The following is a 115,343-nucleotide window of genomic DNA, read 5'->3' as shown; positions in this document are numbered from 1 at the left end:
TATGAAAAAAATACCGATAGGAAAAGTCATATACCCTAAAAATCTTTTAATTAACTGCTTTAAAGTCGGACGATTTAATGTTACGGCATCTACTATTTTCATACGTAGAAACATTTTACTAAGCGTTGCACCTTTATAATACCAAAGCGTTATGAAATATGAGCCTATTACTAATATATTAGTAGCAAAAATTGAAATATTAAACAAAATATACTTATTAAAATTTCCTGCTTTAAGATATTCATAAAATTCCTGACTCATAATAGAACTAAACATTGCATTAGGATTATGAAGACTAATGTTATTGCTAAGGAAATAATCATTAAAGAACAACCATAATAAATTAAAAGAACAAAATTGTGATATTGGGATTGCTATAAAGGCAAATAATGATAAATCAAGTGCCGTAGAAAAAATTCGTGCTATAAAATCAGGATAAATAATTTGCTTTTTCATTGCCGGTTACTTTATTTTGGTGTTAGATATAATTGGAATGGCTTTGTTGTATGACTTTTAAAAAGCATTCAATGTCATCCCCGTGAAAACGGGGATCCAGTAAAACATATAAAAACTTGTTTTTATATGTTTATTTGACCAAATATACACCTAATATTAAGGTTATTTTTTGGATTCCCGCCTAGGCGGGAATGACATCGAGCAATACAACACCCCTAATTAAAATTTACTATATAATATTTATGGAACAATTTGAAGCATATAGTTTATTATTTGTTGATAGTTTTGTCTCAAATCTTGTTATTGGTTTTCAGAATGAATTAATATTTCATTCTATGAAAATGTTTGGGGGCTATAATAGTTTAATAATGCTGCTAGTAGCTACTTGTGCTTCTCTTAGCGGTAATGCAGTCAATTATATTTTTGGAAGAATAGTTTTAAATATCTTTTATGCTTCCAAAAATGAACAAAATATTTTGAGGCATAAAAATTTAGCAAAACTATATTACACATATGAGATATTTATACTTTTCTTAATGGCATTTCCTTTTTGGGGAAGCTTTATTTCTTTATTCTCCGGTTTTTTTAAAACCAAATTTTTAAAATTTTTAAGTATTTGTAGCTTAGCTAAAATATGTTATTATGCCCTAACATTATATATTCTATAATTTATGAAAAAATTAACTAAAACCAGTTCTCATAGACAACAAAAATTAGCAAGTATTATAAATGAAGCATTAATCGCAATTCTAAGGCGTGGTAAAATGCTGGATAGCAGACTTTTTGATTGTCCTCTCACTATTACGAAAGTTATAGTTACTGCCGACTTAAAAATAGCTAATTGTTATTTCTTGCCTTTTAATACTAAACTAACAATAGATGAAATTATGGATGCATTAAATAATTCTAAAAATGCTATCAGAAATTTTATTACTAATAAAATAAATATGAAATTCTCGCCTGATATAAGATTTCATTACGATCACGGATTTGATAATGCTATAAAAGTGGAAAAGCTATTAAAAAATATCAGTCTAAAAGACGAGATAAGTGAATAAATAAAAAGGTGCTAGGGGATAAACGCAATCATTGAAAACAATAATTATCCGTTATACTAAAACGCTTAAAAATTAAGCTTTAGTACAACAGCCCCCTAGCATAAATGGACTAAAGGCTATAAATGTTTTGCAATGATGGAGTTTAAACATCATTTACAAAACAATAATATTATAATAATTAAAATAATCAAGATATTTTAGTGATTTTTTAAACTTTAAGTGTAACTCAAATAAAAATAAATAGAAAATGTCTCCTCAAATAATAGAGTTATTAATTTTTGCCGTTATTGCCTTTTTTATTATCAACAAATTAATTACGACTCTCGGTTCTACTTCAGAAGAGGAGCAGACAAAGCAAAAATCTTATTTTGGCGAACCTGTTATTAAAGACGTAACTCATAGTGCAGTTAAATCTAATAAAGAAGAAAAAAATTTTCCAACAGCCCAAGATATTAAAGCTTTTAAAGATATAATAGTGGAACAAAATATAACTGCGGTCGTAGATGGAATGGAACAAGTCCATAAACGCCTTTACTCATTTGATCCGGTTAAATTTATAAATAATGCTAAAACTGCTTTTCAAATGATTATAGAAGCTGCTTATAAAAAAGACACTCAAGAATTATCTGAGCTGATAGATAAAAGATACTTGGAAGAATTTGAAAAAATCACACCATCTTACGGTGATTTTTTTGATTCATCGGCTTTAAGTGCAAAATATTCGGCAATTTACCTGTTCGGTAACAACATATTTATTAAATTATTATTCCAAGGTAAAAATGTAGTTGACAAAATCGAAGATTTAAAAGAAGAATGGACATTTACACGTAATGCTAATACCAAAGAAGTTGATTGGTTCTTAAGCAATATCGAGAAAATGTAGCTGTTATATTGTGGCTTGAATGTCATTCCCGCGAAAGCGGGAATCCAGAAAAAAGCGAGCTAACTCGAGCTTTTAATTTTAAAATCTAGCGTGTTTATACTTTTTAGTGACTGGATTCCCGCTTTCGCGGGAATGACATCAAAAGAACCACAAAATTAAATAACAAACTATTAGTAATGACAAAATGTTCCTATATTATAGCTACTATATTAACAATAGGCGTGCTTTTTATGTTTCAAAATCAAACCGCGGTAGCAGATAATAACAATCAAATAATCCCAAGAAAAGTTTTATTCGGTAATCCTGATAAAGCAAGAGTTTCTTTAACTCATGACGGTAAGTATATTCTATATATCGCACCAAAAGACGGTGTCTTAAATATTTGGCTAGCACCTGCAGATAATATTAGTAAAGCTGAAGCCATAACTCATGATAAAGATCGTGGGATAAGAGGCTATATGGTAGTTTATAATAATAAGAATATTATATATTCTAAGGACCATAAGGGCGATGAGAATTTTAGACTATATAGTTATAATATAGAAACAAAAGAAACAAAATTACTCACTCCTGAACGTGATGTTAGAGCAGGTATAGTTGCAGTAAGCTATAAAAATCCTAATGAAATATTAATAGATTTAAATGAGCGTGACCCTAAATATTTTGATGTTTATAAATTAAATCTAGATACTTTAGAAAAAGAGCTAGTACTAAAAAACGAAAAATTTACAGGTTTCATAGTAGATAATAATTTACACATAAAGTATGCTGCTGCACCTGATAAGGACGGAGGCACAGAATATTATGAGCTAAAAAATGATAAATGGGAATTATTTACTAAAATATCAATGGAAGATTCAGCGAATACTTCTATTTTAGGTTTTGATGCTAGTGATAAAATTCTCTATATGATTGATGGGCGTAATCGCAATACTTCGGCACTTAAAGCTTTAAACTTAGCTACCGGTAAAGATGAAATATTAGCTGAAGATTCAAAAGCCGATGTTGGCTTATTTACAGTTCATCCTATCAAGCAAACTCCGCAAGCAGTATCCGTAAACTATGATAGAGTTTCATACAAGATATTAGATAAAGATATTGAAGGTGATGTTAAATATTTGCAGGCACTTGATCGCGGTGATTTAATTATTAATAGCAGGACGTTAGACGATAAAACTTGGATTGTCGCTTATGATAGTGATAATGCACCGGTGAAATATTATAAATATGATAGGGAAAATAAAAAAGCTGAGTTTTTATTTACTAACCGTAAAGAACTTGAGCAATATAATCTTGCTAAGATGATACCGGTAATTATCAAGTCACGTGACGGGCTTAATTTAGTTAGCTATATCACTTTTCCAAATGATATAAAGCTTGATGAAAATAATATCCCCGATAAAAAAGTACCGCTAATAATTAATGTTCACGGCGGTCCGTGGGTTCGTGATAGCTGGGGGTATGATCCTGCGCATCAATGGCTTGCTAATCGTGGCTACGCAGTTTTTAGTATTAATTACCGTGGTTCTACAGGCTTTGGTAAGGATTTTGTTAATGCTAGTAACCTCGAATGGGGAAGAAAGATGCATTATGATTTACTTGATGGAGTCAACTGGGCAGTTAAGAATAATATCACTGACCCTGATAAAGTTTGTATTATGGGCGGTAGTTACGGTGGTTATGCAACTTTAGTCGGTCTTACTATGACACCTGACATATTTGCTTGCGGTGTTGATGTTGTAGGTCCTTCAAATTTATTAACCTTCATTAAAAGTGTGCCGCCTTATTGGGAACCGGCCTTAAATGAATTCAAAAAAAGAATTGGATCTTGGGACAACGAAAAAGATATAGAATTTTTAAATGAACGCTCTCCTTTAACATTTGTTGATAATATTAAAAAACCACTTTTTATTGCTCAAGGAGCTAACGATCCTCGTGTAAAACAAACAGAATCCGATCAGATTGTAAATAGCATGAAAGCAAAGCATATACCGGTAGTTTATGCACTTTATAACGATGAAGGACATGGCTTTGCAAAACCTGGCAATAGAATATCTTATTATGCTCTTGCCGAGCAGTTTTTGGCTAAGATTTTAAAAGGAAGAGCGGAAAGCATAGGAGAGGACTTAAAGAATGCTAATCTCATTCTGAATGATAAAGAAAAAATTACCGGTGAAGAGGCAGAAAAGATTATAGATACAGCAGTTGGTAATTAAGCTTTGTTGCGTGGCTCGATTTTTTTATTGTCATCCCGCGAGCTTGTAGCGGTATCTTTAGAAATTTAATTACAGCTTACTTTATGAGATCTCGCTACAAGCTCGCGGGATGACATAGTCGGAGTACTATTATGCTACTTAAAAATACTGAAAATTCTTACGGCTTAATTGCAAAACTTTTTCACTGGATCATGAGCATTATAGTTATAGTAATGCTTATTGTCGGTTTCTCAATGGATAATTTCGTAGAGCCTCCTTTAAAATGGCAGCTATACGGGATACATGAAGCAACCGGTATAGTTGTTTTATCTTTAGTAATAATAAGGCTTTTATGGAAATTCTATAATGCTAATGTTTTGCTACCGGAAGGTATGCCGAATTAGCAAAAAAAGCCGCTAAGATTAATATAAATTTGCTATATCTTTTAATGTTATTAATGCCGATAAGCGGCTTCTTCATGACTATTTTATCAAATCATCATACGGTCTATTCACTATAAACTCTTTTGCTCAAGATTTACAATTAGCTCAAATCTTTAAGAAAATCCATAAAAAGGCTGCTTTGTTATTTACTGCTTTAATTATTTTGTATATACTAGCTGCGTTTTATCATCACTTTATTAAAAAAGATAACGTACTTAAGAGGATATGGAATGAGTAAAATGATGTCATCTCGCGACTTTTTGATCGCGGGATCTTAGGATACCAGCCTGTGATACAAGATACCGCGGTCAAGCCGCGGTATGACCTTAATTAACAATAACTCTCTTCTTTACAGCTTAAAGATTAGTTATTATACTGTGCTTTAATTATTTAAATAAATTATTTAAAATGAATATTCATGAATATCAAGCAAAAGAGATTTTAAGAAAATACGGTGTACCTACTTCCACCGGACTAGTTGTTACGAAAACCGCAAGGATTAATGAAACCATAGATAAGTTAAATACGGAAGTATATGTAGTTAAGGCACAAATACATACCGGCGGTAGAGGTAAAGCGGGTGGTGTTAAGGTTGTTAAGAGTAAAGAAGAAGCCAAGAAAGTTGCCCATGACATGTTTGGCATTAATTTAGTAACACATCAAACAGGACCTCAAGGACAGAAAGTAAACCGTCTTTATATTGAATCAGGTTGTGATATTTTAAAAGAATATTATTTTAGTATCGTATTTGATAGATCAGCTAGCTGTATTACTTTCATAGCTTCTACCGAAGGAGGAGTTGATATTGAAGAAGTAGCAGAAAAAACTCCGGAAAAAATTGTTAAATTTTCTGTTGATCCTGCAACCGGTTTACAAGATTTTCATATGCGAGGCATAGCTTATGAGCTAGGCTTTAAGGATAACCAAGCTAAACAGATGAAAGAAATAGTAAAATCGGTCTATAATGCTTTTATTGAAACCGATGCAGCACAAATTGAAATTAATCCTTTAATTGTAAAAACCGACGGTGATCTACTCGCTTTAGACGCAAAAATCACTTTTGATGAGAACGCCCTATTCAAACACCCTAATATCACCGCTATGCGTGATCACGATGAGGAAGATCCTCTAGAAACTAGAGCGGCAAATGCAGGACTTAGTTATGTAAAAATGGACGGTAATATCGGTTGCATGGTTAACGGTGCCGGTCTTGCCATGGCTACTATGGATATTATTAAGCTTTACGGTGCTTCGCCTGCTAATTTCTTGGATGTCGGCGGTGGAGCCGATCGTGAGCGTGTAAAAGAAGCTTTAAAAATAATTTTATCCGATAAAGAAGTACAAGGGATCTTAGTTAATATTTTCGGCGGTATTATGCGTTGTGATATTATAGCGGAAGGAATTATTGCAGCTGCAAAAGAAATAGGTATAAAAGTGCCGTTAGTGGTTCGTTTAGCTGGTACAAACGTTGAAAAAGGCGAAGAAATTTTATCAAATTCCAGTTTAGAAATAATACCGGCACATGATTTAGCAGATGCTGCAAATAAAATAGTTGAGGCTATAAGGTAGAAGCATGGCTGCTGATGTCATTCCCGCCTAGGTGGGAATGACATAAAATGATAACACACATAAAATAAAAACATAATATATAAAATTAATTATTTAACATGGCAATATTAATAAATAAAAAAACAAAAGTAATCTGTCAGGGTTTTACAGGGTCACAAGGAACTTTTCACTCTGAACAAGCGATAGCTTATGGCACTAACATGGTTGGCGGTGTTACACCAGGCAAAGGCGGTCATACTCACCTTGATTTACCCGTATATAATACCGTACATGAAGCAAAAGCAAAAACCGGTGCAAATGCGAGCGTTATATATGTTCCGCCCGGATTTGCTGCTGATTCGATATTAGAAGCAATCGATGCCGAAATTGAATTAGTAGTATGTATAACGGAAGGAATTCCGGTACTTGATATGGTGAAAGTAAAACGTGCTTTAGTCGGTTCTAAAACTAGATTAATCGGTCCTAATTGTCCGGGAGTTATAACACCAGGAGAATGCAAAATCGGTATAATGCCGGGACATATTCATAAAAGAGGAACGGTAGGTATTGTTTCAAGATCAGGTACTCTAACCTATGAAGCCGTTGCTCAAACAACAGCAGTAGGTCTTGGACAATCTACATGCGTCGGTATAGGCGGCGATCCTGTTAACGGGACTAATTTTGTTGATTGTATTGAGATGTTTTTGAAAAATGATGAAACAAAAGCAATTATTATGATCGGTGAAATTGGCGGTAATGCAGAAGAAGATGCAGCCGACTTTATCAAACAATCAAAAATCAAGAAGCCTATTGTTAGCTTTATTGCCGGTATTACAGCACCTCCCGGTAAAAGAATGGGGCATGCCGGAGCTATTATTGCCGGAGGAAAAGGAAGCGCCGAAGATAAGCTTGAAGCTCTACAAAGTGCCGGCGTAACTATTACTAGATCCCCTGCCGATATCGGCAAAACTATGTTGGATTTGTTAAATAAAGGTTAAAGTTATTCAATAGCAATCGATGTCATTCCCGCGTGGCATTCGCTTTTGTTGCATGGATACTCAAGTCGTCATTTGCGAGCGGGTGTTGTTGTGTGGATTGGATTTTTCATTGTCATCCTGCGATTTGATCGCGGGATCCAGAAAAAATAGCCAAATAATGTGTATTATAAGTTGTATTTTTGGATACCGTGGCCTTTCCACGGTATGACATTTATCTCTTCTTAAGAACTCTTATTATCCCTAATTTCTTTAACTATGTTTAGTAATTGTGGGAAATCTATTAACCCCGGTATTAATTTTGTATCAATTATATACGCAGGTACTCCTTGGATTCTAAGGTTTCTAGCTATTTTTATATTTTGAGTAATTAAATCTTTAATCTCCGTGCTATCGGCAGTTTCTTCAATTTCCGTAGCATTTAAGCCATTCTCGGTTAATAACTCTTTTACGGATTCTTTAGAAATATTTCTTATTTTCATTAATTCATCATGAACAACTTTAAATTTGCTTGAATTAATCTTATAAACCGCTAAAGATATTCTTGCAAGATATTCGGAAGCGTCTCCAAGGATAGGGAGTGGTCTTAATACAACTTTAACTTTTGGATCATTTTGCAATAATGCATTTATAGAAATATCGCCTTTCTTACAGTAAGAACAATTGTAATCATACAAAGCAATTATTGTTACATCACCATCGTTATTGCCTATAATAGGAAAGCTTTGGCTATCTTCAATACCTAACTTATTATCTTTTAGATAATTATTAACTTTAGTCTCATTTTCCTGTACTTTACGTTTTTGTAAACCTTCTATTGATTCTATTATTATTTCAGGAGTTTTAAGCAAATAATCTTTGATTATTTCTTGTACTCTTTCCTCTTCACATTTTCTTGCATTCTCACTTTGTTTAACCTCCACGGAAACCGACTTTGTAGAATAAGTTTTCATTGTTTTGAAAATAAATAAAACACCTATAATAATTACGAATATAACCAATATTTTACCTATAATATGCTGCATAAATAACCTTTAAATTTTATATTATTTTTACTTTATTTTTGTCTTATCAATCTGCTCTGAGCTCTTTTCCAATCTTGTGCTTTAATTGACTCTCTTTTATCATGTAATTTCTTACCTTTAGCAATACCAAGCTCAACTTTCACTTTGTTTTTTTTATTAAAATACATAGAAAGAGCTACTAGCGTATAGCCTTTTATTTTAATTCTACCAATAATTTTCTTTATCTCTTTAGTATGCAATAATAATTTACGCGGTCTTCTAGTAGCATGATTAAATCTGTTTGCTTTTTCATATTCCGCAATGTGACAGTTATATAAGAATACCTCATGTCCGGTATCGGCTGCATGACTTTCTTCTATGGAAGCTTTACCTTGACGCAGAGACTGCACTTCACTACCCTTTAATACAATACCTGCTTCTAATCTTTCTTCAATAAAATAATTAAAAAGTGCTTTCTTATTTTGTGCAATAACTTTCTTATACCCGGTCATATTTTTATAGATAGTGATGTTATAATGTTTTCAATTTGTTTTTTAGCCTTATCACTTGCTTCAGTTAGAGGTAATCTAATTTTATTTTCACATAAGCCTAAATAATGTGCAGCATATTTTATCGGAATCGGATTAGATTCTACAAATAAAGCTTTATATAAAGGTAGTAATCTCTGATGGATTTCAAGAGCTTCTTTAACATCATTCTTATACCACTTCTCTAATAGTTCTTTACATATATTGGGAGCAATATTTGAAGCTACCGAAACCCACCCTACCCCGCCTTGAGCGTTAAAAGCTAAGACTACTTCATCATTACCGGTTAAAATATTAAAATCTTCTTTAACTATTGCTCTAATCCGCATAGGACGTTCTAAATCTACTCCGCAATCTTTTAATGCTAAAATACGTGATAGCTTGCTAAGTCTTAATATTGTCTCATCAGAAAAATCTACTCCGCTTCTAGTCGGTGCCGAATATAACATAATAGGTAGATTACATGCTTCATGCAACGCTTCAAAATGCTTATAAATCCCTTCTTGAGTAGGTTTTATATAAGACGGGGGGCTAGCCATAAAACCGTCAACCCCAATTTTTGTAGATTCCGCTGCAAGCTCTCTTGCATAAGCAGTATTATTTGATGAACATCCGCTTATTATAGGAATACGCTTATTAACGATTTCTACGCTAGTTTGCAGTAATAATTTATATTCTTCAAAACTTAAACTACTACCTTCCCCGGTTGAGCCTGCAATTAACACCCCATCGACTTCATATTTTATTTGATGTTTTAAAATTTTCTCTAAAGCCTCTACATCTAATTTATTATCTTTAAAAGGGGTTATAGCTGCGGTAATTAAACCTTTAAATATATTATGCATAATTTTTAATTATTAATGTCATCCTGTGGCCCCTCCACGGGATCTAGTTAAAATCCTAAAACAAGTTGTTGATATGGATCCCGTGGAGGGGCCACAGGATGACAGCTTTCAGAACAATATCTCTACTCCCTAACAATACGATCATATTCTTTTTTTAGGGTATTTGCAATTTGATGATCATCGAAAATAATCTTTTTATTGCCCAGGTCTATAGAATTAATATTTTGTACCTCGATTGCCGTACCTGTAACAAAACATCCGGTAAAATTCTCTATTTGCTCTAATTTCAAACGCTCTTCTTTTACTTCTAGACCTAAATCTTTTGCAATTTCAATAATAGTTTGTCTTGTTATGCCGTTTAAAAATCTATCGGCAATCGGAGTATATAATGTTTTATCTTTAACAAAGAAAATATTTGTTGTAGTACATTCGGCAATATAATCCTCATAATCAAGTAATAATGCATCATCATAGCCAAGAGCTTTAGCCTCTTTTTTACTAGTTATTGCCATATTATATTGAGCGGCGGATTTAGATTGTACCGGCGTGCTATCAGGCATTGCTTTACGCCAACGGCTTATATGTAAATTTATACCTTTCTCAAAAGACCTTGGCATAGATGGAATACCGGCAATCAAAAGATTAGTAGATAAATCAGGATTAGTAATATTTAGCGATTCGTCTCCGCACCAAATAAGCGGTCTTATATATGCATCCTTAATATTATTTTGTTTTATTACAAGTTCATGAGCTTTCATTATTTCATCCACACTATAAGGTACTTTCAAACCTAATGCTTCTGCTGATTTTATTAATCTTTCCGTATGTTCTTTTAGTTTAAAAACTTTACCGTTATAAGCTCTCTCACCCTCAAATACCGATCCTGAATAATGCAGGCTATGAGTCAAAACATGAATCCTTGCAAATTGATAAGGAACTAAATCACCGTTAATCCAAACATGCCAAAAAATTTGCTCTAGTTTTATCATTGTCATTAACCTATATTTATATTAAAGTAGACGTAATTTAGTTTCATTTTTTATATCATTCTTATTCTTGTCATCCCGCGACTTGATCGCGGGATCCAGTAAAAATACTAAAATTATTAGTATTTTAAGTTGTTTTTATGGACCCCGTGGTCAAGCCACGGGGTGACACAGCGGATTTTACCGATCCACGCAACAATACCTCGGGGGAATGACATAAAACGAGCAACGAAGCCAATTTTCCAAATTAAACGAGTATACATGCATACATACAAAGCACACATTTTAATCGTTGATGATGATAGCAGAATATTAGCACTTTTAAAGCAATTTCTAAATAAAAACGAGTTTTTGGTATCAACGGCAAACTCAGTCATAGAAGCTAAAAATCTATTAAAAACTTCTAATTATGATTTAATTATTTTAGATGTTATGTTACCTGAAATAACCGGGCTTGATTTTGCTACTACTATAAGGGATGCCGGCAATAATATTCCTATAGTTATGCTTACTGCTTTATCGGAAGCCGATGACCGTGTTAAAGGACTTGAAGCCGGTGCCTCTGATTATATAACTAAACCTTTTGAACCGAGAGAATTATTATTACGGATAAATAATTTAATCAATAATTATAATAACTTTAAAAAAGAAACGAATATAATTAAATTCGGCAATAATTGCTATAATTTTGATACAAAAGAATTTACCAAGAATAATCAAATTGTATCTCTTAGCTCTACCGAACAAAAATTACTTGAGATATTAATAAAAAATTCCGGTAAATCCACTAGTCGTTTTGAACTTTCAAAAATTATGGGCGGACTTAGTATGCGTTCTATAGACGTACAAATTACTAGAATAAGAAGTAAAATAGAAGATAATCCAAAAGAACCGAAATATTTAAAAACCGTGCGTAATGAGGGCTATGCACTTTATATCTAAATTATTACCGAGAACACTGTTTATACGGTTCATGTTCATTATAATCATTCCGATTTTAATAGGACAAATCGTTGCTATATTCTTGTTTTACGATCGTCATTGGTATAATGTTTCATATTATACTAGTACTATTATTATCAATGAAATAGAATCGCTGATTAAAGAACATAGAAATAATTCAAGAGAGATAACCCATTTATCGGAAAATTATCTTAATTTATCTTATCAATTTCAGCTTAGTAAAAAGTTACCTATAAAACAGCCTAAATTAAGTGAGCCTTTAACTATATTTAAAAACATTTTAGCTACAAAAATCCATGAAAAAAATATAGTTAAACTAAATAAAGAAAATAAAATCGAAGTATTTTTAGAATTAAAAGATGGAATATTATATATTACTTTTCCTGCAAAATTATTACTTAATCCTACGGTATATATTTTCGTTTTATGGATTATATCTTTAACTGTTATATTACTTTCCGTTTCTATTATTTTCTCCAAAAATCAGATTAAATCAATACTTGCTCTTGCGGATAGCATGGATAAATTTGGTCAAGGTGTTTTAAAAGGTAAAAATTTTAAACCTTCAGGAGCCTTAGAAATAAGAAAAGCAGGACTTGCTTTTTTAAAAATGAAAGCTCGTATTGAAAAACAAATTACTAAAAGAACCACTATGCTTGCTATGATCTCGCATGACCTTAGAACTCCTTTAACAAGAATGAAACTACAACTTGAATTAATGGAAGAAAACGAAGAAATCAAAGGGTTAAAACAAGATATATTAACTATGCAGCAAATGATAAATTCTTATTTAGATTTTGCTAAGGGTGAAAGTACGGAAGAATTTGAAGAAATTTTATTATTACCTTGGATGGAACATTTTTTAAACAAATGGTCGCATGTATATTCCGGTAAAATGAGGAATGGTTATACGAAGATCAACTTGGAAAAGAGCAAGGAGTCTGTAAGCCGAGGAGCGGAGCGTATATTAATACGTGAGCATCCAAGGACTTACAAAGACGACGTAGCCAATTTTTCAAGTTCATCGAGTATAAATATTGAATTTATAAAATCTACTAATTTAAATAAATTAGAAGTACGAATTAAGCCGAATTCTTTTGAAAGAGCCTTGTCTAATTTAATCGGTAACGCTATAAAATACGGAACTAAAATTAAGATATCTTTAAAAGATAATGCATCTACCGTAGCTATAATTATTGAGGATAACGGTCCCGGTATAGATGATGCGGAAAAACATTTTGTATTTAAACCGTTTTATAGATCGGATAAAGCAAGACAGCTTGATAATGCAAGTAACGTAGGACTTGGGCTTGCTATTACTAAAGAAATAATAAACGATCATAAAGGCTCTATTTATTTAGAAGATAGCAAGGATTTAGGCGGGTTATCGGTTAGAATTGAAATACCTAAAAAAATATAATTTATAGTTTTAATTTTTAATAATGACTAATATAAAACATTTAGCAATAATAATGGACGGTAATGCACGTTGGGCAGGCCAAAATAATTTACCGAAATCTGCAGGGCATAGAGCCGGTGCCGATAAAATTCGTGAATTACTACCTGAATTTATTAACTTTGGGATACCTTATATAACTTTATATACTTTCTCTTCCGAAAATTGGCAACGCTCAAGCACAGAAGTAGATTTCTTAATAAAACTATTAAGTATTTATTTAAAAACCGAATTAAACAATTTACATAAAAACGGCGTCAAAATAAAAGTAATAGGTAGGCTTAATTTTCTTAATAGCTCATTGCAAAAACAAATAAATAATGCTATAGAATTAACAAAAAATAATAATAAAATAACGCTTTGTATAGCTTTTAGTTATGGAAGTCGCCAAGAAATAGTTGATGCCTGCACACAAATTATTGCAAGCGGTAAAAAAGAAGTAACCGAGAGCGATTTACAAGATGCTCTCTATGATCCTAAAATGCCGGATGTCGATTTATTAATAAGACCGGGCGGGGTTTATCGCATCAGTAATTTTTTACTTTGGCAAGCAGCTTATGCTGAATTATATTTCTCACCCAAATATTGGCCTGATTTTAATAAAGATGATATACAAGAAGCTATAAATGATTACTCAAAAAGGAAAAGAACATTTGGCAAAAGATAAACAAAACATATATTTAAGAATTCTGTCCGGTATAATTTTAGTTCCGTTATTTGTCGTAGCTATATTATGGTTTAAACCTTTATTCTATGGTCTAATGATATTAGTGGGTATGGGAATGTTAAGTGAATGGTATAATATGACCTGCTCTTCTACTACGTATTTATTACTTGGGCTAATTATTATTCCTATCCCTATAAGTCTATTAATATTATTAAGTACGGAAGATACCAATAGCTGGCTTATTATGCTTTATTTTTGCATTATTTGGTCCGTAGATACTTTTGCAATGATTGGCGGCAAAACTTTTAAAGGAGCAAAACTTGCCCCAAAAATCAGTCCTAAAAAAACTTGGAGCGGTCTGATTACAGGAATACTATCAGCAGGTGTAGTCGCGGTATTAGTTAGTTTTATATCAGGATTTCATATTGAAAATTACTATTTTTCAAATAAAGTTTATTTGTTTATAATTAGTTGTATATTAGCATTAATAGCTCAATTAAGTGATTTATTTATTTCATATTTTAAGCGAAAATTTAACATTAAAGATAGTGGTCACACAATACCCGGTCATGGAGGAGTGCTAGACAGATTTGATAGTATTATTTTAACTGTGCCTGTATTATTTTTTATAAGTAATATTTTATGAATAATACTCTACATTATGACCTTTTTATGTCATTCCCGCGAAGGCATTGTTGCGTGGATCGAAAAACGCATTCGGTGTCATACCGTGGCTCGACCACGGTATCCCAAAAACAATGAAAAATACTAATAATTTTAGTATTTTAAACTGGATCCCGCTACAAGCTCACGGGATGACAATACAAATTTACTAAGATACTATGATGCTTATGAATTTAATACATTTAAATAACAATTCTAAAAAAATAATTTTAAACATCTTTTTAGCTTTACTGCTTGGATATTTTGTTTTTCATTGCATATATGGTAACAAAGGGATTATTGCATATTTAAAAGTAAATAGACAACTTGAAAAAGCTTATGATGAATTAAAAGGCGTGCGAGCAGAAAGAGTAGAACTTGAACATAACGTCAAATTACTCCGCACGGAATCGTTAAATAAAGATATGTTAGAAGAACAAGCAAAGAAAGTTTTAGGAGTAGCTGCTCCAAATGAGCAAGTATTTACAACAAAAGACATTTCTAACCAAAGGTAGGTATCGTCATTGCGAGCGGTCGAAGACCGTGTGGCAATCCAGTAAAAAAAATGAACCATGCAACAACACTATTGATTAAAAGGAATTGAACATAAATTATGACCATTCAAATTTATCAAAACGACTTACCGAATAATTTTAGGCTTGAAGGGGATCTTGCTATAGACACCGAGACAATGGGGCTAAATCTACATAGAGATAAACTATGTTTGCTACAATTTAGTAACGGCAACGGCGAAGCCCATCTTGTGCATTTTGAAAATCAAAATTATACCGCTCCTAATTTAAAAGCCTTACTATCAGATAAAAGCAGATGTAAGATATTTCATTTTGCAAGGTTTGATCTAGCAACCATAAAAAAATATTTAGAAATTGAGCTGGAAAATATCTTTTGTACTAAAATATCTTCAAAACTAGTAAGAACCTATACCGATAGCCACGGGCTTAAGGATTTATGCCGAGAATTGCTTAATATAAATATTTCAAAACAACAACAATCTTCCTATTGGGGGGCCGACAATTTATCTTCAGAGCAAAAAGAATATGCAGCCAAAGATGTACTTTATTTGCATCAGTTAAAAGATATTTTACAAAAAATGCTACTTAAAGAAAATAGGTTTGAACTTGCACAAGATATTTTCCGTTTTTTACCGACAAGAGCTAATCTAGATTTACTCGGCTGGAACGAAATCGATATTTTCATGCATTAGATATGTATTGTAAAATTAACTAATCTTAATTAAATGATATTAATTTATTAATACTATTTATTGACTTCAGGTATAAAATCATGCACACTATTTTAGTAGCTAATTGATTTTTTTAAATTATTTAGTCTACAGTTAATTAATAACTAAAATAGGGGATCTTTATGACTAAGAAGACAAAAACAGCAGAAAAAACAACTGCAAAAGCACTCTTAAATCTAAATCTAAGCGATATAATAATGATTATCCAGGTGTTACAGCTTTTGAAGCACCAAAAGAAGAAGATACTTTAAGTATTGATGCCGGTGTTTTTGCCACATTTTGGTAGGCAGTAACTTATGTAGTAAAATCATTAGTAGAAAGTATTTGTAATTACATTATAGAGGATCCGGTACGTTATGACATTGCACTATAGCAAGAAAAACATACGGCTTTATCCGGTGCTGACTCTGACGTCACTACTACTGCTGGGATACTAGCATACTAAAAAATAATATAACAAGTTATTACACAACTCTTAAGATGTTATTGTCATACCGCGACTTGATCGCGGTATGACATTGTGACTACTTTTCGACCCACACACTCCTTCACATCAAACAATAATATTCACAATTTTACGGGGAACGAAAATAATCTTCTTCGGTTCTTTCCCTTCTAAGAACTTTTGTACCTTTGGCAGATGGACGGTAATTTGCTTTATTGCATCATCACTTGCAGAATTATTAAATTCATAGGTATCGCGAAGCTTGCCGTTAACCTGCACTGCCATAACATATGTGTCTAACTCTAGCATTGATTCATCAAATGCAGGAAAAGCTGAATTATATAACCGCTCTTTATTGCCAAGCTTCTGCCAAATTTCTTCGGTGATATGGGGTATGAACGGATTAAGTAGCTGTACTAGAATATTAAAACCATATTTTACAGTTTTAACATCCATTACTTCTTTACTAAGCTCAGAGGATATAGCATTAGAAAGCTCACGCATACGTGCTATTGCTCTGTTTAGGGCAAAATGTTTTATATCCTCGGCAACGTGCTTTGTCGTCAGATGTACTAACCTATTAAGTTCTTTATTAATTTCAGTTACATCATCTTTTAAAGAAGCTATCGCCTCAAACATATACTCAAGCTTATTAATAAAACGTGAGCAGCCTTCAATACCGCTCGCCGACCATTCTAGATCTTTCTCAGGCGGACTATCTGACAGCACAAAAAGCCTAATAGCATCTGCTCCGTATTGCTTGTGCATAGTTTCAAGATCGATAAGGTTCTTTTTAGATTTACTCATCTTCTCTATGCGTCCCTGCACGATGAGGTTACCGCTTTCTTTATGAAAAAATTCATTACCCTTTTTGACTACTTCATCAGGATATAACCAATTATTATGCTCATCTTTGTAAGTAGCGTGTAACACCATCCCTTGAGTAAATAGCCCTTTAAAAGGTTCACGAACGCTTACGTAATTCTGTTCGTTCATTACCTTAGTAAAAAACCTTGCATATAATAAATGCATCACTGCATGTTCAATGCCGCCTATATATTTATCGACAGGTAGCCAGTAATCACAAGCTTTTTTATCGGTCATCTCTGTAGCATGACTATTACAATATCTAGTAAAATACCAAGATGATTCAAAAAATGTATCAAAAGTATCGGTTTCACGAATAGCCGGCTTATCACATTTTGGACAATTAACATGTTTCCAAGTAGGATGGTGATCAAGCGGATTACCGTGACCGTCAAATTTTACGTTATCAGGTAAAGTAACGGGTAAATCTTTGTAAGGCACCGGAACTATGTCGCAAACTTCACAGTGAATCATAGGAATAGGACAACCCCAAAAACGCTGTCTTGAAATTCCCCAATCTTTTAGGCGATAATTTATACTACGTTTACCTATTTGCAGTTTTTCAAATTCCTTAATGACTTTTTGTTTTGCTTCATTATTAGTTAAGCCGTTTAGAAAATCTGAATTAATTAAAATTCCGTCTTCCGTATAAGCGGTCTTTTGTACATCAATATCTGCTGCGATTACTTGTTTAATAGGTAGATTCATTTTAACGGCTAATTCATGATCACGCTCGTCATGAGCAGGACAGCCAAATATTGCACCCGTGCCGTAATCCATTAACACGAAATTCGTAATAATAACCGGCAGTATTATACTAGGATCAAAAGGATGAATAACATAAAGACCGGTAAGTATACCCTCTGTTTCAGCCTTTTCTAGTTCGCTACTTCCTATAATATGCGAACATTTAGTTATAAAATTCGATATTTCGGGTGTTTTGGAAATTAATTTCTCTATTATTGGATGATTAAAAGCGATTCCTATAAAGCTAGCACCGAAAATAGTTTCGGGTTTAGTTGAAAACACCTCTATGATAGCATCCTCATTATCCTTAACTTTAAAATGAAAATTAGCACCTATAGACTTACCGATCCATTTTTCTTGCATAGACCGAACGGCTTCAGGCCACTCTTTTAAATTCTGAATTTCATTTAATAACTCTTCAGCATAATCGGTGATTTTTAAGAACCATTGTTTTAAATAACGTTTTTCAATAATCGCACCTGAACGCCAACCACGCCCGTCTACAACTTGTTCATTCGCAAGAACAGTATTATCAACCGGATCCCAATTAACAAGCGATTCTTTTTGATAAGCAAGATTTCGTTCATAAAGCTCTAAAAAGAATTTCTGCTCATATTTATAATATTGTGGATCACAACTATTTATCTCTCTAGACCAATCATAAGAAAAACCCATAGATTTTAGCTGCTTTTTCATATTCTCGATATTAGAATAAGTCCATTCTTTCGGACGAGCATTATTCTTTATTGCGGCATTTTCTGCAGGCAGCCCGAAAGCATCCCAGCCCATAGGATGAAGCACGTTAAAGCCTTGCATAGTCATGAACCTTGCAATAACATCACCTATAGAATAATTGCGTACATGACCTACATGGATTTTACCGGAAGGATAAGGCAACATTTCAAGTACGTAATATTTTGGCTTATTACGCTCATTTGATACCTCAAAAGCTTTCTCGTCATGCCAAATTTGCTGCCATTTTTGTTCTATTTGGTTCATATTTTTTTCTTTGTATGTCTTTATTATTATCATCCCGCGACTTGATCGCGGGATCCAGTCTTTTCTTTTATTTTTTTCTGGATACCGTGGTTAAGCCACGGTATGATACCGAACGCGTTTTTCGATCCACGCAACAATGCCTTCGCGGGAATGACATCGATTCATGCGGAAATAACATATTACCTCGCACTATTAATATATATGTCTCTAGCTTTTCTTAAAATTTTATCCTCAAGCGTAATAGCAAGATTTGAAGTATTTTCATTAAGTACCCATTGTTTATTTTCAAGCATTTCCTCAAATACCTTTACTTCAATTGAATCCGGACTTATTACATCGTCTTTAATAAATATATTTATTTTAAATCGAAAATTAGGATTAGAACGTGGGCTATACCATTCCGTAATAATCACGCCGCCGTTTGAGTCAGCTGATGCAAGAGGAGCAAAACTTATAGTCTCTAATGCTGCTTGCCAGAGATATTTATTAACCGAGCCTCCTACAGCTTTAGTAGATTCATTTTTTACCCTGCCTGGTCTAAAAACTAATCCTTCTTCACCTGCTATAGAACCTACCTCGTCCCATTTTTGCTCTCGTTCTGTTTTTGGATAATCATCCGCTAAGATACTAGTACTTATTGCACTAAGTATAATTACAAAAAATAATCCGATAATTTTTTTCATAACCAATATTTAATTAGTGTGCTTGAGGGAAATAATAGAGAAGCTTTGGCTATTAGTCAAAAATTATTTAAACTAACTTTGGCTTAAGCGTTCAATGTCATTCTTAGCTAAAAGCAGGAATCTTCCGTTGTCATACCTTAACAGGCATGACGACAAAAATATCTTTAGGATTCTCAGGAAATTTAATAAGTACCGGTGCTGAAACATCTGAAAAATATAATTCTACTAAATCCGATTTCACAGCTTTTAAGACATCTTCTAAATATTGCGGATTAAAGCCTATAGCTAAAGACTCATCGCTATTATATTCATAAAAACTTTCCTTATCTTGTGAAGAATTAATAACCTCTTTTGCGTTACCTCTTGCTTCACCGACGGCACTAATCTCTAAGGTTTCACGAGATAACAATAATTTTACCGCTCTAAATTTTTCAACGGTTATTATCGCTATTCGCTCGATGCTATCTGCAAATATTTTTCGATTAATTACTAATTTTGAGCTGCTGCTTTCCGGAATAAAAGCACTATAATCAGGGAAAGTACCGTCTATAAGCTTTGATAGCATAATAGTATTTTCATTACATATAAATTTAATCTTATTGCTACTCAATAAAATTTCTATATCTTCGTTTATATTTTTAGGATCTTTAACTATTTTTAGAATTTCCTCTGCACTTTTCTGTGGTAATATAACCCCAAAATTCTTTATTTGTTTTTCTAATGTTACCCATGAAATCGAAAGCCTATGCCCATCGGTACTTGCCGAACAAAACTCTTTATCTTTTATGTGTAAATAAACACCGTTTAAATTATAACGAGTTTCATCTAAAGAAATCGAAAATTTTGTCGATTCAATTATTTTAGCAAAATCCGTGCAGGCAATTTTAAAACTTGCTTCAGGATTAATACTGTCCATTGCAGGAAAAGAACTAACCGGCAAAGTAAATAAATTAAATTTACAATTTTTTCCTTTGATCTCAAGTCCCGTTGTACCAAGATCAGTTAATGTAAGCTCGGAATCGGGAAGTTTTCGGACTATATCGTTTAGAGTTTTAGTAGAAACGGTAAGTTCACCTTCACTTACTACCTGTACTGCTATTTTTTGACTTAAGTACAAATCCATATTAGTAGAACTAAGCTCTAGATTGCCGTCTTTTGCCGATAATTTAATGTTTGCATATTCAGGTATTACATTACGTTTTTCAACAACGGAACTTGCAAACCCTAGGGACTGAACTAACGTTTTTGTTTCAACTATTAACTTTAGCATATTGTTATTCTCTTAATGTTCCTTGAAATTTTTGCAAGGTAGCAGTAACTAAATCTTTACTGAATGAATTTAAATCAGTATCAGACAAAGTGCGGTTATCAGCTTGCAGCTTTACTTTAATCGCTATAGATTTTTTACCTTTAGGTAATTTATCACCGTTATAAATATCAAATAATATAACTGATTTGACAAGCTTTTTATTAAAATTATTTATGTATGAGATTATTTCACCGACCCTATGATCTTGATTAACAATAAATGCGTAATCTCTAAAATTAGCTTGAAAATCCGATACTGCAAATTCTTCTCTTTTACCGCATTTAGCTTTTATTACAGGCAAATTCGTAATATTTAGCTCGAATGCAAATATTTCCTGATTAATATCGTAATGTTTCAAGATTTTAGGGTGTATTTGCCCAAAATGGCCTAATAAATTTTTTCCTAGGGCTAAATTTACCGATCTAGTCGGATGATAATATTGTGGAGCTGCTGCCCCATTCGCTACTATACATTTATCTGTAGATAGCCCTGCATAATCAAACACCTGCTCTAAATCACCTTTAAGATCAAAAATATCATAACTACGTCCTGACGAATGAGGATTCTTATTATTATATGAACCGGTTATAATTGCCGTTAAATAAGTAGATTCCGTATTTAAATCTACAAAACTCGGTCCAACTTCAAAAAAAGCCATATCTTTTATAGAGCGTGCTAAATTTTTACTTACTATACTTAACAAATTCGGCAGTATAGTAGGACGCATATAATTATCTTCTACACTTATAGGATTAAGCAAAAATAACTCTTCTTTTAATTCAGCAAACAACTTTGCATCTTCACTATTCATAAAAGAGTTAGTTACTACTTCATCATAGCCTTTGCTTGCTAATATCCTTTTAAAAATAGAGATTCTTTTATGCTCTCTTAGCTTATTATTATCTCGCTCTAGTTCAGGTAATTTTATACTCTCTATTTTATCATAGCCGTAAATACGAGCGATTTCTTCAGCTATATCTTCTAAAATAGTTATATCGTGACGCCATGAAGGAGCTATTACTTTTATAACATCATCCTTAATATTCGTAATAAAACCTAATTTATTTAATATAGACTCTATCTCTTTGATATTTAGTCTAATTCCTGTAATTTTTTCTAAATAGCATGCTGAAAAATCTAAAGGTTTTTTTTGCGGCTCTTTTTCACCAACCTTTACTATTTCCGATATTTCACCGTTTCCACATATTGACAAAATAAGATTAGTGGCTATATCCAAAGCCTTTTCCGTAAAATTTCTATCAATATTACGCTCATTACGATATCTAGCATCCGTATCAATTTGGAATCTTCGCCCACTAGCTGCAACAATTTTAGCATTAAAGCAAGCAGCTTCGAGTATTATATTAGTCGTACTATCGGTACAACTAATATCAACCCCACCAATGACACCGGCAAGGCCATGAATACCGCTTTCATCTTTTATAACTAGATCATTTTCGGTAAGTAAATATTCTTTGCCGTTTAGGGCGTGGAATTTAACTACGTCACTGTTGTCATATCGTGGCCCAGTGTCATCCCGCGGCTTGACCGCGGGATCCATAGAACAACTTACAGCACTAGTAATTTCATTGGATCCCGCGGTCAAGCCGCGGGATGACAATTGTTTTTCCTCGTAATAACGACCTACAATAATCCCCCCTTTTATCTTATCCGCATCGTAAGCATGCATCGGCTGCCCGAAGCTATAGGAAATGTAATTTGTTACATCGACTAAGCTTGAAATAGTTTTTACCCCGACATTTTTCAATAATTTCCGTAACCAATCAGGGCTTGGTTTATTCTTTAAATTTTTTATTTCTCTAAATGTAAATAAAGGGCAGGCTTCTTTATCTTGCACGTTAAGCTTCATTTTAGAAGTAAATGTACTCTTTATTTCCGGAGTTTCTAACTCTTTAAGCGTTCCGAGTCCTTTTGCCGCTAAATCTCTTGCAATGCCGTAAACTCCAAGTGCATCACCACGATTAGGAGTAACGTTAATTACAAATATAGGATCATCTAAACCGCAATATTTAGTAAAATTCTCTCCAACCACGGCATCTTCAGGTAGCTCCATAATCCCTTCAGACTCTGAAGCAAGCAGCAATTCCTTTTCAGAACAAAGCATACCGCAGCTTTTTTCTCCTCTAATTGTGGATTCTTTAATTTTAAATTTGCCGTTTGGTATTTCTATTCCGATATTTGCAAGCACTACTTTTATACCTGCCCTTGCATTGCTTGCCCCGCAAACTATTTGTAGAACTCCATTCTTAGTTTCAACATCGCAAAGCTTTAACTTATCAGCTGACGGGTGAGGTTTAGCATTTATAATATGTGCTACTTCAAATTTTTGTAACTCCCCTGCCTTATCTATCACCTCTTCTACTTCAAGACCAATAGCTGTTAGGGCTGCGGTAATTTCAGCAACTGAAGCAGATGTCTCTAAAAATTGTTTTAACCATGATAATGTAAATTTCATTTCGTTAACCCTCCAGCTAAATTCGGTATATCAAAGCCCCCGAAATTATAATGTTTAAGCCAGCGCATATCTCCTTCAAAAAATTGTCTTAAATCTTTAATATTATATTTTAGCATTGCAAAACGCTCTACTCCAAGCCCAAAAGCAAAACCTTGATACTCACTGCTATCGATTCCAACATTCTTAAGCACGTTTGGATGAACCATCCCGCACCCTAAAACCTCAAGCCATTTATCGTTTTTATTCATCCGAATATCAACTTCGGCAGAAGGTTCGGTAAACGGGAAAAAGCTAGGTCTAAAGCGTAATTCAATATTAGAATTTTCAAAAAAGCTTCTTATAAATTCCGTGATAACGTATTTTAAATGCCCCATATTGATATTTTTATCAATAACAAGCCCTTCTATTTGGTGAAACATTGGCGTATGCGTCATATCCGAATCGGATCTATAAGTCCTACCTGGTGCTATAAACCTAAAAGGCGGTTTACCGTTTTTCATAGCTCTAATCTGCACGGTTGAGGTATGAGTACGAAGCAGCATTGGCTTACTACCTTCCTGACCTTTTAAATAAAAAGTATCATGCATCTGCCTTGCCGGATGATCATCTTCAAAATTGAGAGCGGTAAAATTATGGAAATCATTCTCAATATTCGGTCCATTTTCTATAGTAAAACCAAACTGCGAAAATACTTGTATTAACTCCTCACTACACTGCGTTATAGGATGAATAGAACCTTGTTTATATTGCCTTGCAGGGATTGTCAGATCAATTTTATCAGCTGCAAGCTTCAATTTTAATTCTTGTTCTTCTAAAATTTCTTCTTTGACTTTTATTATATTCTGTATTTTATCTTTTAACTTATTGATTTTTAAGCCAAATTCTTTACGTTCTTGTTCATTTAAACTGCCTAATTTTTTAAGCTCACCGGTCACTATACCGTTCTTGCCTAAAAATTCTACTTTATATTCTTGCAGATCTTTTAAGTTTTGTACTAATAAGATTTTTTCCTCAGCAAGCCTTAATATTGTTTCTATATTTTCCATGGTTTTTTCTTACTTGTTTGTTTTTTAAGTGTAGTTTATATGTCATTCCCGCGTAGCGGGGCTTTGTTGCATGACTCTCGATGTCATTCCCGCCTACGCGGGAATGACATCGCATCTCATATGCCCTTCCTCTATACCCACTAACTTTGCTTTAAATATCTGCCCTATTTCTAAAGGTTTTTCTAGCTTCACCGGAATAAAATTCTCGGTATGGGCGATATTATTATTCTCTACTAATAACTCCACTTTCTGCCCTATGTGTTTTTTAAAGAACTCTGTTAACTGATTTTGCCCCTCTTGCCTTAGAATTTCTGCTCTTTCTTTCCTTATAGCCTTCGGTACTTGCGGCATACGAGCTGCGGGTGTTCCCTCCCTTTCCGAATAAGGAAAAACATGTAAATATTGTAATTCTGCTTCTGAAATTAATTTTCTTGTATTTTCAAACATTTCAGGAGTTTCCGTTGGGAAACCTGCTATAATATCCGCACCGAACGATACTTCAGGTCTTATTGCCCGCAACTTCCGACAAAACTCTATTACGTTTGTTCTATTATGTCGTCTTTTCATACGTTTTAATATCATATCGTCGCCTGCTTGCAAGCTAATATGAAAATGCGGCATTATCCTTTCACTGTAAGCTATAAGCTCAAAAAGTTCATCATCTATTTCTGCAACATCTATTGAAGATAATCTAAGCCTTCTTAATGCGGGCACTAAATTTAAGACTCGTTTAATCATTTGTGCAAAGGTTGGACTCCCAGGTAAATCTGAACCGTAAGCCGTAACATCAACACCTGTAAAAACCACTTCTTTAAAACCGTTTAACATCAAATGTTTTACTTGCTCTGCTATAGCTCCTATCGGTACTGATCTACTTTTACCTCTACCGTAAGGGATAATACAGAAAGTACAAAAATGATCACAACCGTTTTGTACCTGAATAAAAGCACGAGATTTACCGTCAAAGCTACTTACCAAATGACCTGCAGTCTCTTTCACCGACATTATATCGTTAACTGCTATTTTTTCATCGGTAATTTGGTAGTAATTAGGTAATAGCTTTTCTTCATTACCTATAACCTTGTCAACTTCCGGCATATTACCGTACATTTGCGGACTCGTTTGAGCGCTACAACCCGTAACGATAATTTTTAAATCAGGATTATTTTTTTTAGCTCCACGAATAGCTTGTCTTGCTTGTTTCTCAGCCGCTTTAGTTACGGCACAAGTATTAAATACCATGACGTTATCAAGACCCGACAATTCAAGATTTTTCCTTATTATCTCACTTTCATAAATATTAAGCCGACAACCGAACGTTACCACATCTTGTTTTAGAGAGTTATTCACAACAATATACTCCTTCAGCTACCAGCGTAGCAGGTCCTTGCATTATTATATTGCCGTTTTCTTCCTTCATATTAAGGCTACCGTGCTTAAATACTACCGTGCTTGGTGAATGGATAAAACCACGCTTTAAACCGGCAGCAACACTACCGCAAGCTCCGCTTCCGCAAGCAAGCGTTAACCCTGCTCCTCGCTCCCAAACAGATAAATAAATCTTATTATCTTTAATCTCGGCAAAATTAACGTTTACCCCATCAGCAAATAATTCTTTAGCCTGCAATTTTTCACCGACAATTTTTTGATCTTGAGGCTCTAGCTTACTAAAAATAACCAGATGCGGGTTACCGACATCAACGCAAATAGTTTCCTTTAAATCAATCATATAACGCTTTGCGAATTCCCAAATCTTATCACGACTCGGCATCCAAACTTCATTAAAACTAACGGCTCCTACATTAACGCTAATCTTATTTTCGTCTTCAATACGGCATAGTAATTCTTTATTGCCTACTACTATGGTAATATCTTTCTTTCCCGTATCAAGATAAATTAACTTGGCTAAACATCTTGTAGCATTACCGCATAATTTAGCACTAGAGCCGTCTATATTATATATAATCATTTCATAAAAATCATTATGCTCTTCATAAATAATAAACTGATCGCAACCGATACCAGTATGACGATCTGCTATATTTTTTGCTAGCTGCGATAAATCATGTGAATTTGATAAATCTCGTTTATTAACAATAACAAAATCATTACCGAGACCATGCATTTTTACAAAATTAATTTTACTAATCATAATCAATTATAATATTTAAGATTGTATTATAGCAAATTTCTTAGAATTTGCTATAATACAATTATTATATATAAAAATAGATTTCTATGCTAATTTCACGTTTTTTAGACCCTAAAAATAACTATGCAGTTTTAAAAATTTTCGGTACAGAAAAAAATAAGGATATACTTATTCATTTCCTAAATGACATTTTAGGTTATACAGAGGAAGAAGTAATTACTGAAGTTACTTTTTTGAAAACTAATCAAGATCCTGATATTGCGGCTTATAGACAAGCTATTGTTGACGTTCTATGTAAAGATAAGCATGGAACACAATTTATTGTAGAGATGCAAGTAAGTAAACATCCAGTTTTTGAGAAAAGAGCTCAGCTTTATGCAGCAAAAGCCTATTCAAGACAAATAATAAAAGAAGATGAAGATCATAAAAAAAATGGCGGTATATGCAAAACTCCGAGGAGTAATATTTTTAGCCATTGCCGATTTTATTTTATTCCCCGATAAAAAAGATTGGAGATCAAATCATAGGTTCTTGATACTAAGACTTATGAGAACGACTTACAAGATTTTTATTTTATCTTTTTAGAACTAAAAAGATTTAATAAAGAATTAGATCAATTAGAGAACCTTCAAGACAAATGGGCATATTTCTTTAAACATGCACATGAAAGCACTCTAGAAGAAATGGAGCATTTGATAGGTCATGATTTTATTATTAAAAAAGCTTTTTATGCTTTGGATCAAGCTCGCTGGTCTGAAGAAGATTTAAATACCTATGAAAAAATTATAAAAACCGAAATGGATAATTTAGCCGTAGAAGAGCAGAAAATTATGGATGCTGAAGCTAAAGGAATGGCTATAGGTGAGGCAGAGGAGAAGCTAAATTAAAAGAAGACAAAATCAATTTAGCAAAAAAATGCTTACAAAAAATAGACCTTTAGATGAAATTATAGATTTTACCGGTTTAACCGAAGAAGAAATCAAGAAATTACAGTAGAAATGAAAGTACTCAATATCATGCTAAGTCGTGACCTTGGCGGAATTCAACAAGCATTTTTAGATTATAGCACTGCCCTTGAAATGCAGAAAATTGAGGTTATAAATACCACTTCTTACAAAGCAAAAATAAATTCTTTTTTACCTAAAAAAAGTTTAAAACTACCAAATATAGTACCGTTTGATTTACTCTCGGTACTTATTCTTAAATATATAATTTACAAAACTAAGCCCGATATAATTATAGCCCACGGTAATAGAGCAATAAATTTTAGCAAGTTTGCTAAAATAGCTAATATTAAGTTAATCGGTATTGCTCATAATTATACTTTAAAAGGACTACGTAAATGTGATTTTGTTATTGCTCTGACACATCATATGAAAGAATATTTACTAAAAAATAACTTTGCTGAATCTAAAATATTTATTCTACCGAACATGATAAATATTACTAAAGATTTTGCTCCAAATAAAATAGACTTCTTGCAGAACGAAGCTAATAAAGCGAAATTTGAAGGAGACTCGTCACCTCGAACCGCAGCGTACACAAGCGTACGTGAGGATTCGAGTACCGGATCGACGTACAAATTACCTTTAGAAACAAGTTATACAAGAAGTCTAATATATGGAAAACCTATCGTAATTGGTGTCTTAGCAAGATTTATTGCTAAAAAAGGTGTTGATGTTTTCATTAAAGCTATAAAAATTTTAAAAGAAAAAAAATATGATATTCAAGTAGTTATAGGTGGAGAAGGAGAAGAAAAAGATAATTTAATTGCTTTAGTACGTACACTTAATTTACAAAATCAAATATCATTTACCGGATGGATTAACGATAAAGATAAATTCTTTGAGCAGATCGATATTTTTTGTCTTCCGTCATTACATGAACCGTTTGGAATTATAGTACTTGAAGCAATGGAGGCAAGTATTCCTATCGTTAGTACAGATACTGAAGGACCTACAGAAATCTTAAGCAACATGCAAGACGGACTTATTTGTAAAGCCGGTTCGATTGAAGATTTAGCAGAAAAAATTGCTTATCTAATAGATAATCCTCAAAAAGCGGAGGAATTTTCTAAAAATGCCTATCTAAAATTACAACAAAATTATGATGTTAAGGTTGTTTTTGAAAAGTTACAGCATATTTTAGCAACATTATTACATAATGTAAAAATAGTTAGTTGAAAAAATAATAGTCTATATTGACATAATAGTTTAAAGATTCATAATTAAAATTAAGTAATGTTAATTTATCTTAATGCATCTACTCGATCAACTTCAAAAATTGGCTACGTCATCCTACAAGTACTGCGGTACTCACATATTAAGTATACGCTCCGTTCCTCGTCTTGTGGATTCCTTGCTCTTTTTGAAGTTGATCTTCGTATATCGATTTTTCATTTACTCAAAGTATATGCTAGTTTTATCGATTTTATCATTCCTTCTATGTAATTGTAGTACTAAACAAAATAATACTATACCTAAGCTTGAATTACCTACTAATTGGAATAATTATTCGTTAGCACAAAGCGATAATGCATCTTCCAAGTGGTGGCTACAGTTTAACGATCCGGTGTTAAATGAGTTAATTAAGGAATCATTAGCCAATAACTCTGATATTGAGCTGGCAATGAGTAATGTGCTAGCGGCGCAAGCACAGCTTAACCTTGTTAATTCTTATAGATTTCCACAAATCGATTTACAAGGCGGAGCAAAGCGAACAAAAAATAGCAAGGAAACAAAAGCACCGAATGAATCAAAATTTTCTAATAATTTGGGGCTAGCAAGCGTACTTAATTATGAATTAGATTTATGGGGGGCCATTCCATAAGCTTTTTCAAGCTCTTGATCTTTAAAATGTAATTTTTTTGTTAATGCTTTTATTTCAGTAACAACAGGGTTTTGAAGGCCTTTTATAGAGGTAAGACTAGTAGTACTTGCTGAGAGTTTACTTTTCATAATATACCTATTAATAAATTTAATATATTTCTATATTCAGATATTAATTTTTATTAATAAATAATAATCTTACTTAAAAGATAATTAACCGATTAAATAGTGATGAATATATCACGTAATTTAAATTATAGAAATAGTATTAGGAAATTAAAATGTTTGGTGTATGTTTCTTAAGATGATAGATTCCTACTTTCGCAGGAATGACATACATTATATCGAACAAGCATTACTGCCGTTATCATCATCTTCACGGATAAATTTTTGCTTTACCTTAGAATTGTTATTATACGGCTTACTATTTTTTACCGGTGGATAATTTACAGGCTCATAATTTGTAACGGGCAGTGCATAATTTTGGTTTACTGTAGCATTTGGACAAGTATATTTTGATATATCACGCTTAGTTTCTCTAAGCATTGCTTTTATCTGATTTAATTCCTCTTGCATCTTTTTTTCTTTATCGCTATCGTCTTTTCTAACCTTTTTATTCGCTCTACTTAAAGTCATATCATCATCGGATTCAACTTCACCGGCTTCTGCTTTTTGCCTTGCTATATCCCTTTTAATCATCTTAAGATACATTTCACGATTTCTCTTTACAGGATCGATTCTCTCTCCTCTTAAAGGACTATCGCTATCATAGTCATCATCATCGTCGTTATCATAATCAAGATTATCTTCTACTATATTTTTTTTAGCTAAAGTAATATATTTATTATTATATACAGGTTTTCTTTTGCCGCCTTTAGCACCTTTACTATCAACCAATCTATTATTTGCGGATTTTTGAAAGTAACTTCTAAAATTATCGGTACAACCTGAAAGTAAAAACATTCCTAAAAATAATATTATAATTTTTTTTAACATATATTTATATTATTCCAAAACTTTTATTATGATTAATGCCATATAATAGCCAAACTTGCAAGAATAAAACACCAAAGTTCTATGTGCTTAATTAAATTATTGTTATTTTGAGGTATTTTTGGTCTTGTTGCATGGATCAATTTCCCGATTGTCATCCCGCGACTTGATCGCGGGATCCAGTTAAAAATACTAAAATTATTAGTATTTTAAGTTAAATTTTTGGATACCGTGGTCAAGCCACGGTATGACATCGAACGCGTTTTTCGATCCATGCAACAAAGCCTATAGTCGCTCGCAATGACGAGAAACAAAATTTAAATCACCTCTTCTATTAGGTTACTTAATAACTTATGCCCTTCTTTTCTTCTTTTTAATAAATTTTGTGAAGCATCCTCTAATATCTTTGGATTACTTATCAAATCAAGTATTTTATCTGCTAATTTTCCTGCAGAAATATTATTCTGCTCTAAACACCATCCTGCTTTTTTATCTTCCAACAATTTTGCATTGTAATATTGATGATTATCCGCAGCACTAGGTAGTGGAATAAAGATCGCCGGTAATCCTATATATGTCAACTCTTCTATCGTAGAAGCCCCTGCTCTTGAAATCACTAAATCGGCTTCTTTATATTGCAATGCCATATTATCAAAAAATTCGGCAAGTTCATAAGTAATGTTTAATTTCGAGTATATATCTTTTATTTTTACTTGATCATCTAATGCTGCTTGCTGAATTATATGTAATTTCAGTTGCGACTCTTTTTGTATTAAAATTGTGATACTTGCAGGTATTAACTCTGAAAACAATTTAGCCCCTTGACTACCGCCAAAAATAAATATTGTAAAGAGCTTGTCATTCCGTGGCCCCGCCACGGAATCTAGATTTCTAATATTTTTTCTAACTATCCCACCGGTAACTACTATTTTACTTTTTGCAAATTCCGGTAAATTTTTTACGTTTTCATAAGAAATAGCTATCTTTTTAGCAAAGCTTGCAAAAAATTTATTAACTTTTCCAAGGTAAGAATTCTGTTCATGAATTATAATTGATACTCTTAAAAAAACTGCCACAAACATTGAGGAAATAGCAGGATAACCGCCAAATCCCACAATGACGGAAGGTTTTATATTATATAATAATCTAATAGCTTTCAAAACTGCAATTGATAATCTTGGTAAAAACAAAAAAATATTACCTGATCGTTTTAAATCTAGGATATGAAAAATTACCTTCATATCCTGATTTATATACTTCTTGCATCTTAAATCAGTAATAAAATGAACTTCATACCCACGTTTTATTAATTCTTCTCCAAGAGCAACTGCCGGAAAAAAATGTCCTCCCGTACCGCCTGCTACCAAAATTATTTTTTTCATATTTCAATATTATGAATTTTGTACGAATTTAAAGGTGTTCGGTGTCTTGTAAAACCAAGAAGCATACCGGTAGCGATAGCAATTGCAAGCGTTGAAGAACCACCGTAACTAATAAACGGCAATGTCATACCTTTAGTAGGAAGTAAATGTAAAGTCACGCCCATATTAATTATTGCCTGAAGCCCTAATTGTGCAATTATACCGCTAGCAGCGAATTGTACAAATTTATCCTTTTCATTTAATAGCTTAATAAGACTTCTTAATACTATAAAAGCAAATATACCTATAACAATCAGGCAAATAATAGCTCCAAACTCCTCACCTGCTACGGCAAAAATAAAATCCGTATGTGAGTCGGGTAGCACCTGCTTTACTGCCCCCTCCCCTGGACCGCGTCCATATAAACCGCCATGCTCAAAAGCCTTAAGAGACTTACTGACCTGATAATTCTCGCTACTATCGGGATCTAGAAATGAATTAATTCTTTGCGTTACGTGAGGTAACCAAAAATAAGCAATAGTTACTCCTATCATTCCTAAAAAACCTGCTAGAACAATCCAAAATATCGGCATACCCGCAATAAACAGCTGAATACCGAAAACTGCCGTAATCATTACAAGCATTCCAAAATCCGGCTGAATAATTAAGAGAATAGCAACAATAGAATAAAGTATTACACAAATCGTACAACTTGGAAAATCATCATTAAATTTTAACGATAATATCCAACCTGTAACAACTGCAAAAAACGGTTTAATAAATTCCGAAGGCTGAATAGATAGACCTAGAATATTAATCCATCGTACCGCTCCTTTTACTTCATAACCAAGAAATTTAACTGCTATTAATAAAACCACGCTAGCAATAAACCCGAGTATTGCAAAACGCCTTAACCATTTCTTATTAAGGCATGAAAATAATAATATAAGCCCTGAAGCGGCAGCTAAATAAAATATTTGTCTAGATGCAAAATAACTTTCTTCAAGTCCTATTCTACTTGCTACTGCCGAACCTGAAGTAGTAACCAACATTAAACTAAAAGCAAATAAAATTATCAAAGAAATTATTATTTGCCTATCGGTACTCCGCCACCATAATTTAATAAAGTTATTAGATATTTCGTTATTTTTAAACATTTTATGGTTGTAAAATTTTTATTTTGTTATTTAACATAACACTTTATTTGGATATCTGTAAAAATGCTCAAGTAGCTTAAGCTAGGCTTATATGACTCAAGAATATTATAACAAATTAATTATATTCGCTACTTTTATTTTATTGATCAAACTGCATTATTTTAGTAACTTCAATTTTTTAAAAAAGAAATTTATATGATTTGTAAAAATTTAATTGAGAAATTACCTATAATTCTACAAAAACGCTATAATATTAAACCTTATTCTAATAACAAGATTACATTAAAAGGAAAAATGAATATTACTATATCAAAAATATTTCAGTGTTTTTCTCCTTTCTTTAGAGCAGTAGGGGCTCTTACTCCATATCCAGGAAATGATATTCCCGTTGATGTGATACTAACAAGTGATAAAACTTCACCTATAATTTTAATGCATCGTATTTTTTATTATAAAAATAGACCGGCTTATCACTTTTATTCAAAAATGATTCCTATCAAAGATAATATAATAATTGAATTAACAAGATTTAGAATCGCTATCAAACTACTATATCGTCTTGAAAATAATAAAATAATTATGGATTATGGAGGATATGTTTTATATTTAGGGAAATGGCTAATTCCTATACCTTTACATCTTATTATTGGAAAGTTTTTTGCATATGAAGAAGCAGACAACGATAAAATATTTAATATGCAAGTAAAGATGGTACATACATTATTCGGTAAAATATTTGAATGCACAGGTAAATTTAAAATAGATTCTTTATAATGATTAAAAAAGTTATGATATTAGGTGCTACAGGAAATTTTGGTAGTAAGATCGCCAAAAGCCTTGCACATGCTAATGTACAACTTATTCTTGCAGGTCGTGACAAACAAAATTTACAATTATTAAAACACGATATAGAACAAAATCATCCTAATAGCTTATTACAGTTAGCTACTTTTGACATAAATATAGAAATTACGGAACAATTACAAAAATTAAAACCTTTTATTGTTATAAATACTTGCGGTCCTTTCCAAAAAAATAATTATAATGTAGCACTAGCTAGTATTACACTTGGTATACATTATATTGATTTAGCTGATTGCAGAAGATTTGTAAGCGAATTTGCTACAAATTTAAATAATATGGCAGAACAAAAAAATGTCTAGCTATTACCGGAGCAAGTACCGTACCATGCTTATCTTCAGCTGTATTAGAATATTATAAACATGAATTTAATTCTATGGATTCCCTAATATTTGGTATAACACCCGGACAAAAAACAGAAAAAGGTCTTGCAACAACTGCTGCCGTCTTAAGTTATTTAGGTAAACTGTTAAATTTTTATCCAAGCACAAAATATAAAACATACGGATGGTAGGATTTATATTTACAAACTTATCCTATAATAGGTAAACGCTGGATGGCAAACTGTGATGTACCGGACCTTAACTTATTACCTAAATATTACGGGTTAAAATCTATTAAATTTTCTGCCGGAATGGAAAGTATTACCTTACATTGCGGTATGTGGATTTTATCTTGGCGTGTAAGATTTAAAATAATAAAGCATCTAGAAAACTATGCAAAATTATTACTTAAGTTAAGTAGGTTATTTGACTATTGCGGTAGTGATGAAGGGGGATGCATATGATCATTAAAGGTCAAGATAAAAACGGAAAATCAAAAACGGTAAAATGGTTTATTATAGCAAAAAAAATCATGGTCCATATATACCTACTATTCCTGCAATTATCTTAACAAAAACATTAATCAATAATGAAATCAATCAAAGGGGAGCAATTACTGCTATTAATCTAGTAACTTTAGAAGAATATTTAAATGAATTACAAGGACTAGATATAAGGACTTATACAATATAGTTTTTTATTGCAATTAAACCTATATAGTATTTTTTTTATTTTTAGCATTTTCCAAATATAATTTGATAAACAACTCTCCACGCTCTTCAAAATTTTTAAACTGATCATATGAGCTACAACTAGGTGCTAGCAAAATATTTTTCACTTCTGCATTATCACCTACTGCATCCTTATAAGCAAGATCAAAAGCCTGCTTAAGATCATTACATATTACAAAATCTACTATATTTTTAACCGTATCTGCAAACATTTCTTTAGCTTGTCCATAAAAATAAGCCTTTTTAATTCTGTTAAAATAAGGCCTTATTTCCTCAATCCCCCCTTCTTTTGGTATTCCTCCTGCAAGCCAATAAATATTATCAAGTGCCTTAATTGATTGCAAGGCAGATATGGCATTTGTTGCTTTACTATCATTGTAAAAACTTATATTATTTATACTACCGATATATTGCATTCTATGAGGTAAACTTTGAAAACTACTTATAGTTTCAATTATCTTTGTAGACTCTAATCCCATTATCTTAGCTACTGCATAACTTGCTGCAATGTTTTCACAATTATGAATTCCCTGCAGGTTTTTATTAAACGGTAATTTAAAGCTACTATTACCGAAAAAATTATCGTTAATTATATCATTAACTACCGATATACCTTTTTCAAGAGTTTTGGTAACAGAAAAGGGGATTAGTTTTATACGCTGCTCTTGCTGCAATGTCATAAAAATTTCACAACAATAATCATTATCAATATTAATTACTGCATAACTATTTTTATCCATTCGATCAAAAATCTTAGATTTTGCCGTAATATAGCCATTCATGTCCTTATGTCTATCCAAATGATCGGGAGTAATATTAAGAAGTACTGCTATTTTAGCTGTAAAGGTTTTTACTAAATCTAGCTGAAAAGAAGATAATTCAAGTACATATCCGTCCTTACTATTTTTGGCTTTTAAAGCCGGGACCCCGATATTACCTGCAACCGGGTAGTCTAAACTATTACTATTTAAAATATGGCTTATTAAAGCAGTAGTAGTACTTTTACCGTTTGTACCGGTTACGGCGATAAAGTTTAAATTTCTTGATTTTTCAAATAATAAATCTATATCAGAAGTAATTGATATATTGAAATGATGAGCAATTCTTACTATTTCATGAGTAAGCGGAACTCCAGGGCTTAAGACAATTTTATCTAAATCTTGCCATCTTGAACCAGATAAAGCAGCAATAAGATTTTTTCCAAATAATTCTTCAAATATATCTCTATTTGCTTTTAAATCATCGTAGACAATTACATCATATTTATTTTGCAATTCCTCGTAAACCGACATACCGGTTTTACCAAGCCCAAAAACACCTATTTTTTGTTTTGTATGAGAATTCATGAGTTAATTTGAAAGAACATTGCAGCTTAGTATCCAAGAACAGGTAGACGAAGATCAACTTCAAAAAGAGCAAGGAATCCACAAGGCGAGGAACGCAGCGTATACTTAATACGTGAGTACCGTAGCTCTTGTAGGATGACGACGCCAATTTTTGAAGTTCATCGAGTATACTAATTTATCGCCTGCATTAATGCTTGTTCCCCTTCATTAAATTCACCTTGTCCTTTTATATTATTATAAGTTGGTTGACTATTCCCAGGATCGGGTAAATAATAATGAGGAGGAACTTCCAGTGCTTTAGCACGCTGTACTTGATACTCATTAGGTCCGGCTGTTGATATACCTACGGTTTCTTTTAATTTTTTACTACAAGCAGAAGTAATTAATAAAACAGTAAATAATAAAAAAATCTTTTTCACTTAAACACCTTTAATTAAAATTATATTTTATCGTCACCGTTATGATCGGTGTTACGAATTTTGTCAGCCATAGCTTCAATTTGAGCATTATCATAATTCTCTTTAGCCTTTTCTTCAATAACTTTTTTAGTACTATAATAATCTTCTATTAAGATAATTACTCCTATTGTAATAAAGCAATCAGCTAAATTAAATACGGGAAAACTATAATTTTTATAATAAAAATGAATAAAATCAAATACCGCTCCTCTAAAAAATCTATCAATTAGATTACCGACGGCACCGCCAATTACAAAACTATAACCTGCAAAGCCCCCAATCGTTTTTGAACGCACCATTAGGTAGTATAAGTAACAGACTATAATCGAGTTTGTTAATATAAAAACAGCATTACTATATTGATAGTATTCACGCATTAATCCAAAACTAATACCGTAATTCCAAGTATAAACCATGTTTAAGAAAGAAGTAACCTTGAGCATTAAACCAGGTTTCCATCTTAAATTATCAATAAACCACCATTTGCTTAACTGATCAATAATAACTAATGTTATTATTATACGACTACTACGAGCAAATGTTAGATAGATTTTTTTTAGTAGTAAAAGCATAGGGGTTTTGTGAATGAGTAATGAATAGATGGCTCTTATGTCCTTCCTAGCTCAAAGCGAGAATCCAGTAAAAATAACCTTACTTAATATTGGTATAAAAATTACATATTTTATAAAATAAATATATAAAAAAACAAGTTTTTTATATATGTTACTGGATTCCTGCGATCAACGGAATGACATCGAGCGTTTTTCACAAATTATCCGGTACTATGGTAAATGATAAGAAGGTCAATTTCAAAAAGAACTAGGAGTTCACAAGGCGAGGTGAGCTGCGTATACTTAATACGTGAGAACCGAAGCTCTTGTAGAACGGCAACGCCAATTTTTGAAATTCACCGAGTATCACAAAGAAACTCAACTGTTTTATCAGCTTGCAATTCCTTATCAAGCTTAACATTTAAAGTTTTTATTTCTTTTTTAAATTGTTTAAATTTCTCTAAATTTTTTCCGTTTAATTCTATACCCGGTGTTGTTTTAACCGACATAGGATTAACGTGTTTGCCGTCAATTTTAACTTCATAATGTAAATGTGGCCCTGTAGCTCTACCCGTACTTCCGACATATGCTATGATCTGCCCTTGTTTTACTATGCTTCCCACTTTTAAATTTTTTGCAAAATTTGAAGCATGAGCGTAAGCAGTAGATAGCGTACTGCTATGTTTTACTTGAATAAATTTTCCATAACCCGACTTCCAACCTATTTCCGTTATAACTCCGTTTCCTGCGGAATATATAGGCGTACCGGTTGGAGCTGCAAAGTCAACTCCCTTATGCATTTTAGTATAACCGAGTATCGGATGCTTTCTATTACCGTAATATGAAGAAACTTTTATAACTTTTAGCGGAGTTTTAAGTAAGCTTCTTTTTACGCTTTTACCGTCTTCGGAAAAAAATGCATGATTATTTGCGTTATTATCATGGGAATAACGATATATATTATATTCTTTTCCTGAAAGGTTTAATGAAACATATAGAATTTTACCGTGGTGGGAAAATTTACCGTCTTCCGTTACGTATTTTTCTGTTATTACGGTTGCAGTATCACCGCTTTTTATTTGACGCTGAAAATCGATTTGATAGGCATAAGCATTAATCAGCTCTATTATACTATTATTCGATAAACCCAGTTTTTTAAGGGCAGACATAAAATTTGATTCAATACTTACCGACGATTTAGCAACTTTTTTACTTAAAGGTACTACAATTTCTGCAACTTTAAAATTATCACTTTCTCTAATGACTTCAATAGTTTTTAGCTTATCGATAATTATGACGATTTTATTTAAGAACGTTACCTCTGAGGTTAAATCTTCATCCTCGTTTTCGGTAATTTTTGTTTCATATTCAAAAGTAATTTGTTGCCCTATTTTAAGTGAAGACGATAATTTACCCTCTTTTACTAAATTTACAATTTTTTCTATTTCATTTTTAGGGATATTTTGTTCTATCAAAATTGACTTTATAGTATCGCCCTTTTTTACTACTACTTCTTTAAATGAAATCGTTTCTTCTTCACTACTATCAGGCTGTACTAAAGTTATGGATAAAGTGTCGTTAACATAATTATTAACAGCAAAAGAGACAAAAACAACTAATCCTATAAATAATAATAAGGAGGCAGAGGTGAGGGTTTTCCTAAGACGTGCACTAATAAAAGATGATGGTAATATATCATTAAAATCATAAGATAGTGCGGTATCATTCATTAAAATTGCTCTGAAGATTATTTGAATCAATTTTTCATTACTAATAATAATATGAACTATATACAAATAAACTACAATAGAAAATTGTAAAATTTTGTTTTATTTCTGTTTTATTAGTTTTTTATTGATTAAAATTAAATTTTTTATATAAGTTAATTTTTATTAATTTATAAAGATGAAGGTTATGCCTAAATTTTCCTATTTTTGTTAGTTTTTATAAATCTTATCTCCTGTTCATCTAACCATAATGCTGTCAAATTGCCCCAAATAGAATATTGTGAGAATATTTCTTTAAATAAAAACTGTCCTATAAATAGTGAAATAGTTCTAGTAGGCGGTTGTTTTGATTTATTACATTACGGTCATATAGAATTTTTACACAAAGCTAAAAAACAAGGTAAATACTTAATCGTTGCTTTAGAACCGGATGAAACAATTATTAAATATAAAAAACGTCAACCTATCCATAATCAATTACAACGAGCAAAAATTTTAAGTTCTTTCACATTCGTCGATAAAGTACTTATATTACCTAAACTGAAAGATTTTAATGATTATGCTCGGTTTTGGTGCAAAATACTTGTCCTTCTGTAATCGCTGTAACAAAGCACGATCCTCAGTTAATAAATAAACAAATTCAAGCAAAATTAATAAATGCGAAAGTAATAGAAGTTATCGACTTACTACAACATCCTAATATAGGTACACTTTCTAGCTCAAATATTATTAAAAATATATAGTTTTTTCTAAAAATTTATCGATTTTTACTTTAACAAAAATGCATATACATTTATATTAAATATAAATAACCTATATATGTGCTATGAAAAATATTATTACTTTAATTAGTTTATTGATTTTTAGCAATGTTTGCTTTGCTTCCGAGCCGTTACCTTGGCAAGTAACATTCCAGCCACCGGCAAGTCCGATTATGGAGGAATTACATCATTTTCATAATTTTCTGCTTTATATCTCAACGGCTATTGTTTTATTTGTTGCTGGATTACTTGGCTTTGTATGCATCAGATTTAATGCAAAAAATAATCCCGTACCGGCAAAATTTTCACATAATGTTTTAATAGAAATAATTTGGACTGTAATACCTATAATAATTTTAGTTATTATTGCAGTGCCGTCTTTTAGAATATTGCGTCATGCCGAAAAAATACCCGAAACGGATTTAACTATTAAAGTAGTAGGTTATCAATGGTATTGGCACTATATATATCCTGATCATGATAATTTGGAGTTTGATAGCGTAATGATCTCTGATGAGAATCTAAAACCTGACCAGAAAAGATTATTGGATGTTGATAATCGAATTGTTATCCCTGAAAACGCTACCGTAAGATTTCTTATTACCGCAGGTGATGTGATACATAGTTTTGCCGTTCCGTCGCTTGGTTTTAAAATAGATGCAGTGCCTGGAAGAATTAATGAAACGTGGACAAGAGTTGCCAAGAAAGGCGTATATTACGGGCAATGCTCCGAACTATGCGGCATCAATCACGGCTTCATGCCGATTGCTATAGAAGTAGTAAGTAAAGAGGATTTTGATAACTGGATTGCAAGTAAAAATAAGGTTGCGATGAATGATGAGAATCCAAAATTAGCGGCTAATTAATTATATGGAATTTTATAGAAATTCATATTCCTTAAATAATTAATACAAAAGTATCCAAGTTAGATACATTATTAAACTAAATTTTTTATATATGACTAGTCACAATAACCATTATCCCCATCTTTACTCCAAGCAAACGAAAGAAACAATATTTTTAAAGCATTTTATTCACAATCCTAACATAATAGTGGGTGATTATACCTATTATAATGATCCTAACCACCCTGAAAGGTTTGAGTATGAAAATGTTAGAGGAGCTTATTTTGTTAAATTGATTATAGGAAAATTTTGTGCTATTGCTATGGGTACTAGTTTTATAACCGATGATATGAATCATCCTATGGACGGGTTTTCTACTTATCCTTTCTTTATTTTTGAAAATTGGAATAATTATACTCCTTCCTATGATAAAAGAAGAGATACTATAGTCGGAAACGACGTATAGTTTGGTACAAACTCTACTATTTTGCCTGGAGTTAATATTGGAGACGGGGCAATTATCGGTGCTTGCTCAGTAGTGGCTAAAGATGTACCGCCATATAGTATTGTTGCCGGCAATCCCGCAAAGATAATACGCTATAGATTTTTTGATTATATAATCGAGCAATTACTTGAAATTCAATGGTGGGATTGGGATTATGATAAAATCACTAGAAATATTCCAACAATTGTTGGAGCAGATATCGAAAAATTAACACAGGCAGAATAATAATTATGGATATAACTACTAACGACATTAATCACAATGACCACCACACCCCTCACGGTTGGAGGCGGTGGCTTTTTTCTACTAATCACAAAGATATCGGCATTATGTATATCATATTTGCCGTTTTTGCCGGAATTGTCGGCGGGTTATTTTCTCTTCTCTTTAGGTTAGAACTTGCAATGCCCGGCGGAACATTCCTTAACCATGATTTCCAGCTATATAACGTGCTTATCACAGCACATGCGGTTATTATGGTATTCTTTATGATTATGCCGGCTTTATTCGGCGGATTCGGTAATTACTTTGTACCTCTATTAATAGGGGCACCTGATATGGCATTTCCACGCCTTAACAATATAAGTTTTTGGCTGTTAGTTCCTGCTTTTATCTTACTTATGGGATCAGCTTTTGTTGACGGCGGACCAGGAACGGGCTGGACGCTCTACCCTCCTTTAAGTAATTTGAGCGGTCACCCGGGAGCAGCAGTCGATATGGCTATTTTCAGCTTACATTTAACGGGTCTTTCATCAATCCTCGGATCAATTAACTTAATCGTTACTATCTTTAATATGAGAGCACCAGGGATGGGGTTGTTTAAAATGCCGTTATTTGTTTGGTCTATTTTAGTAACTGCATTCCTCATAATTCTAGCAATGCCGGTACTTGGCGGAGCTATCACTATGCTACTTACCGATCGTAACTTTGGCACTACTTTCTTTAAACCCGACGGCGGCGGTGATCCCGTATTATTTCAGCATTTATTTTGGTTTTTCGGTCATCCTGAAGTATATATCGTAATACTTCCGGGCTTTGGTATAGTAAGTCAGATTATCTCAACTTTTTCACGCAAACCTATATTCGGCTATCAAGGTATGGTTGGAGCTATGGTAATAATAGGCTTTGTCGGGTTTATTGTATGGGCTCACCATATGTTTACGGTTGGGCTTTCTTATAATGCACTTATATATTTCACTGCCGGAACAATGATTATAGCAGTTCCGACAGGTATCAAAATATTTAGCTGGATAGCGACTATGTGGGGCGGTTCTATTACGTTCCCAACACCTATGCTATTTTCAATAGGATTTATCATATTATTCACGATTGGCGGCGTAACCGGCATAATTCTATCAAATTCGGCACTTGATAGAGTACTGCATGATACATATTACGTTGTTGCACATTTCCATTATACGATGTCGCTCGGTGCTTTATTTACGGCATTTGCAGGATTTTATTATTGGTTTGGTAAAATGTCAGGCAAACAATATCCAGAAGTTTTAGGTAAAATTCATTTTTGGATTACCTTTATAGGCGTTAATTTAACTTTCTTTCCGCAGCATTTTTTAGGTCTTGCGGGCATGCCAAGAAGAATACCGGATTACCCTGAGGCTTTCGCCGGCTGGAATATGGTTTCATCGATAGGAGCAGGTATCTCTATGTTTGCTGCTCTTTATTTTGTATTTATCGTTTTCTATACTTTAAAATACGGCAAAAATTGCCCAGCGAATCCTTGGGGTGACGGTGCTGATACGCTTGAGTGGACACTTACCTCTCCACCGCCGTTTCATACATTTGAAACACCACCTTGTATTGAAGAGTAAATATAATTATATATCATTCCTGCGGAATATAACGAAAGTAGGAATCCAGTAACCTCTAATGTCATCCCGCGAGCTTGTAGCGGGATCCAGTATTTTTTAATTTTTTTCTGGATACCGTGGTCAAGCCACGGTATGACACAGAAAAGAGCTGGATTCCCGCCTACGCGGGAATGACATAACTGATACACAAGTAGTAAAACGATAACAAAATGCATAAAAAACCGATAATAGGTGTTACACCTGATTTAGCTCAAAATTGTGAAAAATATACTTACGCTGCTTTTCCATGGTATGCCTTGCGGAAAAACTATACCGATGCGATTATTGCAGCCGGCGGTGTACCGCTATTATTACCTTATCAAAGCGAAACTATAGATCAGCTTATAAACCTTGTTGACGGCGTTGTAATTCCAGGCGGTGATGAGGATATACATCCTAAATTTTATGAACCGGAATACGCCGAAGATATAGTAATTTCTAATGAAGAACGTGATAATTTTGAGATATTAGTTTTAAAGAAAGCATTGGAGAGAGATATTCCTGTTTTAGGTATATGCCGAGGTATGCAGTTATTAAACGTTATTTTCAAGGGTACGCTTATTAAACATATTCCTGATTATATTGAAACTATAATGAATCATACCCAGCCTCCACCTAAAAATATAGTTTCGCATGCAATTAATATAGAGGCAAATACTCAGCTTGCTAGGATAGCAAATAATAATCTAAGAACAATGGTTAATTCGACCCATCACCAGGCTGTTAAACAACTTGGTAACGATCTTATCGTATCTGCAAAAGCAGAAGACGGAATAATTGAAGCCATTGAATCGACAAAACATAAATTTGTTATAGGCGTTCAGTGGCATCCTGAATATCTTAATGATAATGGAGTAGATTTAGAATTATTTAAAGAGCTAGTAAATATCACCAATAGCAAATTACTTATGTAATTCGCTATTCGTGTTAAATAAATATTAGTTTTCAATATTATCAGATGAACATATTACAAACGCTTTATTATATTCATATCCAAGCGGCCAACAACATACGGAATTTTTAGAGCGTTCACATACAAATGTAGAACCTCTACCATTATCTCCTAGTTGATACTGACCATAAATTACAGGTCCACATTGTTCTTGCCAAGCAATTGAATATTTTACCCGATTATCTTGCACATCCCATTGTTGTAAACAGCCGCTAATAATACAATTTGTTTCAGCTGCAAATAGTTTAACCAATTTTTGTATTACCAAATCTTCTTGTTGTGCTACCTGTATATTATCACAATAAGCTATATGGGAGTTTAAATTATTAGCATAAGCTCCGAGACTATAATAGTAAATAATATAATAAAAATTTTCATATGATACCTTATTTATAAAATTCAAATTAATATATTTAAAGATACTTAATAAGAAATAAATAATCAAATATTATTTATTGTACTACACGATCGTTTTAAATAAGATTTGTTTCGGACCTTTGATCTGCTATATTTATCGTCAAAAACATTATTTATGGCTGCTGATTATTCTTTTTTGGAAAGTTTTGCTGAATATATCATTGATAAATTAGGTAAAGGTGAAGAGGTTCAAATAATATTACCTAATAATTTTTCATGTTTAGAATTAAAGAAGATTTTAACCGATAAATATAAAATCAAATTACCTGTCATTATTCCTTTTACTTCTATTATTTCAAAAAAAAATCTCGATTCGGATTATGTATCTAAAATAGAAGAATTATTTATTTTATCGGAAATCATCACCGAATATAAAGAATTACCTTTTAATATTGAAGAATCACTAAAAGCCGCAGAAATTCTAAGAAAATTGTTTAATGATCTTATACTCAATAATATCGATATAAAATTAATTGAAGTCTATAACAATTCTAACTATTGGCAAAAGATTTATAAATTTCTAGAATATTGCTTTTTGAGATGGCAAGAAGAAATATCGCTTATAGTGAATTCAGCCTCATTTGGTGACAGGCGTGAGGAGCGAAGCCTATATACTAATAGGCGAGACGACGAGCAACGAAGCACCAAGTGGGGATCAATTCACTATACTCAAAAACAAACTAAAGCAGTTTATAAATTAAAGCTATTACAAGAAGAAATAATAAAGATAAAAAATGGTCATAAGCAGATAATACTCGCCGGAATATTTAAACCTGATCCTTTCCTAAAAAAATTTGAGGAAGAATTAAAAGATTATATAATTCATTATAATCCAAGCTTAAGTGCAACAGACTTCTTGCATAACGTAGCTAATAAGGAGGAATTTGTAGGAGACACGGAACGCAGAACCGCAGCGTACACAAACGTACGTGAGGATTCGAGTACCGGATCGACGCACAAATTACCCTTAGAAGCAAGTTATGCAAGAAGTCTAAGTAATATATCTTATTTAGAACCTAATGATATCTATGAAGAAGCTAAACAAATAGCTTATATATGTAGCCGTAATAAAGATAAACGGATTGCAATCGTTACAGATAATAATAAGCTTAAAAGAGTATATTGTAATTTTTTAGATAAATATGAAGATCTACTAGGTAATGATTTAAGGCTTACTAATATCGGTGAATTACTAACTTCCATTATTAAAATATTATGTAATAATTTTGATCTAAAAACCTTATTTTTATTACTTAAAAATCCTTTAATTAATTGTCCTATGGTACAAAAATTAGAGTTAATGCTATCTAATAAAAACCGTTTTATATCTTCACCGAAATATTTATTGCAATTACAATTTGATAATGAGGATATAAGGGAATATTGCCGTAACTTAATAGATATTTTATTTACCGATACTCCACATAATATACAAGATATTTTAGTAGCTGCTAAAGAAATAGCTGAAAAACTTTTGCCTACTATTTGGGCAAAAGAAGGAGGAGCAAAATTACTTGAATTTTTAACAAATTTAACTGCATATAGTAAATATATAAATCTAACGGATAAAAAAGATTTTCCTAAAATTTTCTCTTTTTTACTTTCTAATATCAAATATTACAAAAATACCGAATCTGCTAATATAATTATCGGCTCACCTGCAGATTTAGTATTATGCGAATTCGACTTAATTATATTACCGCATTTTAATAATGAAAACTGGTCTCCTAATAAAAAAGCTCACCCATGGCTTAGCAAGAAAGCTTTGCAGATACTAAATATAGATTACGATGAAATCGGTTCTACTCTATATTCAGATTACTTCAATTTATTTCTACAAAATAAACAAGTAATTATACTAAACGCTAAAAAATATGATGGAAAATTAACAACCACTTCTAATTTATTTTTGAAGCTGCAGAAGGACTGTGTGTCATCCCGCGACTCGATCGCGGGATCCAGTAATTATATGGATACCGTGGTCAAGCCACGGTATAACAATGAGTCTACAGCCCTCAACACCTTTTTCCCAACCACCTTATCAGTAACCGATATAGAAACATTAATAAGAAACCCATACGGTTTTTATGCTAAGAAAATTCTTGGATTACGTAAAAAAGATGATATATGGGAAGAGCCTAAAATATCGGATTTCGGTAGTTTTATTCATAAAGTTTTGGAGGAATATTCTAAAAATTATGACACACAATATATTAATTTAAATTTGCTTGATAAACAAAATGCTTTAATAAATATCGGTAATCATATTTTATATAGTACTATTTTACCGGTATATACAAAAAAAGCTTGGCAAATAAAACTTGTAGCTTTCAGTAAAGCCTTCATTTTATTTGATATAGAACGCCGAAAAAATTGTAAAGAAATCTATTTTGAGATTAAAGGGGAATTACGACTAAATATTGCAGGTCAAGATATAAAAATAATCGGTATAGCTGACCGAATTGAAATAAGTAAATCAAACAATATAACTATACTTGATTATAAAACCGGCACTATTCCAACTAAAAAAGAAATAGAGCTTGGACTCTCACCTCAACTTATTATAGAAAGCTTCATGTTACTCGAAAACGGATTTACAGAATGTCATTCCCGCGAAAGCGGGAATCCAGTTATAAATCAAGAAATCACTATTGCTTACGTAAAAATAACTAGTACCGATCCTTACATACAAACAACGGAAATAGCTTTAAACATCGAAACTTTAAATAGACATAAAGCAGGATTAGTAAAATTACTTGAACATTATATTACAAATAAATTCTTTTCTTATGATTTGAATTTATCAAAGTATAATGATTATTTGCATTTGAGTCGATGTCATACCGCGACTTGATCGCGGTATCCATAAAAAAATTGGCAGTATACGTAATTTTGATATTTTTGCTGGATACCGCGATCAAGTCGCGGTATGACAAGCAAGATCCACTACTACAACCCCATCACTAACTTAAATCCTTTATTTTTAATAATCTTACTATCTGTATTATAAATAATCGGATCGTTAATTTTTTCATGACCGAATCTATTTGTTTTAAATACCGGAATATTTAAACTATCTGCAAAATTACGAAGCACTAACATTGTGCCTTCAGAATCTTTATCAAATGAACCAAATATTATGGCCTTAACATCCTCAAGCAACCCTGCTTGCTTTAAGTGCAAAAGCTCACGATCTAATCTAAAAGCAACTACATTCACATCTTCTAAGAAAAGAATTGTGCCCCTAGTTTTTATCTGCCAATTTGTACCTATACTAGTTTGCAGCATAGTTAAGTTACCGCCTGTTAGTTTGCCGTTAACAAGATCGCTTGATTTTGCTATATCGTTAAGAGGCACTAAATTATCTATAGTAACCTGCTTTACTTTACCTTTCAATATTTCAGCAAGCTTGGTAAAATTGCTTTGATCTTTATCAGGTTTTAATAAATCGGCTATATTACTGCCGTGAATAGTTTTCCATCCCCATTCTTGCGATAAAAAAAGATGTAAAGCCGTTATATCACTATACCCTATAAAGAACTTTTCTTTAAGCGGCTTTGAGAGTTTTTGTAAGTATAGAATTAATCTAGCCGAGCCATAACCTCCGCGTAAACCCCATACTGCATTATCGGACTCATCAAATAATGCATCTTGTAAACAATTAAATCTTACCTCATCACTACTTGCAAGAAACGGTAACTTACTTTTGGCAAAACATTTAGAGGAAATCTGTAAATTTAGTCCATTAATATTTTTTAAATCCGACAAGGTTTTATTATCAGCCCCTGAAGCAGGAGCAACAACGGTAATAGGGATATTTTTTAGGCTATTAGCAGCAGAAAAAGCTGAAATTGAAAATAATAATATTATTAGTAAAGATAAATTTTTAAGAATCATGAATATAATTGATAGGTATTTGTGGGTATTATTCTTTTTCTTATGTCATTCCCGCAGAAGGGCTTTGTTGCATATGGATCTACAGTATACTCAGTGTCATACCGTGTCCCCTCCACGGTATCCAAAAAAGCAACTTATTATACTAATAATTTTAGTATTTTTAACTGAATCCCGTGATCAAGTCACGGGAATAACAATTAAAAAATTGATTAGCCGTTATAATCACAATCAAATAAATGCGAAACATTAGAAATTTCCATTTCTTCTTCATGTATTTGTTTATCACTATAAGTTTTTAAAGAGTTATATTCTTGTTCAAAACCAGGCATTATTGCATTTGCTTTTTGAGCAATTGCTTTTGCAACTTTGAAACTGACTTGTTTTTTACAGAACATATGTGCTAATACTAACTCTAATTCTTTTTGTATTAGATATTTAAATTCTGTAGGTAATAAGTCTTTATAAAATTCCAATTCTTCAAATTCTTGTTCTTTAAATAGTTTTATAAAGTCTCCAACATTATACTTTTCACCATTAGTAAGCGTCACTTCAGATTCTAGTGGTTTTGATATAACTTCTATATCCGACTCAGCATCAGACTCTAAATCTGAATGATTTTCTTCATTCAGGTTACCTTCAATTTTATCTGCATCTTGTACACTTAGTTCTATTTTATTCTCGAAAGAGACATATGGGTTTGTTATACCATATTTTTCTAAAAACTCTTTCGTTGGAATATTTTCCCATTTCGCAGGATAGTTCCCCATATCTTTAAGGGCAGCACCCACACATCCATCAACATTAATACTTAATTTATTAGCAAAATGCATGAATGCTGCTACACCATCAAGCTTTAATTGAGAAAAATATTGTTTGAATCCAGGCGTTATATCACTTATTGCACTAGAATGTTGTGTTTCATGTAAAGCTTTTTCTACTAATTCAACTTGATTTGAACTAAATTTCTCTTGATTATAAAAACTATTAATTTCCTTAAGCAAATCAGTATTAGGAGCAATTTTTGACCAAAACTCCGCATATGTTATATTATATTTTTTAAATAATTCTTCAGTCGGCATACCATTCCACTGAGCAGGATAATTTCCCATATCTTTAAGAGTAGTAGCAACACATCCATAAGGATTAATACCTAGCGTACTAGCAGTATTCATAAATGATACTACGCCATCCAAATTTAATTTTGAGAAATAATTTTTAAATTCAGCAGTTACATCATTTACTTCAATACTACGTTTTGCTTCTGCTAAAGCCTTTTCTACTAATTCTTCTTGACTGGCTTGTTGTGTCGTTACAGTAATATTATTACTCTTAATAGTAGCCTCAAGTGCATTTTTAGTACTAGCATTCAAGTGAGATACTAAGTTTTCATATTGGGTTATGTTACTTTTAGCTTCTTTTAAAACTCTTACTATATCCTTAAATGTAGAAACCTGGGGTGAATGTTTCCCATCTGTCGTACTTGTCATCCAATTCCATTTAAAATATTCAAACCCTCCATCATACTTTGGGATTTCAACATGTGCAGATTTATCGTCATATCTAATGCCAATTGCATCAAGATCTTGTTTATATTTCTTTACTTGAGTATCCAAGGGATTACGAATATGTTTTTTATAATGACTTTCTAATTTTTTCATAACTTTTCCTCCTTAATTTATATTTTTAATTATTTCCATATCTTATATATTACTATGTGTCAAAATAAAATATTAATAAAAATTAACTTTTTGATATACCGCAAGCATGTAAGTCACGTTTAAAATATAAATTATTATTTTTATTCAAAATTGTTCGGTAAATTTGGACATTTTCAAGTACTCTTTGAACGTAATCTCTTGTTTCTCGATAAGGTATAAGTTCTATCCAGTCAATAACTTTTCGTGTATCTTTTATATCCCTTGGATCACCGAACCTATCTATCCATTTTACTACATTATGACTTCCGGCATTGTAAGAAGCAATAGACAGAATATAGGAACCTTTATGATCATCTAATAATTTTTTGAAATGATGCGAGCCAAGTTTAATATTATATACCGGATTTCTAGTTAAATCTGCTACATTACATTTAACATTTATGGATCTTGCGGTATCACAAGCAGTACCTTTAATAAGTTGCATGAGACCCATAGCATTTGCATAACTTACTGCTTTATGATCAAAAACCGATTCCTGTCTAATTATTCCATAAGTTAAATGAGGTGGGATAGGTAAACCTGCTAGATTATACGGAGTCGGAAAAGCACAATCCGGAATAAAAGCATTATTTTGGGCAGCAATTTTTGCCACCTCAACCATATGATTAGTATTATTATTTGCTTTAATAATATTTGCAATTATTTGAATTTCTACAGGATTTTTAGTATTTTTAATCGCTGCTTTGGAATATATCATGGCTAAGTAGTTTTTATTATATTTAACCAGTAACCTTATTGCTTTAATAATCTCTTTATTTTCTATAGTTTTCCTTTCTTCAGAAGTTATTACAGGAATAGGAGGCAAAACTAGCTTTGTCCTATTTAATTCAATATTTGCTACCTGCCCGTAAAAGGTAAAAGAATATTTGGCTGCCTGCTCGTAAAATTTTCTAGCCATTTGCTGATCGCCTTTTGCTTCATAAGTGCGACCGAGCCAATAAAACCCACGTGCCAAACTAATCGGAGTCTTAACAACTTTAATAAACTTATTAAAATGTACTAATGCTTGATCAGGCTTTTTAAAAAAACTTAAAGAAAGCCAGCCGGCAAGCCACTCCTGCTCTCTTATGGTTTCAGGACAAGTAGCAAAAGGAAGCGTTGCCATTTTATAGCTACCTGCAAAATCTTTATAATCGATCAATTCACGAGCATAATAAGATTGAATGCGGCACCATTTAGCAAAATGTTTACGGTTATTTTTGGCTTTCTTAAACAAAGTAATAACTTCCTTTGTAGGCTTTTGCGTTTTTTGAGAATCTAAATAACGATATAACAAACCGGAAGTATAGTATTTTTCAGGAACGCTTCTAAAAAATTTTTCAGCATTTGGTGATTTATTAATAATCGCAATTTGTGCTTTAAAAGAATTACGATAGCCTTGATCTACATATTTTAGGGATTGCTCAGCAGACCTAATATCATTTTTCCATAAATGTTCTTCTATTCGCTCTAAATGATCACTCACAGTTAAATATTTATGCCACTTATTGTAATATGCATTTTCTTCTTCAGGAGTGAAATTGGCATATACCCAAGCTTCCTTAATAACAGGTAATAATATTTTCTGATCTTTGATTAAACTACTTGCAGCAATTGCATAAAATTTATAACCTTTACCAGTAAGAGGCGGATGTTTACTAAACCAATCAAAAATTACTTTTTTATTCGTACTATTATTTAAATATTCTTCCGCCCTTTCTTCAAGCAGCTTACTTTGAGGCCAATCCGGATTATCACGTAAAAACTTTATTACCTGTTCAAAACTATTATCTGAATATTTATTATCCAAAAATTTTTGCGAAAGCACAATTTTTGTTAAAGCTTTACTATTTACTTCTAAAGCTAAATCCTCGGCTTGTAACCAATTTTTTTGATCGATATAGGTAAAGATTTGTTTGATATTATCTACAGGATCGGAATTAGCATTTACCTTTAAAGCTGCTAATAAGAATATAGCAATTAATAATTTTATTTTCATAAATATATAAGATTATTTCATAGTTTTTATGTCATTCCTGCGAAAGCAGGAATGACATAAGGGCTAACTAAACACCCGTAGAGCCGAAGCCGCCGCTACCACGTACTGTGTCCTCAAGCGTACTACTTTCTTCCCATAATATACGTTCGTACTTGGAGATTATCATTTGAGCAATTCGCATGCCTTTTTCTATAATGAAATCTTCTTTACCGAGATTAATAAGAATAACTTTTATTTCGCCTCGATAATCGGCATCAATAGTACCCGGTGAATTGGCAACCGTAATACCGTGTTTAACGGCAAGACCCGAACGAGGTCTTATCTGTGCTTCAAACGAATCCGGTAATGCTATAGCAATACCAGTCGGGATTAGCTGTGTTTCGCCGATTTTTATAATTATAGGTTGCTCATTTGCGGCTATTAAATCCATCCCTGCACTATGCTCTGTAGCATATTCCGGTAAACTACCGAAAAAATTTTCTAGTTTCTTAATTTTAAATTGTGTTATAGTCATATTATTTTATATAAAATTTATCGTTAATAATTTTATTTTCAACAGCATTAATTAAAGAATTAGCAAGATTATCAGTTAATATCTTGCTTCCCATGCCAAGTTTCTTTTTAAGCCAAGGCTGTTTAGCACACAGATATTGAAACTTAATATTATCGCCGAACTTTTCTTTCATTACGCTATACATATCACCTATGCCGTCAATTAAACCGTAATCAAGAGCTGTTTGTCCTGCCCAAAATTCGCCGTTAAATAAAATTTCGTCTTGCTGAGTTAACTTCCCTGCTCTTCTTGTTTTAATATAATCTACGAAATGCTCGTAAACCTGCTTCTGCAAATTTTTGATAATTTTAAGGTCATCTTTATTAATAGGCTGAAAAGGATCCAATACTGATTTATTTTTTCCTTCAGTATAAACTCTTCGCTCTATCCCAAGTTTATTAATTGCTTCATGAAAACCGAATCCGCTTGATACTACTCCAATACTACCAATAACCGAACTTGACAAAGCATATATCCGGTCACCGCTGCAAGCAAGCCAATATCCGCCTGAAGCCGCCATATCTTCAATAAAACTATAAATTTTTATTTTATTTTCTTTAGCAAGGTCACGAATACGTTTTGCAATAAGTTCAGATTGTACCGGAGAACCACCGGGAGAATTAATAATTAAACATAACGCTTTTAATTTCTTTATTTTAAAAGCTTTTTCTATTAGCTCATTTAATGATTCTAACGTAAGCCCCGATTGCACGGTACTTACTTTACCGATAACGCCGCTAAGGCGTAAAACTGCAATCACATCTTTAGAATCACCAAAAACCGAAGCAACTAATTGGTCTAATTTACTTATCTGCCTTTTGGTTATTATCTGATCAAATTCTGCACCCGCAATAGTCGATTTATTCACTTCATTCATTAATTTTGCTCATTTTTAATTTGTATATTACTTTCCTTCATTGTATCCTTTTTTATTGGCTGCAAAGGCTTAGCCGGTTTATTAAGAGATTGCTCATTGTCACTATTCTTAGGCTCAGGATAATTTCCTGGGATAGACGATAAAATGGTTTCTCTAGTCTTCTCATCATACCAATTCGTATTACCGACAAAGCTAGTTACTATTTTGCCGTTTGGGTCTATTAATATGCTAGTAGGTCGACTTACTATACTTAAAGCTTCAAATAGTTGATTTCTATAATCATAGTAAAGCGGTAAATATTTTATTTGATAACTTTTAAAAAATTCCTTAATAACTTTTACATCTTGATAATCGTCTGAAATCGGAATTACTGAAAAAGGTAAATTCCTGAAATCTTTTTGCAACATATCAAGAGCCGGCATCTCATTAACGCACGAAGCACTCCAAGTAGCCCAAAATACTAACAATATAGTCTTTCCTTCAAACTGATCAAGAGAATATTGATTTTTTTCTTCATCAAAAAAAATTACGTTATCAGGAACGCTTGAACCTCTTAAAAATTCTAATTTATCCTGATGCTTAGCGTAAATTTTAGGAAAAAAAATTGTTATAGATAATAAAAATACTATAATATATAAAAAATATTTATTATAATTTCTTAAGGTCATATAATAATTTATGTAATGAAAACATTTTATTTATTCTTATTAATGTTTATATGCGTTATATTATGCGGTTGCGGTATAAAAAAACCTTTAGAAGCACCGCAGAAGGAAGCACTATTGTCATCCCGCGACTCGATCGCGGGATCCAGTCTTTTTTAATTTTTTTTTGGATACCGTGGAGGGGCCACGGTATGACCTAGAGTGCGGTTTTCGATCTATGCAACAACGCCCCGCCGATCAAGGAACTAGCATGACATTATTAATACCTCTTAAGCGTCGTACCGTGTAATACTAAATCAAAACAATACGACACTATATTTTCTTGCGGTTCAATCAATATCGGATTCACTTCACCGCACTCATTATCACACATATTGTTATTAGATAAATCTAAGCGTGTTTCTAAGGTAGTAAGGCTAGAATGCTCTACTCTTATATTTGCACTTCTTAAATAACGAGAAGATTTATAAGGTAACATACTAATGAAGTAATATTCTCCTTTATTATTAGTAGTAGCAGTACCGGAACCGGTAAAGCTTGAATCGCTTTCACTTGTAAATCTTCTTTTATCAACTCTAGTTTTTAAAGGTTCATAAGGATATTTACCGCCGCGTCCTGCCTGCCATAAATAAACTTTAGCATCTGCAACCGGTACACAATTTTGATCTAATACTTTTCCTTTAATTAATATTCTTTCACCGTAAAATTTTGATAATCTTCCTGTTTTACGTAATAAATTATTAGTAGTTTCAAAAACTTTCGGTTCATAATCATTAAATATATTTCTAGTAATTTTACAACGATTAAGCTTATTAGGGTAAGTTTTAGAAGCAGCAAACATGTTTAATGTCCATAAACATAAAAAACAAAATATAAATTTTTTCACTTTTCACCACTTTTATATTTATTAAATTCTGCATCTAAATTTAGATCAATTATTTATATTAATCAAATTATTTTTATTCTCATTTGATTATTAAGTAATTGATTGTTATAGTAAACTTTGTTATACCAAAATATTATATATATGCAAAAATTTTTATCTTTAATAATTGTAATTCTAATACTTTACAATATAGTAAAGTTAAAAATATCTCCCGACAACAATAATCCTACAACTGTAGAGCAAACGGCTTCAAATAATTCATCTACCGATGAAAACCAAACTAGTATAAATAATGAACCCCCTATTTCATTAAACGGTAATTTATTTGAACGTACAGTTTCAAAAATAGTAATAAATGCTCTTAAAACCGAAGAAGGGAAAGCATTCTTTGAAAATATTTTACAGCCGTTAAATGGACCTATCAATCCTAATGATTACACTATTGAAGTACGTAAGGATTTAGTAAAAACGCTGTTTAAAATTAATACGCTTGGTAGCGGTAATATCGGTCCCGCTTCTTGTGGACATGTAGTTACCGTATTTTATCAAATATCGGATATCAATAATAATTTAATATCGGAAGATACTAAAACTTTTACTTTAGGCTCTGCTCCTATAATGCTTGGCTTAGATAATGTAATAATCGGTATGATGGTAGGAGAAGCACGAGAAGCTATTATTCCGGCAAAATACGCCATTAATAATAGTAATAATATTATCTTCGATCATGCTTATAATTATAAAGTTAATGTAATGTTAAAATCTATATTACCGCAAAATTTTATTAAAAGTAATGAGGTTAAAATTTATGACGATGAGATAGCTTATCGTGTTCCTTTATTATGTGGTGAAAAAGTAAGTTTTAATGCTAAAATTACTCGCTTATCAAACGGTAAAATATTATATGACTCAAAAGCAAAAGGACAAAAAATAGATATGAAAATCGGCGATATTACATATCCTTTAATTTTTTCTTACGCCTTGCAAGGTAAAGTACCGGTTGGAACACGCAGTGTTATTGCTGAAGGCAAAACTTTTAAAGCCTTAGGTTCTAATATAAATAAAATTATTTCTCATGAATCATTACCGATAAATGAATATCTTTTACTTGAACTTAATGATTTTAAACAAAATTAAATAAATATGAAACAACATACAATATCGGATAACAAAAAACAAAAAAATTATATTTTATTATCTATCCTTGTCATAATGATAATAATTGTATATCTTATAGCTTTAATAAAAATTGCAGGATAAATTTTGTGTTTATTAAAAATTTGAAACATAAATGAAGAATATTTAATTTGGAAAAGAGTAATTGGTCTAAATTCCTCGGAGCGTAGCATATATTATTATAAGACTTTGCACCAATTTTCAAATTAAACGAGTATATAAGAATCTTACTTTAAACTTTAATTAAGCTAGGAATTTAGTATGGAAATTATTAAAAAAAACAAAAATATTATTATAATAGTAGGTTTAATATTTCTAGCAGCAATCATTTATATCTCTACAAATAAGAGTGCTAACAATAAAACAAATGATAATATATTAGAAGTAAAGATAGCTATAAAAGATCATAAATTTGTTCCGAATATAGTTGAAGTACCGAAATCTACTAAGATAAGGTTAATTGTTCATAATGAAGATGATACGGTAGAAGAATTTGAAAGTCATGATTTACATCGTGAAAAAATAGTTATGCCAAATGAGTCAATAAATATTATACTTGCACCGCTTAATCCTGGAAAATATGAATTTTTTGGAGATTTTCATCACGATACGGCTCAGGGTTTTATAATTGTTAATGATTAGATAAAAATATGTTTAAAATTGCTTTAGTAGTGTTTCGTGAATGTTTAGAAATATCTTTATTACTTGGTGTAATACTCGCCGTAACAAAACAAATAGAAAAATCTCGTCTTTATATTATTGCCGGAGTAATGCTTGGAGTAGTATTTGCTTCAATTTTTGCATTTTTTACACGTAAATTATCTTTATCTTTTGGCGGAATAGGAGACGAGTTATTCGATTCCGGAATTATGATACTAATAACAATTCTGATTAGCTGGACAATAATATGGATGCAAGGTTACGGTATAAAAGTAAAGCAACATATAAACGACTTATCAGTAAAAATTCATGAAGGTAATGCCAGTTATTTCATGTTGGTTTTTTTAGTTGCCACTACTATATTACGAGAAGGTGCAGAAATTATTATTTTAGTATATAGCATATCCTCAGTTGAAACAATGTCAAGCAGTATTTACTTGCAAGGAGTAATAATAGGTGCTACAAGTGGCTTCTTACTTGGTTTAGTAATATATTTCGGTTTAATTAAGATTGCTAATCAAAAATATATTTTTAAAATCTCTACCATATTATTAATGCTAATAGCAGGCGGATTTGCAGCAAGTGCGGCAGGTATTCTAACTTCTTCCGGTCTAGTTATGTTTTTATCCGATCAACTTTGGGATAGTTCATGGTTAGTAGCAGATAGAAGTATGGTCGGCAAAATCTTACATATTGTTACCGGTTATATTGCAAGACCTAACGGACTGCAAGTACTTGCTTATTTTACTACTATATTACTGATAAATATTTTCATACAAATAAAATTAAGATATTCCAAAAATACCTTAATATCAGTACAAACAAATGAATCAAATTAATTTTATTAAAGAGAGCAATTAAATTAAATATGTTAAAACTTTTATCAGAAATTGGTCCGGTAATAGCATTTTTTGCAGGCTTTTTTTATGGAGGCGGTATACAAAACGCTACTCTTTATATGCTTATTACAGCCGTTATTTGCGTCACTATTTGTTATTTTGTAGATAAAAAAGTATCAAAACTTTCTATTATTTCCGTATCGGTTTTATTAGTTTCAGGGAGTATAACTTTAATTAGCGGCAATTCGATGTATATAAAAATCAAACCTACTATATTATATGTTATGTTTGGAATAATATTTCTCATGAGCGGTATAAGGAAAAATCCTTTCATTAAATATGCTTTAGAGAGCATAGTACGTCTTAAAGAGGAAAGTTGGATAACTTTAAGCTATAGGACAGCAACTTTTTTCTTTTTTATGGCTGTAGTTAATGAAGTAGTTTGGCGTAATTTCTCAGATGAAACATGGGTAAAATTCAAAGTATTCGGAGTAATACCTATTACCTTTATATTTATCTTACTGCAATTACCTCTTTTATTAAAGAATAAATTACCGGATAGTAAGATATGATTTATATAAAAAATATATTAGACTTCTTGCATAACCTATCTTATAAAGAGGAATTTGAAGGAAACACTTCACCTCGCACCGCAGCGTATATAGACAATCGCGCAGATGCGAGTACCGGATTGACGTACAAATTACCTTTAGAAGGAGGTTATCCAAGAAGTCTATTAAGAATTTTAATTTTTATAGCTCTCTCTTTTAATTTATCCGCTTGTTTACCTGCCATATTTACCGCAGCAACCACTACCGGCATTGTTGCCTCAAAAGATCAACCAATATCTGACACATTAAATGATTCAAGGATTTCTGCGGGTATTAAAGCTGATTTAGTAAAAAATAATTTTAGAGATTTAGGAGCTAAAATAAAGGTCGAAGTATCACAAGGAAGAGTATTATTAACAGGAAATATTCAAAAAGAACCGGATGCATTAAAAGCCGTAGAAATTGCTTGGAATCAAAAAGGTGTAAAAGAAGTTATTAATGAGTTAAAAGTAAATAAAAACAGTAATCATTTTGACTTAGCCCAATATACTAAAGATAGTATGATAACCACGCAAATTAAAGCTAAAAATTTAGTCAGAAAAGACATTAAATTTGCTAATTATACTATTCTAACTATAGATAATATTGTTTATTTATTTGGAGTTGCAAGATCAGAAGAAGAGCTAGAAAAACTCGCTTCTATTGCATCAAAAATAAAAGGTGTTGAAAAAGTTGTGTGTTACGCTAAAATAATGTATAACTTTAATAAGCATGATGATGATACGACACCATAAACTTAGTTTATTAATTTTATTAATTTTTTGTTTTGGTCTAAGCGGTTGTAATACCTCAAAAAAATTACCTTATTCCCACAAATATTCATACAAAGAATTATCAAAAGATGATCCTCATAATCTAACTTATAAAGGGCATTATAAAGTCGGTAAAAATTATAAAATAAAAGGGAAAACTTACAAACCTCACAATCCTAAATCTTTTACCGAAACAGGCTATGCATCATGGTATGGTGGGCGTAAAGACGGTTTCCACGGTAAGAAAACAGCTAACGGCGATAGATTTAATAGAAATCTATTAACTGCTGCACATAAAACTCTTCCACTTCCCTGTTTAGTCAAAGTTACCAACAAAGCTAATAATAAATCAGTAATTTTAATGGTTAATGATAGAGGTCCTTTTAAGAAAAATCGTATAATAGATGTTTCTCAAAAAGCGGCTGAAATTTTAGCATTTAAAAATCAAGGTATAACTAAAGTAAAAGTAGAATATTTACCTGATGAAACCGAGAAGTTTCTAAAAAATATTAATTTAAAAAAACCGCAAAGTAAAACTTTAGCTAAAAACTCTAAAAAATCTTCATCTACTAAAGTAACAAAAAACGGTAAATGTAGTATTAACTGTCATGTAAAACTTGTGAATTTAAAATATAAGCTGGCAGTAAATCCTTAGAAGGTGCATGGATATTAAATCATCATTACGAGGAAATTTAGACTTTGTTGCATGGCTCGAAAAGCGTCATTGCGAACGACTAAAAGGAGCGTGGCAATCTAGAAAAAGTAATAAAAATGCTATAAATTAGCATTTTTATTCTTCCTTGCTTTGTCAAAACTTACAGTTTTTCCTCGCAATGACGAAAAAATACGAGCCATGCAACAAAGCCGCTAAAAGCGGCAATCCAGAAAAAAATAATATATCAACTACGTATATTCTTTTTCTTTATTATTTTTGATTTAGCTTTTGTAGTAGATTTATTATTAGACGCAAGCTTGATTGAAGGCTTAGCGGCTATAGGCTTAATATTAAAATACTGATCCAACAATCCAATCATTTTTTGATCACGAGATACGGCACTTTTGCCGCCTGTAACAACGGCAATCAATGATTTACCGTTTCTAGAAGCAGTAGTTACTAAATTATAACCTGCAGGCGTATGAAAGCCTGTTTTCATACCTTCCGCACCTTGATAATTTTTAGTAACTCTATTGTGTCCGTTTATTATGTTTCCACGAAATACGAAGCTGGTTTTAGAAAATAACGGATAATATTTAGGATAATCTCTCTTCAGGGCCATAGCAAGTTTAGCCATATCTCTTGCGGTAGTTTGCTGCAATGGGTCATGCCAACCTGAAGCATTTTTAAAATAGGTATTTTTCATACCGAGCTGTTTAGCTTTAACATTCATTAAGTGAGCAAAAGCTTTCTCGGAACCTTTCATATTCTCAGCAACCGTTACGGCAGCATCATTAGCGGATTTTATGATTAACCCATTAATTGCCTCTCGAACGGTTATAGTTTCCCCTGCTTTTAAACCAAGCGTACAAGGCGGCATTTTTGAAGCTTTTGCTGATACAAGTAATTTTTTATCTAAAGGCAACTTACCGGCTTCAATTGATTCAAACATTAAGTATAGAGTCATTAGCTTAGTTAAAGAAGCAGGATAAATCCGAATTTGTGAATTATGGGCCTGCAGCACTTTACCGCTTTTTGCATCAATTACTAAACTAGTTTGAACAGGCGGTTTAGGGGTATTTTTTACAGCTTTCTTTGCTTCGCTTATTGGAGCAAAGAAAAATGTTGCGATAAAAATATAAGGTAATAAAAATTTACTAAACATTTTAAATAAATAAAATATTATTTGCATTAAATCAAGCAGGATTATGTTTTTTCTTTTTGTGTGTCATCCCGCGACTTGATCGCGGGATCCAGTTAAAAATACTAAAATTATTAGTACTTTAAATTGTTTCTCTAGATACCGTGGTCAAGCCACGGTATGACAATAATACTTACTATACTTTAACCTTTTTATTAAGATACATTAATATAAACAAAGCAGGCAAGGCTAAAATTATAGTAAAGATGAAAAAACCGTCCCAACCAAGCATATTTACTAGTTTACCAGCATAAATAGTGACAGTATTGTTACAGAAACTACTTGCACTACTAAGTAAAGCATACTGTGTTGCGGAATATTTCTTATTACATAAATTACTGATATATCCGACTAAAGCAGTAGCACCCATAGCGGCAGCAAAATTCTCTATAGTAATAGCAATTAACAAAGCTTCAAAAGAAGGAGGCTGGTGATTAAGCCAAATAAATGCAAAATGCGTTAAACTTTGGGCAATACCGGTAATAATCAAACCTTTAAAATTCCCCACCCTATACATTACAATACCACCGGCAAAACCACCGACTAAGGTCGCAATCAATCCATAAAGTTTAGCGATTATTGCTATTTCACCTTTTGTATAACCAAGCTCTATATAAAACGGTGAAGCAACCGCTCCAAGCATAGCATCGCCTAATTTAAAAAATATTACCGCGAGTAAAATAGTTACGGCGAATTCTCTTTTGAAAAAATCTTTGAAAGGATTAATGACTGTATAAATCCATGAAGTAATAGAAGTAATATTAATTTTTTCTCTTACTAATTCTTTTTCATTTACTGTTATTATAAAAACGACAGAAACGGCCAATATTATAGCTATAACAAAGAAAGTTAGTTGCCAATTATTTCTGGTTATTTCTGCAAGATATAAAGCGCCCGCCCCTGTAATAAGCATGCCGATTCGATAACCAAGTAAGGCAGTTGCACCGGCTATGCCCTGCGTTTCCTGATCAAACTTATCTATACGCAATGCATCAACGGCAATATCGAAAGTACTAGATAAAAAGCCTAATACTATAGTTAAAAAATATAAAGAAGTTAAAGAAGCTTCAGGGTTTTCTTTGCTCATAGCAATTAGCACTAAAGCCATTAAAGAGCTACATAATATAAGCCAACTTTTTCGATGCCCCCACCTACTTAAAAAAGGTATTTTAAAATTATCGACTAACGGTGACCAAAATACTTTTAACGAATATGATAACCTTGCAACCGCAAAAGTAGTAATAACAGCGATATCTATACCGGATTCTTTTAACCATACCGAAAGAGTAGAAAAAATTATAACCAGCGGCATACCGCTAACTATCCCTAAAATAAATATTTCAAATAATCGATAATCTTTAAAAATCTTGGTAATGAGCATTGTATTATTCCTTGTGTTGATGCCATTTCCGCGTAGGCGGGAATCCAGAAAAAAGTAAAATAACCTTCATAATTTTAATTATTTGTATTTATTAATTACTGGATTCCCGCTTTTAGCTAAGAATGACATGAAGAATTATTTAATAAAAATTAAGAGGTATAAACTATTTACTTTATAAATCAACTATTTCTCTTAATTCTTTATTATATAACCTATAATACTCATCCTTATTCTTAAGTAATTGTGTGTGAGTACCCTGCTCACAAATCTCACCGTTTTTCATGACAATAATATTATCAAGATCGGTAATACTGCTTAAACGATGCGTAATAATTAAAGTGGTTTTTCCTTGGCGTAATTTCTTTAAAGATTCTAGAATTTTCTGTTCGGAAGCTTGGTCTAAGCTACTCGTTGCTTCATCCCAAATTAAAATAGGTGCATCTTTTAGGAAAGCTCTAGCAATCGATAAACGCTGACGCTGACCGCCTGAAAGAGTCGTCCCCTGCACTCCTATCATAGTATCGTAACCGTGCAGCAGATGCATAATAAACTCATGAGCATCGGCATATTTTGCTGCTCTAATTATTTCTTCTCTTGTAGTATCAGCTCGAGCATATGCTATATTTTCGGCAACTGTTGTATCAAATAAATGAGTATCTTGAGTAACTAAGGAAATCTGACCTCTAAGCGAAGTAAGCTTAATATCTTTAATATCATGATTATTAATTAAAATTCTTCCCTCATTTGGATCATAGAAACGCACTAATAAATTACTAAGCGAAGTTTTACCGCTACCTGAACGCCCGACAAACGCAATCATTTTATGAGGTTCTAGCTTTAAATCTATATATTTTATAGCTATTTTACTCTCAAAACTTAAAGCTAATTTTTCAAAAGTAATTTGTGGATTATATAAATCTACTTCTTTAGCATCTTCACGATCTTTAATAAGAGGCTCGCTATCTAAAATATTAAATACTCTTTTAGCAGCTGCAATTCCTTCTTGCAAATTGACGTTTAACGATACTAAGCTTTTAAACGGTCTATAAGCCGCTGCAAAAGAAGCCAAAAACGCAAAAAGAGCACCGGGCGTACTTTTTCCCTCAAGGACTAAATTACCTCCGTACCATACCATCCCCCCGACTGCAAGACCGCTTAACCCCTCCATAATCGGCGAAACCATCGCATCTAACTTAGAAGTTTTCTTATAAAACTCTAAAATATTATTAACAATCAATGACGCTCTATTACTTTCTATTTTTTCACCGACAAAAGATTTTATAATCTTAATTGACTGGAATGTTTCATCGAGCCTAGAAGTATAATGTCCTAGCTCCTCTTGGGATTGCGATGATATTTTACGTATCTTTCTTCCCATTTTTTGTACAGGATAAACAGCAAGCGGAAAAACAAGAAAAACTACGCAAGATAATATCGGTTCTAACTTAAACATCATCCCTATCAAAAATACTACCGTTAGGAAATGTTTAGCACACCCGACAAGCAAATTAGAAACAGCCCCACGCATCAAAGAAATATCATTAGTAAAACGCGATATAAGACGCCCTGAAGATTGGTTTTGAATAAAAGAAATATCGGCAAATAATAAATGCCCATACATTTTCATCTGCACATCGTTTAATACCCTCTGCCCTACAAATTTTATTAGATAATTCTGATAATATTCCGAAATCCCTTTTATAAAAAAAGTAACCGTCAGCACTATCGGCATTATTACAAGCATTTTCCTATCATGCGTTAAAAAAATCTTATCAATAATAGGTTGGACTGCATGAACGATAACAGCCGTACAAATTGCTGCAATAACCATACAAAATATTGCAAAATATATTTTACTTGCATAAGGTTTAACATGCTCTTTTATCAGCCTTTTTATAACGTAAACAGCTGTGTAACTATCATTTAAATTATTATTACTCATTATCGTTAAAAATATTAAATTGATGATGTGATTGATTCGGCACCGGCATTTTTAAATGTTCAAAAGCAGCAATCGTGATTACCCTACCTCTAGGCGTTCTTTGCAGTAAACCTATTTGTATAAGATAAGGCTCTATGGTTTCTTCAAGTGCGTCACGCTGTTCAGACAAGGCGGCTGCGATCGTTTCAATTCCAACGGGACCGCCCTTATAATTAGCCGCTATGAATTTTAAATAACGATAATCGTTGCTATCAAGCCCTATATGATCAACTTCCAAGCGATTTAAACCGAAATCAGCTATTTCTTTATCTACCACCGGTTTACCGTCAACTGCTGCAAAATCTCTTATACGACGAAGCAATCTTAATGCAATTCTTGGCGTTCCTCTACTTCTTTTAGCTATTTCCTCAGAACCGGATTCTGTTAAATCAATATCGAGTAATTTACTCGCTCTGTTTAAAACTTTCTTAAGCTCCTCGTTATTATAAAAATTAAGCCTCATAGGAATGCCGAACCTATCACGCAAAGGATTACTAAGCAGTCCAAGCCTAGTGGTCGCTCCTATTAAAGTAAATTGCGGCAAATTTATTTTCACCGATCTTGCGGCAGGTCCTTCACCGATAATTATATCAAGCTCAAAATCTTCCATAGCAGGATATAAAACCTCTTCAACGGAAGTATTTAAGCGGTGGATTTCATCGATAAATAATACGTCATTCTTTTCAAGATTGGTGAGAATAGCAGCAAGATCGGCTGCCTTAAGTATAGCAGGACCGGAAGTAGATTTGAAATTACCGCCGATTTCGTTAGAGATAATCTTAGCAAGCGTAGTCTTACCAAGCCCAGGTGGACCATAAAATAAAGTATGGTCAAGATGTTCATTTCGAGATTTTGCAGCTTTAATAAATACCGAGAGATTTTCTTTAATTTGCTGCTGACCGACAAATTCTTGCAAATATGACGGTCTTATCGGCAATTCTTGATCATTTTCACTTTTTTCAGGTGATAATATATTAGTCATTATGTGTTTATGCGATAATTTAAATTCCGATGTCATTTCAGTAACGACGGAACATTGTTGCATGAATCCTATGTCATTCCTGCGTAGGCGGGAATGACCTAAAGAACTGTACAAACAATATAATGACTAATAATAGCTAAAAAATAGTTTTATGCTATATTTAATTTATAAATCTATATCTCATTATAAAAGTACCCAATCTACATTTATTGGTTCTTCATATAACACCCAATCGTCACTTAGTTCTTTATTTATGAATGTTATATCTGAAAATTTCAAATAAGATGCTATATGCTTCATTATTTCTAGGGGAAAATAACCTGTTGCCGGATTTTTTGCAATTCTGGTCATTTTAAAAAAATGCTTTTTTATATAATCATCTGCATTTTGGGTTATAGCATCTAAATTGTCATAGTTTACTTTTAGTTCGTTTAAATACTCTTTAAGAGGTAAATTTCGATATAATTTTAAATATTTACAAGTTTCACTATCGGCAACTTCCGGCTTCTTTTTATGAACATCTCTTAAGATCGGTATTATTTCCTTTGCTGCCTCTTTTACTACTTCCTCTGATACATGCTTTATTTTTTTCAAATTTGTAGCAGTAATTTCTCTAATATCTGTAGATAATTGTTTTTCTTGTTCTATTTCTCTTCCGAATATCCATTGTTCTTGCTCAATTGCACAGCTAATAATTTTACTATTTCTTATTGAAGCTAATAACTGTTTTATTGATTCTTTACTTATTTCTCTAGCTAAAGAAAAGCTTAATGAGATAGTGTAATCATTTCTTTCTAAAAAATAAGATATAGCTGCCACTCCTACATCATCTAAATAAATACCCTGCATATCTAAAGCATGAATAGGCAAATCTCGAGAAAACTCTTCAAAGAATCCAAGCACAAAAGATAAGGGATTAAATATTGTATCATGCCTCAAAAAAACTCTAGGGTTTGTTGTTTTTATTAATGGAAGTAGTTCTATTATATCTTGCTGTGTTAAACAACGATTTAATATAAGCGAATTAACATGACTCTTGTTAAAAAAATTATTAAGACTATCTCTAACCTATCTGAGTATGAGAAATAATTTTCTACATTAGGAAGATATAAAACTTTTAAATTAGGTTTCCAAGAAATATTAGCTAAAAATGCCTTAAATTCAGAAGCTTTTATCCTAGTATCACTCCAATTAATTTCTTGAAGAGTGTTATTTATTTTAAAAGCCTCTAAAATAATCGCAAGTTTTTCATGATCTACCAAACTGCTATCTATTTTAATACTAGTAATACGACATTCAGGATCTATTAAAAATTCAGCTAATAATATTGGACATTTGTTAATTGCAAATAAACCTATAAATATTAAATTTTTAATATCAGTATCCTTTAAGATACTAAATAACTTATTTAAATTATCTTCTGAATACAACTTCATGTAATGATGATTATATATAAGGTAGACGAATCATACTCTAATTTTTCAAGACCTCACTAGCGTTTATACTTTCCAAAAAAGTTTTTAATTCTAACATAGCTTATATTAATTTTAGTAACTAAAATTAATATAAAATAAATGTTAATTTATCAACTAAAAATTAGAATTTCGATTTTTTAGGGCTGTTTTGATTAATTCATCAATAGAGATTTCGGGATTTTGAGTAATAATTCCTTGAACGGCGTTTTGTGCTTCAAATCTGGAAAAACCGAGATTTATTAGAGCCTTTATTACTTCATTACTTGCGACGGGTGTGATATTCTTAATATTTAAGCTATCTTTAATAATAGCCGAGCCGCTTGATATTTTTGTTACTTTACCTTTCAGTTCTAATACTATACGTTCGGCAAGTTTAGCTCCGACTCCGGATATTGCTTTAAATATATTTTTATCTTCATTATTTATAGCAATTTGGATATCCGCAGGAGTCAGGTTTGATAAGATAGATAAAGCCATTCTAGTTCCTATACCGTTTACTGATTGTAGCAAATTAAAAAAATTTTTCTCTTCTAGAGTCAGAAAACCATAAAGATGAATATGTTCCTCTCTAACATGGGTTTCGATAAATAGTTTATAAAACTCCCCTTCAGCAAGTTTACCTAAAGTTTTACCTGAAGCATAGACTAAGTACCCTACTCCGTTTACGTCAATTATAACATAATCATCACCTTGGGAATCAGCTTTACCGCTTAATTTACCGATCATATAATTTATTTCTTTTTTTTCTTACTTTTACTATATATTAAAACTAGAGTTGGTAAAGCTGTAATAATTGCTGCTAAGATGTAATGAATAACAAGCGGTCTATCCATCATATGACACTGCCCATCATTTGGAATCGTTTTAGCTAAAACCATATACGCAACTATTATAGTTACTACTATATATAGAACGGTAAAAAACAAATATTTTATAAAATGTTTCATTTTAATCTCCTGTGAATCAGCTGTGTCCATGTCATGCCGTGACTTGACCGGTTCTATGTCATCCTAGCTAACTTGATCGCGGGATCCAGGAAATAAACAAAAAAATAACACTATAAGTTGTTTCCTAGATACCGTAGTCAAGCCACGGTATGATACCGAATGCGTTTTTTTAATCCATACAACAACTACGTAAACCTATAATAAGTCTGATTCTTAACACCTTTACTTATTAAAAGTTTATGCTCTAAACCGTAAATTAAATCTCTACTAGCCGTTGCCGTAGAAATATTTTTATGTACATTAATATAATCTTTTCTAGAAAACCATTTATCTATTAAATTAACCTTGGCAAATTCAATTCTAGATAAAGGGTTACTTGCTTCATATGTTACATTATTACTATATAATCTTAATGCTGCAACTATTTGATCAAGCATAAACTCGATAAATAACGTCGATTCCCCAAGCTTATCACACTTACTTAAAACACTATAATACTCTATCTGATTATTTCGTACCAAACTTTCAACGGAAATATATTCAAAAATTTTATTAGCTTGCATTAGTAATAATTGTTGCCATAGTCTTCCGATTCGTCCGTTACCGTCTGAAAAAGGATGAATAAATTCACACTCATAATGAAATATACAAGCCTTAATTATTCCGGAAGTATCGTCATTTTGATTTATAAAATTGAATAAACCTTCCATTAATAATGATACTCGGTTTGCAGGCGGAGCACGATGTGCAAGCTCTACTCCTTTAAAGATACCTGCTCCACTTTTTCGCCATTTTCCATTATCTGCTACTAATCCTTGCATTAATATCTCATGTGCTTTTAATAGCGATTGAACCTCAAAAGGATTAAATATTGTTAGATCATTATATAATTTTATAGCATTATTGACTTCTAGAATATCTTTTTCAGGTGCAAGTACACGCTTGCCGTTTATTAAATCGGTTATCTGCTCTATGCTTAAAGTATTACCTTCAATTGCTAAAGAAGAGTGGATAGTTTTAATTTGATTATTTTTGCGAAGTTTTATAGGCTGAGAGTAAAGCTTGCTACCAGCTAAAATACCAAGCTCATAAGAAATATCTTGTGATAATCCCAAGATTTTATTAGTTATTTGAAAAGGCGGTTTATTACTCATACAGTGATAGTATCATATGATACTATCACTGTCTATAAAGAAAATTTTTTTATGTCATGCCCGCAGAAGCGAGAATCCATAAATGGGTGTCATACCGTGGCTTGACCACGGTATCTAGAAAACCAACTTGTAGTAGTCAATTTTACTGGATCCCGCGATCAAGTCGCAGGATGACATTAAAAGTTACGGGATTCCTGCTTTCGCAGGAATGACATAATTGGCTTTTTAAGATTACCTATCTCAATATCTTCTATCACTCCGCTTTTGCGGTTTTTAAATTCAACAATATTATTTGCGGCTTTTTTAGGACCGATTATAATTTGATAAGGTGAACCGATAAGGTCGTGTGTGGCAAATTTACTGCCGGGACGTGCATCAGTGTCATCATATAACACTTCTATATTTTGAGCTGATAGCTCCTTATAAGCTCTTTCTGCAAGCTCCGTGCATTTACTGTCATGAATATTTAAATTAATTAAAGAAACCTTGAAAGGAGCAACGCTAGAAGGCCATATAATACCTTTCTCATCACAATTTGCTTCTATAATAGCCGCAACTAATCTTGAAATACCTATGCCGTAAGAACTCATTTCTACAGGAGTTAGTTTACCATGCTCGTCATTAATAAGAGCATTCATATTAACCGAATATTTTGAGCCAATATAAAAAATATGCCCGACTTCTATCCCTTTACTGCTAGTTATTTCTTGTTCAGATATAGGCAATTTATTTACATCATGCTTTTCCTCAGCTGCTGCGTACCAGCTTTTAATTTCCTCTACATCGATATCAGGATTATCTTTTAATGTCTTAAATCTCTTATCGTAATAAATAGTGCTTTCACCGGTCTCGGCAATAATATGAAATTCATGGCTTAAATTTCCGCCGATCGGACCGTTATCGGCAATAACAGGAATAGCAAACACGCCTAAATCCCGAAAAGTATTAATATAAGCCTTAAACATTTGATTATAGGTATTAACGGCATTTTCTTCGTTTATATCAAAAGAATAAGCATCTTTCATTAAAAACTCCCGTCCTCTCATAACACCAAAACGAGGTCTAATTTCATCACGAAATTTCCATTGAATATGATAAAGATTTTTTGGCAAATCCTTATATGACTTAATATTATGACGGAAAATATCCGTAATCATATCCTCGTTAGTCGGACCGAATAGTAAAGTATTATCGTGACGATCTTGAAATTTTAACATTTCCTTACCGTAATTCTCAAAACGCCCCGATTCCATCCACAAATGTGCCGGCTGAATGCAAGGCATTAGAACTTCCAAAGCTCCTGCTTTATTCATATTTGAGCGTACTATATTCTCGATATTCTTCAATATTTTTAGACCGAGTGGAAGCCATGTATATATACCGGCGGCTTGCTGCCTAATCATTCCGCTTCTAAGCATTAATTTATGCGAAGTTATTTGAGATTCACTTGGTTCTTCCTTTAAAACAGGTAAAAAATATTTTGATAATAACATAGAATTTTTTTAGTTTAATATATACGTATATTTTGTATTTCTATGTCATTCCCGCTTTCGCGGGAATGACATTATAGTATACTTATCTTTTAGCAGTAAGGTTCAGAAATTCATGGCGGTACTTTTGTTGTTCGGCAAATATACCCGTATAATGCATAGTGTTCATAATGCTGTTATCTTGCATCACACCACGCATCGACATACAACTATGCAAGGCAGAAATTCTAACTGCTACGCCGAGTGGTTTTAAATTATCTTGTACGCTTTCAGCAATTTGTACTGTCATTTTTTCTTGAATTTGTAGCCTTCTAGCAAAAATATTTACTATTCGTGCTAGCTTACTTATGCCAATAATACAATTATCAGGAATATAAGATATATGTACCGTACCATTAAAAGGTAACATATGATGTTCACAAAAAGAGGTAAATCTTATGCCGTCCAGTGAGATAAAATCCTGAAAATTACAAGTATCATAAAATTTTGTACTTAATATTTCAGCTACCTCTTTTTCATAACCGGAAAATATTTCCGTATAGCTGTTAATTACTCTATCAGGGGTTTTAAGTAGCCCTTCTCTATTTGGATCTTCACCAATGAATTTTAGTAACGTTCTTACCGCTTCTTTAGCTTCTTCTCTAGACGGTTTTTCAAGTTTCATAAGTTTGTTTGCTTTTTAAAAACATCGTTTTACCACAAATATAAACAAACATCAAGCCGCCTACTATAGCAATGAGCCCTCCCCCGCCCATCATACCCATTAATAGCTTAGCAGATAGCGGCATTACACTATTTGGATCTTTACGCATAACCCCGTAACCACCGGCAAGTGCTAGCCCTAATATGTGCAGAATCTGCCCAAAGGTTAGGAGGTAGATAGTTATGCTCATTATGTCATTCCCGCGAAAGCAGGAATCCAATTTCTTGTCATACCGCGGCTTGACCGCGGTATCTAATTTATTATTTTTAGACCCCGTGATCAAGTCACGGGGTGACACTATGATACTCAAATAACTATATCCCATACATGCAATACTGATTCCTACTATAGAACCATGATAATGAGCAGGAATTACTACATTTATACCTGAGATATTGATTGCTATAAGCCCGCCAAGTAGGAATAAAGTAATGGAACAAAGTAAGATGGTTTTGATAATATTGTTATTTGTTGTAACTGTGTCATCCCGCGAGCTTGTAGCGGGATCCATTTTTCTAGATACCGTGGTCAAGCCACGGTATGACATTGATAAGAGCCATTCAAACCCCATACCAACCAAACATAAAACAGGAGCAATGCCGCCTAGATATTTCATATGATTTGTATACAATACTTTAAATGCTCCGTCAATAATGTCATAAGATATGTGACCGAAAATAATAAGAATGCCAAAAATAAAATTCAAATAAAGTAAGAACAAATAGAATTTTTGAAATTTTAATTCTCTACCTATTAGCTCTTTAAATAAAATAACCCAGATAAATATTAATATTTGAGTATATATAAATTGTAGTAAATGACCTCCGCTCCAAAAAAGTAATTCATAATAAAATTCTATCTCAATTGGAATAATTTGGATAATGTTTTGCAAGCCGTTATAAGACCAACCAAAACAAACGAAGCTTAAGATAAACATTATAATAGTCGATAATATGGTAAAATTAACTAGACTACTTAAGTTCGTCCAATCAAAGAAATATAAAATATTTATAGCGTATAATAGCAGCGTAACGCCAAATAAGCTTAACCCTAAAATAAATACGATATTTTCAAGCATCGGTATATAATTATTCATGACCGGATTATGCCCTGCTATAGGAGAAACGGCTATAAGAATTGTGCTTAAGAAAGCAAGTTTAGGGTCGATGTTTGGGTTCAGTACAACTATGTCATTCCCGCGAAAGCGGGAATCTAGAAAAAATATACTGGATTCCCGCTTTCGCGGGAATGACAAAGACCAAATACTAGCAGTGATAGATAATAACCAAATCAATACCGACAAATTAACATGAATAATTAAAGCCGATTTGAAAATATGAGGATTTGGAAAAAAACTTGATAATTGCGGGGTACGTAATACCACTAAAATAATTGAATATAAACCGGCAAACCCTAAGGATAAAATACCAAGTTTAAGCCAAGAGTTAGTTAAGCTATTATTTCGTAATTGAGTAATGGAATTCATGATTACAGGAAAATATTAAACAACTATAACAAATAGCTCACCGTATATAGATAATCAATATTTTTTTATTTGCTTTAAAAATTAACATAAGTTATTAATAAGTCAATCAAGAGTTAATAGTTAGATATGACTAACCACCCACGTATTGGAATCGGTATTTTAATCTTTAATAATAGAAATGAAATTTTATTAGGTAAACGTATTAATTCTCATGGTGAGTCTAGCTATGCACCTGCGGGTGGGCATTTAGAATTTGGGGAAACATTTGAAGAATGTGCTATTCGTGAAGCTTTAGAAGAAACAAATCTGATCATTGAAAACCCACAGTTTATAGCCGTGACTAACGACGTCTTTGAAAAAGAACAAAAGCATTATGTCTCGATTTTCCTTAAAGCTCATTGTTTAAATGAACATGAATTACAGAATCTAGAACCTCATAAGGTAGAAAGCTGGCAGTGGTTTGCTCTTGATAATTTACCCTCTAACCTTTTTCTACCTCTAAAAAAACTGATTGAGAAAAAATGTCATTTATATAAAGAAATTATTGATTAACTTGATCTTCTCAGATTTTTTAAAAAAATTAGCAGCTGCAATTTTAGCGATATTTTTTTCTTTTTCTACTTCAGCAGAAGTAGATTTTTTAACAAAACTATCCTGTTCAAAATAATCCAATATTTCTTGTTCTTCTTCTGTCAATTTGTATTTTTTCATAATTCAAATCTTAGTTCGGCAATATCATTCTAACTTAGCAATATTGATAAATGATCATCTTATTTAAATTATGTAATATAGATTTTATTGTTATAGTGGATTTAGTGGTGGGTTTGAGAAGACTTGAACTTCCGACCTCACGCTTATCAGGCGTGTGCTCTAACCAGCTGAGCTACAAACCCACAATTAAAGGATATCATGGATGTGGTGAGCTCGCCGGGATTCGAACCCGGGACCCTTTGATTAAAAGTCAAATGCTCTACCGACTGAGCTACGAGCTCTTAAATATATTAAAATATATTCAAAAATTATGTTTTACTTTATCGCCGAAAAAGGCTAATCTGTCAACAATTATTTTTATCATTCCTAACTAAATATGGATAATTTGAGAACTCTACGTCATTGCGAGGAAATTTACACTAGTAAATTGACGAAGCAATCTAGTTAATATTTTTTTATTTTTTCTGGATTGCCACGCTCCTTTTAGTCGCTCGCAATGACGAGATTTATTTAATTAAATGTAGTAAATTTATGAAGCATTCAGATGTTGCTGTAATTATTCCCTCAAGGCTAAGTTCAACTAGGCTCAAACAAAAACCTTTACAACTTATAGGCTCTATAACTTTAATAGAGAGAGTATTTAAACAAGTAAATCAGGCTAACCTTGAGCATACATACGTTGCGACTGACTCGGAAGAGATAGCAAAAATTATTAAAAAAGTCGGGGGGAAAGTAATATTCACGGATAGTAATATCCCAACTGGTACTGATCGTACTTATGAAGCTTTTAAGTTAATTCCAAATAATCAAAATATTAATTACATAGTTAATGTACAGGGAGATATGCCTTTCATTGAACCTAGCTCTATTTTGAAAATTATAGAATATTTAAAAAACAGCGAATACGATATTGTTACACCGGTAGTAAAAGTAGATAAGGAATCAGTGGAAGCTGCTAGTAATGTTACCGTAGCCGTTGACTCGGCGGGGAAAGCATTGTATTTTTCGCGTAGTCTTATTCCAAACGGTGCAGAAGAATTTTTATATCATGTAGGCATGTATGGTTTTCGCAAAAGTGCTTTAGAACAATTTGTATCTCTTAAGCCTACTTTTTTAGAAAAAACAGAACGTTTAGAACAACTACGTATTCTTGAAAGCGATATGACTATAGGCACATATCTAGTTGATAATGTTCCTATTTCCGTGGATACGGAAGAAGATTTAAAAAAAGCAATAAAATTTTACGAAAATATTAGTAAACTGACGCAAATAGCGAATTAATCCGCTATTCGATAAATATTGAATATAAAAGGCAAAAGGTGGCTTCCACCTTTTATATAAATTATATTGTGCAATCGGGATTTAGAACCGCTTCAAACTCCGATTTCTACAACTTTTAAATCAATAGCAAATTACTTAAGTAATTTGCTATTGGCAATAAACTAGGTTTGTAATAAATAATGGTACGTTTCATTTTTGTTACCGGCGGCGTTGTTTCGTCACTCGGTAAAGGTCTAACCGCTGCATCTCTTGCTATGCTATTGCAAGCGAAAGGTTTTAGAGTAAGTGTACGAAAACTAGACCCTTATCTTAACGTAGACCCAGGGACTATGAATCCTCACGAACACGGAGAAGTATATGTAACGGATGACGGAGCAGAAACCGATCTAGATCTTGGACATTATGAACGTTTTACCGGAGTTTCCGCATGCAAATTTGATAGCATCACAACAGGTGCGATATACTCAAAATTACTTAAAGATGAACGTTTAGGAAATTACACCGGCGTTACCGTTCAAGTCATCCCGCATGTTACGAATATAATAAAAGATTTTATACTTTCAAACACCAAGGGTTTTGATTTTGTTATTTGTGAAATAGGCGGTACAGTCGGTGATATTGAAGGTTTACCGTTTTTTGAAGCTATAAGGCCAATCGGTAACAAATTAAAAAGCGAGCATTGTTTATTCATTCATTTAACATTATTACCTTATGTTAAAACCGCTCGTGAATTAAAAACAAAACCTACTCAACACTCAGTTAAAGAATTACGTGCTATAGGTATTTCACCTAATATGTTAGTGTGTCGTGCAGAACGTAACATTTCAAAACGTGAAATAGATAAAATAGCTTTATTTTGTAATATAGAGTCTGAGTATGTTATTCCGGCAATAGATCAAAAAAATATATATTTAGTACCGATTGCATATCACAATTCAGGTCTTGACAATAAAGTATTAAAATTTTTTAATCTTAATATTACAACGTCTAAATTAGATAAATGGCATGATATAATTGATAGACTAAAAGATTCTAGCTCTAAAGTAAGAATCGCTATAATAGCTAAATATCATAAATTAAAAGATGCTTATAAATCAGTAATCGAAGCACTTGACCATGCCGGTATTTATTACAAATACAAAATTGATTTAGTATGGATAAACGCCGCAAATCTAACCGAAGAGAATATTGATAAAAAATTATTAGGTGTAGATGGAATTTTAGTCCCTGGAGGATTTGGAGAGCGGGCGACTGAAGGAAAAATTATAGCAATAAAATATGCTCGTACTAATAATATACCTTTTTTTGGAATATGTTTCGGTATGCAACTTGCGACGATTGAAATAGCTCGTAATTTAATCGGTATTAAAGATGCTGTATCAGAAGAGTTTAAAATAGCAGGCACACAGATTATTGAAAAAATATGTAAGAATGATGCAAATTTAATAAACTCAAAAATAACAATTGAAAATGTAAAAAAGACTATGCGTCTCGGCTCTTATCCTTGTAGTTTGGTCGCGAGTACCATTGCAGCTAATGCTTATAAAAGCCTTGAAATAAATGAACGACATCGTCATAGATACAAATTTAATAATGAATTTCAAAATATTTTTGAAAAAAACGGGGTAAAATTTAGCGGTTTTTCAAAAGATGAAGAGATTGTAGAAATAATTGAACTACCATCACTTCGTTGGTTTGTAGGAGTACAATTTCATCCGGAATTTAAATCTAAACCTTTTGAAGCTCATCCTTTATTTACTGAGTTTGTTAAGGCTACAATTGAGTATAATAAATATGAAAAAAAGTAATCAACAATATATGGGACTATTTAAAAAAACCTTGACATAATTTTTGTTATAGTTTAGGTTGCATAAAAATAAGCTCATAGGTAAATTAATGGATGCCGTGGATTCTAACTTCACAATTTGGAATAAAGCTAGAAACAGTAAATTTAGGCATATAGTATGGCCGATTAGATCGTATGAATTAACCAAATTCATTCCGATGGCTTTGTTAATGTTTTTTATTCTACTTAATCAAAACTTAGTTCGTAGTATTAAAGATAGTTTTGTTGTTACCTTAATTAGCTCGGAAGTATTGAGTTTTATCAAACTTTGGGGCGAAATGCCTATGGGAATTTTATTTGTTGTTCTTTACTCTAAACTCTGTAATCTTATGACAACAGAGCAAGTTTTTAGAATAATTACCGGTACTTTTTTATTTTTCTTCGCAATTTTTGGTTTTATTTTATTTCCGTATAGAGATTTTTTTCATCCCGATCCTGAATTAGTCAAACATTATATAACTATTCTTCCTCATTTAAAATGGTTTTTAATAATTTGGGGACAGTGGAGTTTGGTATTATTTTATATTATGGGAGAGTTATGGCCGGTTATAGTATTTACCCTTTTATATTGGCAGCTTGCGAATAAAATTACTAAAGTCGAAGAAGCACCAAGATTTTATTCGTTTTTTACTTTATTCGGACAAACTAATTTACTTATCTCAGGAACCGTAATTATTTATTTTGCTAAGAGCAATCATTTCTTACTTCCTTTATTTTCCCATCTAAACGATACAAATGAGATTCTTTTAAAATCATTTATTACGGTTATTTTAATATCCGGATTAATTTGTTTAGCTCTTCATAAATTTATTGATAAATCAGTTGTAGAAGCCGACAAAAATATTAAATTTAAAAATCAAAGAACGGATATACTAAAATTAAGCTTAGTCGAAAGTGCAAAAGTAATATTAACTTCTAGATATCTCGGTTTTATTTGTCTTCTTGTAATGTCTTATTCTATGAGTATTAGTCTAATAGAAGGATTATGGATGTCAAAAGTAAAACAACTCTATCCTGCTACAAAAGATTTTATATCCTATCACGGTGAAGTGTTTTTGTGGACGGGAGCACTCACGTTAGTTAGTGCGTTTTTAGGAAGTAGTTTAATTAGAATATGCGGCTGGTTTTGGGGAGCTATTATAACACCGATTATGATGTTTGGAGCAGGCGTTATGTTCTTTTCATTTACGGTTCTTGAAAATCACCTAGGAAATATCGTAAATACTCTTGGCTATAGTTCACCGCTTGTCGTTATAGTTTTTATCGGCGGACTTTGGCATGTACTTTCTAAATCCGTAAAATATTCACTTTTCGATGCTACTAAAGAAATGGTATATATTCCGCTCGATAGTGAAATGAAGACCAAAGGTAAAGCTGCCGTTGATGTTATGGGTACTAAAATCGGCAAATCAATAGGTGCTATTATTCAATTCATATCCTTTAGTATTTTCCCGAATGCCGTGCATAACGACATAGCCGGTTTATTGATGTTTAGCTTTATTATCGTATGTCTATTATGGCTATACGGCGTGAAAGTTTTATCGAAACACTATAATAATCTTATTAAACGCTAAAACTTTTTTAAAATAATATCCTTTCAAAAAACCTTTTCTCTCATACAGTTTTATAATATAGTAAATAGGTATATTTAATATTGTAGAGGGAGTAATGAAAAAAAATCCAAAAATCTCATTAATAGGTAGCGGTAACATAGGTGGTACGCTTGCTCACTTAATTAGCCTTAGAGAACTCGGTGATATCGTGTTATTTGACGTGGCTGAAGGAGTGCCGCAAGGAAAAGCACTTGATCTTATGCAAGCCGGGACGATGTTAGGCTCTGATATAAAAATAAAAGGAAGTAACGACTATAAAGATATTGAAGGGTCTGATGCAATAATTATTACTGCCGGTTTACCAAGAAAACCAGGAATGAGTAGAGACGATCTCATTAGCGTTAATACCAAAATTATGAAAGACGTAGCACAAAATATAAAAAAATATGCTCCGAGTGCTTTTGTAATAGTAATTACTAATCCGCTTGATGTTATGGTATATGTCATGCTTAAAGAAAGCGGGTTACCTCATAATAAAGTAATCGGTATGGCAGGGGTACTTGACTCATCAAGATTTAATCTTTTTCTTGCCGAAGAGTTTAAAGTTTCAGTAAACAGCGTTAATAGTATAGTTCTCGGCGGTCACGGTGATGCAATGGTACCTCTTGCTAGGTATTCCACGGTATCAGGTGTACCGATACCCGACTTGATAAAAATGGGCTTATCAAGTAATGAAAATATTGAAAAAATAATCGATCGTACTAGAAACGGCGGCGGTGAGATTGTTGCATTACTTAAAACAGGTTCTGCTTATTATGCCCCCGCAGCCTCAGCAATAGAAATGCTTGAATCATATTTAAAAGATAAACGTCAAATTCTCACTTGTGCCGCTTATTTACAGGGCGAATACGGCGTACATGATTTATATGTCGGAGTGCCTATTATTATCGGTAAAGAAGGTATCCTAAAAGTAATAGAACTACAGTTAACTAAAGAAGAAAAAGCATTATTTGACAAATCGGTCGAGGGAGTTAGAAAACTGATTGAGACGGTGAAATAAATGATAAGATTATATTTTTCAAAACATAATTGAAGCACAAATGCAACAAAATTTAAAATATTGAATTAATACTAATTATTAGTATTGTTAATTTAACATAAATGGTATTACAGTTTGGTTTATTTTTATTAATAGAGGAAAATTATGAAACACAAAAATGAATTAGACCGGCTAATAAGAAATCTTTATTTAATAAAAAATACTAATTTAAATAATATTTTAGAAACAGATAAACTAGCTATAACACATACAACTAATTTTATAGAAGCTCTAATAAATAAAATAGACCCTAGAAAACCAGGACCGTATGTTTCTCAGCAACAAGCTAATTTCAAAGTAGCAAATGATAAAAGTATACAAGGTGCTAAGAAAGAAATTTATTTAAAAAACCTACCTATTAGTATCGGTAAAGTTGAAGGCTTTAAGGAAGATGAAAAAGGTAGAAAAACAAAGGCTCAACTCGATGTCCTAATATCCCCCTCAGATTTTTCAGAATTATTAAGACTAAGTAATGCATTACCGGTCACTAATGCGCAAGGACTAGCAATAAAGGGCAATATTAATCTATTGCAATTGATGGAAGAAATTGTTCAGAAAGTAGAGAAAAAGAGCTTAAATATACAGCAAGATACAAAAATACTTACCTCACAAGAAAACGAGCAAGCTATAACACACGGTCAACAAAACAAGTAGAGCTTAACCTTAAAGAAGAAATAATAAAGTTAAGGGAAGCAATTCAAGAAACAATCAAAAATCCGACTAATAACGAAGAATTTAATAAGACATCAAAAGAAATTTTAGATTTGATTAATAATATCAACTCTCATCAACCATCTAGATTGCAGGCAGCTAGAAATAAAATCCTTAGTGCCGGAGGAAGTCCCAATACTAAAAATACAAAAATAAATGAATTTTTTCTTGAACAACACGAATGGGATAAATTGCAAGAATTAAGAGAAAGATTACAAAAAATAAAAGAGCCTAGAGAAAAATTAAAATGAAAAATTTTTATGATGTGATTAATTCATTAGATAAAAATATCATTCTAGGATCAATGCAAGCGAAACAAAAAGTTCAACAAGCTTTCAATCAAAAAGCATAAGAGATTATAAGAAGTAAATTTTTATACCTTAATAATGCTCAGGATTTTTCAGACGGTTTACAAAATTTATTTGAGAAATTAAAAAATAAAGAAGAAAAAGGGGGGAAAGAATTTATAGAAGCTTCTAAGAATATACTTAGCAGAAGTATATCAGTAAATAAAAAGTACTTCCGTAATACGGATAATTCAAGCGAATTAGATTTGCAATATAAGATGTTGCTAATAGATCATGCAGATAATATCTCGCAAAATATAAAGGAGACCCTAGTCTTATATGCCGGAAGTAATAACAATAACAAGATTGATATATTATCTGAAGAATTAGCAAATGAATTTAAAAATATATCAAATTTAATAAAACAAAATGAATCGGTACTACAAAGAGAAACAGGTAAATATTCTCCTTCTTTAGAAACTATATCGGAAGATGCTATACCTAAGTTGTCACCGGCAATAGTACATTCCTCAACAGAACTTTTTACAAAACTAGAAAATTCATTTAATGAACTAGAACAATTCACTGATAAAATATTAATAGATGCCGGCAAATCTTATGTACAACAGGCAAATGTTAATCCTAAATCTAATACCGTTTCTAGATCTTCTTCTATTGATTCGGGAATCGGTTCAAGCCAAGAAGAATTGTCTACCACATTTGGAAAAAGCGGCTCTACTAATTTAATTGAAGCTCTTGATTTAGCACAAGCGAAAATTTTATCAAATTCAAATACAGCCAAAGATAAGTTAACGGCAACAAAAGAACTACAAAAATCTATTCAACAGAAAGAAGTCAAAAATGAAAAACTTACTCAAGACGAAATAGATAATATTTATAAGATAATAGGTATATTTGAAGAAATTAAGGAACATGAAAAGAGCGAAATTTACGTGATCCTCGCATGTTAAATAAAAATTATTATAAGCTAACTGATCCACGTGAGGAACATAGAACACATACTTTAAACCGAGACGACACAAGTTTAGATATAATTGACGATAACTATTTAGAATGGGATGATAAGGGAATGCCAGCTCCTTTCCAAAAATCTTATGGTGCTGGAAATGTTTTAGGTAGGTTAAAAGAGGCAGTGGATGATTATATATCTGAGCTACAAAATGAAAAGCTATCTAAAGACACGTTTCCGAAACAGGTTAATATAGACAATGTATTACCCAAAATACGTAACTTGTTTAATGATGAACTTTCTAAAGAAACAACTCCGAAACAGGTTAATATAGATAATGTATTACCTAAAATACGTAACTTATTTAATGACGAACTATCTAAAGAAACATCTCCAAAGCATATTGGGCAATCAACCCAAGATCAACCTAAAATATCTACAGGAGCAGTTACCGGTGTAAAAGATAGAATAGCAAGGTTTGAAAAAGTCTCTGATACCAAAACTCCAAAATACTGGTCACAAGAATTAAAAGAGATTGTAGAAAAACAATCTCAAACTACTCAATCTATCACCCCTTCTAAATTACACTCTACTACAAATAAAAATTTATACGATGAGTATGAAGTAGGTAAAGTACAAAGTTTAAAAGAAAAATTTGAAAAGGGCTCTAATAGCAAAATCACAAGATACTGGACATCACCAGAGGAAGGGGATAAATGGGAGGAAGAAAAACAGAAAGGTACAGGGAAAGAGAATGAATTAATAAGACCTCGTACAAAATTTGTAATAGAACATTCTAAACATACTCAATCTAAAGATAATGCACCTAAAAGGCAAATTAAGACTTATATAGAAGCTAGTGAGGATATAAATATAAAAGAAAATAATACAAAAAACTTAAAAGATAAATTTGAAAAATTAGCAAAAGAAGCGAAGCAAATTGGAACACAGGCACAGCAAAGATCCAAGTCTTCAAGTAATCCTAGCATAAAACCTACAGGTCGCAGTAAAGACGGAAGAATTATCTAATCTTTATTAATATAATATGAATAGCGGATTATATGATAATTCGCTATTTGCGTTTTCGTAAAACTAGTACTGTACTAATTAATATTATAAGCAAACATATGAAAAAGCTTAAAGTTAGAGATAGCGACTTAAAGTTTTGCCACAACAACATACTAAAGAAAGGAGCACTTGAGGATAGAATAATACCTCCAAAAGAATGTGATAGACTATAAAGCCTCATTTTAACATTAGTCTTAAACAGGGATTGAACAATAATTTGTAGCGGTACTGCATAAAATGCTGCAAGCCCTATTAATATAACGGGACAGAGAACATTAAATATTTGTTTGTATAACATTATTTGCATCCATAAAGCAACAATAATGCTAGCAAATAAAGCCCATATAATCTGTTTTAAAGGGTTTATTTTATCGGCAAGTAGTCCTGCAAATAATGCAGATATCCCATAGGTAGTAGTAAGAGCTATATTCATAAATCTTATTTCAGGATGATTTATAAAAGCTATTTTTGCTAAAAAAACTCCCAAGAAAATTACCAAAAAATGATACACTCCTCCAATAGCACCATTTATTAGTAATGCTATTATAAAAGATAATAAATTATCTTTTATAATTTTTATTTGCTGCATACAGCTAAATTCAAAAAGCTTGATACAAGATGAATTTAAGGACGAGTCTGCACAACGTACATTAGTACGTGAGTACAGAGGAGTTCCGCAAAATTCGCTTGTATCAAGCTTTTTGAATTTAGCTGTATTTTTATAATATAAAAATACACTACTTTCTTTAAAAAAATTTCTCATCAAAATAGCAAATAAACCGAATATTGCACCGATAAAGAAATTAAAACGCCATAAATACTCGATACTAGAATTACTAGCGTAATAATAAGCTATAGCCGCAAGTAATGCACCTATTTGGCTACAACATGAAACTATCCCTATATTTAAATTTTTTCGGTTATATCCTGTTTTTTCAGCTACATAAACCTTTATTCCGTCAACTTCTCCGGCAAGGCTTGCTAAAAAAACCATTCGGCACAATGTTAGTATTACCGTAGCAAAAATACCCATCATCTCAAAGGAAGGGGTAATAGCAATTAATCCGGTAGAAATGCTACTTATGAACATCGATATCTTGATAGATTTAGTACGCCCGTATTTATCTCCGATAAATCCAAAAATTAAAGACCCTAAAGGTCGTACTATAACGGCTGCACTAAGAACGGCAAAAAAACCGAGTAGTTGTTTATCCTGCTCTATACTAGGCAAAAAATTTTGTGCAAGAATACTAGCTGATAAACCGAACAGAGCATAATCGTAATAACGGATAATTGTTGTAAAAAATGCAACTAAAAAAGCTGAATTAGACATATAATATTTTCTTGTGGTGACAACATCATATGATACCAACTATTTAGTTTCAATATAGAAATCTTTTATTTATTTTACTATTGTAGTTTTAATTATAATTCGGTGTCATCTAGTTGCTTGACCACGGTATCCAAAAAAACAACTTAAGGTACTAATAATTTTAGTATTTTTAACTAAATCCCGCTACAAGCTCGGCTTTGTTGCATGGATCGGTCAATGCTCTTTATATGTCATTCCGTTGATCGCAGGAATGGCATATAAAGAGCCAGTGAATTCTTGAAAAAACATAACCTTTTTAAAAATCCTAGGGTATAATAATTATACTCCTCTGCGTGTAGACTCTATTTTTTTTCTTTGTACCTTTAAAGCTTTTGCTAGTTCTTCTTTATGCTTATCCCCTCCTTGAGGCATTTGTTTACCAATATCTTCTGCCTCTTTTTTTATAGTCTTTGGAATTGATGGAGGTGGAGGTGGCGGTGGGAGAGTAAAAACACTACTTCTAGGCATTGGAGGCGGCATCGGTATAGTACCGCTAGGCATAGTTGGAGTATTTTTTGAAGATTGATTAACAGCTTTTGCTTGCTGCTGTTTTATTTTCTCTTCTTTCATACGTTTTATCGCTGCTAATGCCCCTTGTTGCTGTAAATCTGCAGCTGTCGGTTCTCCTTTTGTAGGAGTTAAGTGTTTATTTTTATTATCAAATTGTTTTTCTCTATCTGCAGCACTATTAATAATACTATGTTCTTTTTCTATAGCTTTAAATCGGTTATTAATAGATTCTAATTCTGCAACAATTTTCCATCTTTCTTCTCTAGTAATATTAGAATTGGCTTTTTTTACTTCAAGATCTGTTTTTCTTTGTTCTAATTCTTTCTGCGTTTGCTTTAATTCTGCTAAACGTTTTGCATGATTATCTATTTTTTCTTCTATAATCTTTGTTTGCTGCTTGGAAGAATCCTTTACTTGTCTGCTTTGAACTTTTTTCTTTAACTCTTCATCAAAAGAAAGCTGTTTATTTTTGGTAGATTTTCCTAAATCAGAATGTATTAGATCTTCAGAACTCTCTTTAGAAGCTAAAGGTTTCTTACTAGTATCAGGTATTTGTGCATCTTGATTTTGTAAATCTTTTGTAATTTTTTTTAACTCTTCTTGCAATTTTATAGCTAAAGAGGAATATTTCAATTCCATTGTACCTCTCACAAAATTTTATATTTATATATATACTACTGATAAATGAATAGTATATAGTAATTAAACCTCTTTTATAGCCTCAACGCAAGCAAAAGTAGCTATTTTTAGTATTTCATTAGCTGTTGCTGTAGCTTGAAGTATTTGAACAGGTTTTTCAAACCCGTTTGTTATAGGACCTATAAAGCTGTTTGATGAAAATTCTTGTAATAATTCAGTAGAAATAGCAGCAGAATTTAAACCGGGCATAATTAATACATTCGCAGTTCCCGATAATCTACAAAATTTATATAATTTACGTAACTCACCGTCTAAAGCCACCTTAACCGACATCTCACCGTCATATTCAAAATCTATTTTCATGCCGTTAAGCTCTTCTTTCTCTTCACTAAAATTATCAAGTATATTTATGGCTTCACGTATACGAGCAGTTTTGTCTTTGGAAGAATTGCCGAATGTTGAACAAGAAAGAAGTGCGACTCTTGGAGTAATACCCATATTTTTAGCAATTTCTGCCGTTTGGGTTGCTATTTGTGCCAATTCCCAACTATTTGGATATTCTGTAATACAATTATCGGCAATAATAATATTATTGTCTTTAGCAATCATAATTGAATAGCCTAATATTCTACGATTAGGTTTTGGTGAAATAACTTTCATGATATCTTCTAAACTATCGATATAACTTTTCGTAACACCGGTTAAAAGAGCGTCACCGTCACCGCATGCCACCATACAAGCAGCAAAAATATTCTTATCTGTTTTAACTAACTTCGCACAATCGCGATACAAATAGCCCCTACGTTGTAGTCTTTTATATAAATAATCAGTATATTTCTCTAGACTATCGCTTAGAGCCGCATTCATTATTTGAATTCCGTCTAAGCTAATATCTTGACCTATCTTTTTTAGTGTAACTTCAATTCGCTCAGCACGGCCGATTATAACCGGATGACCATATTTCTCATCTCGCATCATAAGAGCGGCAGAAATTACTTCCTCTTCTTCCCCTTCAGCAAAAACAATCCGTTTAAGCGGTGCATTATGAATTTTTTCAGATAAAAAATTCATATAGTTAGCAGTAGGGTTTAATCTACTACCTAATTCTTTTTTATATTTACTAATATTAAAATCTTTAATTCTAGCCACACCGCTTTCTATTGCAGCAACAGCAACCGCCGCTGCGACTACGGTAATTAAACGAGGATCAAACGGCACGGGAATAATATACTCCTTACCAAAAACCATCTTACGCCCTGAGTAAGCTTTATATACCTCTTCAGGTACAGGTTTACGAGCAAGTTCTGCTATAGCTTTGGCAGCATCTATTTTCATTTCCGTATTAATAGTCTTAGCTCTTACATCTAACGCTCCTCTAAAAATATAAGGAAATCCCATAACATTGTTAATCTGATTATTATAATCAGATCGCCCTGTTGCTATAATCGCATCATCCCGCACAAGCTTTATCTCTTCTGGAGTAATTTCCGGATCAGGGTTAGCCATAGCAAAAATAATCGGATTATTTGCCATTTTGCTAACCATCTCTTTAGTTACCGCCCCTTTTACCGATAACCCTATAAATACGTCTGCGTTATTTAAGCTTTCCGCTAAAGTTCTAAACTTAGTATCACTTGCATATAGCTCTTTCCATTTATTCATACCTTGAGTACGTCCTTGATAAACAACACCTTTAGTATCACATAAAATAATCTTTGATTTATCGGCTCCAAGAGCAATTAATAAATCAATGCAAGCAATAGCCGCAGCCCCTGCTCCGTTAACTACGATTTTTAGATCTTCAAGCTTGCGATTAGTAAGATACGCAGCATTTATTAGCCCTGCTGCAGTAATAATTGCCGTTCCGTGCTGATCATCATGAAATACCGGTATATCCATTAAAGACTTTAACTTTTCTTCTATAATAAAACATTCTGGAGCTTTAATATCTTCAAGGTTAATACCGCCGAAACTATAACCGAGATATTTCACGGCATTAATAAATTCTTCAGGGTCTTCGGTATTAACTTCTAAATCAATTGCATCAATATCGGCAAATTTTTTGAATAATACAACTTTTCCTTCCATCACCGGTTTTGAAGCAGCCGCTCCTAAATTACCAAGTCCGAGTACGGCAGTACCGTTAGAGATCACGGCAACTAAATTACCGCGAGCGGTATATTTATATACTTCCTCTAGATTTTTAGCAATTTCAAGGCAAGGAGCAGCAACACCAGGTGAATAAGCAAGTGATAAATCTTGCTGAGTAACTAAAGACTTTGTTGCAGAAATAGCGATCTTACCGGGTTTATCTTTTGCATGATACTCAAGTGCTTCAGCATAATTTATTTTATTCATTTCATCCATTTTAGAAATTCCTGTTTTATTGTTTTTCTTGTGTCATACTGCGACTTGATCGCGGTATCTTGTATCACGGATTGTGTCCTGAGACCCCGTGGCCAAGTCGCGGGATGACATTACGACATTCTTTACCCCATTATATACATAATAATTGATATAGTAATCACCGAGAAAAAAGTAGTAAATGTTATAATCGACGCCATAGAATCAGGATCACCGTCAAGCTGACGGGATAAAACATATGCGGTACTTGCACATGGAAGACAGCTATATAATATTCCTACCGATCTATCTAGTCCATCAATTGACATTAACCATAGTACTATTACGCTAACTAGAGGAAATGCAACTAATTTAACCAAGCTTGTAAACATTACATTATGTAAAAGCTCTTGTCTAATAGTAAAATTAAGCCCTGCCCCAACATTTAACATACCGATAGCTAAAGCGGCATTAGATAAGCTATCTAACGTTTTCTTAAGCCCTAAATGTAATTCAAGATTTGAGTAATTAAAAACGAATCCTACTAAACTTGCGATAATTAACGGATTACGCACAATTAATTTCATCATTAAAACAAAACTAGTTCTAATAGTATTAGTAACGGATTTATTAGGGATATAATAAGCAAAAATCATTACCGATAAAATATTGGTAAAAATAATCATATAAGAAGAAATAACGGCAACAACGGAAAGCCCACTAGAACCAAGTAAGGGACTACTCACTCCAAAAAAAATGTAGCTATTATAACGAATCGAGCCTTGAAAAATGGAAGTAAATTGGACTTTATCTATATTGTATTTTTTTTGGTAAATTATAAGACCGAGTGATACAAGAATAGTGGATATAATAAGAGCCACTACTAACTTAATTATGGATGCAACACTTAAGTCGGCAGTAGATACGTAATTAAAAAGCATAGCGGGAAATAGTACAAAATATGATAATTTTTCAATACCACGCCAAAATTCTTCTGAAGTTAACCATTTATTTTTAATAATACTACCAAGAAGTGTAATTAAAAAAATAGGTAACGTACTACAAAAAATTTCATTCATTTGTTTTCGTTGTCATACCAGGGTTCTATATGTCATTCCCTTCAATCAGCTTCTTCGTTTCTTTTATACCATAAAGCTTTATAAAAGTCCCAAGTCTTGGACCTTCGTTTTGCCCAAGCAATATTTGATATAGATCCTTGAAGTAATCACGCAAATTTTCGTACCCTGCTTTCATTCCGATATCATATATTGCTTTTTGTATTACTTCGCCTTCCGTTTCTTCAGATATACTAGATAACATATCTAATATATCCCGTAAAATAACCTTATGCTTTTCAGAAGGGGTTAAATATGATTTATGTGCTTTAATAAAGTCATCATAATATCTTATAGCAAATTCTGCCAAGCGGTCAAGATAAGGAGTAGTATTTGGTGTTGCTTTAGGTTCATATTTGCTAATAAACCCCCAAAGTACCGATTTATCTGAAGGATTACACACGGAAGTAAGATTTAAAAGTAATGAATATGTAATGCCAAAAGTCTCAATTTTTGGGACATTTCCATGATGAATGTGATAAACGGGGTTTGCAAAACGCTTTGCCCTATCCTCTTCCAAATGATATTGCTGATTAAAAGTAATATATTCATCGACATTTTTAGGAATTACATCAAAAAACAAACGTTTAGCTCTAGTTGGATTTTGGTACATAAATAATGCCATACTTTCAACAGGAGCATATTTAAGCCAATCATCAACACTAATACTATTACCTTTTGATTTCGAGATTTTTTCACCGTTCTCATCTAAGAATAACTCATAACATAGCTGTACCGGAGGTTTGCCTCCTAGGATTCGACAAATTTCTGAATAAAGACGAGCATTTGCTAAATGATCTTTACCGTACATTTCGTAATCGACTTTAAGAGCAGCCCAACGCATACCAAAATCCGGTTTCCACTGCAATTTACAATGCCCTCCCGTTACCGGTACTTCTATATAATTACTGTCCTCGTCTTTATATGTTACGGTACCTAGCTTAGCATCCCATTTCTCTATAGGTACTTGCAGTACTTTACCTGTTGTCGGGCAAATAGGCATGAAAGGCGAATAAGTAGCTTTACGCTCTTCTCTAAAAGTCGGTAGCATCAACTCCATTATTTCATCATATTTTTCAAGCACCTTTAGTAGCATCTCATCAAACATACCCGCTTTATAACACTTAGTACTGCTATAAAATTCATACTCAAAGCCAAATTTATCAAGAAATGAGTGAAGCTTCGCATTCATATAAGCCCCGTAACTTTCACATTCACCAAACGGATCAGGAATAGAGGTCAGCGGCATATCCATATACTGTGCTACCATTTCAGAGTTTGGGATATTACTCGGTACTTTACGAAGTCCGTCCATATCATCGGAAAAACAGATTAATTTAGTCGGAATGCTCGACAATTGCTCAAACGCTTTCTGCACCATCACCATACGGGCATTCTCACCAAAAGTACCGATATGAGGCAGACCTGAAGGACCGTAACCCGTTTCAAATAATACATAACCTTTTTCAAGAGTTTTACCGTTTAAGCTGTCTAATATCTTTTTAGCTTCAACAAAAGGCCAAGCGTTTGACTTAATAGCATCTTCCCAAATTTCCGACATTTTATTTTTCTTGCACTTTAATTAATAATCAGTGACAATATACTAAATTTATTTATTTGTAAAATATCACTTGAATTTTTTACGATTGTGAAGAATTTTGTATTATATAGTCCTCTATGTCATTCCCGCGAAAGCGGGAATCCAGAAACAAGCGAAATGATTTGAGCTTTTAATTTTAAAAATTTAATGTGTTTATACTTTTTAATGACTGGATTCCCGCCTTCGCGGGCATGACATAGGGACTATCCAATTAAAACTTTTAAAACCCTTTAAAACCCATGTGTATTAATACTACTATAAATTACATCAGAAAAGATAGTTATAAAGTTCTACATTTAGGGCTGATTGCCATTTCCGTAATAGCACTTGCTACTGCTTATATTGCCGAATATATATTCCATTACACCCCCTGCCCTTTATGCGTTTATGAAAGATTCCCATATCTAACACTAATCAAAATTTGCTTAACTGCTCTAATCATTAGAACAAAACTAAGCAAATTCATTTTCTTAACTATTCTTAGTTCGTGCATATTATCAACATATCATAGCTTCGTAGAACGAGGGATCGTACAACCCAGTGCCCTTTGCTCATCAATGATCCGTATCCCAAAAGGTCTATCCATCCAGCATATCAAGCAAATGTTCTACTCCCAGCCGATTACTTCCTGCACTAAACCCGCAATCAAAATCTTCGGTATTTCCATGACAGAGTATAATCTACTCTTAAATATCGGTCTTCTAATCTGTTTACTTCTTGTTTGGTTCTATCCGAAATCTAATAAATAGCTAAAATATTAATTATTGATTTGCAAAAATTAAAAATATTGTGTATAATGTCATCTCAATATTTTTATATTATTTCTAATTCCTTAATTTTTTTAAAATCCAGTTTATGGCGATCTTAGTGAAGTTCAAGCTTTATTAGAAAGCGGAGTTAATATTGATGCACACAAGAATGAGCACGGAGACACAGCATTATATAATACATTATTTTTGGGAGACTTAAAAAGAGCTAAATTATTACTTGAACATAATGCTAGTCCTAATATTAAGAATAATTACGGACAAACGACTTTACATCCTCATAGCATCGAATTCTATGGAGGAAATCGAGTTTTTACTTCAAAATGCTACTAATATTGATTTAGAAGTAAAGAACAATGACAGTTTTACTCCTTTATATTCTTCAGTAATTAACGCAAATATTAAGGCTGCCGAGCTTTTACTTCAAAATGGTGCTGATGCTAATAGTAAAGATAATAATGAATTCACTTCTTTACATTTGGCAATATATAGCGGAAATATAAAAGCTGTCGAGCTGTTACTCAAATTTGGTGCGGATATTAATGCTAAAGATAATTACGGGCATACTATTTTACAATCTGCAATAAATATTACCAATCTAGAAACTGTCAAGCTTTTACTTAAGCACAGTGCTAATCCTAATTTTCAAGATAATGACGGATATACTCTTTTATATTGTTCAGTAATTAACAAAATCGAAGCTGCCAAACTTTTAATTAAATACGGTGCTGATATAGTTGCTAACCCTACCCAAGGTACATTACATGATAAAATGACACAACTTCTTAATATAAATGTAAGTGAGGCAGTTATAGCTAACTCATTATTAACCTCTAATACTCTTCAAGATAGTATAAAATTCAATGTTTTATCTGCTATGCCTTCTTGTTTCACAAAAGATGTACATCGCAAAGTAATAGATAATAATCTTAAGAATGCAATGAAAGAATGGGGTAATAATGGAATAACATCAGAAAGTTTTCATAATAACAAATTTAAAGATATTATAAAAACCTATAAAAAATATAAAAATTTTGCTATAGATTATCGTGAGTAATCCGGCTCGCCATGCCAGGCATTTGCAGATTATAATACCCAATCCACGACAGTATTTATACCGCCTACTCTTTCAGATTTTACAGAAGAAATTGAAGACTTATATAATATCCATCATAAGGTGAATAAACTATCTTATTTTATATTTAAAAAGCTTTTATCTTCACATTATAATTTGGAAATTACACAGGATAATAATATTGCTTTGTACACAAACACCAAAGATAAAGAAACAGAACAACAGCTATATACTGAATATAATATAAAAAACCAAAAGGTAAAATCTGTTTATTTTGATGCTCAAACTCCAAATCTTACCGAAGTAACTTGGGATGATAATAATTCTCAGTCTATTTTATCTAATCTTTTTGAAACTGAACTAACAGGCGATATTGCTTAATAATTTAAGCGTTGTTGCGTGATTCCTCTGTCATTCCCGCACAGGCGGGAATGACATCAAACGATCCATGCAATAAATCCTACCTCCGCGGGAATGACATTACTACAAACATTAAATTCTATTAATCAATAATTAAAAAGTTAACTATTTGTTTGCGAAAATTAGAAAATTTATGTATAATATTCGCACGACAAAATAATTTAAATTAAACAGGACACTTAATATGATGAATAAACAAATTAATCGAAAGCTTCCGGACGGAAGTACAGTTTTATATAACGCAGTACGTGAGGGGAATATAAATAGTGTTAGACTTTTACTTTCACAAGGAGCTGATGTTAATGCTGAAGATGCACAAAGAAATAAACCTATACATTATGCATTTATAGAACAAATTAAAGAGTTATTAACAATTCCGCTAACGCACGCTTAGCACTTCCTGAATTCACAGCAGAACAGAAACTTACCGAACTGAAAAAAAACATTAAAAATGAGGATGATAAAAATAAAATTATCAACGGATTAATTATGAATCCTGAATTTTATTCTGATATAGATGATGCTACAAGAGAGGAATTAATAGAAAAGCTTTTAAATTACAATATTAATGATAATAATCCCGTAACAGCTCCGGTAATAACAGCACCAATAACAACCACTACAACAACTTCTACAGCAATACCGGCAGATGATAATGTACGTGCACCGGATCTTGCAAGAAATGATGTTTTAATTGCACCTAAAGACAACCGTACACCGCTTGGTATAGCAGCCTCAGCCGGAAATGCAGATATTGTTAAAGAGTTAATTGAGCAAGGTGCTAATATCAATGAGAAAGATGAACACGGAAATACGGCTTTATTTTATGCAAGCACTAAAGAAATAGCTCAAATTTTTTAAATAACGGAGCGAGTTTTGAAGTTGAGAATAACTTTATGTGTCCGCCTATACATTATGCGGCAGGAGCAGGAAATAAGGAGCTTCTTACTTTTTTACTTGAAAAAGGAGTAAACGTTAATACTAAAGATGGGAATGGGCGTATAGCTTTACATTCTGCAGCTTATTCTAAACAGCAAGAAATAATTGAAGTTTTGTTACGTTCCGGTAGTGAAATTGATACAGTAGACAATTATGCCGGCACGCCTTTTTTCTATTTTCTACTAAATCATAAAGCAGGGGAAAATCAGGATCTAATTAACTTCTTTTTAAGCAATAACGCTAATCCTAACATTCAAGCACGAGGCGAGTCAATTTTTAATCATACATTACAATCAAGAGATAAATGGTTACTTGAGAAGTTATTATCTCAAGGTGTTAATATAGGAGAAGGAGTTTCGTGTCGCTATCCAATAGATCATAGTATAGAGGAGCTTGTAAGGATAGGTATTGAAAAAGAAGATATAGTTTATGCATTAAAAAAATATCATTCCCACATAGATGAACAAACTAAAATTAACATAATAGACGCATGTTTAGGAGCCCAAGAAGTCAGAGCTTACCAAAACATGAATATTGACGATTACAATTATGATTTACCGAATCAAGAAGAATTAAAAGAATATGCAATTGAACAGATAAAAAAGATCGTAGATGAGAAGCTTAAAAAGCTTGAACAAGTAGAAGATATGGAAGTGCTTATTCTTACAATAACTCATTATCAAATTGATGAGAAGATAAGAGCTGATTTAATAAAACAAGTTTTAGATTTTGATATTAATTCAAATAATCCTGTAGCAGCTCCGGCGATAACAACTTCGGTAGCGGTCACACCTGCACCGGTATCAGCTATACAAGTACCGACTCGTGTAACAGAGGAAGCAGAAGACAGATTATCTGCGGATATAAAAAAGCGTCTTTTTAACGGTTAAGACCCAAGGAAAGTTATGGATTCATTAGAATACTACACTGATATCTCTCCAACGAAAATAGCAGAACTAACAGATTATATTTGTGAATACGCTTTTGGTACTAAGTTAGCCGGTGATATTAATATTGAATTATAATATCTCTTTCAGTTCCTTCAAAGAAAAACCCGGTGGTTTTAGGTAGTCAAGCACTACCTTACCACCATCAAGTACTATAAGCCTTTTGCCGTAATTTACGGCATCTTCCAAATTATGCGTGATCATAACGGAAGTTATCTTATGCTTCTCTATAATCTCTGCCGTTTTTTTCATCACTTCATAAGAAGCTTTTGGGTCTAAATTTGCCGTATGTTCGTCTAGAAATAATATTTTAGGCGGATGAGCTATGCTAAGTGCCAGGAGTATAATCTGCTTTTCTCCACCGGAAAATTTACCGAGAGGCTGCGAAAGTAACGGCAAAAAGCGTTTATAGTCAATTGATTTGGACTTGCCTACATCGTTGCTCGTCGCTTTCCTATTAGTTATAGGCTTCGCTCCTTGCTCCTTGTATGCAAATCCAACTGAATTGACTATAGGTGAGCCGATAAGTTCTAGTACTTCGCTAGCTGTTAACCGTTCATTTGAGGGGAATCTACTTTCCCATAAAATAATATTTTCTTCAAGCGTTAGCTCGGTAAACAGCCTCTCTTCAGCTTTTTGTGTTAATGTGACCAGCGTAGAAGCTTTCTGACGCTTAGGTATTTTATCGATTCTGACTTGATCTAGAAATACTTTCCCGCTAGTCGGTTTCAAATAACCGGCAAGTATTTTAGCTAAAGTAGACTTCCCACTACCGTTGTGACCTAATATTACAACAAACTCCTCTTTAGCAATATTTAAAGTAGTGTCAGCAATTATAGGCTCACTTCTTTCCTTAACTTTGAATTGTATTTTTTCTGCATATAAATAAGGTTTCATAATTTTGTTTTTTTAAGCGTTTTTACGTTGATTGATGTTATTTTTTTAGTGTCACCCCGTGGCTTGACCACGGGGTCCAGTCTTTTTAATTTTTTTCTGGATACCGCGATCAAGTCACGGTATGACAACCGAGTTGCCAATCCATGCAACAATACCCTACTTCTTACCCACCGTACTCAACGAAATAAACAACACTATTCCCAAAATAAGCTTAAGGTTTATAGGATCAATGCCAATCTTGAGTAAAGAGCTTAGAGCAATAAAGTAAAATAATATACCTATAAAACAAGAAAATATCTCTTTAAACGCATTAAAGCTATTAGTATGGATTAAAATATGACGCCCTATAACAATCGCACCGATACCGACTAGTGCTATCCCAAAACCCATATTTATATCGGCAAAACCGTTTACTTGTGCAGATAAAGTACCGGTTAAAGCAGCAAGCCCGTTACTTATGCTAAGACCGATAGTTCGGTAAAGCTCGGCAGGTTTTCCTAAATTAATTAACAAATCTTTATTAAAACCAAAAGCTCGTAGTAACACGCCTAGATTACCTCTCAATAAAATTATAACTGCAAATATGATAAAACAATTGATTATTACTAAAGGTACTAACCAATTTTCAACCTCTAATATAGATAACAGAGTCGGCATACCGAGGACCGAGATATTAGAACGCTGCATAATTTGCAAGTTAACGGAATAAAGCATAAAACTTGCAAGTATACCGGCTATAAGCCCGTTAATGCGGCTATTCTTCTGCATACAACTAACTATACTGCCAATAATTCCGCCTGCTATTACGGCAAATATTAATGCAGGAAATAATCCAAACGAAATAGTGCGAGCAAACACCGCCGCACCAAGTACATAAGTACCGTCTACGGTAAGATCGGTAATTTTTAGAATCCGATAACTTATATACATCCCTAAAATAAGCGGCAACATTATTAAAGATTGCTCAAGAGCAGTAATAATAATACTCATATATTACTCTGTAATTTCTTTATGAGCGCAAGGAAGTACTGAGAGGTTTTCTTTAGTAAGAATTTCTTGTTTTGGCAAAGATTGAAGATTAATAAATAAAGTTAAATCTTCCATAATTCCAAAAGGGATATTTTTCGGCTTTACTCCCTGCAAGATCTTTTTCGCCATTAAACCTGCTTCTACGCCTATTTGCTTTTCTGGCACTCCTACAGCAATAGTCGCCCCATCAATTACCGATCCTTCATCGGAAGCAATTATCGGAATACGGCGTTTAAATGCTTCTTGCTTTAAAATATTAACCCCGCTGACTATTAAATGATCTTTTAAAATTATAAAACTCTGCGTATTTTCGGGAGCATTTTTTATAGCTACCGGCATATCATTTAAATTTTGTATCATTGCAAGATGCAATTCAACATTATTCTTTTCGGCGTATAATTTCAATTCTTCCACTTCAGGTATAACTTTCTCACTACTACTATAAATTAAAGTGATATTCTGTAAGAAAGGCAACTTACTAATTGTATCGGTGATTTTTATTTCATCGTTAATACCAGTAACTAAAGGTAGATTTTTATTATCAATCATAGCAGCAGCACAAACAATCGGTTTGTCCTTAATATGAGCAATTACGGTTTGGCTAGCTGTCGTACCGATTGGGATTATTACATCAATATCTTGATCTTTTATTTGCTTTGTAACGGCAAGCAAAATATTAGAATCGGCATGAGCATTTTTAACTATAATTTCTGTATCTGTGTCTTTTAGCGACTCTTTAATTCCTGATACTATTTGCGTCATTGCGGCATGTTCAAGCGGAACAATAACTGCCACTTTTTTTTTGATCTGCATAAACTACAGCTGTGATAAATAAAGCAAAAAGAAAAGAAGAAATTTTTTGGAAAATATTAGAGATAAACATTTTAATATCCTATCATAAGTTATAATTTAATAATTAAAATTTGCATATAGCAAACCCATAAGCGTAAAGAACTAATTACGCCAACGCCAATTTTGTATTAAACTATTAACCTTTAAAGATATCATAAATATTTTTAACTGTAGAAATATAAAGTAAAGATCAAGAACCTATCTTCCTTTGATTAGAAGCTAAATAATCAAGAAAGCTCTACCTTAATTTTATATTTTTAGCACCGTTTTAAGATTATGTCAATAACCAATAAATGGTATTGCCTAAAAAAGGTGGTTTTGTTTTACACAACTCTTGAAAATACTTTATTCTCATGAAGAGGCTTTGTTGCATAAATTCGATGTCATTCCCGCTTTCATAGGGTGTTGTTTTGCACAGCTTGAAAATCGTCATTGCGAGAAAAAATTGTAAGTTTTGACGAAGCAATCCAGTAAAAAATGTTAACCTTTAGCATTTTTTACTGGATTGCCACGCTCCTTACAGTCGCTTAGCTCATGACGATTTGGTAGGCCCCATGCAACAAAGCCGATCAAGTTAGCTAGAGGATGACACTGAAAAACTGATCCACGCAAGTAAACCTATTGCAGGAATGACATTAATCGCTTTTCAAGAACCATGCAACAAGGCTTGCGAAATGAAAAAGAAATTCATTTCTCAAACTATGCATTTTCTGTTTGTTCTAATACCGTTTGCCCTAGTAATTGCGATAGAACATCTTGACTTGCTTCAGTCCAGCTTACGGGAGGCTCTTCACCTATTAAACCGGTACCATAACGTGTATTAAACATTGAAGCAAAATGAGTAGTTTCTTGATTAAATTCTCCATTTACTTCTATTCCATAACCATGATTTTTTAATGCTTCTTGTAAAGCCGCTACTTTTTCACCTTCATCTCCTTGCTTTACTACTACTTTACTTCTCTGTTCTTCAGTAGTCTCGATATATTTACCAAAACCTTTTTTTGCTAACTCTTGCCATGGAAAAAATTTACCGGGAGCGACATGCCTTTCTGCAACTTCACCAAGACCGACTAAATCATGTTTTAAATCTAAATCCGGATATCTTACTTTTATATCCTCAAGGAATTTGCATAATTGCTCTATTTGCTCTTCAGGAAAATCGCTTTTTGCATCATTAATAAGCATATTCCCAATACCAAACTTATTAACACCTACTTCTCCTTTCCAACTACTCTTACCCGCATAAAAAGCTTGATCTGTTAAATCATTATGATATTGATATTGCATCCCATTCTTATCAGTTATGTAATGAACACTTGCACCTCGTGTTTGTAGTGCTTCAAGAGTAGAATTAATATTATCACTTACAGAATAAGTAATAACTACACAACTAGGTTTTACTCCTTCCGGTCTTGGAGCCATATATTTACCGTTTGGACTATTTGTATTACTAATACCGTTATTTTCGATATCCTTACTTTTACTCATAAGCTTCCTCCAATATATTTAATAATTGTTAATGGTTCAGAATTTACTAAACCTTAACAAAAATTAATATTTTGGTAATGCTAAGTCAATGAAAATTTAAATATTATTCACAAGGTATCGATACTGATCTAACAAGTTCAATTATTATTTTTCTAATATTTGGATTTTGTACTCTAGTAAATGCTCTAGTTAACGATAAAAGTTCTCTTTCCATAGTCCTGGATAATTCTTTATAATCAAAAGAAACTTCATTTTCATATTGCACTTCTTCTTCAGCAATATTATTTAAGAAATCACTTTCTATTTCTTTGAATAGATATTCAATTTTATTATTAGAAGTATTTTCATCGTCAGTTTTTAACTTTTCTTCTTCAGAACTATTAAAGAAATATTTTAAAGGTGTATTTAAAACTTTTGCAAAAACATATAACCTACTTATAGGTATATTACTTAAACCTTCTTCATATTTTTTAACTTGGAGAGCACTAATGTCTAAAGCTTGCCCTAATTCTTTTTGGCTAATACCTACAGCAAGGCGTCGTTCTTTTAAACGTTCACTTGCGAGTTTGTCTGGATGTTTTATTGAATCATTCATTTTAACAATAAGCTTTAATTATTAAAAAATAAATTATTATAAAGTCTATTCAACTTTAAATGTAGTATATATTACTTTATATTTAATATAATAATGCTAAAACCCTTTATTTATCAAGAATCAAAGCTAATAAATAATTAATTAAAAGTATAAAAACGATGAGTAATAGAATAGTAAAATTACCGAATTGCGAGAATATAGTAGGAGAGGTTAGTTTTTTAGGAATTAAACCTTGGGTATAATTTATTTCATTTAGATTTAGTTTTTTTATTGTTCTGCCAAAAGGATCTACTATAGCTGAAATACCGTTATTAGCTACTCTAATCATAGGTAAACCGTTTTCTACGGCTCTACTTCTACTAATATGAAAATGCTGATATGGACCGCTTGATTTACCATACCATGCATCATTTGTAACATTAATTATCACATCCGCAATTTCATTATTCGTCCGGACAAAATCAGAAAAAATTGATTCATAACAAATCAGGGGTTTAATTTTGAGATTGTATTTATTAAGATAGACAAGACCACCGTTTCCTTCTTTATAATCGATTAAACCATGAGTTAATTTTTTAAACGGTAATATTTTTTTTAATGGCATATATTCACTGAAAGGTACTAAATGTGATTTATGGTATTCAAATAATTTATGACCATTTTTAGCAAGAGCATACATAGCTGAGTAAAGTTCAAACTCATCACCTTGTTTTTTATTATCCGCGATCCCTCCCGTTATCAAAATAGCATTTGTTGAATTTAACATTTTTAATAATTCTGATTTAACTTGCGGTACATCAAATGGCACTACTAACGCTGCTTCAGACCAAATAATTAAATCAGTAGGTTCCGAATTTTCCGATAAATTAATATGTAGCATTAAATTAGGCCAAAATTCTTCTTCATTCCATTTTTCGGTTTGAGGGATTGAAGGCTGTACTAATCGCACTTTTATATCAGTGAAATTTGTAGGGTTATTACTTAGCCTTGCTGCTCCGTAAATGACAATTACGGTTAATATTACGACTGAACTAGCTAATAATATTTTTAACTGAGTAAATTGCTTGCTAAATAAAGGATAAGCAGAAGTGGCAATATATATAACTATAAAACTAAGCCCATATATCCCTATTATACTTAAAGGCTGTATTAAAATATCCGAAAATGAAAAAGCATAACCGATCAAATTCCAAGGAAGACCGGTAAAAATCCATGACCTTACCCACTCAAATAATACCCAACATAAACAGAATATAAATTGGTAATATTTATTATTTTTAGCGAAAAAACTAAGCGTGCAGCTTGCCGATATAAAGAAAGCTAAAACTATAGGTAGTCCAAATAAAGCAAAAGGAATTGCCCACCAAAAATCTGCAATATAAACGCTAACACCGATACTTATCCAATATATTCCACTTAAAAAATGCCCAACACCGAATAAATAACCAAATTTTGCAGCTTCTTGCCAATTTTCAGATTTTTGAACTATGTAACATAGATAAGATAACGTTAATAATGCCGGTATAAAGAAAGTCGGAGAAAAAACTAAACCGCTTAACATCCCAAATAAAAAGCAAATAATTTTAGATCTATACATTTTATTATTTTAAATAAGTAAAATTTATTTACAAAATAATACATCATGCTATCATTTCAGCAAGTTTTTAATATAATGAGTAAATAAATGACTACAGGGTTACTACAAGGAAAAAAAGGCTTAATTACAGGTATTGCAAATAATATGTCAATATCATGGGCAATTGCACAGCTTGCTAAAAAACATAGGGCAGAGCTATGGTTTACTTATCAATCGGAAGTGCTAGAAAAACGAGTTAAACCGCTCGCTGAAGAAATAGGCTGTAATTTTGTTAGCGAACTTGATGTTACGAATCCAAAATCAATTAGTAATTTATTTGATGATATAAAAGAGAAATGGGGTAGTTTCGATTTCTTACTTCACGGAATGGCTTTTGCCGATAAAAATGAATTAAAGGGACGTTATGTTGATACTAGCTTAGAAAATTTTCATAATTCTTTACATATATCATGTTACTCTCTTTTAGAACTCTCAAAGGCAGCAGAACCTTTAATGCATGACGGCGGAAGCATTGTGACCTTAACTTACTACGGTGCTGAAAAAGTTATACCTAATTATAATGTAATGGGGATTTCTAAAGCTGCACTTGAGGCTAGTGTAAAATATCTAGCAAACGATATGGGAGAAAACAACATTAGAGTAAATGCTATTTCAGCAGGCCCTATCAAAACTTTAGCGTCTAGTGCAATAGGTGATTTTAGTACTATGCTTAAATCTCACGCTGCAACCGCACCGTTAAAACGTAATACTACTCAAGAAGATGTAGGAGGAGCAGCAGTATATTTATTTAGTAATTTATCTAAAGGTGTTACCGGTGAAATTCATTATGTAGATTGCGGTTATAATATTATGGGAAGTAATAAATTATAAGCTAAGAAGTGAAGTGTTGTTATACAGCGTCATTGCGAGCAATCTTTGATTGCGTGGCAATCCATAAAAAATAATAAACTGGATTGCTGCGTCAATTATTTCATAATTTCCTCGCAATGACGAAAAATCAAATACAACAAAATCATCACAATCCGTGATTTCTTTTTTTGAGGTGTTCAGGTTTTGGAGGAACAGGCGGTTTTTTTGCCTGAGCCTTTTTAACCTCTGACGGCAATGCCTGATTATTTAATCTATTTAACTCTTTTGAAATTTGTTTTAACTGTTCTTGTACTTCTATCTTTAGAGGAGTATGAGAATTTTTAATTTCACTATTTATTATTTTTTCTATTCTTTTAAGATTTTCTTTAGAAATGGAATATGATTTTATACCTATATAATTAATCATCTTTGACCACCAAGCTTGTCTTTTATGTAATCCTACATCTACTAAATCATTTTTCTTGAATGTTAATATATAATTAGAAACTCCTTCTAAAGATTTAGATAAATGCCTTTTTATTTCTCCTCGTCTCTTATCTTCAATATTTACCTTTTTGTCTTTCTCTAATGTTGTTATTGCTTTTTCAATTATTGAAGATATTTTAGTCTCTTTTCCTTCATTTGCTTTATTTTCTAAATCTTCTTTGGTATTAAAATGTGTATTGGTTCCTATTTTAGCATCTACTAATTGTTTAACATACTTACCGTTAGGATCTTGTATTTTTCGCTCTATCTCAGTCGATTTTAAACCTAATTTTGTATATATCTCTGATTCTCGAAAAAGTGGAGCATATAATAAAAAATTAATACTTTGTGCTATTCTACTATCTATTGAATCTTTAGAATCTCTTTGGGGATAAAATTTTTCTTGTAAAATACGATAATAATCTAATATTTCCTGTGTTATATCTTTTACATCAAGAGATTGTAATTCTCCTTTAGCATTAAATTTTGCTTTCATACCTGAGCGTTTTGCTTCCAATAATAATATTTCTTGAAAAACTTTATTATTAGGAGTACGACAAACGAAATTAGGATCATTATCCGGCATTAATTCATCTGCATTTTTCATTATTGTTTGATTGAGTTTATGTAATTGCTCTTTATTAAGCTTTTTATCTAAAAAACTTATAAAAGCTTCCCTTTGTTTTTGCTTACTTGCAGTACTAAAAGCCTGCTGCATCTTTTGCAAAACACCAAAATCAAAATTTTCGCTATCTATTTCTTTGATAACTAAATTTGCTAGATTTTTTGTTTCAGTATTCACTGTTTCTTTTTTATTTTTTGTAGCCATATTTAGTATTAATCTAACCTATAATTATTTAAATATTAATTATAGGTTAAATTAATTTCTAGATATTTTTGCTATATTTATAATCAAAACTTTAAGACAGTATCTCGAAAGTCATACTAAACCTTCGCTATTTCCCAAAATTTCTATTGATTCTATTGTCTCATTATTTGATTGACTATACATTACTAAATCTAAAATATTTGAAGCTACTAAATTATTAATATAAACACCCTTTACATCATTTAATACATAATCAACCACTAATAATTTAGCATCAGCAGAAGCTCCGTATAATGCTTTTTTTTCCTCAAATACTTTTTTAAATGTATCTAATTTAAGTAATTCTTCACCTACAGCCCTTTCTCTAATATCTCTACTCACCAATAAACACATTATGCTTCGTGCTAAACTATTTTTAACATAATAATTTTCTAAAGCCTCTTCACTTGTGTTACCTAATTTTTTTAAATCTTCTTTGTATAATTCATATACTTTCTCTCGAAATTCATCGTCTCTAAATTTTTTCAAATAAAAATTATTAATTAATAGCTTATAAAGTTCAAGTACCATACTAGAAAAAGTAATTGTTACCTTTCCTTTTTTATCAATTGCTACAGTAAACTTGTTTCCTTTTGCTTCTAAATAGATTAGATCTCGAAATATACTATCCTCTTTTGTTCTACGCAGTAAAAAAGCTGAGTCTTTAGAATCAACTAAATCTAAAGCATGTCCCATTATTTTTCCATTAAGCTCATGTAACCTATTGTTAGGTACCATCGCTTCTGCCTCTGCTAGAAAAGATTTTTTATCATCTGCTTTTAATTTTCTTAAATTTTCTAGAACTTCTAAAGTTATTTCTCCTTGTTGAATTTTTTTAACTAACTCAGAATAATTGCTAAATTCTACTTCTTGATTTTCGCACCCTGACCCAGAATAGATATGGGGTGCTACTTCTTTTCTTTGATCTAATACAGAATATTTTTCTTCAATTTCTTTAGGTGTACTAATACAAGAGATTATAATTTTTTTTAGCTTCATATAATTTATTCCTTAAATTAAAAAGGCATATTATATTTAGTTCAAAAATATTAACAAGTACTTTTATTGAGGGGATGATGTAACAATGCTTTTTTTAGATGATTAGTTTGAAGATGAGTATATATTTGGGTTGTAGATATATCGGCATGACCAAGTAGCTCTTGAATAACTCTTAAGTCTGCTCCGCCCTCGAGCAAATGACTTGCAAAGCTATGACGCAATATATGCGGAGAAATATGCTCAGGGTTAAGCCCTGCATAAAGAGCAGCAGATTTTAACAGAATCGCAAAATTTTGCCTAGTCATATAACCGGCAATAGCTGATGAGGGAAATAAGTAAATTAGATTTTTTGGTTTTGCTTTATTCACAAAAACATCTCTAATTGCAAGATATTTAACAATACTGATAACGGCCTGCTCATTTATTACTATGACTCTTTCCTTATTACCTTTGCCAAGCACAGAAAATACTTTCTTCACCTCTCCTGACATTTTATTAGTCAAAATATCAGCAAGCTTAAGACTAACCAGCTCTGAGACCCTAAGACCGCTAGCATAAAGCAAATGAATCATCGCATTAAGCCTGATCCCTTCCGGCGTAGCATCTTGGGAGCAATATTCAAGTAGCGATTTAATTTGATCTATAGACAATATTTCAGGAAGCTTATTTTGATATTTCGGTAAATCTACGTTAAGAACCGGATTAAAAGCAGTATGATTTTCGCTAATTAAAAATTCATAATAACTTTTTATAGTTGATATTTTTCGATTGATGGAACGAGCTTGTAAATCATTACCCGCTAAATACTCAATCCAATTTCTGATATTTTCTGTGGTGATATTTAATTCGGATAATTTCTGTTTAGCAAGATAATTTTGAAAGTCAAATAAGTCCCGCTTATAGCTAAATATAGAATTTTTTGACAACGCTCTTTCGGCTAAAAGCATTTCTAGGAATTGCGAAATAAATTCCATAAGATTTTTTAATTTCTATAATGGAGGCCAGGGTCGGAATCGAACCGACGAATAGAGGATTTGCAGTCCACGGCATTACCACTTTGCTACCCAGCCTGAAATGTTTATCATACAGTAAAAGTATTGTCGTAGGGCTCTTCCTTATTGTCATCCCGCGACTTGATCGCGGGATGACAAATAGAACAATGATACTAACAACATCCATCCAAAAAAGCAACTATTTTTATACTACACTCCTAATCCTTGCAGGATATTTAAACGATTTATCTTTCATAAAATTCAAGAACTGGCTAACGGAATCTACTATATCGTCATTTTTAATATGAGGCAAATTTAGCAATTCCTTTAAAATTATGCTTGATTGTTTAGGTATTAAAACGTTACTTGATTAAAATCAAGGAACTACCGAAGCAAACCTTGTAACTTTATTAAGCCTCGGCTTAATACCGATCACTCAATATTATCGCCTAAAAACCCTATATCTTGAATCAATTGTTGACCGCTTGCTTTATCTTCGATTAATATAAATCTTGGTTGATATTCTTTGGCTAATTTTTCCGTTATATTTTTCAACTCAGGATAGTTAATCTTTTTCCGCACTAATGATACTAAATAATATCTCTGATCTAAAATTCCCCATATAGTGCAAACACTATAATCGGAATCTTCAGAAATTTTAATTGCCGTATCCCAACTTTGCACAAAATAATCAAATCTTGAAGGTAGATTTTCATAAAAACTAACATCTTCCATATTAAGCAACGATGACCCCATAGCTATCGGTTCTTGCAAATATTGGGCATTATAATTATAGCTACCTATATTTCCTGCTCTAATTTTGCTAAGCAATCAGAAGGTTCTTTATAGCTGTCTAATACTTCACCGCTAAGATATTGATATTCTTTATCTCTATTATTAGTTGTTAATTTAAAGGAGTAATCTTGAATGCTAATCGCCGGAATTTTTAAATGATGCCATAAATTGCTATTATTAAGTAGATAAACGGATAAATCATCTGTATGAAGACGCTGCATAACTAAAACTATAGCACCGCGATTACGATTATTTAGCCTACTAACAAAAGTTTGCTCAAACCAATCTATAACTTTCTTACGTATTTTATAAGAGTAAATTTGCGTAGGATTATGAGGATCATCGATAATAAGTATATCACCGCCCTCACCTGTTGCCGATCCTCCAACCGATGTTGTAAATCTAAAGCCGTTAGCAGTCGTTAAAAATTTACTTTTTTGATTATGGGTTTTACTAAGGATAGTATTCGGAAAAAGTTCCTTATACCAATCGGAATTTAAAATAAACCGACAATCTAGCGAATGCTTAATGCTTAATATCTGTGAATAGCTAGCAGCCATAATTCTTTTGGTAGGATTAGCTTCAAGTAAATAAGCAGGCCAAGCAACGCTAACACAGATAGATTTTAAACTCCTTGGCGGTATATTAATTATTAAACGATTAATATCACCGCTTTGCACGGCATTTAAATAATCGGTAATTATTCTTATATGTTTACTTGGATAGTATTCAAGCCCAGGATTAATAGTATTAAATACCTTAAATTATAAAGCTATGAAAATCCTGCCGTAAAATAGAATTTAAGAGTTCTTTAGAGTGGATCATGTTTGGTTTAATTGTCATTCCCTCATCTTTTTATGTCATTCCCGCTTTTGCGGGAATGACATAACTAAATAGCACATTACCACAAATCTTAGTTGCGATTAATGCTCTATAGTATATAATTTTGAAAAATAATATGTTTATTTATGCAATTACTAAGAATTATTTTTATCATTACTATATGCATTAATTTTCCTATATTCGCAGAAAATTTAGAATCGGTTACTACAACTGAAGATATTGAAAATGACGTATTTATCCCTCTTGATGAAAATCATCCTGTTTTAAATCCAAACGATAATATTAATAATAGTTCTGAATTTAAGAATTATGCAAACGGTAAAATTATTGCTCTAAATAAAATTACTGCCACTTCCGAAGACATTAATTTTAAAGTTGGAGCAGAAAAATATTTCGGTAATATAAAAATCAAATTACACAAATGTATAAAAAACCTTGATCCGTATAATGAAGATAATTATTTGTTGATGACCATAACGGAATATAAGATTGATGAAGATCCTAATTTACTTTTTCAAGGATGGATGACCTCTTCAAGCATTTCATTTTCAACGTTTGAACACCCAATTTACGAAATTTTTGCTAAAGATTGTTTTTAGATGCAATATTTAATTTCAAGTTTAATATTTTTAATTCCTAGCTTTGGGATGCTTGCCGGCTTATCAGCCGCAGCTCTAGTGACAATTTTTTTGCTGAGTATTGTTATACGAAATACCCTACCACAAATGTCTATGTCATTCCCACGTAGGCGGGCATCCAGTAACAATGTCATACCGTGGCGGGGCCACAGTATGACACTATTATTCGCCGGCTGGTGTTTAATATCTTGTTTATTTGCAATTCACCCCATTAATAGTTTAGCTACTTTTACTCAAGTTTTTATAATCTTATTCCTTGGCTTTGCAGTTAGTAATTCCTCTCCCTTTCAAAATCGCTTACAGCTCAAAAAAGCCTTAATATCTGGAATTCTCGTAGCAATATTATTATTCTTCATCGAATATTCTTCTCATGGTTTTTTAACTAAAATATTCAAAGCTAGTTTTGGCTTATATATGTTAGATCGGGGCTGTGCTTTACTTTCAATTACTGCTTGGGCTACTATTATAATTTTACTCTCTAGCGGTAAAAGAAGACATGCATTAATGCTATATATATTAGTACTTTATTTACTTAAGTCGTCTGATAGTTTAGCAAGTTTTTTAGGATTCAGTATAGGCGGAATAATATTTATTTTAGCGAGATTTATAAAGCCGATATTTTTCAAATTAATCGCAATAAGTTTCATTACCGGCTCGTTACTATTCCCTGTTATAGCTAAACAAATAGAGCCGCAATATTTATCTGAAAAATATTTAACAACTCAAGCATCGGCTGCTCATCGTTTATTTATTTGGCATTTCGTCGCAAACAAAATCATTGAAAAGCCGATTTTAGGCTATGGCTTTGCTTCTTCTAAATATATCGAAGTCAAAGATAGTGAAATGATCGATTATAAAGGAGAAAAATGGCATCCTTTGCCGCTTCATCCTCATAATAATATATTACACATTACTCTTGAACTTGGTATAATAGGGCTAATATTATTTTTAAGCTTAATCTATAAATACTTAAAACAAATTGATAATATAAAGAATAATAATTTTAGAGCAGCTTCTTATGCATGCTTTATAAATTATTATATTATAGGGATGATTTCATATAATATTTGGCAAATATGGTGGATATCAAGCGGTATTTGGGTACTAGTTTTAATGAAGTTACTAGTTAAACCTGATATTGTCGTTGATAATTAATAATATTTGGTATAGATATAGAAGTAAGAGTTTGATGTCATTCCCGCGAAAGCGGGAATCCATAATAAATAGTCTAATAATAATAGTAGTACATATTTGAAAAAAATAAGCATATAAAAACAAGTTTTTTATATGCTTTACTGGATTCCCGCTTTTAGCTAAGAATGACATAAACAATGTCTAGAATTACATAATAAAAACATATGCTACAAAACTCAGAATTTTTACAGGAATATCTACCGATTGCTATATTTTTCGGTATTGCGGTATTGGTTTCCGGTTTAATAATGATTCTACCTAACCTCTTATCGACAAAGAAATATAATAAAGATAAGCTAGAGCCTTATGAGTGCGGTTTCGAGCCTTTTAGCGATGCAAGATCAAAATTTGACATACGTTTTTACTTAGTTGCAATTTTATTTATTATCTTTGACCTTGAAATCGCATTTTTAGTACCTTGGGCTATTAGCCTTAATACGATAAGTAAAATAGGCTTTTTCTCAATGATGTTTTTCTTATTCGTACTTATTATCGGGTTCATATATGAATGGAAAAAAGGAGCATTAGATTGGTAGTAATATGAAAAATAGTTTTTATCAGGAAGACGAGCTACTTAACAATAAACTCTTAAATCGGGGATTCTTACTCGCTAAAGTTGATGATGTTATAGGCTGGGCGAGAGCTAATTCCTTATGGCCAATGACTTTTGGGCTTGCTTGTTGTGCGGTGGAAATGATGCAGGCAGCAGCAAGTAGGTATGATATGGATCGCTTCGGTATGCTGTTTAGACCAAGCCCAAGACAGTCCGACCTTATGATAGTTGCAGGCACGCTCACTAATAAAATGGCACCGGCTCTACGTAAAGTATATGATCAAATGGCCGAACCTAAATGGGTGCTTTCAATGGGTAGCTGTGCTAACGGCGGTGGGTATTACCATTTTTCCTATTCGGTAGTACGCGGCTGCGATAGAATCGTACCGGTTGACGTATATGTCCCCGGCTGCCCTCCTACTGCCGAAGCATTAATTTACGGGCTGATGCAGTTACAGAAAAAAATTAAACGCACTACAGGTTTTAAGTATGACGCTAGACAAACTCATTGAAAAACTTGCTGCTAAATCTAGCATACTGATAACCCATGTTACGGTTAAGGGCTATTTAGCTTACAACGTCGAGCCGAATTTTTTATTACCGTTTTTAAAAGCTTTAAAAGAATCGGAAGAATTACGTTTTACTGTACTTACTGATTTATTTGGAGCTGATTTTCCTGAAAGAGACAAAAGATTTGAAGTAGTATATAATTTACTAAGCCTAAAATTAAATAAGCGTCTTATAATAAAAGTAGATATATCTGAAAAAGAAAGCATACCTTCAGCAATGAATATATTTAATGCTGCTTGCTGGTATGAGCGTGAAGTTTATGATATGTACGGAGTAAATTTTGACGGAAATGACGATAAAAGACGAATACTAACCGATTATGAATTTGAGGGGCATCCGTTACGTAAAGATTTTCCGTTAACCGGTTATACGCAAGTTAAATATGATGAAAAATTAAAGAAAGTAGCTTATGAGCCGGTCGATTTAGACATAGAATATCGTGAGTTTGATTTTAGCTCTCACTGGCACAGCCCTACTTATGTTTTACCTGGGGATGAGCAGGCGAAGTAAAAGCAGTGTGGATACCAAATCGTCATTGCGAACGACTGAAAGGAGCACGGCAATCCAGGAAAAATTATGAAACCACCGACTGTATATATTATTGCTAATAAACGAAACGGTACTATTTACATAGGAGTAACTTCTAATCTTATCAAACGTATATATGAACACAAAAATAATACAACTAATGGGTTTAGTAAAAAATATGATTGTAAAATACTAGTATTTTATGAAATTCATGAAACTATGGATTCTACAATAACTAGAGAAAAACAAATTAAATCAGGCTCAAGAGCAAAAAAGCTTAATTTAATTGAGCAAACGAATGTAAATTGGAAAGATGTATATGATGAAATTATTTAACTGGATTGCCGCGTCGCCTACGGCTCCTCGCAATGACGGCTACTATGACTAACAACACCAAAACTATAACTCTAAATCTTGGTCCGCAGCATCCGGCAACTCACGGAGTTTTAAGATTAATCCTTGAAATGGACGGGGAAGTAGTAAATAATGCCGATCCTCATATAGGGTTACTACATAGAGGGACTGAAAAGCTTATTGAGCATAAAACATATTTGCAGGCTATACCTTATTTTGATCGCCTTGACTATGTTTCGCCAATGTGTCAAGAGCATGCATTTGCTTTAGCTGTCGAGTCATTATTAAAATGTGAAGTACCACGAAGAGCTCAATTTATCAGAGTATTATTTTCGGAATTAACAAGAATTTTGAACCATACTTTAAATATAGGTAGCCAAGCTTTAGATGTCGGGGCTACTACTCCTTTATTATGGCTATTTGAAGAACGTGAAAAAATCATGGAGTTTTACGAGCGTGTTTCCGGCTCTCGTATGCATTCAAACTACTTTAGGCTAGGTGGGGTTGCTGAAGATTTACCTGACGGTTTACTTGAGGACATAGATAAATTTATAGAGCAGTTTCCTCCTAAACTTCAGGATATTGAAAGCCTACTAAATGAAAATAGATTATGGAAACAACGTTTAGTAGATATCGGTGTTGTTTCGCAGAAAGAGGCGATGGAGTGGGGTTTTTCAGGACCTATGCTTAGAGGTTCGGGTATAGCTTGGGATTTACGTAAGTCAAACCCTTATGACGTATATGATGAAATAGACTTTGAAGTACCTATAGGTAAAAATGGTGATTGTTACGACAGGTATCTCGTCCGTATGCTTGAAATGTATGAATCAATCAAGATAATCAAGCAATGTATAGAAAAAATGCCGAAAGGTGCAGTTAAAACCAATGATCCTAAATTAACACCACCGACAAGGGCCAAAATGAAGGAATCTATGGAAGCGATGATTCATCACTTTAAGCTTTACACTGAAGGTTATGACGTTCCTGCAGGTGAAACCTATAAAGCCGTAGAAGCTCCTAAAGGCGAGTTCGGAGTATATTTATATTCAACCGGCAACAACCGACCTTATAGATGCCGAATTAAAGCCCCCGGCTTTGCTCATTTGCAAGGACTGGATTTTATGTCTAAAGGTCATTTAATGGCAGATGTTATTACTATTATAGCCACGCTTGATATTGTATTTGGAGAGATAGATAGGTGATTATTTTTAGGTGGTTGATGTCATTCCTGCAGTCTTTTATGTCATTCCTGCGAAAGCAGGAATCCAGTAAATAAAACTAAAAAATAAAAATGTATTGGGTATATATATTATGTTCTAATCGCAATGGCACTTTATATATTGGTATTACTAATAATATAATATGCTGTGCTTATGAACATAAACACAAAACAATAAAAGGTTTTACCTCAAAATATAATATTATAAAGCCTGTTTATACAGAAGAATTTACTGATATTAAAGAAGCACTTGCAAGAGAAAAAAACTTGAAAAAATGGAAGCGTAGTTGGAAAATAGAATTGATAGCAAAAACTAATCCTGAATGGAAAGATTTAATTGAATAATTTTCTGGATTCCTGCTTTCGCAGGAATGACATAAAAAAGCACAGAAATGACATAAGTGATATATGAATACAAAAATTACAAGTTTTATATTTGATAAGAAAAATTTAAATCTAGCAGAAGATATTGTAAAAAAATATCCGCCACATGGAAAAAGGAGTGCTATATTGCCGCTGCTTGATCTAGCACAGCGTCAAAACGGCGGCTGGCTATCTATCCCTGCTATCGAATATGTCGCAAATATGCTAGGAATGCCTTATATGCGTGCTTATGAAGTTGCAACTTTTTATACTATGTTTAATCTAAAGCCCGTCGGTAAATATCATATTCAAGTATGTACTACCACCCCTTGCTGGCTACGTGGTAGTAGCGATATCATGAAAACCTGCGAGAAAAAACTTGGTATAAAAGAAAAAGAAGTGACGAAAGATCAGAAATTTAGCTTAATTGAGATCGAATGTTTGGGAGCGTGTGTTAATGCACCGGTCGTACAAATCAATAATGATTATTATGAAGATCTAACTCAAGAAAAAATGGAAACTATTATAGATAAGCTGCAAAATGAGTAAAATACTTTTACTACTAATTAGGTTTTATCAATATTTCATTTCCCCGTTACTTGGCAATAATTGTCGCTTTCACCCTACTTGTTCAGAATATGCTAAAGAGGCTATAACATTACATGGTAGCCTAAAAGGATTATGGCTTGCTTTCAAAAGAATCATCAAATGCCAACCGTTCTATAACGGGACTTTATTGTATGATACAGAAGTTCGATGTCATTCCCGCGAAAGCGGGAATCCAGCAAATAATAAGGAACCAAAATAATTTTGTACTTTTAAAGATATAAGAGCCTAGATTCTCGCTTTTAGTTAGGAATGACATCGATATGCTTTGCTCTGGTCATAAATACAACGCTATACGTTCAACATCAATTTTTACTATATTATATATAATGAATCTAATCCCTTTATCCCGTGAATTCTTCTCAAGAGACACTAACTTAGTAAGCACTGAGTTAATCGGTAAGGTTCTATATTTCCAAGGTAAAACAGCTATCATTACCGAAACGGAAAGCTATATAGGGCAGGACGATCCTGCTTGCCATGCTGCAACAAGAGGTCGTACAAAAAGAACGGATGTAATGTTTGGTCCTGCGGGTTTTAGCTATGTTTATCTAATTTACGGAATGTATTATTGTTTAAATTGCGTAACCGAAACTGATGGTTTTCCTGCTGCAACGTTAATAAGAGGAGTACATGTTATTTCACCTGAGAACATATACTTAAACGGTCCGGGTAAATTATGTAAATATTTAGGAATTAATATATCTCATAATAAATGCGATCTTATCAATAACAACGAATTTTTTGTTGGCGATATCGGCTTAACGCTCCCCTACTCTACTACCGCCCGTATAGGTATTACCAAAGGCATGGATAAACTATGGCGTTATGTCGTTACAGATAGGACTAATTTAATCTCTCAATATAATTTCTAGCCTTAATAAGATCATATTGATTAACGGCGAAGGGACCTCGAAAAGGTTTGTCTAATATAAATAATAAAAAAAGCATTGATGATGAAGTAATACAAACTAAACCAACCGAAATCTTATGTAGATAAAGTTTAGTACCAAGCATACAGACAAAAATTAAATTAATAATAGTCATTATAAATATAACGATCCAATATTGGATATTCAAAGAAAATAGGACATTTTAACTCTATTATACCTCACGGTATAAAGCTCCTTTATCTCTTTAATTATTTCTTTTTTAATGAATATCTGCATTTACTCATTTACTTGATAAGCTTGAAGTCGCTTATTAATATCTTGAAGAAAACTCAGAGCTTCATGACCGATTTTCTTGCCGTCTTTCATTAATTGCCATGCACGCTGTACTATATCTTCCGTATAATTTTTAATATCTAGATAAATTTCAGGTCTCATTTCATGGGGAAGCCAACCTACACTATCTGCAAGCCTCATCAACACTATAGACTCGGCTGCCACCCCTCTTGTGCTTTATTAAAATTACCGAGTAAATAAATTAATACAAAACCTGTTGACACTGCATACATACTACCGACTACTCCCGATAAGAATCCTCCAAGGCTTCCAAGTTCTTCTTTTTGAAAATTATTAGGAATAATGTATTTCGTTAAATATAAACATCCCCAGCAAAAGCTCATTCAAATAATATTTATTATGAAAAATAAAACAATATTAGGAACGTTATAAATAAAATCAATTATATGATCAAACATAAGCATTGTAATTTTTATGTTATGTCATTCCCGCGGAGGCAGGAATCCAGTAAAATCTATAAAAAACTTGTTTTTTTAGATTTATTTTGTCAATTAATGTGCAATTTTTGCACCAATATTAAGATTATTTTTTCTGGATCCCCGCCTCCGCGGGAATGACATATACAACGTTCTAAATCTCTGTCTCTTCTAAGACCACCATAGAATCAGTAAGTTTAGTAATTTTTTCAATTTTTAACCGAGCTTCTTTTAGTTTTTTCTCACAATGATTCTTAAGTAAAATACCTCTTTCGAAGCTATTAACTGCCGTCTCTAGACTCTCTTGCCCGTTATCTATTTTTTTAACAATTTCCTCAAGCTCTTTTAAAGCTTCTTCAAAGCTAATATTTTCTTCTAAAATTTTTGTATTAGTCATTTATTTTTTATTCTTTAATGGGTTAACTGAATTAGTAGCTTCTTCTGTTTGTGTTTGTGGTATAAGTAATTTTTTTAGCTCACTACTATCTAAAGTCTTCTTAGGAGCAAAAATACTCCCTTGCATTTTTATATTAAGATGTGCCAAAGTATCTTTATCGGAACTCGTATTTGATGTATTTAACTTAACAAGCCTTGCCGGCACATAAAATGATAAAATACTAGATGCATCCATATCAAAATTATATATATTAATTGTAAAAGAGGCCGCACCGCTACTATATTGTGTTGCAAATTTTACTTTCTGTAAAAGAGCAATACCTTTTTGTAGTTCAATATCACCGCTTATACCTCTAATATTTTCTTGTCCTGTGGTTATAGCATTATTTATATCTTTATCTAAATTCTGTACCTTATAATCAGGTGTATTAATTTTTTCTATAAAAGAATCAATTGCAAAATTATTAATATCTATATTGTTTATAGCAAATTGTGATTTTGTAGTAAGGTTATATAGCTGGCTTTGAAGGGTGTTACCGTTAGTCCCTAAACTACCGCTTATACTTACTTCTCCGCTACTTGCAGTAAATATTTTAGGCATAAGAGCCGAAACTTTGTCTAAATCTATTGTATTTAAGGCATATACGCAATTTATAGAATAAGGCTCCAATAAAATATTGCCGCTACCTTGAAACTTACCGCCTAATAATTCTGCTTCAATATTATTAAATTGCAATAGATTATTATTATTTGCTATATAAAATTTAACATTTTTCAATATCAAATCATTTTGTGATAATGTTGACAACGTACCGGAAACTTGTAAGATAGCTTTATCTAAACTATAATCATTTACTAATTTATTTCTTAAATTAAGCATTCCTGCCGGCGATAATAAATCAGTAGTAAGATTACCGTCCTTAATTTCTACGGTTAAAGACGGTAATACACTCGATGCATCCAAGTGCCAGCTAGTTGATAAATAGCTGTTAGCGGTTTTAAAATCTAAATTACTAATTTTGATATTAGCCGGTACGATTTTAGCAAGCAAATTAACTTTGTCAAATATATGATCGTTATACTTAACGCTATCTATCAAAATATCTAAATTAGCTAAATATCCTATTGTTCTAATAGGAATAAATTTACTTGGATAATCTAGAGACTTCATATCTTTAGTTAAATTTTTTGTAAATTCGATAAGCGGCGAAATTATTGGACATGTTTGACTTCTTAAGTCAAGCGAAGATATATTAAGCGTAGCATC

The 115,343-nt window shown here is 32.4% G+C and carries 114 protein-coding genes, 3 tRNA genes and 10 pseudogenes (2 of these 127 cut by a window edge); 63 read left to right on the top strand and 64 right to left on the bottom strand.

Annotated elements, in window-relative coordinates:
* Window positions 1–456, bottom strand: the 5' portion of a protein-coding gene (locus ACIAS7_RS05540; RefSeq protein WP_473198555.1) for an RDD family protein. The gene continues 66 nt to the left of window position 1, outside the view; the window shows 456 of its 522 coding nt (coding positions 1–456); the start codon lies at window positions 454–456; its stop codon lies beyond the left edge, outside the window.
* Window positions 457–698: 242 nt separating this feature from the next.
* On the opposite strand from ACIAS7_RS05540, the gene ACIAS7_RS05535 reads away from it, so the two are divergent.
* From ACIAS7_RS05535 to sucD, 8 genes are all read left to right on the top strand, one after another.
* Window positions 699–1,124: a YqaA family protein gene (locus tag ACIAS7_RS05535; RefSeq protein WP_473198554.1), complete on the top strand. Its 426-nt coding sequence runs from the start codon at window positions 699–701 to the stop codon at window positions 1,122–1,124.
* Window positions 1,125–1,127: 3 nt separating this feature from the next.
* Entirely contained in the window at window positions 1,128–1,514 is a 387-nt protein-coding gene (rbfA, locus tag ACIAS7_RS05530) for a 30S ribosome-binding factor RbfA (RefSeq protein ID WP_473198553.1), read from the top strand.
* Between the two features lie 247 nt (window positions 1,515–1,761).
* The gene (locus tag ACIAS7_RS05525) at window positions 1,762–2,397 is read left to right on the top strand and encodes a Tim44/TimA family putative adaptor protein (protein WP_473198552.1); all 636 of its coding nucleotides are present in this window, start codon (window positions 1,762–1,764) and stop codon (window positions 2,395–2,397) included.
* Between the two features lie 176 nt (window positions 2,398–2,573).
* On the top strand, window positions 2,574–4,613 hold the full coding sequence (locus ACIAS7_RS05520; protein WP_473198551.1) for a S9 family peptidase: 2,040 nt from the start codon (window positions 2,574–2,576) through the stop codon (window positions 4,611–4,613).
* A gap of 131 nt (window positions 4,614–4,744) precedes the next feature.
* Window positions 4,745–4,996 (top strand): cytochrome b, encoded by a 252-nt coding sequence (locus tag ACIAS7_RS05515; protein WP_473198550.1) that lies wholly within the window; start codon window positions 4,745–4,747, stop codon window positions 4,994–4,996.
* Between the two features lie 34 nt (window positions 4,997–5,030).
* Window positions 5,031–5,273 (top strand): cytochrome b, encoded by a 243-nt coding sequence (locus ACIAS7_RS05510; RefSeq protein WP_473199426.1) that lies wholly within the window; start codon window positions 5,031–5,033, stop codon window positions 5,271–5,273.
* Between the two features lie 170 nt (window positions 5,274–5,443).
* On the top strand, window positions 5,444–6,604 hold the full coding sequence (sucC, locus tag ACIAS7_RS05505; protein WP_473198549.1) for an ADP-forming succinate--CoA ligase subunit beta: 1,161 nt from the start codon (window positions 5,444–5,446) through the stop codon (window positions 6,602–6,604).
* 98 nt (window positions 6,605–6,702) lie between these two features.
* Window positions 6,703–7,581 (top strand): succinate--CoA ligase subunit alpha, encoded by an 879-nt coding sequence (gene sucD, locus ACIAS7_RS05500; RefSeq protein ID WP_473198548.1) that lies wholly within the window; start codon window positions 6,703–6,705, stop codon window positions 7,579–7,581.
* Window positions 7,582–7,802: 221 nt separating this feature from the next.
* Here the strand turns inward: sucD and ACIAS7_RS05495 are convergent, their stop codons facing one another.
* The 4 genes from ACIAS7_RS05495 to ACIAS7_RS05480 all read right to left on the bottom strand — a co-directional run bounded on the left by ACIAS7_RS05495 (window position 7,803) and on the right by ACIAS7_RS05480 (window position 10,970).
* Window positions 7,803–8,603, bottom strand: coding sequence for a DsbA family protein (locus tag ACIAS7_RS05495; protein WP_473198547.1), 801 nt, complete (start codon window positions 8,601–8,603; stop codon window positions 7,803–7,805).
* A 32-nt stretch (window positions 8,604–8,635) separates the two neighbouring features.
* Entirely contained in the window at window positions 8,636–9,094 is a 459-nt protein-coding gene (smpB, locus tag ACIAS7_RS05490; RefSeq protein ID WP_473198546.1) for an SsrA-binding protein SmpB, read from the bottom strand.
* A complete protein-coding gene (gene dapA, locus ACIAS7_RS05485; RefSeq protein WP_473198545.1) occupies window positions 9,091–9,975 on the bottom strand; it encodes a 4-hydroxy-tetrahydrodipicolinate synthase in 885 nt (294 codons plus the stop codon). The genes smpB and dapA overlap by 4 nt, the downstream gene beginning before the upstream one ends.
* Window positions 9,976–10,097: 122 nt before the next feature.
* The gene (locus ACIAS7_RS05480; protein ID WP_473198544.1) at window positions 10,098–10,970 is read right to left on the bottom strand and encodes a branched-chain amino acid transaminase; all 873 of its coding nucleotides are present in this window, start codon (window positions 10,968–10,970) and stop codon (window positions 10,098–10,100) included.
* A 252-nt stretch (window positions 10,971–11,222) separates the two neighbouring features.
* Here ACIAS7_RS05480 and ACIAS7_RS05475 point away from each other — a divergent pair, with 252 nt between their 5' ends.
* The 7 genes and pseudogenes from ACIAS7_RS05475 (at window position 11,223) to ACIAS7_RS05445 (ending at window position 15,935) form a co-directional block, all read left to right on the top strand.
* The gene (locus tag ACIAS7_RS05475; RefSeq protein ID WP_473198543.1) at window positions 11,223–11,903 is read left to right on the top strand and encodes a response regulator transcription factor; all 681 of its coding nucleotides are present in this window, start codon (window positions 11,223–11,225) and stop codon (window positions 11,901–11,903) included.
* Window positions 11,878–12,807: pseudogene (locus ACIAS7_RS05470) on the top strand (histidine kinase dimerization/phospho-acceptor domain-containing protein); the annotation flags it as partial. The gene ACIAS7_RS05475 and the pseudogene ACIAS7_RS05470, both read left to right, overlap by 26 nt.
* A 150-nt stretch (window positions 12,808–12,957) precedes the next feature.
* Window positions 12,958–13,344, top strand: a pseudogene (locus tag ACIAS7_RS05465) (sensor histidine kinase); the annotation flags it as partial.
* A gap of 22 nt (window positions 13,345–13,366) precedes the next feature.
* Window positions 13,367–14,047 carry a polyprenyl diphosphate synthase gene (gene uppS / locus ACIAS7_RS05460; RefSeq protein WP_473198542.1) on the top strand — a complete coding sequence of 227 codons (681 nt, stop codon included), beginning with the start codon at window positions 13,367–13,369 and terminating at the stop codon, window positions 14,045–14,047.
* Window positions 14,007–14,693 (top strand): phosphatidate cytidylyltransferase, encoded by a 687-nt coding sequence (locus ACIAS7_RS05455; protein WP_473198541.1) that lies wholly within the window; start codon window positions 14,007–14,009, stop codon window positions 14,691–14,693. Before uppS ends, ACIAS7_RS05455 begins: the two co-directional genes overlap by 41 nt.
* Before the next feature lie 196 nt (window positions 14,694–14,889).
* Entirely contained in the window at window positions 14,890–15,225 is a 336-nt protein-coding gene (locus ACIAS7_RS05450) for an FtsB family cell division protein (RefSeq protein WP_473198540.1), read from the top strand.
* 98 nt (window positions 15,226–15,323) lie between these two features.
* Complete coding sequence (locus tag ACIAS7_RS05445) at window positions 15,324–15,935, top strand: ribonuclease D (protein ID WP_473198539.1); 612 nt, start codon at window positions 15,324–15,326, stop codon at window positions 15,933–15,935.
* 592 nt (window positions 15,936–16,527) lie between these two features.
* Here ACIAS7_RS05445 and leuS read toward each other — a convergent pair.
* The 7 genes from leuS to dapF form a co-directional block, all read right to left on the bottom strand.
* Window positions 16,528–19,032 carry a leucine--tRNA ligase gene (leuS, locus tag ACIAS7_RS05440; RefSeq protein WP_473198538.1) on the bottom strand — a complete coding sequence of 835 codons (2,505 nt, stop codon included), beginning with the start codon at window positions 19,030–19,032 and terminating at the stop codon, window positions 16,528–16,530.
* Window positions 19,033–19,211: 179 nt separating this feature from the next.
* Window positions 19,212–19,715 carry a DUF3576 domain-containing protein gene (locus ACIAS7_RS05435; protein WP_473198537.1) on the bottom strand — a complete coding sequence of 168 codons (504 nt, stop codon included), beginning with the start codon at window positions 19,713–19,715 and terminating at the stop codon, window positions 19,212–19,214.
* A gap of 130 nt (window positions 19,716–19,845) precedes the next feature.
* Window positions 19,846–20,985 carry a DNA polymerase III subunit beta gene (dnaN, locus tag ACIAS7_RS05430; protein ID WP_473198536.1) on the bottom strand — a complete coding sequence of 380 codons (1,140 nt, stop codon included), beginning with the start codon at window positions 20,983–20,985 and terminating at the stop codon, window positions 19,846–19,848.
* Between the two features lie 4 nt (window positions 20,986–20,989).
* On the bottom strand, window positions 20,990–23,500 hold the full coding sequence (gene pheT, locus ACIAS7_RS05425; protein WP_473198535.1) for a phenylalanine--tRNA ligase subunit beta: 2,511 nt from the start codon (window positions 23,498–23,500) through the stop codon (window positions 20,990–20,992).
* A complete protein-coding gene (gene pheS / locus ACIAS7_RS05420; protein WP_473198534.1) occupies window positions 23,497–24,546 on the bottom strand; it encodes a phenylalanine--tRNA ligase subunit alpha in 1,050 nt (349 codons plus the stop codon). Before pheS ends, pheT begins: the two co-directional genes overlap by 4 nt.
* A gap of 93 nt (window positions 24,547–24,639) precedes the next feature.
* Entirely contained in the window at window positions 24,640–25,896 is a 1,257-nt protein-coding gene (gene mtaB, locus ACIAS7_RS05415; RefSeq protein WP_473198533.1) for a tRNA (N(6)-L-threonylcarbamoyladenosine(37)-C(2))-methylthiotransferase MtaB, read from the bottom strand.
* Window positions 25,889–26,698, bottom strand: coding sequence for a diaminopimelate epimerase (gene dapF, locus ACIAS7_RS05410; protein ID WP_473198532.1), 810 nt, complete (start codon window positions 26,696–26,698; stop codon window positions 25,889–25,891). Before dapF ends, mtaB begins: the two co-directional genes overlap by 8 nt.
* An 86-nt stretch (window positions 26,699–26,784) precedes the next feature.
* Between dapF and ACIAS7_RS05405 the strand changes: the two are divergent.
* The 3 genes and pseudogenes from ACIAS7_RS05405 (at window position 26,785) to ACIAS7_RS05395 (ending at window position 29,527) form a co-directional block, all read left to right on the top strand.
* Window positions 26,785–27,585: pseudogene (locus ACIAS7_RS05405) on the top strand (Rpn family recombination-promoting nuclease/putative transposase).
* Window positions 27,586–27,696: 111 nt separating this feature from the next.
* Window positions 27,697–28,845: pseudogene (locus tag ACIAS7_RS05400) on the top strand (glycosyltransferase); the annotation flags it as partial.
* Between the two features lie 265 nt (window positions 28,846–29,110).
* Complete coding sequence (locus ACIAS7_RS05395) at window positions 29,111–29,527, top strand: TolC family protein (protein WP_473198531.1); 417 nt, start codon at window positions 29,111–29,113, stop codon at window positions 29,525–29,527.
* On the opposite strand, the gene ACIAS7_RS05390 is transcribed toward ACIAS7_RS05395, so the two are convergent.
* The 4 genes from ACIAS7_RS05390 to ftsW form a co-directional block, all read right to left on the bottom strand.
* Entirely contained in the window at window positions 29,494–29,655 is a 162-nt protein-coding gene (locus ACIAS7_RS05390; RefSeq protein ID WP_473198530.1) for a hypothetical protein, read from the bottom strand. The genes ACIAS7_RS05395 and ACIAS7_RS05390 overlap by 34 nt on opposite strands.
* A gap of 210 nt (window positions 29,656–29,865) precedes the next feature.
* Entirely contained in the window at window positions 29,866–30,522 is a 657-nt protein-coding gene (locus ACIAS7_RS05385; protein ID WP_473198529.1) for a hypothetical protein, read from the bottom strand.
* Between the two features lie 314 nt (window positions 30,523–30,836).
* Window positions 30,837–31,901: an undecaprenyldiphospho-muramoylpentapeptide beta-N-acetylglucosaminyltransferase gene (murG, locus tag ACIAS7_RS05380; protein WP_473198528.1), complete on the bottom strand. Its 1,065-nt coding sequence runs from the start codon at window positions 31,899–31,901 to the stop codon at window positions 30,837–30,839.
* A complete protein-coding gene (ftsW, locus tag ACIAS7_RS05375; protein ID WP_473198527.1) occupies window positions 31,898–33,037 on the bottom strand; it encodes a putative lipid II flippase FtsW in 1,140 nt (379 codons plus the stop codon). Before ftsW ends, murG begins: the two co-directional genes overlap by 4 nt.
* A 195-nt stretch (window positions 33,038–33,232) precedes the next feature.
* On the opposite strand from ftsW, the gene ACIAS7_RS05370 reads away from it, so the two are divergent.
* The 5 genes from ACIAS7_RS05370 to ACIAS7_RS05350 all read left to right on the top strand — a co-directional run bounded on the left by ACIAS7_RS05370 (window position 33,233) and on the right by ACIAS7_RS05350 (window position 34,914).
* Entirely contained in the window at window positions 33,233–33,811 is a 579-nt protein-coding gene (locus ACIAS7_RS05370) for a DUF4166 domain-containing protein (RefSeq protein ID WP_473198526.1), read from the top strand.
* A complete protein-coding gene (locus ACIAS7_RS05365) occupies window positions 33,811–34,200 on the top strand; it encodes a saccharopine dehydrogenase NADP-binding domain-containing protein (RefSeq protein ID WP_473198525.1) in 390 nt (129 codons plus the stop codon). The genes ACIAS7_RS05370 and ACIAS7_RS05365 overlap by 1 nt, the downstream gene beginning before the upstream one ends.
* A gap of 74 nt (window positions 34,201–34,274) precedes the next feature.
* The gene (locus tag ACIAS7_RS05360; protein ID WP_473198524.1) at window positions 34,275–34,412 is read left to right on the top strand and encodes a hypothetical protein; all 138 of its coding nucleotides are present in this window, start codon (window positions 34,275–34,277) and stop codon (window positions 34,410–34,412) included.
* A 42-nt stretch (window positions 34,413–34,454) separates the two neighbouring features.
* Window positions 34,455–34,685, top strand: a complete 231-nt coding sequence (locus ACIAS7_RS05355; RefSeq protein WP_473198523.1) for a hypothetical protein — start codon at window positions 34,455–34,457, stop codon at window positions 34,683–34,685.
* A 43-nt stretch (window positions 34,686–34,728) separates the two neighbouring features.
* Entirely contained in the window at window positions 34,729–34,914 is a 186-nt protein-coding gene (locus ACIAS7_RS05350) for a hypothetical protein (protein ID WP_473198522.1), read from the top strand.
* 19 nt (window positions 34,915–34,933) lie between these two features.
* Here ACIAS7_RS05350 and murD read toward each other — a convergent pair whose 3' ends face one another.
* The 4 genes from murD to ACIAS7_RS05330 form a co-directional block, all read right to left on the bottom strand.
* Entirely contained in the window at window positions 34,934–36,298 is a 1,365-nt protein-coding gene (gene murD, locus ACIAS7_RS05345) for a UDP-N-acetylmuramoyl-L-alanine--D-glutamate ligase (protein WP_473198521.1), read from the bottom strand.
* A 170-nt stretch (window positions 36,299–36,468) separates the two neighbouring features.
* The gene (locus tag ACIAS7_RS05340; protein WP_473198520.1) at window positions 36,469–36,717 is read right to left on the bottom strand and encodes a DUF3035 domain-containing protein; all 249 of its coding nucleotides are present in this window, start codon (window positions 36,715–36,717) and stop codon (window positions 36,469–36,471) included.
* A 20-nt stretch (window positions 36,718–36,737) separates the two neighbouring features.
* On the bottom strand, window positions 36,738–37,328 hold the full coding sequence (lspA, locus tag ACIAS7_RS05335) for a signal peptidase II (RefSeq protein ID WP_473198519.1): 591 nt from the start codon (window positions 37,326–37,328) through the stop codon (window positions 36,738–36,740).
* A gap of 335 nt (window positions 37,329–37,663) precedes the next feature.
* Window positions 37,664–39,037, bottom strand: a complete 1,374-nt coding sequence (locus tag ACIAS7_RS05330) for a peptidoglycan DD-metalloendopeptidase family protein (protein ID WP_473198518.1) — start codon at window positions 39,035–39,037, stop codon at window positions 37,664–37,666.
* Between the two features lie 225 nt (window positions 39,038–39,262).
* Between ACIAS7_RS05330 and ACIAS7_RS05325 the strand changes: the two are divergent.
* The 5 genes and pseudogenes from ACIAS7_RS05325 to ACIAS7_RS05305 all read left to right on the top strand — a co-directional run bounded on the left by ACIAS7_RS05325 (window position 39,263) and on the right by ACIAS7_RS05305 (window position 43,927).
* Window positions 39,263–39,777: pseudogene (locus ACIAS7_RS05325) on the top strand (FAD synthase family protein).
* Window positions 39,778–39,860: 83 nt separating this feature from the next.
* Window positions 39,861–40,661, top strand: a complete 801-nt coding sequence (coxB, locus tag ACIAS7_RS05320) for a cytochrome c oxidase subunit II (protein WP_473198517.1) — start codon at window positions 39,861–39,863, stop codon at window positions 40,659–40,661.
* A 91-nt stretch (window positions 40,662–40,752) separates the two neighbouring features.
* Window positions 40,753–41,370, top strand: a pseudogene (locus ACIAS7_RS05315) (CatB-related O-acetyltransferase).
* 5 nt (window positions 41,371–41,375) lie between these two features.
* On the top strand, window positions 41,376–42,974 hold the full coding sequence (ctaD, locus tag ACIAS7_RS05310) for a cytochrome c oxidase subunit I (RefSeq protein ID WP_473198516.1): 1,599 nt from the start codon (window positions 41,376–41,378) through the stop codon (window positions 42,972–42,974).
* 209 nt (window positions 42,975–43,183) lie between these two features.
* Entirely contained in the window at window positions 43,184–43,927 is a 744-nt protein-coding gene (locus ACIAS7_RS05305; protein ID WP_473198515.1) for a gamma-glutamyl-gamma-aminobutyrate hydrolase family protein, read from the top strand.
* Between the two features lie 24 nt (window positions 43,928–43,951).
* Here ACIAS7_RS05305 and ACIAS7_RS05300 read toward each other — a convergent pair whose 3' ends face one another.
* A complete protein-coding gene (locus tag ACIAS7_RS05300) occupies window positions 43,952–44,368 on the bottom strand; it encodes a hypothetical protein (RefSeq protein ID WP_473198514.1) in 417 nt (138 codons plus the stop codon).
* 129 nt (window positions 44,369–44,497) lie between these two features.
* Between ACIAS7_RS05300 and ACIAS7_RS05295 the strand changes: the two genes are divergently transcribed.
* Window positions 44,498–47,236, top strand: coding sequence for a palindromic element RPE1 domain-containing protein (locus ACIAS7_RS05295; RefSeq protein WP_473198513.1), 2,739 nt, complete (start codon window positions 44,498–44,500; stop codon window positions 47,234–47,236).
* 95 nt (window positions 47,237–47,331) lie between these two features.
* Here the strand turns inward: ACIAS7_RS05295 and ACIAS7_RS05290 are convergent, their stop codons facing one another.
* From ACIAS7_RS05290 to ACIAS7_RS05260, 7 genes and pseudogenes are all read right to left on the bottom strand, one after another.
* Window positions 47,332–48,279: an LD-carboxypeptidase gene (locus ACIAS7_RS05290; protein ID WP_473198512.1), complete on the bottom strand. Its 948-nt coding sequence runs from the start codon at window positions 48,277–48,279 to the stop codon at window positions 47,332–47,334.
* Window positions 48,280–49,568: 1,289 nt separating this feature from the next.
* Window positions 49,569–49,937, bottom strand: a pseudogene (locus ACIAS7_RS05285) (SrfF family effector protein); the annotation flags it as partial.
* Between the two features lie 82 nt (window positions 49,938–50,019).
* Window positions 50,020–51,975: a lytic transglycosylase domain-containing protein gene (locus ACIAS7_RS05280; RefSeq protein WP_473198511.1), complete on the bottom strand. Its 1,956-nt coding sequence runs from the start codon at window positions 51,973–51,975 to the stop codon at window positions 50,020–50,022.
* Window positions 51,976–52,042: 67 nt separating this feature from the next.
* Window positions 52,043–52,489 (bottom strand): dUTP diphosphatase, encoded by a 447-nt coding sequence (dut, locus tag ACIAS7_RS05275; RefSeq protein WP_473198510.1) that lies wholly within the window; start codon window positions 52,487–52,489, stop codon window positions 52,043–52,045.
* A 1-nt stretch (window position 52,490) separates the two neighbouring features.
* Window positions 52,491–53,405, bottom strand: a complete 915-nt coding sequence (locus tag ACIAS7_RS05270; RefSeq protein ID WP_473198509.1) for a S49 family peptidase — start codon at window positions 53,403–53,405, stop codon at window positions 52,491–52,493.
* Complete coding sequence (locus ACIAS7_RS05265) at window positions 53,405–54,073, bottom strand: TlpA disulfide reductase family protein (protein WP_473198508.1); 669 nt, start codon at window positions 54,071–54,073, stop codon at window positions 53,405–53,407. The genes ACIAS7_RS05270 and ACIAS7_RS05265 overlap by 1 nt, the downstream gene beginning before the upstream one ends.
* A gap of 256 nt (window positions 54,074–54,329) precedes the next feature.
* A complete protein-coding gene (locus ACIAS7_RS05260; protein ID WP_473198507.1) occupies window positions 54,330–54,956 on the bottom strand; it encodes a dioxygenase family protein in 627 nt (208 codons plus the stop codon).
* A gap of 141 nt (window positions 54,957–55,097) precedes the next feature.
* Here ACIAS7_RS05260 and ACIAS7_RS05255 point away from each other — a divergent pair, with 141 nt between their 5' ends.
* The 6 genes and pseudogenes from ACIAS7_RS05255 to ACIAS7_RS05230 all read left to right on the top strand — a co-directional run.
* Entirely contained in the window at window positions 55,098–56,093 is a 996-nt protein-coding gene (locus ACIAS7_RS05255; RefSeq protein WP_473198506.1) for an FKBP-type peptidyl-prolyl cis-trans isomerase, read from the top strand.
* 300 nt (window positions 56,094–56,393) lie between these two features.
* The gene (locus tag ACIAS7_RS05250; RefSeq protein ID WP_473198505.1) at window positions 56,394–56,774 is read left to right on the top strand and encodes a cupredoxin domain-containing protein; all 381 of its coding nucleotides are present in this window, start codon (window positions 56,394–56,396) and stop codon (window positions 56,772–56,774) included.
* A gap of 8 nt (window positions 56,775–56,782) precedes the next feature.
* Window positions 56,783–57,631: an FTR1 family protein gene (locus tag ACIAS7_RS05245; RefSeq protein ID WP_473198504.1), complete on the top strand. Its 849-nt coding sequence runs from the start codon at window positions 56,783–56,785 to the stop codon at window positions 57,629–57,631.
* 29 nt (window positions 57,632–57,660) lie between these two features.
* Window positions 57,661–58,203, top strand: coding sequence for a septation protein A (locus ACIAS7_RS05240; RefSeq protein WP_473198503.1), 543 nt, complete (start codon window positions 57,661–57,663; stop codon window positions 58,201–58,203).
* A gap of 119 nt (window positions 58,204–58,322) precedes the next feature.
* Window positions 58,323–58,976: a BON domain-containing protein gene (locus ACIAS7_RS05235; RefSeq protein ID WP_473199425.1), complete on the top strand. Its 654-nt coding sequence runs from the start codon at window positions 58,323–58,325 to the stop codon at window positions 58,974–58,976.
* Window positions 58,977–58,983: 7 nt separating this feature from the next.
* A pseudogene (locus ACIAS7_RS05230) lies at window positions 58,984–59,649 on the top strand (septal ring lytic transglycosylase RlpA family protein); the annotation flags it as partial.
* A gap of 244 nt (window positions 59,650–59,893) precedes the next feature.
* On the opposite strand, the gene ACIAS7_RS05225 reads toward ACIAS7_RS05230, so the two are convergent.
* From ACIAS7_RS05225 to ACIAS7_RS05170, 12 genes are all read right to left on the bottom strand, one after another.
* On the bottom strand, window positions 59,894–60,814 hold the full coding sequence (locus ACIAS7_RS05225; RefSeq protein ID WP_473198502.1) for a D-alanyl-D-alanine carboxypeptidase family protein: 921 nt from the start codon (window positions 60,812–60,814) through the stop codon (window positions 59,894–59,896).
* Between the two features lie 172 nt (window positions 60,815–60,986).
* Entirely contained in the window at window positions 60,987–62,231 is a 1,245-nt protein-coding gene (locus ACIAS7_RS05220; RefSeq protein ID WP_473198501.1) for an AmpG family muropeptide MFS transporter, read from the bottom strand.
* A 172-nt stretch (window positions 62,232–62,403) separates the two neighbouring features.
* Window positions 62,404–64,173: an ABC transporter ATP-binding protein gene (locus ACIAS7_RS05215; RefSeq protein ID WP_473198500.1), complete on the bottom strand. Its 1,770-nt coding sequence runs from the start codon at window positions 64,171–64,173 to the stop codon at window positions 62,404–62,406.
* Window positions 64,166–65,194 (bottom strand): Holliday junction branch migration DNA helicase RuvB, encoded by a 1,029-nt coding sequence (gene ruvB, locus ACIAS7_RS05210; RefSeq protein WP_473199424.1) that lies wholly within the window; start codon window positions 65,192–65,194, stop codon window positions 64,166–64,168. Before ruvB ends, ACIAS7_RS05215 begins: the two co-directional genes overlap by 8 nt.
* Before the next feature lie 183 nt (window positions 65,195–65,377).
* Window positions 65,378–66,133, bottom strand: a complete 756-nt coding sequence (locus tag ACIAS7_RS05205; RefSeq protein WP_473198499.1) for a hypothetical protein — start codon at window positions 66,131–66,133, stop codon at window positions 65,378–65,380.
* A 71-nt stretch (window positions 66,134–66,204) separates the two neighbouring features.
* Window positions 66,205–66,630 carry a hypothetical protein gene (locus tag ACIAS7_RS05200; RefSeq protein WP_473198498.1) on the bottom strand — a complete coding sequence of 142 codons (426 nt, stop codon included), beginning with the start codon at window positions 66,628–66,630 and terminating at the stop codon, window positions 66,205–66,207.
* Window positions 66,631–66,783: 153 nt separating this feature from the next.
* Window positions 66,784–67,395 carry a Holliday junction branch migration protein RuvA gene (ruvA, locus tag ACIAS7_RS05195; protein WP_473198497.1) on the bottom strand — a complete coding sequence of 204 codons (612 nt, stop codon included), beginning with the start codon at window positions 67,393–67,395 and terminating at the stop codon, window positions 66,784–66,786.
* Between the two features lie 5 nt (window positions 67,396–67,400).
* Window positions 67,401–67,616 carry a Holliday junction ATP-dependent DNA helicase RuvA gene (locus tag ACIAS7_RS05190; RefSeq protein WP_473198496.1) on the bottom strand — a complete coding sequence of 72 codons (216 nt, stop codon included), beginning with the start codon at window positions 67,614–67,616 and terminating at the stop codon, window positions 67,401–67,403.
* A gap of 185 nt (window positions 67,617–67,801) precedes the next feature.
* Window positions 67,802–68,770, bottom strand: coding sequence for a Fic family protein (locus tag ACIAS7_RS05185; RefSeq protein ID WP_473198495.1), 969 nt, complete (start codon window positions 68,768–68,770; stop codon window positions 67,802–67,804).
* 176 nt (window positions 68,771–68,946) lie between these two features.
* A complete protein-coding gene (gene proS / locus ACIAS7_RS05180) occupies window positions 68,947–70,263 on the bottom strand; it encodes a proline--tRNA ligase (protein WP_473198494.1) in 1,317 nt (438 codons plus the stop codon).
* An 82-nt stretch (window positions 70,264–70,345) separates the two neighbouring features.
* Entirely contained in the window at window positions 70,346–70,924 is a 579-nt protein-coding gene (gene folE / locus ACIAS7_RS05175) for a GTP cyclohydrolase I FolE (RefSeq protein ID WP_473198493.1), read from the bottom strand.
* On the bottom strand, window positions 70,914–72,449 hold the full coding sequence (locus tag ACIAS7_RS05170; protein WP_473198492.1) for a palindromic element RPE4 domain-containing protein: 1,536 nt from the start codon (window positions 72,447–72,449) through the stop codon (window positions 70,914–70,916). The genes folE and ACIAS7_RS05170 overlap by 11 nt, the downstream gene beginning before the upstream one ends.
* A 126-nt stretch (window positions 72,450–72,575) precedes the next feature.
* Between ACIAS7_RS05170 and ACIAS7_RS05165 the strand changes: the two genes are divergently transcribed.
* Entirely contained in the window at window positions 72,576–73,001 is a 426-nt protein-coding gene (locus ACIAS7_RS05165; protein ID WP_473198491.1) for a nucleotide triphosphate diphosphatase NUDT15, read from the top strand.
* On the opposite strand, the gene ACIAS7_RS05160 is transcribed toward ACIAS7_RS05165, so the two are convergent.
* The 3 genes from ACIAS7_RS05160 to ACIAS7_RS05150 all read right to left on the bottom strand — a co-directional run bounded on the left by ACIAS7_RS05160 (window position 72,978) and on the right by ACIAS7_RS05150 (window position 73,441).
* Window positions 72,978–73,160, bottom strand: a complete 183-nt coding sequence (locus ACIAS7_RS05160; protein WP_473198490.1) for a hypothetical protein — start codon at window positions 73,158–73,160, stop codon at window positions 72,978–72,980. The genes ACIAS7_RS05165 and ACIAS7_RS05160 overlap by 24 nt on opposite strands.
* Before the next feature lie 105 nt (window positions 73,161–73,265).
* Window positions 73,266–73,342, bottom strand: a tRNA-Ile gene (locus ACIAS7_RS05155).
* Between the two features lie 23 nt (window positions 73,343–73,365).
* Window positions 73,366–73,441 (bottom strand) — tRNA-Lys (locus ACIAS7_RS05150).
* 250 nt (window positions 73,442–73,691) lie between these two features.
* Here ACIAS7_RS05150 and ACIAS7_RS05145 point away from each other — a divergent pair.
* The 8 genes from ACIAS7_RS05145 (at window position 73,692) to ACIAS7_RS05110 (ending at window position 81,936) form a co-directional block, all read left to right on the top strand.
* The gene (locus ACIAS7_RS05145; RefSeq protein WP_473198489.1) at window positions 73,692–74,441 is read left to right on the top strand and encodes a 3-deoxy-manno-octulosonate cytidylyltransferase; all 750 of its coding nucleotides are present in this window, start codon (window positions 73,692–73,694) and stop codon (window positions 74,439–74,441) included.
* A gap of 179 nt (window positions 74,442–74,620) precedes the next feature.
* Entirely contained in the window at window positions 74,621–76,249 is a 1,629-nt protein-coding gene (locus tag ACIAS7_RS05140) for a CTP synthase (protein ID WP_473198488.1), read from the top strand.
* 88 nt (window positions 76,250–76,337) lie between these two features.
* The gene (gene tlc2, locus ACIAS7_RS05135; protein ID WP_473199423.1) at window positions 76,338–77,861 is read left to right on the top strand and encodes a nucleotide exchange transporter Tlc2; all 1,524 of its coding nucleotides are present in this window, start codon (window positions 76,338–76,340) and stop codon (window positions 77,859–77,861) included.
* Window positions 77,862–77,955: 94 nt separating this feature from the next.
* Entirely contained in the window at window positions 77,956–78,900 is a 945-nt protein-coding gene (mdh, locus tag ACIAS7_RS05130; RefSeq protein ID WP_473198487.1) for a malate dehydrogenase, read from the top strand.
* Window positions 78,901–79,044: 144 nt separating this feature from the next.
* Window positions 79,045–79,593 (top strand): hypothetical protein, encoded by a 549-nt coding sequence (locus ACIAS7_RS05125; protein WP_473198486.1) that lies wholly within the window; start codon window positions 79,045–79,047, stop codon window positions 79,591–79,593.
* Window positions 79,594–79,703: 110 nt separating this feature from the next.
* The gene (locus ACIAS7_RS05120; protein ID WP_473198485.1) at window positions 79,704–79,901 is read left to right on the top strand and encodes a hypothetical protein; all 198 of its coding nucleotides are present in this window, start codon (window positions 79,704–79,706) and stop codon (window positions 79,899–79,901) included.
* Between the two features lie 314 nt (window positions 79,902–80,215).
* The gene (locus tag ACIAS7_RS05115) at window positions 80,216–80,908 is read left to right on the top strand and encodes a hypothetical protein (RefSeq protein WP_473198484.1); all 693 of its coding nucleotides are present in this window, start codon (window positions 80,216–80,218) and stop codon (window positions 80,906–80,908) included.
* Between the two features lie 848 nt (window positions 80,909–81,756).
* A complete protein-coding gene (locus ACIAS7_RS05110; protein WP_473199422.1) occupies window positions 81,757–81,936 on the top strand; it encodes a hypothetical protein in 180 nt (59 codons plus the stop codon).
* A gap of 43 nt (window positions 81,937–81,979) precedes the next feature.
* Here ACIAS7_RS05110 and ACIAS7_RS05105 read toward each other — a convergent pair whose 3' ends face one another.
* The 5 genes from ACIAS7_RS05105 to ACIAS7_RS05085 form a co-directional block, all read right to left on the bottom strand.
* Entirely contained in the window at window positions 81,980–83,308 is a 1,329-nt protein-coding gene (locus ACIAS7_RS05105) for an MFS transporter (RefSeq protein WP_473198483.1), read from the bottom strand.
* 318 nt (window positions 83,309–83,626) lie between these two features.
* Complete coding sequence (locus ACIAS7_RS05100; RefSeq protein WP_473198482.1) at window positions 83,627–84,508, bottom strand: hypothetical protein; 882 nt, start codon at window positions 84,506–84,508, stop codon at window positions 83,627–83,629.
* A gap of 51 nt (window positions 84,509–84,559) precedes the next feature.
* Entirely contained in the window at window positions 84,560–86,863 is a 2,304-nt protein-coding gene (locus ACIAS7_RS05095; protein WP_473198481.1) for an NADP-dependent malic enzyme, read from the bottom strand.
* 122 nt (window positions 86,864–86,985) lie between these two features.
* Window positions 86,986–87,918, bottom strand: a complete 933-nt coding sequence (locus ACIAS7_RS05090) for an AEC family transporter (protein ID WP_473198480.1) — start codon at window positions 87,916–87,918, stop codon at window positions 86,986–86,988.
* 25 nt (window positions 87,919–87,943) lie between these two features.
* Window positions 87,944–89,515: a lysine--tRNA ligase gene (locus ACIAS7_RS05085; protein WP_473198479.1), complete on the bottom strand. Its 1,572-nt coding sequence runs from the start codon at window positions 89,513–89,515 to the stop codon at window positions 87,944–87,946.
* Window positions 89,516–89,793: 278 nt separating this feature from the next.
* Between ACIAS7_RS05085 and ACIAS7_RS05080 the strand changes: the two genes are divergently transcribed.
* The 7 genes and pseudogenes from ACIAS7_RS05080 to ACIAS7_RS05050 all read left to right on the top strand — a co-directional run bounded on the left by ACIAS7_RS05080 (window position 89,794) and on the right by ACIAS7_RS05050 (window position 93,645).
* Complete coding sequence (locus ACIAS7_RS05080) at window positions 89,794–90,303, top strand: disulfide bond formation protein B (RefSeq protein WP_473198478.1); 510 nt, start codon at window positions 89,794–89,796, stop codon at window positions 90,301–90,303.
* 117 nt (window positions 90,304–90,420) lie between these two features.
* Window positions 90,421–90,654 (top strand): annotated as a pseudogene (locus tag ACIAS7_RS05075) (hypothetical protein); the annotation flags it as partial.
* A complete protein-coding gene (locus tag ACIAS7_RS05070; RefSeq protein ID WP_473198477.1) occupies window positions 90,617–91,378 on the top strand; it encodes an ankyrin repeat domain-containing protein in 762 nt (253 codons plus the stop codon). The pseudogene ACIAS7_RS05075 and the gene ACIAS7_RS05070, both read left to right, overlap by 38 nt.
* 120 nt (window positions 91,379–91,498) lie before the next feature.
* Window positions 91,499–91,777 carry a hypothetical protein gene (locus ACIAS7_RS05065; protein ID WP_473198476.1) on the top strand — a complete coding sequence of 93 codons (279 nt, stop codon included), beginning with the start codon at window positions 91,499–91,501 and terminating at the stop codon, window positions 91,775–91,777.
* A gap of 223 nt (window positions 91,778–92,000) precedes the next feature.
* A complete protein-coding gene (locus ACIAS7_RS05060) occupies window positions 92,001–92,210 on the top strand; it encodes an ankyrin repeat domain-containing protein (protein WP_473198475.1) in 210 nt (69 codons plus the stop codon).
* A gap of 95 nt (window positions 92,211–92,305) precedes the next feature.
* Window positions 92,306–92,677 (top strand): ankyrin repeat domain-containing protein, encoded by a 372-nt coding sequence (locus tag ACIAS7_RS05055; protein ID WP_473198474.1) that lies wholly within the window; start codon window positions 92,306–92,308, stop codon window positions 92,675–92,677.
* Window positions 92,678–92,712: 35 nt separating this feature from the next.
* Window positions 92,713–93,645 (top strand): ankyrin repeat domain-containing protein, encoded by a 933-nt coding sequence (locus tag ACIAS7_RS05050; RefSeq protein ID WP_473198473.1) that lies wholly within the window; start codon window positions 92,713–92,715, stop codon window positions 93,643–93,645.
* Between the two features lie 129 nt (window positions 93,646–93,774).
* On the opposite strand, the gene ACIAS7_RS05045 is transcribed toward ACIAS7_RS05050, so the two are convergent.
* The 6 genes and pseudogenes from ACIAS7_RS05045 to lnt all read right to left on the bottom strand — a co-directional run bounded on the left by ACIAS7_RS05045 (window position 93,775) and on the right by lnt (window position 100,160).
* Entirely contained in the window at window positions 93,775–94,599 is an 825-nt protein-coding gene (locus ACIAS7_RS05045; protein ID WP_473198472.1) for an ATP-binding cassette domain-containing protein, read from the bottom strand.
* Window positions 94,600–94,755: 156 nt separating this feature from the next.
* Window positions 94,756–95,589 carry an ABC transporter permease gene (locus tag ACIAS7_RS05040; protein WP_473198471.1) on the bottom strand — a complete coding sequence of 278 codons (834 nt, stop codon included), beginning with the start codon at window positions 95,587–95,589 and terminating at the stop codon, window positions 94,756–94,758.
* Window positions 95,590–95,592: 3 nt separating this feature from the next.
* Window positions 95,593–96,511, bottom strand: a pseudogene (locus ACIAS7_RS05035) (ABC transporter substrate binding protein).
* A 668-nt stretch (window positions 96,512–97,179) separates the two neighbouring features.
* Window positions 97,180–97,968: a peptidoglycan recognition protein family protein gene (locus ACIAS7_RS05030; protein ID WP_473198470.1), complete on the bottom strand. Its 789-nt coding sequence runs from the start codon at window positions 97,966–97,968 to the stop codon at window positions 97,180–97,182.
* A 103-nt stretch (window positions 97,969–98,071) separates the two neighbouring features.
* Window positions 98,072–98,563 (bottom strand): helix-turn-helix domain-containing protein, encoded by a 492-nt coding sequence (locus tag ACIAS7_RS05025; RefSeq protein WP_473198469.1) that lies wholly within the window; start codon window positions 98,561–98,563, stop codon window positions 98,072–98,074.
* Between the two features lie 106 nt (window positions 98,564–98,669).
* Entirely contained in the window at window positions 98,670–100,160 is a 1,491-nt protein-coding gene (gene lnt / locus ACIAS7_RS05020; RefSeq protein ID WP_473198468.1) for an apolipoprotein N-acyltransferase, read from the bottom strand.
* 87 nt (window positions 100,161–100,247) lie between these two features.
* Here lnt and fabI point away from each other — a divergent pair, with 87 nt between their 5' ends.
* Complete coding sequence (gene fabI, locus ACIAS7_RS05015) at window positions 100,248–101,030, top strand: enoyl-ACP reductase FabI (RefSeq protein ID WP_473198467.1); 783 nt, start codon at window positions 100,248–100,250, stop codon at window positions 101,028–101,030.
* 145 nt (window positions 101,031–101,175) lie between these two features.
* On the opposite strand, the gene ACIAS7_RS05010 is transcribed toward fabI, so the two are convergent.
* From ACIAS7_RS05010 to ACIAS7_RS04985, 6 genes are all read right to left on the bottom strand, one after another.
* On the bottom strand, window positions 101,176–102,324 hold the full coding sequence (locus ACIAS7_RS05010; RefSeq protein ID WP_473198466.1) for a DUF5410 family protein: 1,149 nt from the start codon (window positions 102,322–102,324) through the stop codon (window positions 101,176–101,178).
* Between the two features lie 111 nt (window positions 102,325–102,435).
* Window positions 102,436–103,362: an SrfG family effector protein gene (gene srfG, locus ACIAS7_RS05005; RefSeq protein WP_473198465.1), complete on the bottom strand. Its 927-nt coding sequence runs from the start codon at window positions 103,360–103,362 to the stop codon at window positions 102,436–102,438.
* A gap of 50 nt (window positions 103,363–103,412) precedes the next feature.
* Window positions 103,413–104,336 (bottom strand): site-specific tyrosine recombinase XerD, encoded by a 924-nt coding sequence (xerD, locus tag ACIAS7_RS05000; RefSeq protein ID WP_473198464.1) that lies wholly within the window; start codon window positions 104,334–104,336, stop codon window positions 103,413–103,415.
* Window positions 104,337–104,357: 21 nt separating this feature from the next.
* A tRNA-Cys gene (locus tag ACIAS7_RS04995) sits at window positions 104,358–104,432 on the bottom strand.
* Between the two features lie 354 nt (window positions 104,433–104,786).
* Window positions 104,787–105,185, bottom strand: coding sequence for a phage terminase large subunit family protein (locus ACIAS7_RS04990; protein WP_473198463.1), 399 nt, complete (start codon window positions 105,183–105,185; stop codon window positions 104,787–104,789).
* Window positions 105,155–105,829 carry a terminase large subunit domain-containing protein gene (locus ACIAS7_RS04985; protein ID WP_473198462.1) on the bottom strand — a complete coding sequence of 225 codons (675 nt, stop codon included), beginning with the start codon at window positions 105,827–105,829 and terminating at the stop codon, window positions 105,155–105,157. Before ACIAS7_RS04985 ends, ACIAS7_RS04990 begins: the two co-directional genes overlap by 31 nt.
* A 288-nt stretch (window positions 105,830–106,117) precedes the next feature.
* On the opposite strand from ACIAS7_RS04985, the gene ACIAS7_RS04980 reads away from it, so the two are divergent.
* The 11 genes from ACIAS7_RS04980 to ACIAS7_RS04930 all read left to right on the top strand — a co-directional run bounded on the left by ACIAS7_RS04980 (window position 106,118) and on the right by ACIAS7_RS04930 (window position 112,892).
* Window positions 106,118–106,591, top strand: a complete 474-nt coding sequence (locus ACIAS7_RS04980) for a DUF2155 domain-containing protein (RefSeq protein ID WP_473198461.1) — start codon at window positions 106,118–106,120, stop codon at window positions 106,589–106,591.
* On the top strand, window positions 106,592–107,785 hold the full coding sequence (locus tag ACIAS7_RS04975) for an O-antigen ligase family protein (RefSeq protein ID WP_473198460.1): 1,194 nt from the start codon (window positions 106,592–106,594) through the stop codon (window positions 107,783–107,785).
* A gap of 203 nt (window positions 107,786–107,988) precedes the next feature.
* Window positions 107,989–108,360, top strand: a complete 372-nt coding sequence (locus tag ACIAS7_RS04970) for an NADH-quinone oxidoreductase subunit A (protein WP_473198459.1) — start codon at window positions 107,989–107,991, stop codon at window positions 108,358–108,360.
* 4 nt (window positions 108,361–108,364) lie between these two features.
* Window positions 108,365–108,889, top strand: coding sequence for a NuoB/complex I 20 kDa subunit family protein (locus ACIAS7_RS04965; RefSeq protein ID WP_473198458.1), 525 nt, complete (start codon window positions 108,365–108,367; stop codon window positions 108,887–108,889).
* Window positions 108,867–109,457 (top strand): NADH-quinone oxidoreductase subunit C, encoded by a 591-nt coding sequence (locus tag ACIAS7_RS04960; protein ID WP_473198457.1) that lies wholly within the window; start codon window positions 108,867–108,869, stop codon window positions 109,455–109,457. The genes ACIAS7_RS04965 and ACIAS7_RS04960 overlap by 23 nt, the downstream gene beginning before the upstream one ends.
* 66 nt (window positions 109,458–109,523) lie before the next feature.
* Complete coding sequence (locus ACIAS7_RS04955) at window positions 109,524–109,811, top strand: GIY-YIG nuclease family protein (RefSeq protein WP_473198456.1); 288 nt, start codon at window positions 109,524–109,526, stop codon at window positions 109,809–109,811.
* 44 nt (window positions 109,812–109,855) lie between these two features.
* Window positions 109,856–111,031: an NADH dehydrogenase (quinone) subunit D gene (nuoD, locus tag ACIAS7_RS04950; RefSeq protein WP_473198455.1), complete on the top strand. Its 1,176-nt coding sequence runs from the start codon at window positions 109,856–109,858 to the stop codon at window positions 111,029–111,031.
* A gap of 89 nt (window positions 111,032–111,120) precedes the next feature.
* Window positions 111,121–111,393, top strand: coding sequence for a GIY-YIG nuclease family protein (locus ACIAS7_RS04945; protein ID WP_473198454.1), 273 nt, complete (start codon window positions 111,121–111,123; stop codon window positions 111,391–111,393).
* A gap of 63 nt (window positions 111,394–111,456) precedes the next feature.
* Entirely contained in the window at window positions 111,457–111,960 is a 504-nt protein-coding gene (gene nuoE / locus ACIAS7_RS04940; protein ID WP_473198453.1) for an NADH-quinone oxidoreductase subunit NuoE, read from the top strand.
* Window positions 111,953–112,219, top strand: coding sequence for a membrane protein insertion efficiency factor YidD (gene yidD, locus ACIAS7_RS04935; RefSeq protein WP_473198452.1), 267 nt, complete (start codon window positions 111,953–111,955; stop codon window positions 112,217–112,219). Before nuoE ends, yidD begins: the two co-directional genes overlap by 8 nt.
* A 127-nt stretch (window positions 112,220–112,346) precedes the next feature.
* Window positions 112,347–112,892: a DNA-3-methyladenine glycosylase gene (locus ACIAS7_RS04930; protein WP_473198451.1), complete on the top strand. Its 546-nt coding sequence runs from the start codon at window positions 112,347–112,349 to the stop codon at window positions 112,890–112,892.
* 294 nt (window positions 112,893–113,186) lie between these two features.
* On the opposite strand, the gene ACIAS7_RS04925 is transcribed toward ACIAS7_RS04930, so the two are convergent.
* From ACIAS7_RS04925 to ACIAS7_RS04910, 4 genes are all read right to left on the bottom strand, one after another.
* A complete protein-coding gene (locus tag ACIAS7_RS04925; RefSeq protein ID WP_473198450.1) occupies window positions 113,187–113,408 on the bottom strand; it encodes a hypothetical protein in 222 nt (73 codons plus the stop codon).
* Window positions 113,390–113,587: a hypothetical protein gene (locus ACIAS7_RS04920; RefSeq protein ID WP_473198449.1), complete on the bottom strand. Its 198-nt coding sequence runs from the start codon at window positions 113,585–113,587 to the stop codon at window positions 113,390–113,392. Before ACIAS7_RS04920 ends, ACIAS7_RS04925 begins: the two co-directional genes overlap by 19 nt.
* 247 nt (window positions 113,588–113,834) lie before the next feature.
* The gene (locus tag ACIAS7_RS04915) at window positions 113,835–114,077 is read right to left on the bottom strand and encodes an exodeoxyribonuclease VII small subunit (protein WP_473198448.1); all 243 of its coding nucleotides are present in this window, start codon (window positions 114,075–114,077) and stop codon (window positions 113,835–113,837) included.
* On the bottom strand, window positions 114,078–115,343 hold the 3' end of the coding sequence (locus ACIAS7_RS04910; protein ID WP_473198447.1) for an exodeoxyribonuclease 7 small subunit. Its footprint extends 1,383 nt past the window's final position; 1,266 of the gene's 2,649 nt are visible here — the last part of the coding sequence; its start codon lies off the right edge, out of view; its stop codon occupies window positions 114,078–114,080.

This window comes from Rickettsia sp. 109562A South Dakota (assembly GCF_055791265.1).
Note: the sequence above shows the minus strand (reverse complement) of the source record. Positions and strands in the feature narration are given on the sequence as shown.

Bases quoted from the DNA above. Each gene is read 5' to 3' on its own strand.
- ACIAS7_RS05045 (WP_473198472.1), bottom strand. From the start codon at position 94,599: ATGAAACCTTATTTATATGCAGAAAAAATACAATTCAAAGTTAAGGAA.
- nuoE (WP_473198453.1), top strand. From the start codon at position 111,457: ATGAATACAAAAATTACAAGTTTTATATTTGATAAGAAAAATTTAAAT.
- ACIAS7_RS05225 (WP_473198502.1), bottom strand. From the start codon at position 60,814: ATGTTTAGTAAATTTTTATTACCTTATATTTTTATCGCAACATTTTTC.
- ACIAS7_RS04960 (WP_473198457.1), top strand. From the start codon at position 108,867: ATGACGCTAGACAAACTCATTGAAAAACTTGCTGCTAAATCTAGCATA.
- murD (WP_473198521.1), bottom strand. From the start codon at position 36,298: ATGAATTCTCATACAAAACAAAAAATAGGTGTTTTTGGGCTTGGTAAA.
- ACIAS7_RS05125 (WP_473198486.1), top strand. From the start codon at position 79,045: ATGAAACACAAAAATGAATTAGACCGGCTAATAAGAAATCTTTATTTA.
- ACIAS7_RS04915 (WP_473198448.1), bottom strand. From the start codon at position 114,077: ATGACTAATACAAAAATTTTAGAAGAAAATATTAGCTTTGAAGAAGCT.
- ACIAS7_RS05010 (WP_473198466.1), bottom strand. From the start codon at position 102,324: ATGGCTACAAAAAATAAAAAAGAAACAGTGAATACTGAAACAAAAAAT.
- ACIAS7_RS05475 (WP_473198543.1), top strand. From the start codon at position 11,223: ATGCATACATACAAAGCACACATTTTAATCGTTGATGATGATAGCAGA.
- folE (WP_473198493.1), bottom strand. From the start codon at position 70,924: ATGAAACTTGAAAAACCGTCTAGAGAAGAAGCTAAAGAAGCGGTAAGA.
- ACIAS7_RS05250 (WP_473198505.1), top strand. From the start codon at position 56,394: ATGGAAATTATTAAAAAAAACAAAAATATTATTATAATAGTAGGTTTA.
- ACIAS7_RS05520 (WP_473198551.1), top strand. From the start codon at position 2,574: ATGACAAAATGTTCCTATATTATAGCTACTATATTAACAATAGGCGTG.
- ACIAS7_RS05080 (WP_473198478.1), top strand. From the start codon at position 89,794: ATGTGTATTAATACTACTATAAATTACATCAGAAAAGATAGTTATAAA.
- ACIAS7_RS05215 (WP_473198500.1), bottom strand. From the start codon at position 64,173: ATGAGTAATAATAATTTAAATGATAGTTACACAGCTGTTTACGTTATA.
- murG (WP_473198528.1), bottom strand. From the start codon at position 31,901: ATGAAAAAAATAATTTTGGTAGCAGGCGGTACGGGAGGACATTTTTTT.
- uppS (WP_473198542.1), top strand. From the start codon at position 13,367: ATGACTAATATAAAACATTTAGCAATAATAATGGACGGTAATGCACGT.
- ACIAS7_RS05030 (WP_473198470.1), bottom strand. From the start codon at position 97,968: ATGAGTAAAAGTAAGGATATCGAAAATAACGGTATTAGTAATACAAAT.
- ACIAS7_RS05115 (WP_473198484.1), top strand. From the start codon at position 80,216: ATGTTGCTAATAGATCATGCAGATAATATCTCGCAAAATATAAAGGAG.
- dapA (WP_473198545.1), bottom strand. From the start codon at position 9,975: ATGCATAATATATTTAAAGGTTTAATTACCGCAGCTATAACCCCTTTT.
- srfG (WP_473198465.1), bottom strand. From the start codon at position 103,362: ATGAAGCTAAAAAAAATTATAATCTCTTGTATTAGTACACCTAAAGAA.
- nuoD (WP_473198455.1), top strand. From the start codon at position 109,856: ATGACTAACAACACCAAAACTATAACTCTAAATCTTGGTCCGCAGCAT.
- ACIAS7_RS04980 (WP_473198461.1), top strand. From the start codon at position 106,118: ATGCAATTACTAAGAATTATTTTTATCATTACTATATGCATTAATTTT.
- ACIAS7_RS05535 (WP_473198554.1), top strand. From the start codon at position 699: ATGGAACAATTTGAAGCATATAGTTTATTATTTGTTGATAGTTTTGTC.
- ACIAS7_RS05255 (WP_473198506.1), top strand. From the start codon at position 55,098: ATGCAAAAATTTTTATCTTTAATAATTGTAATTCTAATACTTTACAAT.
- ACIAS7_RS05395 (WP_473198531.1), top strand. From the start codon at position 29,111: ATGCTAGTTTTATCGATTTTATCATTCCTTCTATGTAATTGTAGTACT.
- ACIAS7_RS05200 (WP_473198498.1), bottom strand. From the start codon at position 66,630: ATGAAGTTGTATTCAGAAGATAATTTAAATAAGTTATTTAGTATCTTA.
- ruvB (WP_473199424.1), bottom strand. From the start codon at position 65,194: ATGACTAATATATTATCACCTGAAAAAAGTGAAAATGATCAAGAATTG.
- ACIAS7_RS05295 (WP_473198513.1), top strand. From the start codon at position 44,498: ATGGCTGCTGATTATTCTTTTTTGGAAAGTTTTGCTGAATATATCATT.
- ACIAS7_RS05145 (WP_473198489.1), top strand. From the start codon at position 73,692: ATGAAGCATTCAGATGTTGCTGTAATTATTCCCTCAAGGCTAAGTTCA.
- proS (WP_473198494.1), bottom strand. From the start codon at position 70,263: ATGTTATTATCAAAATATTTTTTACCTGTTTTAAAGGAAGAACCAAGT.
- ACIAS7_RS05455 (WP_473198541.1), top strand. From the start codon at position 14,007: ATGATTACTCAAAAAGGAAAAGAACATTTGGCAAAAGATAAACAAAAC.
- ACIAS7_RS05280 (WP_473198511.1), bottom strand. From the start codon at position 51,975: ATGAAAATAAAATTATTAATTGCTATATTCTTATTAGCAGCTTTAAAG.
- ftsW (WP_473198527.1), bottom strand. From the start codon at position 33,037: ATGTTTAAAAATAACGAAATATCTAATAACTTTATTAAATTATGGTGG.
- ACIAS7_RS05495 (WP_473198547.1), bottom strand. From the start codon at position 8,603: ATGCAGCATATTATAGGTAAAATATTGGTTATATTCGTAATTATTATA.
- ACIAS7_RS05480 (WP_473198544.1), bottom strand. From the start codon at position 10,970: ATGACAATGATAAAACTAGAGCAAATTTTTTGGCATGTTTGGATTAAC.
- ACIAS7_RS05040 (WP_473198471.1), bottom strand. From the start codon at position 95,589: ATGAGTATTATTATTACTGCTCTTGAGCAATCTTTAATAATGTTGCCG.
- ACIAS7_RS05055 (WP_473198474.1), top strand. From the start codon at position 92,306: ATGAATCCTGAATTTTATTCTGATATAGATGATGCTACAAGAGAGGAA.
- ACIAS7_RS04965 (WP_473198458.1), top strand. From the start codon at position 108,365: ATGAAAAATAGTTTTTATCAGGAAGACGAGCTACTTAACAATAAACTC.
- coxB (WP_473198517.1), top strand. From the start codon at position 39,861: ATGAAAAATATTATTACTTTAATTAGTTTATTGATTTTTAGCAATGTT.
- lnt (WP_473198468.1), bottom strand. From the start codon at position 100,160: ATGTATAGATCTAAAATTATTTGCTTTTTATTTGGGATGTTAAGCGGT.
- ACIAS7_RS05220 (WP_473198501.1), bottom strand. From the start codon at position 62,231: ATGCTCATTACCAAGATTTTTAAAGATTATCGATTATTTGAAATATTT.
- ACIAS7_RS05160 (WP_473198490.1), bottom strand. From the start codon at position 73,160: ATGAAAAAATACAAATTGACAGAAGAAGAACAAGAAATATTGGATTAT.
- ACIAS7_RS05050 (WP_473198473.1), top strand. From the start codon at position 92,713: ATGTGTCCGCCTATACATTATGCGGCAGGAGCAGGAAATAAGGAGCTT.
- ACIAS7_RS05170 (WP_473198492.1), bottom strand. From the start codon at position 72,449: ATGAATTCCATTACTCAATTACGAAATAATAGCTTAACTAACTCTTGG.
- ACIAS7_RS04930 (WP_473198451.1), top strand. From the start codon at position 112,347: ATGAATCTAATCCCTTTATCCCGTGAATTCTTCTCAAGAGACACTAAC.
- smpB (WP_473198546.1), bottom strand. From the start codon at position 9,094: ATGACCGGGTATAAGAAAGTTATTGCACAAAATAAGAAAGCACTTTTT.
- ACIAS7_RS05350 (WP_473198522.1), top strand. From the start codon at position 34,729: ATGGTTTATTATAGCAAAAAAAATCATGGTCCATATATACCTACTATT.
- ACIAS7_RS05305 (WP_473198515.1), top strand. From the start codon at position 43,184: ATGCATAAAAAACCGATAATAGGTGTTACACCTGATTTAGCTCAAAAT.
- ACIAS7_RS05330 (WP_473198518.1), bottom strand. From the start codon at position 39,037: ATGAATGATACCGCACTATCTTATGATTTTAATGATATATTACCATCA.
- mdh (WP_473198487.1), top strand. From the start codon at position 77,956: ATGAAAAAAAATCCAAAAATCTCATTAATAGGTAGCGGTAACATAGGT.
- ACIAS7_RS05525 (WP_473198552.1), top strand. From the start codon at position 1,762: ATGTCTCCTCAAATAATAGAGTTATTAATTTTTGCCGTTATTGCCTTT.
- ACIAS7_RS05085 (WP_473198479.1), bottom strand. From the start codon at position 89,515: ATGTCGGAAATTTGGGAAGATGCTATTAAGTCAAACGCTTGGCCTTTT.
- ACIAS7_RS05265 (WP_473198508.1), bottom strand. From the start codon at position 54,073: ATGACCTTAAGAAATTATAATAAATATTTTTTATATATTATAGTATTT.
- ACIAS7_RS05165 (WP_473198491.1), top strand. From the start codon at position 72,576: ATGACTAACCACCCACGTATTGGAATCGGTATTTTAATCTTTAATAAT.
- fabI (WP_473198467.1), top strand. From the start codon at position 100,248: ATGACTACAGGGTTACTACAAGGAAAAAAAGGCTTAATTACAGGTATT.
- dut (WP_473198510.1), bottom strand. From the start codon at position 52,489: ATGACTATAACACAATTTAAAATTAAGAAACTAGAAAATTTTTTCGGT.
- ACIAS7_RS04970 (WP_473198459.1), top strand. From the start codon at position 107,989: ATGCTACAAAACTCAGAATTTTTACAGGAATATCTACCGATTGCTATA.
- dapF (WP_473198532.1), bottom strand. From the start codon at position 26,698: ATGATTAGTAAAATTAATTTTGTAAAAATGCATGGTCTCGGTAATGAT.
- yidD (WP_473198452.1), top strand. From the start codon at position 111,953: ATGAGTAAAATACTTTTACTACTAATTAGGTTTTATCAATATTTCATT.
- sucD (WP_473198548.1), top strand. From the start codon at position 6,703: ATGGCAATATTAATAAATAAAAAAACAAAAGTAATCTGTCAGGGTTTT.
- ruvA (WP_473198497.1), bottom strand. From the start codon at position 67,395: ATGATCGGTAAATTAAGCGGTAAAGCTGATTCCCAAGGTGATGATTAT.
- ACIAS7_RS05370 (WP_473198526.1), top strand. From the start codon at position 33,233: ATGATTTGTAAAAATTTAATTGAGAAATTACCTATAATTCTACAAAAA.
- xerD (WP_473198464.1), bottom strand. From the start codon at position 104,336: ATGGAATTTATTTCGCAATTCCTAGAAATGCTTTTAGCCGAAAGAGCG.
- ACIAS7_RS05435 (WP_473198537.1), bottom strand. From the start codon at position 19,715: ATGAAAAAAATTATCGGATTATTTTTTGTAATTATACTTAGTGCAATA.
- ACIAS7_RS05390 (WP_473198530.1), bottom strand. From the start codon at position 29,655: ATGAAAAGTAAACTCTCAGCAAGTACTACTAGTCTTACCTCTATAAAA.
- ACIAS7_RS05095 (WP_473198481.1), bottom strand. From the start codon at position 86,863: ATGGATGAAATGAATAAAATAAATTATGCTGAAGCACTTGAGTATCAT.
- ACIAS7_RS04920 (WP_473198449.1), bottom strand. From the start codon at position 113,587: ATGAGCTTTTGCTGGGGATGTTTATATTTAACGAAATACATTATTCCT.
- ACIAS7_RS05270 (WP_473198509.1), bottom strand. From the start codon at position 53,405: ATGAATGAAGTGAATAAATCGACTATTGCGGGTGCAGAATTTGATCAG.
- sucC (WP_473198549.1), top strand. From the start codon at position 5,444: ATGAATATTCATGAATATCAAGCAAAAGAGATTTTAAGAAAATACGGT.
- ACIAS7_RS05385 (WP_473198529.1), bottom strand. From the start codon at position 30,522: ATGTTAAAAAAAATTATAATATTATTTTTAGGAATGTTTTTACTTTCA.
- pheT (WP_473198535.1), bottom strand. From the start codon at position 23,500: ATGAAATTTACATTATCATGGTTAAAACAATTTTTAGAGACATCTGCT.
- ACIAS7_RS05105 (WP_473198483.1), bottom strand. From the start codon at position 83,308: ATGTCTAATTCAGCTTTTTTAGTTGCATTTTTTACAACAATTATCCGT.
- dnaN (WP_473198536.1), bottom strand. From the start codon at position 20,985: ATGCTAAAGTTAATAGTTGAAACAAAAACGTTAGTTCAGTCCCTAGGG.
- ACIAS7_RS04975 (WP_473198460.1), top strand. From the start codon at position 106,592: ATGCAATATTTAATTTCAAGTTTAATATTTTTAATTCCTAGCTTTGGG.
- ctaD (WP_473198516.1), top strand. From the start codon at position 41,376: ATGGATATAACTACTAACGACATTAATCACAATGACCACCACACCCCT.
- ACIAS7_RS05060 (WP_473198475.1), top strand. From the start codon at position 92,001: ATGATGAATAAACAAATTAATCGAAAGCTTCCGGACGGAAGTACAGTT.
- ACIAS7_RS05070 (WP_473198477.1), top strand. From the start codon at position 90,617: ATGGAGGAAATCGAGTTTTTACTTCAAAATGCTACTAATATTGATTTA.
- ACIAS7_RS05365 (WP_473198525.1), top strand. From the start codon at position 33,811: ATGATTAAAAAAGTTATGATATTAGGTGCTACAGGAAATTTTGGTAGT.
- ACIAS7_RS04955 (WP_473198456.1), top strand. From the start codon at position 109,524: ATGAAACCACCGACTGTATATATTATTGCTAATAAACGAAACGGTACT.
- lspA (WP_473198519.1), bottom strand. From the start codon at position 37,328: ATGCTTTTACTACTAAAAAAAATCTATCTAACATTTGCTCGTAGTAGT.
- ACIAS7_RS05245 (WP_473198504.1), top strand. From the start codon at position 56,783: ATGTTTAAAATTGCTTTAGTAGTGTTTCGTGAATGTTTAGAAATATCT.
- rbfA (WP_473198553.1), top strand. From the start codon at position 1,128: ATGAAAAAATTAACTAAAACCAGTTCTCATAGACAACAAAAATTAGCA.
- ACIAS7_RS05360 (WP_473198524.1), top strand. From the start codon at position 34,275: ATGGATTCCCTAATATTTGGTATAACACCCGGACAAAAAACAGAAAAA.
- pheS (WP_473198534.1), bottom strand. From the start codon at position 24,546: ATGGAAAATATAGAAACAATATTAAGGCTTGCTGAGGAAAAAATCTTA.
- ACIAS7_RS05025 (WP_473198469.1), bottom strand. From the start codon at position 98,563: ATGAATGATTCAATAAAACATCCAGACAAACTCGCAAGTGAACGTTTA.
- ACIAS7_RS05190 (WP_473198496.1), bottom strand. From the start codon at position 67,616: ATGAAACATTTTATAAAATATTTGTTTTTTACCGTTCTATATATAGTA.
- ACIAS7_RS05240 (WP_473198503.1), top strand. From the start codon at position 57,661: ATGTTAAAACTTTTATCAGAAATTGGTCCGGTAATAGCATTTTTTGCA.
- ACIAS7_RS05515 (WP_473198550.1), top strand. From the start codon at position 4,745: ATGCTACTTAAAAATACTGAAAATTCTTACGGCTTAATTGCAAAACTT.
- ACIAS7_RS05090 (WP_473198480.1), bottom strand. From the start codon at position 87,918: ATGAATGAAATTTTTTGTAGTACGTTACCTATTTTTTTAATTACACTT.
- ACIAS7_RS05450 (WP_473198540.1), top strand. From the start codon at position 14,890: ATGATGCTTATGAATTTAATACATTTAAATAACAATTCTAAAAAAATA.
- ACIAS7_RS05355 (WP_473198523.1), top strand. From the start codon at position 34,455: ATGGCAAACTGTGATGTACCGGACCTTAACTTATTACCTAAATATTAC.
- ACIAS7_RS05140 (WP_473198488.1), top strand. From the start codon at position 74,621: ATGGTACGTTTCATTTTTGTTACCGGCGGCGTTGTTTCGTCACTCGGT.
- ACIAS7_RS05290 (WP_473198512.1), bottom strand. From the start codon at position 48,279: ATGATTCTTAAAAATTTATCTTTACTAATAATATTATTATTTTCAATT.
- ACIAS7_RS05185 (WP_473198495.1), bottom strand. From the start codon at position 68,770: ATGAGTAATAAACCGCCTTTTCAAATAACTAATAAAATCTTGGGATTA.
- leuS (WP_473198538.1), bottom strand. From the start codon at position 19,032: ATGAACCAAATAGAACAAAAATGGCAGCAAATTTGGCATGACGAGAAA.
- tlc2 (WP_473199423.1), top strand. From the start codon at position 76,338: ATGGATGCCGTGGATTCTAACTTCACAATTTGGAATAAAGCTAGAAAC.
- ACIAS7_RS04945 (WP_473198454.1), top strand. From the start codon at position 111,121: ATGTATTGGGTATATATATTATGTTCTAATCGCAATGGCACTTTATAT.
- ACIAS7_RS05445 (WP_473198539.1), top strand. From the start codon at position 15,324: ATGACCATTCAAATTTATCAAAACGACTTACCGAATAATTTTAGGCTT.